Below are 113,776 nucleotides of genomic sequence, written 5' to 3' on the forward strand. Positions count from 1 at the left end.
CGATCCAGGAGTACATCAATGGCCTGCCGAAGGGGAGGGAGATCGACGCGAAGGTTGTGGATCAGGTCGTTGATCTGATGAACACGAAGAACTACGAGACAGTTGCGCAGGCGAAGGGCGATGCGCAGGCTTTGGCGGGGCTGCTCGCGAAGCCGGGGAACACGGTCATTGACACATCGAAGGGTCCGCAACTGGTGGATGACAAGCCAGGGGAACCGAAAGTGCTGGTGATTATCCCTGATCGTCGGAAAAAACCGGAAATGGGATGGTTATATCGCTATGCAGGTTTATTCTCTGGAAATCCGCTAGCAATATTGAATAACGTATCGATCATATCCCCTGTAAGCGGTGATCCTATGACGGCGGGTCGCCACACTCGTCTGCGACAAAATTTGAGTGTGACGACTGTGGACGGCGGGGCGGTTTACTGGAGGGAGGATGGCACGTTGACAACCGATATTTATGGAGGGCCTCTGCCGCTCGGGACTCTGTTATTGGACGATGAAGGGTTTCAAGTTGACGAAACAGGTCGTCGCGTAAACAAAAGACGTTGATATGCGTGCAACACATATTCGTTGAATTCTCAAGTGAAAAGAAAACATGGAAATTTTGGCGTCACGGATAGCGCGGGTAAACAGGCCCCAAGACCAGCGGTAGCGAATCTGAAAGATAGTTGGACCGTCAATTTTTTATCGTGAAGTCAATTAAATCGGAGGTTTCATGGAAATCACAGCTCCAAGTGCGCAGCCGCAAAACGTCAGTGTGACATTGCATGGTATGAGTTTTAAGGTTGTTGGTGGTAAAGCCCCTTTTGTGTGGTTTTATGAGGGGGCGTTGCCTGCGGGGGTGAGTTTTCCACCCAGCACTACGGATACGTATTCGCTAACTGGAACTCCGGGAGAAGGAGGGGAATTTAATATTGTCGTACAGGTTGCTGATAGCATTGGGGATTTCCAGTTCAAGGAATATAAACTGACAATTGTGGCGCCGGGGGTAATGACCGTTTCGCGAAAAATTCACTTGTCCAAGGTGACGGGACACGACGAGCCGAAGGAGAGTATAATCGAAGCAAATGTCTCAGGCGGGATTAGTCTCACGGCCGGATTTGTTATTGAAGATGGAACTGGTACTAGTGGAATAAATGATGAGATTATATTCAATCTGCCAGGCGGATTTGAGATTGAAGAATCGGATGCTCCGAATATAAAAATCCTGCCGGAATTGCCGAGTGCATTAACACTTAAAATCATTAAGGCCGATCCCGCTGCTCACGTAGATGGACATCTGCGCTTGACGGGTAAGGCACCGTTAGAGCTTGCGGGTAAAGGATATGGCCTGACAGTGACGGTGGTAAACAAAAAAAACAATACGGCATCGGTTATTGTTCCGTTATTAATAACACCTCCTCTTGTTGTGAGGGATATCAGTCCAGCAACAGTTTTGGAGGGGGCTACCTTCAATGCACCTTTGGTGGCAACAGGTGGTGCCGATCCATATAGGTTTATAAATCGTAAGAATGTTGTTAAAGGCCAAGAAGGTATAGGCGAACATGATACTCTAAATGATTGGCCAACAGCGGTGACGTTGCACGAAAACGCTCTTTCGGGAATCGTGGCGTCGGGAACGCATGGTGTGTATGTGTTTGAATTGTTGGCAATTGATGGGGCTGGTGTTATGGGAAGCAAGAGAGGGACGTTGACAGTTACTGCTCCGATTCCACTGACAGTGGTAGCGAATTCCACTGCGCTACCGATTGCAATTTTACATGCTGCGTATTCAGCGGACGTTAAAAAATCTCTCACTATTAACGGGGGAGTGAGAGAATATACTTTCGAAGAAGATGGTGCGACTAAACTGCCTGTCGGTTTGACTTTGACGAAAGAGGGACTCATCTCTGGTACGCCGACGGCGACAACGCTTAACCTTGCTGCCGTTGAGTTGAATATCAAGGTTACAGACAATTCTTCGACGAAGCAGTCTAAAACCACGAAACTGCCATTTGTTGTCGGTGCAAAGCCGATCGCAGAGAATCCCAAAAAGGCAAGGCTGACCGTTGGAGAGGAAAAAACAATCTTTCTAGTGGCAAATGCTAAATATGGAATAGCAGAGGGGGCCTCATTTATGAGGGGTAGCTTATTGCCGGAAGCCGATCAGATTGAAAAAGGCATCATTGGCAGGGATGTTAAGGTTATTAATAGTACCGCTATCTCTTTTACTCCAGTGGCTGATGATTTGATGAAAGTCATCAATCTTTATTATAAAGTAGAAAATAATTTTGGCGACTCGGAAAGAGCCATACTGGAGGTGGTGGTCATGCCAAAATTTACCAGTCACTTAGCAGAAGTGACTGTCAAAGTTAAATCGAAGGAACCGGTGGATCTTCTTGATATGGTAAAGAAAAATGTTACTGGCAGTCCAGAATGGATGAAGTGGAGAGGTGTAGTGATTTCGCAATTGGGGAAGATTGACGGTGCGGTATCTGTGGAAACTATCCCGCTCGCCGGCGGCACATTCAAGTTCGTTCCAAATGAGAATGCAGTGGTAGGGGACGCTGTTGAGTTGGAGTATCAGGTTGGGCGTTCGATTCTAATTGATTTGGAGAGGGAAGAGATTGCTTCCAATTGGTTTAAGCTGCATATTAAGTATGTATCGGCGTAGTAACCCATTAACAATGCTATTTATGTGGGTGGGCTAGGCTGCGGCGTTAAGATGATTAGCTGTAGTGAATGCGATGTTGCGGCAGGAATCGCTCGGTGTTGTGCCGGCGCTCCTGTCGCGTGCCGTACTTGTTGAAATCGGGGGATTATTTCGGCAGCACAGGTGTTTCTTGAAGACCTGTGGAGAATTGCGTGAATTTTCGCGTCTGGCAGGCCGTTGAAATACCTAACATGTCGTCAGCCAGCAAAAGCACATTGAAGTTGGGGTGGTAGTGATATGCGAAAATCTTTAAATGCAAGAAAAACGGCTTAACCATGCGAAAGTACGATTTCTTACGAGTGCTACATTAAAAACAGTATTGTATCAGCTAAGAGAAATGAAATATTTTTTACCGATGGTGATTTGTCGATATTTGTGGAAAATTTTCAATGATATATCGATGTTATATCGAGGCGCGAAACTGGCTATTCGGCATAGGCTACGCAGTGGACATGTCCCTCTATTGGGCCGGGGCTTTTCTGAGTGGTATAGACGGGTGTTTTATGCTGCGCTCATTGCGCACTCGCGCGTGCAGGTCGCGAGTGCTGAAGGGGGAGCGCCGCACTCAAACATCCCGATACGGCAACAGCAGGGGGCTTGAGAGTCGACCTGAATGCACGTTCGCGTGAATTAGTAAATCGATGGTGCGGCTCTGAGACTCTCTTGAGTTCGAATCCTGGTACTCTCAGTCACAATGTTGGGTTTTGTTTTACATTACTCGTAGATAATGTCCCGCTTTACTCAAATTGGCGTACATTGTATTGGGATGATAAAAAGGTCGCATGGAATGCGGAATTTTCCAAAATTGTCAATGTGCAAAACGGCTCGATGGAGTCTGGCAGCCAGGGGGCAGTTAACGGCGGACACGTCGCTGCTTATGTTGGCGAGAAACTGAAGGGGGCTCAGGAGCCGAGGGGATATGACGGAGCGAAAGAGGGGACAATGGGGCGCCAGGCGTGGATGCCTTGAAGTTGGGGATGGATGCACGGGGGCGGCGGGAGTGCGCGCGTTCTTTCTCATGTCGCAGATGGCGAGCAAGCGAACGACACAATAAATCGTCATCAGCTTGATTCGTTGCGGACGGATTTGCAGACAACTCGTGAGCAGGCCGACGCAGCGGGGAAGCTGGCGCAAGAGGCTCTTGCCAAGGCGTCCCGACCGCACGCGTCCGCCCAGCATTTTGAATTGGACATAAACGATGTAGTAGCGGCTGACGGCACGGTAACTGCGCATCAGTTTGACCTTACCTCATATGCAGAAGGCGGCGCATTTTCGGGCGCGGAGCTTTTCGCCGACAAGGACAGTGGATCGGGCCACTCTTCGATAAGCGACGAGAAAGAATCTGCTGTAATCCGAAAAGACGGCAATAAATATTTTTTGGATTACCGAGAGCCATTGGATTTCCGCGGTGCTGTTCTCTATTGGTATTCTCTGAAGAATGAGTTCGGGGTCTCAGAGCGGAAGTCGATAACCATCAGCGTTTCTCGGAGCTTAAAGGCGCCAGATTATGACCGAACAGTTGGGGTTGGAGGCGTGCTGAATAATCCACCGAATCTGCTGACTGGTGCGTCGGGTGCGCCCGACGTGGTCAAGGTAGTGACGCAGCCGAGTCCAGAACTGGCCACAATTACAGTAAGTCCAATTGGGGTGTTCGGTTTTAAACCTGTAAGCGCGAGCAAGGGTACCTTCATTGCGGAGTACGTCGTAATTCGCGGAAGGCAGGTTTCGAACGTTGCGGCTGTCACAGTGTATGTGGTGCCTATGATGCATAGGGCGCATGCAGACAAGACATTTCCAATATCCAGAGAGGTGGCCACGCAAAATCGAACAGTGGGATAAAGCAGTTGAGGCAGGGGGCTGGCTTGGCGTAGGGAGCCTAACGGGTTCTGTCGCGACAAGACGGTCTGATATGCTGAGGTCATGAAATCTGCCCCTTGCAGATCATGTGCATGATCTCAACACCAGACAGAATGATGCGGGCGCAGCGAAAATCCTTGAAGCCCAGCAATTGACCGCCTGAAGCGCGGCGAAATTGGCCCCGCTTTTTCGATGGTGACCGTTTCCGGTGCACCGTTCTGCCCGATTGCCTTCTCGAAGTATCGCTGGGCGGCAACCCTGTCCCGGCGAACCCGGAATAGAAAATCAACGGTGTTTCTGTCCTTGTCTACCGCCCGGTACAGGTATGGCCACGCACTTTGATGTACATCTCGTCCATGCGCTAGCTTTTGCCTGCCGGGCATTTGTGCTGGCCGAACGCCTTTTCGAACAACCAGTTTGATGACCCACCGGTTCTCTTCGAGATGACGCAGGCTCAGTGAATATGCCACGTACCGCCGCACGCACATCAGGATGATGTTCACCGGGAAATGGTGGAGCGTTCCTTCCTCACCGGGGCGTCGGACAGATTTTTCATGCTTGATTTTACTCCATCACGCTATTGCGACAGAACCTCAACGGAAAAGGTGGTACAACGCAAACTGCGTAGCAGATGATGTCCGGCGGAACCGGTAGTCCCTGAACAAAACAGGCTAAAAGTGGAAGGCCATTAAAGATTACTTTCTGTTTTCTGAGTCCTCTTATAAGGGCAAAGCCCCCAGTAGTCGGATTAAAAGCTATCACTGGTTACTACGCTGGATGTATTGTGATTGTGCATTTGAAATGATCAGAAGTTTTGGTTGATGTCGGTTGATGCTGTCCGAAATCTATCGGGGCCGGTTTCCAGCCTTCATCTTTCTCGAGGTTGATGGGGATCAAAATAATATGATTTCCTTGCGTCCCAAGCTTGGGAGTGCCTTTAAGTATTCTGAGCACGGAATCAAATGATAGTCCATCTGGTACTCCCGTTGCCTTTCCATAAGAAAAAGCTTGCGTAATTAGCACGGGGCATTCATAGTATTGACCAACGGTAGCATCTTCTACCGCTACCAAATAGGGATCGTCGCTCATCACATTCTCCTTCGGATCTGGAGGGAAATAGAAAAACAAGGTGCCGCGCCCTTATTGACGAACTGCCACTAACCTTGTTGCTGGCGAATTGGGCATGCACCCTAGCATTTGTGCATGCAGATGCACTTGATTGTACGGTGGCTCTACCCATCTGCGCTGTGTGCGCCCGATTAGTGCTGAACCTGTTGGCGGCAATTATCGCCAGCATCGCCATTCGATGATGCCTATTTGATTTCTTACATCTAAAATAGCATATGGCCGCGCGACGAGATATGAGAATCATCTCTAGTGCGAACTCTTGGTGCAAATGGCTTGTTAGGAAAGTCTTGAGAGCTGCAGTATTTTGTGGCAAAGATGCTGTTTGGCGAAACGGGATGCGGGGTGAGACGTTTCTTGCATCAGACCGGGGCCGCTTATGGCTTAATCTATTACCGCAGTGGCGGCATCATCCATGATTCCGGTGGTTCTGTCATTGCGGAGAAGCCTTTCTCCAAAGGTCTGAGGAGTTTTTGGGTCCGCACTTCCCCGTGCGGACTTTTTTTGCGGCTCATTAGTCGAACCTGAACAATCCGGAAGTCCTTGTGTGGTGAGGCTTTAGGGCCGAAAGAAATGGTGTTGTGGGAATTGCAGGGACCTGGCATATTGATACGTGAATCCTGCAATTTCTGACGAGGTGCGGATGAGTCCCAAGACGCCTGTGACGGAGGGAGATTTCTTCCGGCAACCGCTGCGTGAACAGATCAACCTGAAGCATCCTCTGGTGCGCCTGACGGACCTGATCAACTGGGAACGGCTGGGCGCGTCGATGAGTGAGAGCTTTGTGCCCGGCAAGGGGCGCCCGGCTACATCACCGCGCTTGATTGCGGGCCTGCTCTACCTGCAACACGCCTTCGACCTGTCCGACGAAGAGGTCGTCTGGCAATGGGTTGAGAACCCGTATTGGCAGGTGTTCACCGGCGAGACTTACCTGCAGACGGAACCACCAATCGACCCATCGAGCCTGACACGCTGGAGGAAGCGCCTGGGTGAAGCCGGCGTTGAAGAGTTGCTGGCAGAGACGATTGATACAGCGAAGCGCGCCGGCGTGATCAAGGCCTCGAGCGTAAAACGCGTAATCGTCGACACGACGGTCATGGAGAAGGCGATTGCGCATCCGACCGATTCACGCCTGCTCGAACGATGTCGCGAACACCTGGTGAAGGCCGCCGCGAGACGCGGCCTGAAGCTGCGGCAGAACTACAACCGCGAGGCGCCACGGTTGGCCAGCCAGATCAGTCGTTACGCGCATGCGAAGCAATACAAACGGATGAGAAAGACCCTGCGCACATTGCGCTCGCGTGTGGGTCGGGTGATGCGCGATGTCGGGCGGCAACTCGACGCAGTGGCCGATTGCAGCCGCGCGGCATTGCAGGAGCTGATTGGCCGCACGAAGCGGATTCTGTCGCAGAAGCCGAAGGACAGGAACAAACTGCACGCGCCGGAAGTCGAGTGTCTGGCCAAGGGCAAGGCGCGCATACCGTACGAATTCGGCGTGAAGGTGTCGATCACGACGACTCACAAGGAAGGGCTCGTGGTGGGGGGGGCCCCTATGTGTTTCGTCAAGCGTTAGGGGCTGACTTGGGTTCGTAAAAGGTGCCGTCTCGCAGCATGGCGAACAGGACGTCACAGCGTCGCCGTGCCAGTGCGATGAGTGCCTGGTTATGTCGCTTGCCCTGCTGGACTTTGCGTGCGTAATACGCCCGCGAAACAGGGTCTCGTAAAGCCGCGAAGGCGGAGAGGAACAGGGCACGCTTGAGTACCTTGTTGCCGCGCCTGGACGGATGCTCGCCACGGATAGATGAGCCTGAGCGCCGGGTAACTGGCGCGAGGCCGGCGTAGGCCGCCAGGTGACCTGCCGAAGCGAATGCTTTGTGCGCGACCTCGGTGAGGAGTCTCGCAGCGGTCCTGACGCCGACTCCCGGCATGCTGGTCAGGACCGGCCAAAGAGGGTGAGCAAGCACCAGCCGTTCCACTTCGGCGGCGATTTCGTCGCGCTGCTTGCGTAAGGCGGCGAGTTGCTGAGCCAAGCGCGGCATGACGATGGTGGCGGCTTGCGTGTCGGGCACGATCACGGCCTGTTCGCCCAGCGCTTGAACGATTTCGGCGGCTAATCCTTTGTCCATGCGCGGCGCGAGTTTGGTCAGGCGGTTGGCGAGTGTCTTCTCGCTGGTCGCGGCAAGTGCGGCAGGAGACGGATAGCGCTCGAGTAGATCAAGCACGGCAGGATGGTCGAGGCGCGGTCCGAGAGCGCGCTCAAGCGCGGGATGGATCTGGGTGAGCAGGCCGCGAATGCGGTTGCTGGTTTGTGTAATTTGAGCGGCGAGATCGTCGTCAAAGCCGCACAGCATGGTCAGCTCGGCGAGCGGTTCATCAGCTAACCGAAGCGAGCGCAGGGTATGCGGCATCGACCGGGCGGCTTCGGCGATGATTGCGGCATCGCGGGCGTCTGTCTTGGCTTCACCGGCATGCAAGTCGGCAATGCGGCGCATTGCCAGTCCGGGCAGATAGGCAACCAGAATGCCTTCATCGCGAGCGACGGCCACCGGCAATGCGCCAATAGTGGCGGGTTGGTCGACAACGAAGAGAAGGCGGCCATGGACCTTGAGTTCAGCGATGAGGGCGCGCAGTTTCGTCTCGTCGTTGGGGAGCGCCTTGTTGTACAGGCGCTTGCCATTCCTACCCAGTGCAACGGCGTGATGCTGGCCTTTACCGACATCGACACCGATGAACACGTCGACGGCGTCATGTTGTTGAAATTCTTGCATCGAAGTTTGTGCAGATTGAACGAGTTGGCCTGCAACAACGGTGGCAAGTCTCGGCATCCACGTTACGGACGGCCTTGGAATATCCCAGCCGAGCCCCTATTAGCGATCACCAGCCACCCACCAGACCCGGTGACAACACCCCCCCCCGGATCATGACTGCGACTGGGGGCGAGAATCATGCCGGGCCTGGCTGGCCAAAGCCTCGATTATCGAGGCGGGAAGATAGTAACGGGGCTCGCAATGCTGCGAGGGTGGATGGGAGCAAGGCGCGCTTGAGCACCTTGTTGCCGCGTCTGGATGGATGTTCGCCTTGGATGGGCGAGCCTAGGCGCCGGGTGGCCGACGTAGGCGGAAAGATGCGCGGTCGAAGCGAAGGCTGATCGACTTCGGTTGGGAGTTTGGTGGCGATCTTGGTGTTGACTCCCGGCATGCTGCGAGGGCTGCCGTAGCGGCACCATCATCATGAATCTGCCCCTTGAGAATCATGTGCATGATCCGAAAAGGGTGGATAAAAGGAGATGGAGCCCATCGGGGCGTTGCCGAACAAGTTTGCTCTTTCTTATATAAGGTACTCAATATAATTTATGAGCCTAGTCTGCGATCCTGATCGCGACACAACTGACAGTTGCGGATGTCGCGCATTCGGGGGGGGGCTGCAGTTGAGCTTGAGACGCGATGGGTCGGACGGCGCGGCGTCGTCGCGCGCTTGAGGCGACGACGCCGCGGTTTCACCCGGGGCCGTTGTTTGGAAGTCGTTGTCGGATTGACGGGCCCAAGGTCGTGAAATTGAAGCGATTTCATTTTCTTCATCGCCGTATTTTACCGTACTGTGATCGTCAGCCTGACAACGCCGTGTCGAAGGCAAAATATTTCTTGTTTTGCAGTGGATGTGTTCAACTTATGCATAAACTCGCTCAAGCAAGACATTTCTTATGTGTGTGTTGTGGGGGAGCGGGTACTCTGCTGGATGGGTGTGCTTGTGGGTATTTTGTCTGTGTAGCTTGCTACGTTGGGGGCGATTGCGGCGGTACATGCATGGCATTCGCCCATTTGTCACCGGGTTGCTTTCCCTCTGCGAAATTCGACAGAGGGGGCGAATATTTCGGAGCAGCAGATAGAGGATCCGTTTCTGGTTCGCCAACGTCAAGACACGAAGCGGCGAAAGGTTGTGTTGAAATATCGAAATCCCAAAACAGACTAAACTTGGAGCGGGCGAAGTAGGGATATTGAGTGGATGGTAGGTATTGAGGATTACGAAATATTTGAGCTGAAGAAATGGCTCGAGATCCATGTGCTAACGTCGGCGCTTTGGGTTGTGTTGCTGGCAGTCGGATGCAGTTTGCCTTCGTGGTGTGACGAGGGCGGTCCAGCGGTGAGGAGCAAGGGGGGGGTAACACATATGCGCATATCGGTTTCGGTGGTGTGGGGATTGTTGAGCGCAACAGCCTACCTTGCTGTCGGCACGCTGTCGCGTGCAATTGCGGGAGGTGCAACGCATACGGAGCCGGTTTGGCTTGCTGCGGGGATCATCTTCGGCCTGCTGATTGCATGTCGGGACCGTTGGGGCGCGATACTGACAGGGGCTATTGTTGCCAGCACAATCTGGGGATGGTTAGCGCATGGTTTGTCTGGTAGTGGGGCAGTGGTATTTGCCGCAATTGAGGTGATTAGCGTAGTTGCAGGCGCGTGGGTTGCCATCCAGACGCCAAACACTTCCGACGAAGTGAAGAGCGCCTTGCTTCTCGTTGCAGGAGCCGTGGTCACGGCAAGTCTCGGTGCTACGCTGGCAACTGCGTTCTGGCACTGGTACGACACGCATACCGACTGGAGTAATGAATGGCGTGCATGGGGATTTTCGACTTTAGTCGGCATTCTGCTCGTCGTTCCGGTGTTGACGGATTTTCGTAGGTTTCGCGTCAAACGTTCGGGTGGAATGTCGATGAGGCACTTCGGTGTCGGGTTAGGAGTTTACATCGCATTTATCGCTATCGTCTTCGCCATTTTCTGCGGCAACGTTGTGGCGCGATTTGGCTCGGCGGCGGCGACACTTGGTTACGTGCCCATGCCATTCCTGTTAATTGTTGCGATGTTATGGGGACCCACGGGAGGCGCGATCGCCACGTTGACGGGGGGCATGCTGGTCGTCGGGCTGACTGCGGCCGGTGGTGGGCCGTTTGCGGTAGCGGATACGTTTCCCGGCGAAGCAGTGATCGAGGTGCAGGCTTATGTGGCTGTTTGGGCCGTGCTTGTTCTATTTGTGCGGGGCCTGTCGGCATCGCGCCGTCGCTCGTTTGAACGAGCGACGGAATGGCAACTGCGCTACGAGCGTGTGCTGCATGCGGCCGGTGTCGTGAGCGTCGAATTCGATGCGTTGACCGGCAATACATTGTGGGGCGAGGTGGCAGAAGCCGTATTCGGCGAGGACATGGCATCGCTTGTGCACATTTTGGATTGGCTCGCGCGTGTAGATCCCGCAGAGCAGGCGCTTGCTGAGGCTGCGTGGCGGGCGATTGTTCATGGTGAGCAGTCGCTGATTGACGATACCTATACCATGCGTCTCGGAAGCGACATAGTGTCTGTCCACGTGCGGTTGGCCGGGATACATGGGCCCGATGGTCGGGTCGAGCGGGTTGCAGGTTTGCTGCGCGTCGCAGGACGCGGCATGGGAACTGCCACTGGAGGTCCTCATGTCTGACATCGGCGTATTGATGATTCATGGGTTGGGTGGCACGCAGTTCGACCTCGGATCGATGCGCAGACGGCTTCGGAATGCAGGATTCGACACTTACGCGCTGACGCTGCCTGGCCATGGCAGTTGTCCCGAGGATCTGCTGACGGTTCGTGTTGAGGATTGGCTTGATGCGGTGCGTTCGAAGTATCAGGAACTGAAACGCCGGCACGACGTGCTGCATATCATGGGTATGTGCATGGGAGCGCTCCTTGCCGTGGAAACGGCAAAGCTCGAGTCCCACACGAAAGGCAAACTTGTGGTACTCGCTCCACCCGTGTTTATCGACGGATGGGCGACGCCGTGGTACCGCGCGGTGCGACACCTTCTTTATCGCGTGCCAGGCGTGGCGACACGAATACGGGTGGCAGAGGAGGATCCGTACGGCATCAAGAACGAGCAGGTGCGTTCGATCGTAAAAGCGAAATTTGAACGCGGAGAAAACTTTCACTACCGCTGGGTACCGCTTGCCTGTATTCGGGAGGTCGATAGACTGCGCGCGATGGTGATGAAGGGGCTTGATCACATTGAGTGTCAGACGCTGATCGTTCACGCTCGGGAAGATGAATTGACCAGTCTACGCTCGGCACATTATCTCGTCGAGCGCATTGGACGAGGTGAACGGGCAGGCCAAGCACGCATGGCGGTGCTCGAAAACAGCTATCACATGATCTGCGTAGATAACGATCGAGAAATTGTCGCGAAAAATGTACTGGAATTTCTCGATGTGAGACTCGAAAGTTCACTGGGCATGCCAACTATTGAATCATACATGACCGGCCATGATATGCATGTTTTGCTCGACAGCGCATGTGCCGATCTGCAAGCCGGCGATTTCGCCACATTGTTTGCGCGCGGCATGCCCGGTCTCACATGGTTTCAGCCGGGAGAGAACCGTGCCAGCGGTGTTTTTCGTGGCTCTGGCGGATTCGAGCGTTTGCGTGACCGGCTTGCGGGAGTACGGTTCCATACCTTTGGCACTCCGAGCTTCAATGCGGGTATGGTGGTCCGGCCTGCAACGCTGGAGTCGGCTGAATTCGCATCGCAAGGCGTCTTCGCGTTTGCAATGCACGAAGGCAAGTTGACCGAAGTTCGCTGGTTTCCCGACGATGTCGACCTGGAGAACCGTTTCTGGGGAGGCGAGTCGGAGCATCGTCTGCTTGCCGGCAAGGAAAAGGCATTCGTCGCAGCGGCGCTTGCTTTGCGAACATTGCGCAAGAAGCAGGACCGTGACACGTTGCTCGCACTTTATGCACTCTACAAGCAGGGCAGCTCGGGTGACGCGGCAGGGGAGCTGCCCGATATGACGGATGCCACCGGACGAGCAAAGTTCGACGCATGGGCGAAGCATCGCGGAATGACGCGCGATGAAGCGATGTCAGGCTATGTGAAGCTGGTCGATCGACTTCTGACCAACGATCAATAAGCTATTATAGGTTCATTTTGGCATCGAGGTCGTGGACATGATTCTGCCATATAATATGTAATGCTAAGCATATCGTGTTTGTTTACTCCGGTTGTTTTGCTGTGGCAGAACTAAACTCAACCGTACCGCTCTTTGGAGTGATGGGCGATGCTGTAATGCGTTACTGCTGTCCGACTGGTGAAGGCGTGACTTATAAGGTGCCTCAGTAAAGGGCAATGCTATTCAGCATATTTAACGAAAAACAAGAATGATCTGATTGAGATTGAGGGTAGGTGTATGGGATATTGTGTCGAAGAATTCTCGTCGGGAGGCCCTTATGGGGTTGCTGTTGTTTATGCGCCTTGTTGTGCTCGTATTCTGTTTGATGCTTGGTCGTAGCGTGATTTACGTATTGGATTCGAGCAACGATTGCGTACGGGGAGAGGCAGAGGAGAGGACAGCTAAGCTAGAGCTCGTCGCGGCGAGATTTGTCATCGTCTCGTTTTCACTCGCTGCTGCGGCGCTTATCATTCATGGTTTGCTGCCTACGTCCATGACAGCGGCGCCATTGGTCGTGAATGCGCTACATCGCGCGTCTGAGGTGCTAACTGCATATGCTGTCGGTGATGTGCTCAACATCGCGCATCCGGTTTCTAAGTACGACTCGCATCACGAGTGGTATGAGATGCCAGTGGCAACCCGAGGCGCGATCATTGTCGTTCTGTTCGAGGTGGTCGGCTTGGTTATGTGGCTCTTCTGGTGGAGCGGCACGAAGGCGGGGCGGGCGCGTGTAATGGCCCACAGCGAAACCCGCACAAGTTAAGCGGCTAAGGCGAATGCCTCAACCGGGGTCTTCACTCGTGTTCATAAAGAGAACTGCCCCTCGCGACCATTCACAAGATTTTGACTGAGGCGCCTGTGAATCCCGGGGATCGGGTCCAAATGGACACAATGAAAATCGCGCTCCATGACCTGTACGTAGCGCCCGAGTGGGACGACTACCTCATCCGCCGCCGAGTCGCAAAACGCTCCATCAAGTTCGGCAACTTAAAATCAATGCCGCTGAAACCGCATTAACTTGAACCAACCAGCCTCCGCGATTCCCAAGGCGGTCCACCGTCAAACCTTGTCCATTGGTCAGCGAGGGTCGCCTGAAATCGCACGTCAAGACGGGATTGCTGCCGTACACGCAGAAATCATGTCGCGTCAACCAAGACCATTCTGATGGCCGCGACTGGACCGCATGCGCAGAATCCACGGAGGATGTAGTAGGTAGTTATGAATGGTAATCTGGTGTCGATGGCCAATATGGGTCCGCCATGCAGCAAGGCTCGCGGAGTTGTATGTGGTTGTGCTCGTAAACCGCACGTTGACCGAGTTGGTGCGCAATCGTCGACTGTTGTTGATGATGTGAATGGAGAATGGTGTGAACTGCAGGAGAAGTATGGCCGCGCTGTGCGCGCTGATCTTAGTGCTTGTCGCGTGCAGCAAGCCGTCAACCCGGGAAGCCGCGTCGGGCACTCCCGTTTCGGCGGGTACGTCAGCGCCCATGGTATTAAGCGAAGGTGCTGCGCGCGAGGTGGTAGGCATGCCTCCTCACAATTATGTGTTTGATGGCGGAAGGGGAAAATATGCCTACCCTCACGCGATCAGCGAAGATGATGCGCGGCAAGGTCGGTTGTCCGGCGCGCTGCTGAACGTCCGATACATGGGGCAACACAATGGTGTGCATGAGTTCCAAATTGATGAAGATGATGAGTTCAGTGAAGTAACTCGTATGGAGTGCACGACGCCCTGCAATTTCGTGAAAGAGGATAGCGTTTCTGAGGGGCACGTTGTTGCCTCGCGGACCGTGCCGGTGATCGAGGGCACTGTGGTAGCTGCCATGTTCGAGGACGCTGGCAACGGGGTTCTCAAGGCGTACCAAGCGACAGGCAATTCAGGTTCGCCAGTCAGTGCCAAGCCTGAAAATTGAAAACGAGGCGGCCGAGTCCGCACGAAATCGTTCCGACTGACAACCAGTTGATAATTTTAACTGTGGTGGACTAGAGAATGAAAGGGACTTCCCCGTCCCGAGGCTGCGGCGAAAACCGCGGGTCGACATCAATGTGCCCGAGATGAAGTTGCGAACGTTCATCGACACCAGCGAGAGGATAAGTCCCTTTCACTCTCTAAATCTGACATTTCTTATACGTAACTCACAAGAGCTTAGCCCGGATTGACCTGTTCCCCGCGTTTGGTTCGGTGACAGTGTAGAGTCCATTCCAGAACGGAGCGGCAGTGAAGAAGCGATTCGACGAAGAGCAAATCATTGACATTTTGAAGGAGGCCGAAGCTAGCCTGAAGCCAGCAAGGCTGTGCCGCAAACATGGCATCTCGGAGGTGACCTATTACAACTGGAAAGTGAAATTGGCGGGTAACACTCTCCGACGCACAGCGCTTAGATGAAATGGAGCAGGAGAACAATAGGTTCAAGCGACTGCTCGCCCAGTCGATACTCAAGTAGCAAGCCCACAAGCCAAACGCGAGGTGGTTCGAATCCTGATGGTCGAACGCAGATGGGTGTCACCCGGACTTGCGGGCTGGTTGGGATTCCGTGATCGCTGTTTCGCTACAAATCGCGTCGAACCGGCAACGGTTAGGCGCTGACTGGTCAGATAATGGCTATGGCAGCGCGACGACTGGCTGGCTCATGGGCGACGCTTTCGTTGCCTGAACATTGAAATCGACACCTTGTTGTTCGGGCTTGGAATCTGCGGTGACCCAACGGTTTTAAGCTCGGGCTCTAACTGCGGTGCGGACTAAAACCGAGGTGAATGCTGGTGAATACCCCACACAACGACGTCTCGTTGGATGCAGACAAGCCAGTTCTCGACCTCATTCAGCCATGGTGAATACTAATCTGTCGAGATGCACGGATGCGCAGTGGAATTCGAAGCCGTCCGAGCATCAGCGAACGTTGCTTCCGTCAACCGCGACCTTGCCGTCGTGTCGACGCGTAGGCGGGGCGTGACGCTTGCTATTACACACTTCTTTTTAGCGCAAGCTCGTAGCCAAGCTGGATGTCTGTTAGCCGTCGCATTCCACGCCACATGACCGTGTTCCTGGGCGGAGGATCGTTGGCGCGCAAGGTAACCGCCGAGCTGTGCGAGCCGGATAACGTTGCGCACAAGTGGCGGTGCCTGTGCGTTATGAGGCGTTTCGTGTACAACGCGTTCAAGCAGTTCGATTTCGGTTTGCGTAAATGCGAGCTCAGCCGTTGCCTGTGGCGCTGAGCGGCCAATCATCGTGAGCACAGAATGTGCGCCAGCTCAAGACGCAGAACACCGCGATCAGATTCGTGAGTCGATCCGCTGTGCGAAGCCGGGACTCTTCAGCCTTGCAGCCCGATTTCAGGATCTTGTGGAATGTTTCGATCTTCCAGCGCATCGCGTACCAGTCAAGCTTCTCGATTGCCTCGGCACGCGATCTCACCGGCAGATCGGTGATCAGCCTCCATTCAATGCGGGGGCGCCCGGGCGGCGGGTCGCGCTCCTGCGCGTGCAGGACAGTCAACTGTAACGCAGGGCTTGCCGATAGGCGGCAATCGCTGATAGCGAAGCTCAAGTGCGGCAGTTATCGGGCGGCCTTTCGCGTCGCGAAGCTCGATGCGGTGCAGTCCCTTGATCGGGACCTGCTGCATCGCTCTGGCGATCGTATGCTGTCCATCGTCCGCCAGCCTGCCGACGCAGGTGCGCACGAGGAAATGTGTGCAAAGATCGTACGCGGTATAAAACAGCTCGTAGATGTTGCTTTCCCGGTCGCCGATGTGAATGCAACGAGGGGCTCGGGGAGTAACGTTGTCGACTGGCGCATGTTTTCGAGTCAGCGCCAGCTTTCCTTTTGCTCGATCGGCACGCGCGTGGGGTTGATATGCCGCTTGAGCTCGGAACAACCTTTGAACTGCTTTCTTGTCCAGAACTTCACCGCAGCCAGACCCAGTGGCAGACCGTCGGCGGTAACCACCAGACTGGAATGCATCAGGATGCCGCACTGTGTCAGCACGCTCGTCTGGTTGAACCTGTCGCGTGTCGTGCTGGTGCCCGTATAACCCACGAGTTCTGGAGGCCCCCGCTGATAGGAGAAGGTCGTGGTGTCCTGCAGAACCAGTATCGGGCCAGGTGCGGCCGCGAAACGTGCCACAATGGCATTGAAATGTCCGCTCAGGATATCGTGTTCGCTGACACGGTCGTTGGAGAAAAAACGGTAAGCGGCCTTGGTCGAAGCCCAGTCCTGACAGGCGAAAGGGATCGTCTGTCCCATGCCGGCCCACAGCTTATCCAGCAGAATAGCGAAGCGCCGGCGTAGCCGGGTATCCTGAAAATCGCTTTCCCGGACCTCGCGGTCAAACCACGACTGATCATCCGCCTGTCGCTTGCTGGCCACCTCGCTCGAACACGGGACATCGTGTATGCCAGGATACTAGGTTTCGCGCTAAAAAGAAGTGGGTAATAGCAAGGGCGTGACGAGGTCGATGTTCTAGCGGTAGGCAGTGACTACGCATGATGCGATATATCTGCTTTGCTGCTTTGCATTGACACACGGTCGGCCCACCGTATCCCGGCTTCGCCTCAGCAGTGCCTACGCACGCCGGTAGCCATACGTCGGCAAGTCGGCAACCAGTTTTTGAGTTCAGTGACGAGCGGCATGTCGTCTAGAAGGAACATCTTGTGCCGGTCGACCCGCTCAACTGAACGCTTCGATTTGACCGCAAGATTCGAGCGCGACACACCCAGAACGTCACAGACCGTCTTTAACGGTCGTCCCCCGGCAGCAATGGTGAGCGCATAATCAATTTTTTTGCTCGACCGTATCCCACTGCTTCACGGAGAATTTCCACTTCTATCGTTTGCTTTCCGAGCAACCGCTGGAGTTCGCGAATCTGCTTCATCGCTTCGGCCAGGTCCGATGCCGGGACCACCTGTTCAGTTCGCCCGCATTGACCGCCGACAGGCTTCCATCTTGATAGAGCTTGCGCCAAGCGAAGACCTGATTGGCATTCACCTGATGGCGGTGGGCGGCCCCCGAAACCGTCGCGCTAAGCTCGAAAGTCTCGCGAACTATTGCGAGCTTCTCTTCGACAGAGCGCCGACGGCGTTACTCCGGCTGGGTCAGAGCTTCGACAAGTTCTATGTTGTGACTAGGCTTAAACATAGGCAGAAGACTACCTCACAATTTAAGCGTTACCCCATGTCCGGTTTTCGCAGGAGCCGGCCCAGACAGGAGATTTGGCGTATGGGAAACGAAAGCAAGGTGAGGACGCCCACCGGGACGTGATATTTGGATGAGGTTCGGGAGAGGGCAATCCGGCTGGTGTTTGAGCACCAGCACGAGTACGAAACGCAGGGGGCGGCGATCCGCTTGATCGCCTCGAAGATGGGGATGTCGCGCGAGACGTTTCACAACTGGATCATTCAGGCTGAGCGCGACCGTGGCCAACGATCGGGCGCGACGAGTTCCGAGCTGACTCGCCTGAAGGAACTGGAGCGCGAGAATCGTGAATTGCACTCGGCCAACGAGATCCTGCGCAAGGCCTCCGCATATTTCGCGCAGGCGGAGCTCGATCGCCGATCGAAATCATGATCGCGTTCATCGAAGAGCATCGCGACATCTACGGTGTCGAGCCGATTTGCCGCCTGCTGCCGATTGCCCCGTCGACGTATTACCGGCACGCCGGGCGGCGTGGCGATCCGCAGCAATGGCCAGTACGAGCGCGTCGCGATGCTGAACTGAAGGCCCTCATCCGGGCGGTCTGAGACGAGAACATTTGGCGTGTATGGTGTGCGCAAGGTCTGGCGCCAATTGCTGCGCGATGGGCCGCGGATTTTACCTATTGCTGAACATGGTCGGGCGTTGTCTACGTGGCTTTCGTGACCGATGTGTTTGCCGCCGTATCATCGGTTGGCGAGCGTCGGCATCAATGCGGACTGAATTCGTGCTGGACGCGTTGAACCAGGCGTTACATGATCGCCAGCCGTCGCCCGGGTTGATCCATCATTCCGATCACGGATCGCAATATCAAAGCATTCGGTACGTCGAACGTTTGGTGGATGCTGGCGTGCAACCGTCAGCCGGCAGCGTTGGCGATTCGTACAACAATGCGCTGGCCGAGACGATCAACGAATTGTACAAGGCCGAAGTCGTGCATCGGCGTTCATGGCGTACGTTCCGGGATGTCGAACTCGCCACGCTCGAATGGGTGCACTGGTACAACCACCATCGGTTGCTCGGCCCGCTCGGGTACGTGTCGCCGACGGAAGCAAAGGAAGTTTACAATCGGAATCTGGCGCTGTCCGCTCGCGCGGCGTAGCGCCTAACTCGGCGGTCCCCGACAAACCCGGTGCGGTTCAATCGAATTCGACTTCGTCGTGACGCCGTTGGTGCGGGGCAAGGACAGTCAGATCGTCGAACGTCAACGCGCCGCTGTCACGGCGTAATCTGAGGCATGGGGGCGTGTGGTTATGTTACTCGGCGCTCCCAACTGCGACTTGGAGCGTTGTCGTCTCCAGCCTATTACCTGCAGGCAACAGGCTGGAGGGGGCAGTGAGATATTCCGACATTGAAGTTGACGGCGTATGTCTAGGGCCCACGGACCAGCATATTGCGTCCGGTGACGCGCAGCAGATAGGAGCACCTAGCCCTGCCACGTTGGTATCGCGAGGCAGTCGTTACCCACCATCTGTTCCCGTAAGGGAATCGCCCCTTTTTCAGGAAGCGATGCCCCGGGCCTTGCACGCCTGATCAATCGCTTCAAGGAACGCCGCGCCCCCTCCCCTGTGGGAAAAACACATGTGATGTAGTCGCATGCTTCGTTAATCTTTAGTTTTTCGATTCCACCAATCAGGAGGCTCAACGCGCTCAGTGGAACTGTTTCGGGGTGAAACCCGAATCGGGGGTGATCCGTCGGGATATCTTCCGCGATCCTGGTAAATACGTCGTACAGGCCGGTGCCAAGCGGTGGTGAATCTGGCGTGGCGACGAGCAGTTCCGGGTGGCGGAGTACGATCTTCGGAATAAACTCCACACGTATCGCGTTGAGTCGCTGTGCAGGCATTTTCCAGCATTCGTGGAATCCCCGCACCAGCATCGAACCAGTCTCCATCCATTGGATTGAATGGGGATGTTTGAATACTTTGGCCTTGGCTGGAGGGTGGTCTTCACACCCTGACATCATCAGTGATGCGAATGAGGAGGGATACCGATCTATAAGATGTATTTGGGTGTCGACCGCGACCGCTCGCTCATATGCCTCAGGAAATGGAGGGGCCCCATGTCCTCCATTCAGATGAATGACGAGGATGTCTAGGAGATGTTGCACTTCGAGACTTGCGTGGTGCAAAAGGCGTATGGAAATCATTGTTGTCACTCGAAATAATATGGAGTATTGATAAATTTATGAATTGAATCAGGAGGTGTTTGTCTTTCTTGGGGCCGGCAAGGTGCTTCCCTTTGGTGGCGCCTTGCCGGGCGGCGTTAGTCAGGAACCGGGCGCGGCGATCATACTCAATACGCGGATGCCAGTCCGTGCGGGCGTTGCCCATCTGAACTCTGCTGCGGGAGGCCATGGAGCTGCAACTGGAGGAGGGCATTTTCGATGTCACTGCGTCGTGCGAGGAGCGAGCGCTGCGCGATCAGTTTGATTGAAAGCTCTTTCAGAATGCGCTCGTCCTCGCCACGTTCGCGAGCCTGCGCGAGCAGGACCTGGAAGTCGGTTTCACCCTTCAGGATGGCCGCAATTGCAAGCTGATGGTCGTAGACACGTGTGAAAGCAGCCGACTGTCGAAGTACGGCCGCGGGCGGGATGCTGGCGTAGCGTTCCTCCCTCAGGCAAGCGAAGAGAGGCTGGTATGCGGGGGGCGCTGGCTGCTCAGACGGTGCCTGTATGGTAAGAATGCGAGCATGGTCGGGAGCCATGCCAGCACGCGTAAGGACGTCTAGCGCTTCGATCAGCCGCTCCTGCGCGTCCTTTTCGCTTGTTGTGGTGAAGATGACTACCTTGAAGTCTTGGATTGTACCAGGGCAGTCGTTCATGAACTGAGTGAATGCATCCGAGGCGTCGGCTGCAACCTGCACGACGCAGGCACCCGGTGATGCCGCGACCGCAGCGTAGGTTTGGTCGGGCTGGTCAGGGCGCATACGCACGATGCCAGGGCCCGGAGGCGTTGACATCTTGCGCGAGTCGACAGTATAGAGCAAGCCGCCAATACCTGATTGGACGATGCCGCCAACACTGCGTTCTGCAGGGTCTTGGCTGTTGTTGAAAATGATAGTGGGATAGTGCGTGTGCATGGTGATTCTCCTGTGGTTAGGTAAAGAGGGGCTGCGCTGCGCCGTCGTTTCGAGGCCTTCTGTGATTAACGCGTGAGTCTATTAGCTAGGACCTGTTGTTCCAGGTCGCTGGCCTGGCCAGCCAGTAGCGGCTTTTTCAGGCCAAATTTGGACTTCGATCGAGAAAAATCCAGTCGCAATTTCGCCGTTGTTCAACGTATAGCCCCGTACTTGATAGACCATTTTGTTTCTTCTGCCGGTGAATCGATATAAGACTATTTTGAGTTACTAACGGGCATTTCTTGGCTTGAAAGAGCGAACAATATGGGCCATTTTAAGGTGCAGTTTTGGCAACTACATTGGTAAGCCTTGGAGTCGGACCGCATATTGGGAGGTGCAGCAGGGTAGATTCACTTCGCGACCGTTGCTTACACCCGAATACCGTTGTCGGTGAACAGGCTGGCCGTGCCTTGACGACTGCGCATCTGGGAGGTTGCCGTAGCCTGTTTCGGGCAGGTCCGGTTCGCGGCCGAAACTGTCCCGAGTGTCGGCGAACACACTGATGACGGGCGGGACCCGCGATATGTGCTGCAGTTGTTTTTGCCGGTCAATCTAACGCCGCAACGTATCAGGCCCAACCCCCGTGCCATGCAGTCCATTGCAGGAACGGGACGGTCGCGCACGAAAATTCCTTTACGAAGCAACGGCCGTTTGTCTCATCGTGCGACAAGGCATCGTCAGGCATGCATTCCGGAGAAACCGGTGGCGACAACCGGTCAGCAATCTCTCTTGACCGGCTGGACTAGCCGGGGCCACTCTCAGCTGCCCGTGATATGACAGACGGGCTGCGATGTCACGGGCCCTGTGGGTCGAGAATGCCTTCCAGAGGCGTTGCGGCCGGCAGAGTCATCATGGACAGCTAGGCCTTGCGAGTACCGGTGTACGACATCCGTGATGTCCTGCACAGCGCGGACATCGACTCGCGTCCACTCGGTGGGTTTGAACTCAGGCGGCATCGGCATGTCCGGCGTGAGTTCTGCCTTCGACTGCCGAAGCAACCGGATTGCGGATGGGTGATCCAGTAAGATGAGTTTTATACGACGGTCATTGTGAATCTCCGGTCTCGACCAGGAGACGGAGCTTCATAGTGAAAGAGTATCGGAGCCTGAGTGTTACGTCTCGCGGTAATCGGGGTTCGGCATCGCGAGATATTCGAGGTTAGACGGTGCCGGTTGTCGCTGGCTGGTCGAGTAGAAGTCCTTGTCAATTAAGCGCGAGATAGAAGGAAGGGATATAGGTGTGGCGTCGCGCGGTTGACGCAACGTACAACGAACACAGCCCCGGCTGTTGCGCACGGGGCTGCTGTGTTCTCAGAAGGGATCGTCGATGCGATGACGTGGAGGTGGCTCGCGTGGCGGTGCAGTCCACGGTTCGTTGCAGCGACGGATCTGCTTGCCGTAGCCACGCTGAACCACAGAAGCCAGTCGCACAGCAATCGCTGGATCTGCGCCGCGGCCTCATCCGTCAGTTCGGGTAACGCCGGCGGCCGGGGCATGATCGTCGACGCTGAGCGAGACGCCTTCGCGTGTTTGCGGCGCGTGTTCACCGAAATTCCTCGATCGCCTGTTGTAGCAGTTCGTCGGGTAGATGGCCCAGGTCGCGTGGTTCAGCCAGTTGCATGGCGGTGCGTAGGATGCGCCCAGCCTGTCGCGACAAACCGCGTGAGGCCTGCCGCAACAGTGCGAGCCCGAAGTCGGCCAGCAGCGTATGCGTGCAGCCGGCCCTGTCACGTTGGCAAGGCGGTGACGTAAGGTACAGGCATGAAGAAGACGAAATCGCTCTACCACGGCCACCGGTATCCGGCGGCGATCATCAGTTGTGCTGTTCGCTGGTACTTTCGCTTTAACCTGAGTCTGCGTGATATCGAGGAACTGCTGCTTGAGCGCGGCGTGTGCGTGACATACGAGACGGTTTGCCGCTGGTACAACAAGTTCGGTGCGGCCTTTGCACATCGGGCGAAGGCCGCACGGCGCAAGCCCGGTTCGACGTGGTACCAAGATGAGATGTTCGTGAACCTGCGCGGTGAGCCGTATGTACCGTGGCGCGCCGGTGATGAGAACGGTGTCGAACTCGATATCCTGCTGCAAAAGCGCCGCGACAAGGCCGCAGCCAAACGCTTCTTCAGACAGGTGCTGCGTTCGGCGCCTGTGCCGCGAAAAATCGTCACCGACCAGTTGCGCAGCTATCCGGCGGCGAAGGCGGACATTCCGGAGCTGGCTGGCGCGAAGCACGTGTTCGTGAAGGCGGCTGCCCGGGTCAACAACCGTGCGGAGAACAGTCATCAACCTACGCGTCGCCGGGAACGTGCTATGTGCGGATTTCGCGATCCGAAGCGCACGCAGATGTTCCTGTCGAGCTTCGGCCCGATCCGTCAACAGTTTGCCTTGCCGCGGCACTGTATGACGGCGAAATTCCATCGCGCGGCACTCAGGGCCTGCCTCTCGGCATGGCATCGCTGGACAGTGACAGAAGCAGTGACTGGATATTAAATCAATTGATAAGGATGACGATTTATTTTGGTCGATGCGCTTCTATGCCGTCAAGTTGACAAAGCCCATTCCGACAGAGGGCGCAGTATGCAAGCCGGGCATACCGGAAACTGGCTGCCGGATTCAAGGCAATGATCTCCATGAACCGTCATGCCAATGCGTGGGGCAACGCCCCGATGGAGAGCTTCTTCAAGACTCTGAAAGTTAAGAGAATCTATCAGGTTCACTACGAAACGCGAGCGAAGGCTCGTCTGGATATCGTCGACTGGATCGAGGGCTATTACAATCGACAACGCCTGCACACCTCGATTGGCTTTCTTACCCCTATCGACTACGAGGCTGCGTTGGTCGCTGCATGATCGGCGGTACGTAGAAACGAGGCAGGGTCATTGGCAACCTGCTGAACCTGTGGAATTCCTTCGGCAGGCCCGTTTTCGTCAAAAATACATAGCTGTGTCCGCAACCAACTGAATGCCTACTCTCCTGAACAAAGCCCGGGCAAGTGTTCAGTCATCGCGGTTGTCGATCAGGAATTGGGAGCGCTCCTGCCCGGCAATCCATGCAGGCACATGCCCTCGGCCGCTCCATGTCGCGCCCGTCGCCGGATCGCGGTAGCGTGGCCGCGTTGGCTGCACGTTGTACCGAAGATTACGGGGTCTGCGCAAATCATTCGGCTTGATATCGAACTCGAACATCAGCGCCGAAATTTGCGCCATTGCATCGCTGCGAGCCAGCATGCGAGCTGCCGCGATTTTCTTGTCCAATTCCGCCAGTTCCGCGGCAAGCTGTGCATAGCTCTTCAACGTCATCGTTTCGGAGAGGGTGCGCCGTGGTTAGGTTTTCTGTACGGACCTAATCGAGCAGGATATGAGTTGCAAGCAGCAGACCGAGAAAAGTCATGACACAGGCGCTGAACATGAAAAGCAATCCTGCCTGTTTCTCAACGGCATTGCGTAACACACTGTCCGCGCCTAGCAACCTCACGTCCAGGAAATCCGTATCTTGAGGATTGGAGGCTGAACTGACGGCAGTGCCAATGCGCGCAATATCGACTAATGCAAACGGGCTGACTGCTCTTCTTCCTTAAACTATCCAGCGAAACAGGAGAGGATAAGAAAATGACCGCCTCATTGATATCAGAAACGTCTGGCACAAGCCGCCGACTAACTTTCGCGAATGTTTCGGTAATGGTTGAGGGGGGGGCTTTGTTGGTTCTGTCGCAGTAAGGAAGGCGTGGTGTGCAGAATCGATTTATAAAGTACTGGTTATGAAGCCAGGGAGTAAAACTGCTGAGCGACTGTTGGCGCAATTTTGCCAGCGTACTGCATCTGTCCTTTCTTGATCATATGCATGACCTCGATGCCAGACAAAATGATCCGCACACCGAAAATCCTTGAATCCCAGCATCGGCCGGATTCGACCCTTGACGGTGCGATGGTCCTGCTCAACGATGTTGTTCAGATACTTGACCTGACGAGTCCTGATCGGGGTTTCGCGCTCGGCATTCACTGCATGAAGCGCGGCCAGATTGGCTTCGCTTTTATCAACGGTTACCAGTTTGACAACCCAGCGATGCACGGTTGAATGATCTGCATCCATGCCGCGTTCAGCGAGCATTTCCTCCAGGTCGCGTAGGCTGAGCGAATACGCCACGTGCCAGCGAACGCTTTGCAAAATAACGTCCAGTGGAAAGTGCAGTCGCTTTAACGCTTTGGCGACTCCAGGTGGACGGCTTTCCCGGCGTGTTGACGTCTTTTTCATCGGTGTCCCCCCTGATTCTTCGGTCTCAGATTTTACCCTTTCGCGCTAACACGACAAAACCCCGTGGGGAGTCATGCGCTTCTGCACGTGTTCAGGCCTCGTTTTCTGAATTCGCTTGCGGTCCTGACGTCTGTTTCGCGAGCCGGCGCTTGTACACGTATTTGCCATTACGGGTGTTCCGTATACGCGTGCGCCGGACTGCGGCCGTCAATGCAGCGAGCGCCCCCGTGTTATGCCCGGCGTGCACCAGGAGGCTGCCAAGCATGGCAAGCATCATGAGGAGTGCATCGATATCCTCACTTATGGACCGGGCGTGTACGACGAACCGGGCCAGATCCGCAGGGGCGATGTCCTCAAGCCGTTCCGGAAGCGTGCCGCGCTCTCCAGCGAACGTGCGGTACGCAGCCCAGGCATCGAGCAAAAGTCCGCTCGCGTATGCATTGCAGCCAATGCTGTCAACAGCAGTCCTTGCCTGTAAATCTATCTGTGATTGCTGCGACATTGAGCCGGTGTCGGTAGGCGACACTGCCTCGGAGCATGCGGGCATCCCGGGCGCTGGCCTGGGGGGAGTGGCACCCGATGCGTCGTCTCTCATGGGCGATGACGTGCTGGACAGTTCGACGGAGACTTGTTTAGCGTGCTGCTTCATGGAAATTCGTTATCCTGTATATATGAATATATGGAAAGATATGTATTTATCGGCCGGTTTGTGTCCTGCTGGTGAGATCGTAGGTCATGTGTTCCATGAACTTTTCGGAACGTTGTCCGGCGCGGTTTCCACCAGTACCACTGCGGGCAGTGCGAGCATCCGCCACAGGCACCCCGTTCGTTGGAAGATCCATGCGGCCGATGGGAAACCCGCTCAGACGCGCATGCTTCAGCTTCGCCTCGCGCCGTGCTGCTGCACGAGGCACCTTCTTTGCAGTACTGCGTCGATGCGCCTCGTCTTTGCGCAGCTTCATGCATCCCTTGAAGCGTTCCGCGACCGGCTGGCAGTAGTAGCCGCAGATCATTGCTGTCCGACTAGGGCCATGCCCGAGCGCCTCGCTTAAGCGGACCAGCGTCTCGTACGGTGCCACGCCGCTATCCAGCAACTCATGCGCTAGGTCAAGGGCGTACGTGTACCTGAGGCTATGGAAAGACAGTTCTCCTGTCATTCCCGCCTGATGCAGCAAACCCTTGAGTCGGTTAAGCGCCGACTCCAGTGTCCTGCCGCGCCCCGCGATGAGTTCATGGTTGTGCGCGACGGCGTAATCCAGCGCGGCTTCGATCGCTTTGAGCGTCTCGGTGCGATGGTTCTTCAGCACTTCCGCCTCGCGGGGGCGCAGGTTCTTGGCACCCCTCATCACGTGAAGTGTGGTTTTGCCGTTGAGCAGCGCATCGCGCCACATGCGCAAATCTTTGGCGCACATGAGGGCTTCCATCCTGCGTAGCCCCAGGAGGCGGGCGAGGGAAATCAGGTGGACAAGCCCTTGGTCGATGCGGGCTGCGCGCTCAAGCAGCGCCTTGACTTCTTCTTGCGACTGGGCGCGGCGTGCGCCCTTGCGAATGCGAAGTGGCAGGCCGAGCTGCCGGTTGCTGCAGGTTCCACTAATGTCGTTCCCAAGCGCCCGGCAGATGACGCGGATTGCGGAAAATTCATTCGCCAGATGCCCGGGTGCCGCGCCTGAAACGATGCGGTGCGCCGCATACAGGTGCACAAGCCATGGCTTGACGTCGTTGAACGATCGCGTCAATGCCTTAAGCTCTCGCGCGAATCTCAGAAACGGCGTCATCAGATGGCGCCGGTTTTCCTGATGTTTGAGGCTGCCACCCAAAAGGGTGTTCGTCTCGGCAATCTGATGCACAGCGTCAGCCAGCATGGCCATGTGAATCCTCCTTGTGTGTTCGCCTAAGCCGAGCGGGTATGCACTAAACCAGCTCCCGGGAAGCGTGGACGTGCCACGCCATATCACTGCAGCCCTTTCAGGCTGTGTATATCCACGCTGGTCATGTGGGAGCGGAACAGCCAGCTGTGATGCTAGGGAGGCGTTGCTGGTTAATGGGGGAGGCAGGCTGGAAGACACACCAAAAAGAGCTGTGTTGAGTTGGAGATCCGGTGTTCTGGATAGAGGGCGGTCTGCTTGCTTTGGGGGTGAGGCCCGAACGTGGCTCTGCCTTACATGCGACCGCTGGCGCGGATTGCATGTGTCAAGGCAGGAAGCCGGTGCGCATGAAGCGCAAACGGGCTATGGATATGCCGGAAGACGGCACAATTGATCAACTTCGGGGGTAGCTGGAGGGACGCCGGCGCCATATATGGCGCGAAGCAGACCGGCCGGTCCTCGAGTGGGGGGCACCTAGGGCAACCCATGAACAGCCACTCGAAATCGACAGGCAATGGCTTGCCTGCGTTGTGGACCGACGCCCGGAGCACAAGGCCCAAGGCGAAACAGCAGTCGCTGTTAATTGAAGATCAGGGACTGAATCATGCCAAGAATGGCGGGAGAGCGATTGCATGGTATCGCATAGATATGGCTGCGCGCAAGCAGGTGAAAATTTATTGTTCATTCCATGTGCTGCGTCGGCGGTGACCGTCGATAAACGATGCGGTCCGTTGAGAGTTGCCGTTTCCATATTCCACAGGACCGTGTGACCAAAGTGTCCTTCAATACCACTGACTATGCCACCTGACCCACCGGCCTTAAATCCCGCTTCGCGCAGGCGCGGCAGCGTGCCGCATTGTCCTTGAACTGGTTGCCGTATCGGCAGATCGGCCGAAAGAACCTCGAACGGCACCGGCAGCAAGAGTGGGGGCGAAGGTTGTCGACCAGTCGGCGCGTGATTTGCGCGCCGAACATGCGGGGATTTTTTTCGCGCAACCTGAAGTACATGCGTTCGCTGGCCGAGTCTTGGCCTGGTGGGGAATTTGTGCAACAGCCTGTTGCACAATTGCCGCGATCTACTACCACGTGAACGCGAACAATGGCGGCGGCAATGCAACCATCTATACGGTGGGCGGCACCTACAACCTGTCGAAGCGGACCTTGCTCGATTTCCAGATTGCGACCGTGCGTAACAGCAGCACGGCCAACTTCGGTCTCGATGCCAACAATGAAGGTCCCGGCGGCTTGAGCGACGGCGTGTACAACGAGAACCCGCTGCAAGGTCACACTCAGACCGGCGCATACGCGGGGATTCAGCACTCGTTCTGACGCCACGTCGCAGGGGCAGCCGGACGGCTGGTTTTTTTCACGTTGCCACGAGAGGCACGTCCTGGCGCCATGCTGCAAAGCATGGCGCCGCTTTTTGACTGCTGCCCGGCCTGGGCGGCGCTTGCCCGGGGGAAGCCACCTGGCAGGCCGGGCTTCCGAACGGCCCGCTGAAGGTCAGGGCGCGTTAAACCCCTGCGGATTCTTCTCCTGCCACCGCCAGTGATCCGCACACATGCGCTCGATCCCGAACTCCGCCTGCCAACCCAGCACCTTCGCCGCCGCTGCCGGGTCCGCATAGCACGAGGCCACATCGCCGGGCCGCCGCGCCACGATCTCGTACGGCACCGGCCGGCCCGACGTCTTTTCGAACGAGCGCACCACATCGAGCACGCTATACCCCTGGCCCGTGCCCAGATTCACCACGAAGCTCGCGTCGTGCCTGACCAGCGCGTCGAGCGCAGCGAGGTGCCCACGCGCGAGATCGACCACGTGGATGTAATCGCGCACACCGGTGCCATCAGGCGTCTCATAGTCGCCACCGAACACGCGCAGCTTCTCGAGCTTGCCCACCGCCACCTGCGCGACATACGGCATCAGGTTGTTCGGAATCCCAGCCGGATCTTCCCCAATCAGCCCGCTCTCATGCGCGCCCACCGGATTGAAGTAGCGCAGCGTCGCAATCCGCCAGCTCGGGTCCGCCACTTCGAGGTCGCGCAGCACCTGCTCGGCGATCAGCTTGGACTGGCCATAGGGATTGGTCGCAGACAAAGGAAACGACTCGTCGATCGGCGAGCTCTTCGGCACGCCATACACGGTCGCGGACGAGCTGAACACAAACTGCTTCACGTTGCGATCGCGCATCACGCCGAGCAGTGCGAGCAGGCTGCCCACATTGTTGTTGTAGTACTCGATCGGCTTCGCGACCGATTCTCCCACGGCCTTCAGCGCCGCAAAGTGGATCGCGCCCGTCACCGGATGCGCATCGAAAATGCGCTGCAGTGCGGCTATGTCGCGTGCGTCGGCTTCGTAGAACGTCACGGTCTTGCCGGTGATCCGTTCGACGCGCTTCAGCGATTCGCGATTGCTGTTCACGAGATTGTCGATCACGACGACGTCGTAGCCGCCGTTCAACAGTTCGACGCACGTGTGCGAGCCGATAAAACCCGCGCCGCCCGTTACCAGAATCGTGCCCTTCGTGGCCATGCTGTGCTCCGTTAAAGTGAAACGCCCGTCAAGTTGCGAACCAGGTCTTTATATTTATCGACGACTACCCGCTCGTCGAATTCCGCCGCGACTTTCTGCCGGCCGCGTTCGCCCATCGCGCGGCGTGCCTCGCCGCTCATCTCGAGCATCTGTGCGAGCCGCCCGGCGAGACTCTCCGCATTGCGGACTTCACACAGCAAACCATTGACGCCATCCGCCACCACTTCCCGGCAGCCGGGCACATCGGTCGCCACAATCGGGCGGCCCATCGCCGAGGCTTCCATCAGCGTGCGCGGCACCCCCTCACGATACGAGGGTAATACGACACAATCCGCCGTGGCGATAAACGGCCGCACGTCGTGCGCCTCGCCCAGATATTCGATCACGCCTTCCTGTTCCCATGCGGCGACTTCTGCGCGCGTGATCGCACTGGGATTATCCACGCCCACCGGCCCGAGCAGGCGGAAGCGCGCCTGTGGATACTGTGCGCGCAAGCGCCGCGCCGCCTCCACATACTCGCCCACGCCCTTGTCCCACAGCAGCCGCCCGATCAGCACAAAGTCGAAATGCGCCTTGTCCGGCAACGGCGTGAAGGCGAACTGCTCGAGGTCGACCCCTTCGCCGTGCAGCAGGCGGGCGCGTTCGGGATGCACGAGCAGCTTCTGGTCGATGAAGGCGGCCTGATCGTCGCGGTTCAGAAACCAGACTTCGCGCGGAAAGCGGAACGCAAAACGGTACAGCTTTTTGGCGACCTGCGCCGCGCGGCTCTGCTGGATGAAGACATAGCCGAGGCCGGTGGTCACCGCCACCGAATCGACGCCCGCGAGCCGCGCCGCGATCGAGCCGTAGATGTTCGGCTTGATCGTATAGTGAAACACGATGTGCGGCCGGATCGTCCGGTAGTGGCGGTACAGCGCCCACAGCGTGCGCAGGTCGTCGCTCGGACTGGTGCCTTTCGACGCCACCGGCAGATCGATGCAGCGGCAACCCATGGCGGCCAGCAGTTCGAAGGTGCGGTCGCGCGGCGCCAGTACCGTCACGTCGACGCCGCGGGCGACAAGCTCGCGGATCAGCCCTTGCCGGTACGTATAGATTGCCCATGCAGTGTTGCAGACGAGTGTAATACGCAAGGACACGTTGGAAACGTTGGGCTTCATGGTTCTTTACGGGGGCTTGACGGGGAACGCCTCGGTGATTCGATTCGTCGTTGGCCGGCTATGTGCCGGCGCGTGGCGCAAGCAGCCTGCGCTTCACGGCCTGCAACGTGCGATACGGCATGACCAGATGCAGCAGATTCTTCGCCAGCCCCAGCCAGTCGTACAGGTTGGCCGCGTTGAAGTAACGCAATTGCAGCCGCAGCGTGGAGCTTACCTGGCGGCGCCGCTTGGTGGCGCTGATGCCGCCTTCGTTCAGTTCGTAGTACAGGCCCAGTTCCGGCAGGTTCGCGCAGTCATAGCGTTCCATCAGACGCAGGAACAGATCGAGGTCTTCGGCGGAACGGTATTCGGCGCGGTAATTGCCGACGGCGCGCACGGCGTCGATGCGCAGCGTCATCGAAGGATGGGCGAGGCAACTGCGATAGAAGCGCAGGCGGCGGATCGCGGCCGGTGCGGCGGGCGGCGTCAGCATGAACAGCGGCTTGCCGTCGCGCGCGACCACCTGGGTCCACATGCCGAGGCCGGCCACCTGCGGGTTCGCTTCCAGATACGCGCGTTGCTTGGCGAGCCGGTGCGGCACGGTGAGATCGCCCGCGTCGATGCGCGCGGCGTAGCGAAAACCGCGTTCGGCAAGCGCGTCGATGCCGGTCTGCAGGGCTTTCTCGATGCCGCTGTTCTGCGGCATGCGCAAAACCTCGATCACGAGGTTGGGCAGCACTGGAGCGACGATCGGCGGCGTGCTGCCGTCGTCGACGATCAGCACGTGGACCGGCGCATCTTCGTCGAACGATGCAAGCGTGCGCTCGACGTCGGCCTGGCCGTTATACGCCGGCATCAGCACCGCGACGTCGCCGAGGGCGTCGCCCGACGCGCGCAGTCGTGTGTCCGCGAGGCTATGCGGCGCGTGCGCGCCCGACGCCGGCGTTTGCGGGCGGTGCGCGGAGGCGGATGAATTCGTCATGGGCGCAGCTTGAAGCGGATGTAATAGAGGTTGACCGAGGCAGCGGCGAGATAACCCACCGCGAGTCCGACCAGCGCGCCATAGGCGCCGAGGCGCGGAATCGCCAGCAGATTGACGACGAATGCCACGGCCAGCGCCAGCAGCCATTTCGCCAGCAGCACGAACTTGGCCTGATATTTCAGCACGATCAGGTTGCCGATCGCCTCGATGCCGGCCGGCACGGAGAGCCACACGGCCCAGCGGAAAATCCCGATGGCGCCTTCGTAGGCCGGGCCGAACACGCGGCGGATGATGAGCCCCGCCAGCAGGTCGAGCACCACCGCGCCGCCGACCATCAGGGCCGCGGTCATCGCCGTCAGCCGCCACATGTTGCGGCGCAGGCGGCCGGGTTCCTGGACACGGTAGACAAAAGCGGGGGCGATGGTCTGCGCGAGCATCAGCGCGAGCGTGATCCAGTTCTCGTTCAATTGCTGGGCGGCCGAATAACGGCCGAGATCGGCAAACGAAATGGCGCGTTCCAGCATCAGGCGGTCGAGTTTCAGGAACAGGTACATACAGATCAGACCGAGCCAGAACACCGTGCCGGCCGTGGCGAAGTGCCTGAAGAGCGAGCGGTCGACGTGCCAGCCGAGCTTGCCGCCGTGGCGGCGGATGTAATACATGAGCAACACGGCGCCGATGGCCGCCGATTCCAGCGCCCACAGCCAACCGAAGCGCGATGGCGCGGTGGCGGCCCGCACCAGCAGGTACACGAGTCCAGCCTTGACGATGGCGGTGCTCATGCTGGTCAGCAATTGCGGCTTGCTGTAAGTCATGCTCTGCAGCCACGAGTTGATCACGCCGACAAACGGCTCGCGGAACAGCATGGTCACCGCGAGCCCGGCCAGCATGGCGCCGACGAGCGGATCGGTGAAGCCGGCGGCGATCCCGATCCAGGTGAGCAGCAGCGCCCCGGCCGAGACCGCGATGCGCAACGCGAAAGCGCTCCCCAGCACGGTGCCCAGTTGCGCCGGCGGCCGGTTGACGATGGTCGGCACGAGGATTTCGGCGCCGCATACCCAGGTAATGGGCGAGAGCACCAGCAGCAGCGTATTGGCGTATTGCCACTTGCCGAAGATATCCGGGCCGAAGTAGCGCGCCAGCATGCCGCTGATGAGGATCGCGACGGCGATCTGCGTGAGCCGTTCCAGCCCGAGCCAGACAATATTCGCAAACGCCCGCGTGACGTCGGGATTGGCGAAGCGCTCGGAGAAGCGTTTGAGCGTCAGCATCCAGCGCCTGTCCGCATAGCCGGATTCGACGCGGCTGACGGTGCGAGTGCCCACCTGGCCGTGCGAAGCGGCAACTTTACAAGAGGAGGGCGTCTAAGCATTAGAATAGTCGTCTATAAGGCGTGTCAGAAAAGCGCAATTATAAGTTGGAACCGGAACGCTTCCGGCAAGGGCGCAGCGCGATGACCAACCACGACCGCCAGGCAACATTGAAGGTGCCGGTCAACTTTTCCAATGCACGCAAGTGAGCCAACCATGATCTCCAAATCCATTTTCAAGGCGTATGACATTCGTGGCGTGATCGGCAAGACGCTCGATGCCGACACGGCCCGTCTGATCGGCCGCGCGTTCGGCAGTGAAGTGCGTGCGCAAGGCGGCGATGCCGTCGTGGTCGCCCGTGACGGCCGCCTCTCGGGCCCCGAGCTGATTGCCGCGCTGGCGGACGGCCTGCGCTCGGCGGGCGTCGACGTGGTCAATGTCGGCATGGTGCCGACGCCGGTCGGTTACTTCGCGGCGAGCGTTCCGCTCAAGCTGGCAGGCGGCGAGCGCCGCGTCGACTCGTGCATCGTCGTGACCGGCAGCCACAATCCGCCGGACTACAACGGCTTCAAGATGGTGCTGCGCGGCGCGGCCATCTACGGCGAGCAGATCCTGGCGCTCCATCAGCGCATCGTCGACGACAACTTCGCGAGCGGCAACGGCAGCTATGCCGACTACGACATCGCCGATGCATACCTCGAGCGCATCGTCAGCGACATCAAGCTGGCTCGTCCGCTGAAGATCGTCGTGGATACCGGCAACGGCGTGGCGGGTGGCCTCGCTCCCAAGCTGTTCAAGAAGCTTGGCTGCGAACTGGTCGAACTGTTCACGGAAATCGACGGCAACTTCCCGAATCACCACCCGGACCCGGCGCACCCGGAAAACCTCCAGGACGTAATTAAGGCGCTGAAAGAAACCGACGCTGAAATCGGTTTCGCGTTCGACGGCGACGGCGATCGTCTGGGCGTGGTCACCAAGGACGGCCAGATCATCTATCCGGACCGCCAGTTGATGCTGTTCGCCGAAGAAGTGCTGTCGCGCAACAAGGGTGCGCAGATCATCTATGACGTGAAGTGCACGCGCAATCTGGCGAAGTGGGTCAAGGACAAGGGCGGCGAACCGCTGATGTGGAAGACCGGCCATTCGCTGGTGAAGGCCAAGCTGCGCGAAACCGGCGCCCCGCTGGCCGGCGAAATGAGCGGCCACGTGTTCTTCAAGGACCGCTGGTATGGCTTCGACGACGGCCTCTACACGGGCGCGCGTCTGCTTGAAATCCTCGCCCGCGTGGACGATCCGAGCGCGCTGCTGAACTCGCTGCCGAATTCGCATTCCACGCCGGAACTGCAATTGAAGCTCGAAGAAGGCGAAAACTTCGAATTGATCGCGCGGCTGCAGAAGAGCGCCCAGTTCACCGGCGCGGATGACGTCGTGAAGATCGACGGCCTGCGCGTCGAGTACCCGGACGGCTTCGGTCTGGCGCGTTCGTCGAACACCACGCCGGTGGTCGTGATGCGTTTCGAGGCGGATAACGACGCGGCGCTTTCGCGCATTCAGGAAGACTTCCGCCGGGTGATTCTGGCCGAGAAGCCGGACGCCAAACTGCCGTTCTAAGCGCTGACCAGGGGCGGCGGCACGCATGGCCGGCCTGCGGGCCGGCAGGCGCGCCGGGCTGGAGCGCCGCCACACGCGGCGCGGTACTTTTGTGCCGCGCCGCGTTTTTTCATGCTTTTTGCACGCGGCAAGCTAAAATTGCCGTCCTTTCAACGCATCTTATGGCCGGATTACCGGCGTGCCACTCTTGAGCCTGCAAAAGATACTGATCGTGCGAGTGTCGTCGCTGGGCGACGTCGTCCACAACATGCCGGTGATCGCGGATATTCGCCGCCGCCATCCCGAAGCGCAGATCGACTGGCTCGTCGAAGAGAGCTTCATGGGGCTCGTGGAGCTGGTGGGCGGCGTGCGCCGGGCCATCCCCGTCTCGCTGCGGCGCTGGCGCAAGCGTCTGCTGTCGGTCGAGAACTGGCGCGAAATCGGCGCCTTCCGTCGGGCGCTTGCCGCCGAAAAATACGACCTGGTGATCGACTGCCAGGGGCTCATCAAGACCGCATGGGTGGCCAGCATGGCGCGCGGGCCGGTGGTCGGACTCGGCAATCGCACCGACGGCGCGGGCTACGAATGGCCGGTGCGCTTCTTCTACGACAAGCGCGTGCCGATCGAGCCGCGCACCCACGTGGTGGAGCGCACGCGCCAACTGGTCGCCGCCGCGCTCGACGACCCGAAACCCGAACCCACCGATGAGATCGATTTCGGCCTCGATACCGGCCGCGCCGCGCTGGCCCTGTCCGAGGCGAATCTGAACCTGCCGGTGCCGTACGTGGTGTTCGTGCATGCCACCTCGCGCGCCGACAAGCAATGGCCGGATGCCGCGTGGGTCGAGTTGGGCCAGTCGCTGGTGCGGCGCGGCGCCTCGATCGTGCTGCCGTGGGGCAGCGATGCGGAACGCGTCACCAGCGAGCGGCTCGCGAGGGAATTCGGGGCAGCCGCGATCGTGCCGCCGCGTCTGTCGCTGCCCGCGGTGGTCGGCCTGATCGACGGTGCTGCCGCGACGGTCGGGGTTGATACAGGTCTAGTGCATATCGCGGCCGCGCTGAAGCGGCCCACGGTCGAGTTGTACAATTTCGCGACCGCCTGGCGCACCGGCGGCTACTGGTCGCCGAATGTGGTCAATCTCGGCACCGCCGGCCAGCCGCCCACGCTGCAGCAGGTGAAGTCCGCGCTGGCCGGTTTCGGGCTGCTATAGCGGCTTGCTTGGCTCCTTGGTTGACCAGCGACCGACAGACCGGCGACTGGCAAACGGCGCGGCCGGGCGACCACGGCCACACGCGGTCAAGACAAGCTGCTGCGGGACGGCAACCGCCCGCGGCCACCTGAATTACGCTCCATCCGCTTTTCAAGGGCGACCATGAACGAAACCCAGATCATCGAAGTTGCAAGCGCTGACTGGCACGGACACAACCTGTCTGTGCCGCGCGAGACGCTGCTGGCCGGCGTCGAACGCGGCAAGGTGCTGTATTTCCCGAATTTGCGTTTTGCGATCGAAGGCGGCGAACAGGCGCTGCTCGACCCGGCGCTGGCCGATCCGAACCGCAAGAACATCAGCCTCGAACCGAACGGCGGCGCGCTGCATGGCGTCGTAGGCGACGCGGTGACGCAATCGGCGGTGCGCGCGCTGATCGCGCGTTATCAGGCCAATGCGCGCTCGCTGGTGGATGGCCTCTTCCCCGAATACGACGGCAAGCTGCGTGTGGCGCCGACCAGCCTGCGGCTGCATCAGGTCGAAACCCGTCAGACCTCGTGGCGCAAGGACGATAGCCGCCTGCACGTCGATGCCTTTCCGTCGCGCCCGAACTACGGCGAGCGCATCCTGCGCGTGTTCACCAACATCAACCCGCACGGCGCACCGCGCGTGTGGCGCGTGGGCGAGCCGTTCGAGGACATGGCCAAACGCTTCCTGCCGCAGATCAAGCCGCAGATGCCCGGTTCCGCGTGGCTGATGAACCTGCTGCACGTGACCAAGTCGCTGCGCAGCGAATACGACCATCTGATGCTGAATCTGCACGACAGCATGAAGGCCGATCTCGAGTATCAGAAAGCGAGCCCGCAGGAGACCATGCCGTTTCCGCCGGGCTGCGTGTGGGTGTGTTTCTCCGATCAGACCTCGCACGCCGTGATGTCCGGCCAGTTCATGATGGAGCAGACCTTCTTCCTGCCGGTCAAGGCGATGGCGCAGCCCGAGTGCGCGCCGCTCGGCATTCTCGAACGCCTCAAGGGCAGGGCGCTGGTTTGAGCGCCGCCAGCCTGGCGGGAGGCCGCGCCGATTTCCCTTTCATTCTGGATTTCATTTTCGACATGAGCGCGGGGCGCGGATGCTAAGGGCAATCTATAACGCGCTCTGGTGGCTCGTGGCGCCGGTCGCTGTGCTGCGTCTGTTGATCCGTTCGCGCAAGGAGCGCGGCTATCGTGAGCATATCGGCGAGCGCTTCGGTTACGCGCGTGGCCGGCTGCCGGAGGACGATGCGCCGCTGATCTGGGTGCATGCGGTATCGGTGGGCGAGACCCGCGCGGCGCAGCCGTTGGTCGAGGCCCTGATGAAAGCGCGGCCCGATGCGCGCATTCTGCTTACCCATATGACACCGAGCGGGCGCGCCACCGGCGAGCAGATTTTCGGCGACCGAGTGTTGCGCAGCTACGTGCCGTACGACATGCCACATGTGGTGCGGCGCTTTCTGCGCGCGTGGCGGCCGTCGCTTGGGCTCGTGATGGAAACCGAAGTGTGGCCGGCGCTGATCGACGAATGCCGGCGCGCCGACGTGCCGTTGGTGCTGACCAATGCGCGGATGTCGGCGCGCTCGTTCAGGCGTGCCGCGAGGTTCGGCAAGGGCACGCGCGAGGTGTTCGGCGGTTTTGCGCGCGTGCTGGCGCAGAGCCCGTCCGATGCGGAGCGCTTGACCGCGCTGGGTGCGCGCAACGTCGCGGTGCTCGGCAATCTGAAGTTCGATATGAGCACGCCGCCGGAACTGGCGGCGCGTGGGCATGCATGGCGCGCGGCGATCGGTGCGCGGCCGGTCTGGGTGGCGGCGAGCACGCGCGAAGGCGAAGAGGAACTGGTGTTGCAGGCGTTTGCGGCGCTGGGCGTCGAGGACGCGTTGCTGATTCTGGTGCCGCGTCATCCGCAGCGCTTTAACGAGGTGGCGGCGCTGGTCGAGAGAACGGGGCTGCGGTATGAGCGTCGGTCGAGCTGGGCGCCTGGGGCGGCGGGCGCGTCGGCGCAGGGCGCCACGCGTGCGTTGCCGGCCAATGTGACCGTGTTGCTCGGCGATTCGATGGGCGAGCTGGGCGCTTACTATGCGGCGTCGGATCTCGCGTTTATCGGCGGGAGTTTGCTGCCGCTCGGTGGGCAGAATCTGATTGAAGCGTGCGCAGTGGGTGTGCCGGTGCTGATCGGGCCGCATGTGTTCAATTTCACCCAGGCCACGGCCGATGCGGTGGCGGCGGGCGCGGCGGTGCAGGTGCAGGACCCGGCGGATCTGGCCCGGGTGCTGCGCGAACTGTTCAGCGACAAGGCGCGGCGCACGGCGATGAGCGGCGCCGCTTCGGCGTTTGCGGCGCGCCATCGCGGAGCGACGGCGCGGACGGTGGATGTGTTGATGGCGTTGTTGCCGGAGTGATTGGCGGCGGCGTTCAGTTTGCCTGGCCGTTTTGTGCGGCGAGTTCTGTGCAGCGAGATCGTATGTTCTGCGAATAACCGGGTATTCGGCACATCAAACCGTCAGCAAGCCCTTCTTCTCGATAAACGCCACCACCTCGGCCAAACCGTCGAGCGCCTTCAGATTGCACATCACGAACGGACGCTCGCCGCGCATCTTCTTCGCGTCCGATGCCATCACGTCGAGATTCGCGCCGACCATCGGCGCGAGGTCCGTCTTGTTGATCACCAGCAGATCCGACTTCGTGATCCCCGGTCCGCCTTTGCGCGGAATCTTCTCGCCACCGGCGACGTCGATCACGTAGATCGTCAGGTCGGACAGCTCCGGGCTGAAGGTTGCCGCCAGGTTGTCGCCGCCCGATTCGATGAACACGATGTCCGCGTCGGGAAAGCGCGTCAGCATGCGGTCGACCGCTTCCAGGTTGATTGAGGCATCCTCACGAATCGCGGTGTGCGGGCAGCCGCCCGTTTCCACGCCCATGATGCGCTCCGCCGGCAACGCGCCCGCCACCGTCAGCAGACGCTGATCCTCTTTTGTGTAGATATCGTTGGTGATTGCGACGAGGTCGTAGCGCTCGCGCATCGCCTTGCAGAGCATTTCGAGCAGCGTGGTCTTGCCGGAGCCGACCGGGCCGCCGACGCCCACGCGCAGCGGCGGCAGTTTCTTGGTGCGGTGAGCGGTGTGATGCTGGGTTGCGTTCATGATCGATCTGTTCTATGAGCGGAAGAGCCGCGAGTATTGCGACTCATGGCGCGCCGACAAAATGCCCAGTTGCGGCGCGAAGGTGTTGATGTCATCGGGCGTGGTGGCGAGCGCGCGTTGCACGGCGGCGTCGATGGGCGCGCGCAGGGCCACGATGATGCGTTGTCCTGCGAGTTGTCCAAGCGGGACGGCTTTCAAAGCGGCCGCGGCCTGGTTTTCGACCCAACTGAACGCATACGCGGCGAGCGCTGCGTCGGCAGAGACTTCGTGGGCGAAGGTGGCGTATGCGAAGGCCGTGGGTTGTGCTAACGGCGTCATGGCGGCGAGTGTGGCGCGGCGTTCAGGGTCGCCCCACTCGAGCGACACGCACAGTTGCCGCAACGACCAGCCCATTTGCTCGGTTTCGCGGCGCAGTTCCGCGGATTCGCGGCTCGCGAGGAATTCGCTGTTGGCGAGGCCGAGTCCTGCCGCATCATGTGCGTGCCAGCGTTCGATCTGATGTGCGAGGAACGGCAGTTCACCGAGTGCCAGTACGTTGGTGAGGCCGCTGGCGATCCAGTCGCGGGCGCTGTCGGCATCAGTGACCAGGTGCGCTTCGATGGCTGCTTCCAGACCCTGCGAATAGCTGAACGCGCCGATCGGCAACGCCGGCGACGCAAGATGCAGCAATGCAGTGAGTTCAGCGATGCGCATGCCGGGAGTGGTCGTGGTCGCAGGAGGCATCGCAGTCGCCGTGGTCGTGATCGGCGCCATGCTCGTGGCGATGGCTGTGCTCATGATCATGTTCATGGCCGTGGGTTTCGTCATGTGCATGACCGGCGCCGTGCTCATGAGCGTGAGCCTCGCCATGTGCATGACCTGTGCCGTGATCGTGAGCGTGCCCATGACTATGACCGTGCTCGTGCCCATGGTCATTCGCATGCCCATGATGCTCACCATAAACCTGCTGCGCGAGCGCATAGTCCTCGGCAAACGTCTCGTCATGCCCGTGCTTATGCCCACCCCCATAAGCCCCGGACTCCGGCTGAAACGGCAACGTCACCTGCTCGACCAGCGCGCCGATCCGCTTGAGCATATCCGCGAGCACCGGATCGTATTCGAGCTTCAGATATTCCGCGCCCACCTCGACCGGCGTGTGCCGGTTGCCAAGGTGGTAAGCCGCCCGCGTAAGCGTCAGCCGGTCCCGCGCGGTAACCATCAGCACGGCTTCGGCCGCCGCGATCACGCGCACCAGCTCGCCGTCCTGCGCCACCAGCACGTCGCCGTCGCGCAGCACCGTGCCGCGCGGCAACACCAGCGCCACCTCTTCGCCGTTATCCAGCGTCGCCGCCAGACGGCTCTTGCGGCGCGCGTCGAAGTCGAGCGTGAGCGTCGGCGCTCGCTTGACCAGCACCGCGGCGAGCTTGACGTTGGGTCCGATCAGTTTATCGATGGTGCGCATGGCTTAGAACAGGAAGTAACGTTGCGCCATCGGCAGCACGGTGGCCGGTTCGCAGGTCAGCAACTGGCCGTCCGCGATCACCTGATAGGTTTCCGGATCGACGCTGATCGCCGGCCGCCACGCGTTGTGGATCATGTCGGCCTTGCTGATGTTGCGGCAGTTCTTCACCGGCACGATGCGCTTGGTCAAGCCGTAGCGCTCGGCGATGCCCGCATCGGCGCCCATCTGCGATACGAAGGTCAGCGAGGTCCGTGCCAACGCACCGCCGCGCGTAGCGAACATATCGCGGTAGTGCACCGGCTGCGGCGTCGGAATGGAGGCGTTCGGATCGCCCATCTGCGCCATCGCGATCATGCCGCCCTTGAGAATCAGCGACGGCTTGATGCCGAAGAACGCCGGCTCCCAGAACACCAGATCGGCCCACTTGCCCGGCTCGATCGAGCCGACTTCATGTGCAATGCCGTGCGTGATGGCCGGATTGATCGTGTACTTGGCGACGTAGCGCTTGGCGCGGAAGTTATCGGCCCGCGCGTTGTCTTCCGGCAGCGCGCCGCGTTGCACCTTCATCTTGTGCGCGGTCTGCCATGTGCGGATGATGACTTCGCCGACGCGGCCCATGGCCTGCGAATCGGAAGAGAGCATCGACAGCGCGCCGAGGTCATGCAGGATATCTTCTGCAGCGATCGTCTCGCGGCGAATCCGCGACTCGGCAAAGGCGATGTCCTCGGCAATCGACGGGTCCAGGTGGTGGCAGACCATCAGCATGTCGAGGTGCTCTTCGAGCGTGTTGACGGTGTATGGCCGGGTCGGATTGGTCGACGACGGCAGCACGTTCGCTTCGCCACAGACCTTGATGATGTCCGGTGCGTGGCCGCCGCCCGCGCCTTCGGTGTGATACGTGTGGATCGTGCGACCCTTGAAAGCGGCTACCGTCGCTTCGACGAAGCCGGCTTCGTTCAGCGTATCGGTATGGATCGCGACCTGGGTGTCGGTGTCGTCGGCGACAGACAGGCAGTTGTCGATCGCTGCGGGCGTGGTGCCCCAGTCCTCATGCAGCTTGAGACCGATGGCGCCCGCGGCGATCTGCTCGGTGGCGGGCTCCGGCAAGCTCACATTGCCCTTGCCGAGAAAGCCGAGATTCATCGGATAGCCGTCGGCGGCCTGCAGCATTCGTTCGAGATGCCACGGTCCAGGCGTACAGGTGGTGGCATTGGTGCCGGTGGCAGGACCGGTGCCGCCGCCGATCATCGTCGTCACGCCGCTTGCGAGCGCTTCGTCGATCTGCTGCGGGCTGATGAAGTGAATGTGCGTATCGATGCCGCCCGCCGTCACGATCAGCCCCTCACCGGCGATCACTTCGGTGGCCGCGCCGATCGGAATCGTCACGCCCGGCTGGATATCCGGATTGCCAGCCTTGCCGATCGCCGCAATGCGGCCGTTCTTGATGCCGATATCGGCCTTGACGATGCCCCAGTGATCGAGGATCACCGCATTCGTGACGACGGTGTCCACCACCTCGGCCGCGACGCGCTGCGACTGGCCCATGCCGTCGCGGATCACCTTGCCGCCGCCGAATTTCACTTCTTCGCCGTAGGTGGTGTAGTCGCGTTCGATTTCGATCAGCAATTCGGTGTCGGCGAGTCGCACGCGATCGCCGGTCGTGGGGCCGAACATTTCCGCGTATGCGCGGCGGCCAATACGTAATGTCATGGTGTGAAGTCCGGAAAGTGGCAGGGCAGGCGCGTGCAGCGCTCGATGCGGGGCGGATGCCGCCGCTCAGAGCGGACCCATGACCTTGCCGTTGAAGCCGTAAACGATGCGCTGGCCCGCCAGTTCGACCAGCTCGACGGTGCGTTCCTGGCCTGGCTCGAAGCGCACGGCGGTGCCTGCCGCGATGTTCAGCCGGAAGCCGCGCGCCGCTTCGCGCTCGAACGACAGCGCCGGATTCACTTCGTAGAAATGGTAGTGCGAGCCGATTTGCACCGGGCGGTCGCCGGTGTTCGACACCGTGACCGTGACCGTCGCGCGGCCCGCGTTGAGTTCGTGCTCGCCGTCATCGGTGAGAAGTTCGCCGGGAATCATCAGGAGCTCCGGGGCGGGGTCAGGGAATCGGATGGTGGACGGTCACGAGTTTCGTGCCGTCGGGGAAGGTGGCTTCTACCTGAATGTCCGGAATCATTTCGGGTACGCCTTCCATCACGTCGTCGCGTGTCAGCAGCGTGGTGCCGTAGTGCATCACTTCGGCAACCGTCTTGCCGTCGCGCGCCGCTTCCATTAGCGCCGCCGAAATGAAGGCGATCGCTTCCGGGTAATTCAGTTTCAGACCGCGTGCGCGACGGCGCTCGGCCAGCAGCGCGGCGGTGAAGATCAGCAGCTTGTCCTTCTCGCGGGGTGTCAGCTTCATCGGATGTCTGGTTGGATTGCGCCTGTCCGTGAGGAACAGGCGCGCAATGCTATCGGAGGGCGGGCGTCGTCGCGCCCGTAAAAGGGGCGCGCGATAAACCGCGACAAGCTTAACGCCAGATCAGTTTACAAAGATATCCGAAACAATTGACGAATCGTTTACAGATGAGCGGGCAAGGGCGCGCCGAACCACTTCTTCGACATCGTGTTGAACGTGCCGTCGGACTTCGCTTGTGCGATGGTGGCGTTGACCTTCTCCATCAAGCGGCTTTCGTTCTTGTTCATGCCGATAAAGCACGGCGAGTCCTTGATGATGAACTTCGGCTCCGGACGGCGCGCCGGATTCTTGGCGTTGATCGCGGCGGCGACGATATTGCCGGCCGCGATCAGTTGCACCTGGCCGGAGAGGAACGCGGCGATGGTGGCGTTGTTGTCTTCGAAGCGCTTGATGGTCGCGTTCGGCGCCATCTGCGTGAGGGCGATTTCTTCGAGCGCGCCGCGCGTGGCGCCGACCGTCATGCCGGTGAGATCGGCGGGGCTGCTCACCTTGACGTCAGGCGGTCCGAATACGCCTTGATAGTAGGGGGCGTAGGCGTTCGAGAAGTCGATCACCTTTTCGCGGTCCGGCGTTTTGCCGAGCGACGAGATCACCAGATCGACCTTGTTGGTCTGCAGATAGGGGATGCGGTTCGCGCTGTTGACCGGCACGAGTTGCAGCTTGACGTTCATCGACTTGGCGAGCAGCGCGGCGGTGTCGATGTCATAGCCTTGCGGTTGCATGTCCGGGCCAACCGAGCCGAACGGCGGATAGTCCTCCGGCACGGCGACTTTCAACACGCCGGCTTTGGTGATGTTGTCGAGCGCATCGGCGTGGGCCGCGGGCGCGGTCAGTGCGAGGACGGGCGAGAGCAGCAGGGCGGCAAGCCAGGCGCGGCGCGCGTGGCGAAAAGGCAATCGGGTCATGTTCGTGAGCGGGTGGTGGGCAAAACAGTCGGCCGTCGTCGGGTGCGGCGGCATCGTGGTGTCTTGCCGAGCAAGCTATGTGCCATGCCGGTGCAGCGGGGATCTACGGGGAGCTTGAGAGCGCTGTGCACTGTGGTGGGGCGCAATCGTGCGCTGGTTTGGTGCTGAGGTCGAGGCGGGTGGTCCAATGGCTGATGGGTGACGGCTAACGGTGCAAGGCGTGAGGCAGAGGCAGAGGCAGAGGTAGAGGCAGAGGCAGAGGCAGAGGCAGAGGCAGAGGCAGAGGCAGAGGCAGAGGCAGAGGCAGAGGCAGAGGCAGAGGCAGAGGCAGAGGCAGAGGCGCTTAGGGTCTGTTACTCCAACGAGCTTGCCGCGTGCTTCGATCGCTTGTCAGGTCGTCCAGATCCGCAGAGGGACCGCATCGACGCCATGCACGACCGGGCGCAACTGCAGCCAGCATTGGGTGAGCGCGCGTTGCAGCGACTCCATCGACCGCGCAACGGCGCGCACCAGCACCACGCCTGGCGTGACGCACGACGCGGCGGCGCGCAAGGTGTCGTCGAAGGGGAGTTGGGTGCTGAGCGTTTCGGCGAGCGCGTCGTCGCAAGCGGGTCCGACGGCCCACAAGGTGCCGTAGGCGGGAAAGCCGGCGAGCCCTTGAGGCGCGTCGCGTAGCGGACCGGCGGCGCTGAGATTGGCGCGTTCGAGCCACAGCAATTGGCCATCCGGCCCGACGATGCGCGAGATGGCGCGCAGCGAGCCGACGGACCAGCGCTCGCCGGCTGCCTGACGGCCGAGCTGGGTGGCATCCCAACCGAGCGCGGTGGCGCCTTCGGCCATCGAGAGCGTGTACTCGAGCGTGGCGTTGGCATGATCGAAGACGATGTTGTTCTGCGGCAGCCAGTCGAGTTTCGCATGAGCGCCGACACGAACATTGACTTGCTGCAGCGCGGCGCGCCCGTTCGACTTGTACCACTTGGTCGCGCCGGGCGTGGTGAGCACGGCGTGCGTCGCGGCATCGAGCGCGACGTCGATATGAAGCTGGTCGCCGCCGGCGATGCCGCCTGGCGGGTGCACGATTACCGCATGACAGATGGCCTGACCTTCGGGATAGAGCGGACGTTGTACACGCAGGGGGCCGTCGTGCAGACGATGGACGAGCGTTGTGCGTGCTCCGTGCTTCGCGAAGCCGAGTTCGAGCCTGGCGCGCCACTGTGCGTGCGCAGCGGACTGCGCAGTAGCGAGCGTGGCATGGTGTTCATGAAGCGACATGCGGTTGTACGTAGTGGGGCTTAGTGGGGCGGTGCCTGACGGCGACTAAACGGGCGCTCTTTGGGTTCGGGTCTGGCGAACCGGGTGTTAGCGACGATCAGCATGGTGCTGAGATGCGGCGAGGATAGCATGCGGCACTCGCATGACGAGGTGGATGTTCCACTCGCGCAGCGCGGGCAGACGAGGTTGGCAGTGTCACGGATTCGCGACCGCAGTGCCTCGAATTTTTGGCGGATGGCACCTTTGTGCGCTACCTGCCGCTGGTCATGTACCGCTCGTCTGCTTCCCCGCCCGCATGGCGATGTTTCATGCCCGGATCACACGGCGATGAGGGCACGGACTCCGTCGGCATCCATGTTGGCGCCTTCGCCTCCGGCGACGATTTCACCGCGGCTCATGACCCAGTAGCGGTCGGCGATGGCTTTGGCGAAGTCGTAATACTGCTCGACGAGCAGCACGGTGAGGCCCATTTCTTCGACGAGTTGGCGCAGTGTCCGGCCGATGTCCTGGATGATGGAGGGTTGAATACCTTCGGTGGGTTCATCGAGGATCAGGAGTTGCGGCTCGCTCATGAGGGCGCGGCCGATGGCGAGCTGTTGCTGCTGCCCACCGGACAGGTCGCCGCCGCGACGGCTGCGCATGTCTTTGAGGACGGGGAAGAGCTCGTAGATACGATCGGGGATTTTGGCGGGGGCTTTTTTGCTGGCGGCGCCGACGAGGAGGTTTTCTTCGACCGTGAGGCGAGGGAAGATATCGCGGCCCTGGGGGACGTAGGCGAGGCCGTTGGCCACGCGGGCATAGGTCGGGAGTTTGGTTAGTGGTGTTCCGCGCCAGGAGATGGCGCCGCTCTTGGTGGGGACTACGCCCATCAGGCAGCGGAGCAAGGTTGTTTTGCCTACGCCGTTGCGGCCCAGTAGCACTGTTAGTTTGCCGTCCGGCACGGTTAACTTCACATCTCGGAGGATGTGGCTGCCGCCGTAGTACTGGTTTAGGTGGTCTACTTCTAGCATTTTGCTCTGTCCTGTTTTTTGTACTTGCCGTATGGGGTTGCCTGCGGCGGCTTGGTTTTGGTTGTTGTTCTTATGGTGTTGGCCTTTCCTTGCTTTCTTATCGGTTTATTAGCGTTGCCCCTGTGCGGGGCGGCACTTACTTTCTTTGCCGCCGCAAAGAAAAGTAGGCAAAAGAAAGCGGGCTCACAACCGCTAGCTCGTAGGTGTCCACCACGTAGACCAGCACGGAATGGTCCGCACGAAGAGCGGCTCTCGCACCACCCCACTTAGTGACAAGGCCGTCATCCGTTCCAGCGTTGCGCTGCGCGCCCCGCCGAAGGGATAACCCCTTCTACATACGCCCCACCTTAACCAACACTATTCACGCCAACCGCCAAATCTCACACGTCGAACGTAAGTGACAATTTGGTGGACCCGACTGCGGCGCACGGAGTGCGAACGCGGGATGGATGAGTCCTTTGTCACTCAGTGGCGTGGTGCGAAGGCAGGTCTTCGTGCGGACCACTCCGCGTTGGCCTAAGTGGCGGACACCTACGAGCTAGCGGTTGTCAGCCCGCTTTCTTTGCTTACTTTCTTTGCGGCGGCAAAGAAAGTAAGTGCCGCCCCGCACAGGGGCAACGCCAATAGACCGATAAGAAAGCAAGGAAAGGCCAAAACCATAAGAACACCAAACAAAAAAGAGCGCCGCAGGCAAAAAAAAACTACCGCCCAAGATAAGACTCAACCACAGCCTCATCCCTCTTGACTTCATCCAGAGTGCCATGGGCAAGAACCCGCCCCTCAGCCATAACGGTAACCTTCCCGACCTCACCAGAAAGAGCAGCCACAAACTCCATATCATGCTCAACAACCATCATGGAACAAGTCCCCCGAAGATGATTAAGAAGTTCAGCGAGCTGCATGGTCTCATCATCGGTCATCCCCGCCGCAGGCTCATCAAGCAAGAGCAAGGCAGGCTGCTGCATCAGCAACATCCCAATCTCGAGCCGCTGCTTCTGCCCATGAGAAAGCTCACCAGCGAGTCGTCGAGCCTCACTCTCCAACCGGATCAAAGCAAGCGTCTCCTCAATCCGCGCCTGAGCCTCGCGATCCAGCCGCGCACGCAAAGAAGGCCACCATCCCTTGTCGGCCTTCATCGCCAGCTCGAGATTCTCCCAAACCGGATGCTGCTCAAACACCGTCGGCTTCTGGAATTTGCGTCCAATCCCCGCGCGCGCAATCGAAGGCTCGTTCATCCGCGTCAGGTCGATCGTCTGCCCCAGAAACACCTTGCCGGAATCGGGCTCCGTCTTTCCGGTAATCACATCCATCATCGTCGTCTTGCCGGCGCCGTTCGGCCCGATGATGCAGCGTAATTCCCCCGCATCGATCGACAGCGTCAGTGCATTCAAGGCCCGGAATCCGTCGAAGCTGACCGTCACGTCCTCGAGATACAGAATCGTCCCGTGCGACACGTCGATCTCGCCGGGAGTCACCACGCGCCCGAACTCGGGTACGCCACTCAACGAGCGTTCAGCAGGCTCTTCAGGCAAAGCCAGATCAGGCACCATCGGGTTTTCGTTCATGTGCGGTCCTTCTTGCGCATCGCGAGGTCGAGCAACCCCATGATCCCGTTCGGCAGCAGCAACGGCACCAGCACAAAGATCAAGCCAAGAAAGAACAGCCAGTATTCAGGGAAATTCGCCGTGAAAAAGCTCTTCGCGCCATTCACCGCAAACGCGCCGATAATCGGCCCGATCAAGGTGCCGCGGCCGCCTACCGCCACCCAGATCGCCATCTCGATCGAGTTGCCCGGCGACATCTCGCCCGGATTGATAATCCCCACCTGCGGCACGTACAGTGCCCCGGCAATCCCGCACAGCACCGCCGATACCGTCCAGATAAACAGTTTGTAGCCGAGCGGGCTGTAGCCGAGGAACATCAGCCGCGTTTCGCCGTCGCGCACGGCCGTCACGACGCGGCCGAGCTTCGAGGTCACAATCGCCCGCGCACCGAGGAACGCCAGCACCAGCACCGCAAACGTAATCAGAAAGAGCGCCGTGCGGGTGCCCGGGTGAGTGATCGGGAAGCCGCCGATCCGCTTGAAATCGGTAAAGCCGTTATTGCCGCCAAAGCCGGTTTCGTTGCGGTAAAACAGCAGCATGGCGGCGAACGTCAGCGCCTGCGTGATGATCGACAGGTACACGCCCTTCACCCGCGAGCGGAACGTGAAGAAGCCGAACACCCATGCCACCAGGGCCGGCACCAGCACCACCAGCAGCAACGCATACCAGAGGTGCTGCGTGCCGGTCCAGTACCACGGCAGCGCGTGCCAGTTGAGGAACACCATGAAGTCGGGCAGATCGCTCTGATAGACGCCGTCGTGGCCGATCGCACGCATCAGGTACATGCCGATCGCGTAGCCGCCCAGCGCAAAGAACAGCGCGTGTCCCAGGCTCAGGATGCCGCAGTAGCCCCACACGAGGTCCAGTGCGAGCGCGCCGATCGCGTAGCACATGAACTTGCCCGTGAGCGTCATCATGTAGGCGGACAGGTGGAACGAACTCGTCTGCGGCAACACCAGCGCCGAGAACGGCACGCCCAGGCCAATTGCGATGATCAGCGCAATCAGCGCAAGCCATGCGGGCCGTGACAGCAATGCCGGCCGCGGCGGCAAGCCGAGCGCGAAGCCGCTCTGCGCCGCGCGTTCGGCGCTTGCCGGCGCACCGGGCGAAGTAACGGGAGCAGGGGAGGTGGCCGATGTCATCTCATGCCTCCGCGCTGCGGCCCTTCAGGGCGAACATGCCTTGCGGCCGCTTCTGGATGAACAGCACGATCAGCACCAGCACCGCGATCTTCGCCAGCACCGCGCCCCAGAAAGGTTCGATCGCCTTGCTGATGAGCCCGAGCCCGAAGCCGCCGATCACGGTGCCCGCCAGTTGGCCGACGCCGCCCAGCACCACTGCCATGAACGAATCGATGATGTAGCTCTGGCCGAGATCCGGCCCGACGTTGCCGATCTGCGAGAGCGCGCAACCGCCCAGTCCGGCGATGCCGGCGCCGAATGCGAAGGCGTACGAATCGACTCGGGCCGTCTTTACGCCCACGCAGGCCGCCATGCGGCGATTCTGCGTGACGGCTCGCACGAAGAGGCCGAGACGCGTTTTCGTGAGCACGGCCCATGCGATGCCGACTACGATCAGCGAAAACGCCAGAATCGCCAGCCGGTTATACGGCAGGATCAGGCTCGGCATCACGGTGACGCCGCCGCTCATCCACGAGGGGTTCTCCACCTGCACGTTTTGCGCACCGAAGATCATGCGCGTGGCCTGGATCAGGATCAGGCTGATGCCAAAGGTCGTCAGCAGCGTTTCCAGCGGCCGGCCGTACAGATGTTTGAGGACGAGCCGCTCCAGCACCATCCCTACCAGCGCCGCCGCGATGAACGAGGCCGGCACGGCGAGCAGCGGGTACCAGTTGAACGCGCCCGGCGCATAGTGCTGGAACAGGTTCTGCACGACATAGGTCGCATATGCGCCGATCATCAGGAATTCACCGTGCGCCATGTTGATGACGCCAATCAGGCCGTACGTGATGGCGAGCCCCAGTGCGGCAAGCAGCAGCACGCTGCCGAGCGACAGCCCGGCGAACAGCGTGCCGGCAATCTGGCTGCGGCGCTGGATCGCATCGAGTTCGTCGATACCGGCCTGGGCGGCAGCACGTACGCGTGCGTCGCTCTCCATGAAGGTGCCGTCCGGTTTCTTCGCGACGAGCGGGCGCAGCAGTTCGTTCATGTCGAGATCGTGGCGCGCGGCGACCAGTTGCACCGCTTCGAGGCGCGTGGCCGGGTCGCTGTTGTGCAGCGCGGTCATCGCCCACAGCGTGTCCAGTTTCTTCTTCAGACCCGGATCGGTTTCCTTCGCGCGCTGTGCGTCGATCAGCGGCTTCATCGAGGGATCGGGATTCTGCAGCAATGCGTTAATCGCAGCACGGCGCGTTTCCAGATCCGGCGAGTCGAGTTGCGAGCCGGACAGGGCGCCCGAGACTTTCGAGCGCAACAGGTTGTTCAGCGTTACCGGCTGTGCATCGGGGGCGCTGACCGTCTTGCCGGTGATGGCGTCCTTGGTGGTGTCGCCGTCCTGGATCAGCACCTCGCCAGAGTCGGTGGTGAGCGCATTGTCTGCGGAGAGCGCCTTGAGTAGCGCCTGGGACGGCGCGTCGTGATTGGCAATCAGCTTGTCGACGGCCGCGGACTTCGCGTCGAAGTCGTCACCGGCGAGCGGGGCGATATCGGCTGGTGTCAGCGCGAAGGCTGCGAGCGGTGCGAGCGCCAACAGCGCCAGTAGTGCGATGGCGAGCGTACCGATGCTGCGCCTTGCTAGCCTCAGAATGGAAAACGCCATGGTGCCCTTTGAAAATTAACTGGCGCGGCGGTGCGGCATCGAACCGTCAAGGATGCCGCACCGTCGAGCCGCTACAGAGGCGGGTGATTCGTCCCGCCGGCCTGGTCGTTGCGGCACAGCGGGACGAATGGGCGCGCGCGGCGCGCCCTGGGTTACATCACATCAGGCGACCCGCGAACGGCGCAGGAAGGCCGGAATCGAGCTGACCACATCCGGCTTGCCCGCGTTGCCGGCGATATACGGGCTCCACGGCTGCGCACGGATGGCCGTCTTGGTCCGCCACACCACGTTGAACTGGCCGTCGGCACGCACTTCGCCGATCATCACCGGCTTGTGCAGGTGGTGATTGCCGTCCATCGTCAACACGAAGCCGGACGGCGCGTTGAAGGTCTGGCCGATCATCGCGACGCGCACCTTGTCGACATCGGTGCTCTTGGCTTTTTCGACCGCCTGCTTCCACATATGGATGCCGACGAAGGTCGCTTCCATCGGGTCGTTGGTGACGCGCTTGTCGCCGCCGGGCAGGTTGTTATCCTTGACCCATTTGGCGAACATCGCCTTGAACTTGGTGTTTTCCGGATTGCGCACCGACATGAAGTAGTTCCATGCGGCGAGGTTGCCCACCAGCGGCTTGGTGTCGATGCCGCGCAGTTCTTCTTCGCCCACCGAGAACGCCACCACCGGCACGTCCGTCGCTTTCAGGCCCTGGTTGCCGAGTTCCTTGTAGAACGGCACGTTCGAGTCGCCGTTGACGGTCGAGATCACGGCGGTCTTGCCGCCTTGCGAGAAAGTCTTGATGTTGGCGACGATGGTCTGATAATCGCTGTGGCCGAACGGCGTGTAGACCTCCTGAATATCGGCATCCTGGACGCCTTTCGACTGCAGGAACGCGCGCAGGATCTTGTTGGTCGTGCGCGGATAGACGTAGTCAGTGCCGAGCAGGAAGAAGCGCTTGGCGCCGCCGCCTTCGGCGCTCATCAGGTACTCGGTGGCCGGAATCGCCTGCTGGTTCGGCGCGGCGCCCGTGTAGAAGACGTTGCGCGACATTTCTTCGCCTTCGTACTGGACCGGATAGAACAGCAGTCCGTTCAGTTCCTCGAACACCGGCAGCACCGACTTGCGCGAGACCGAGGTCCAGCAGCCGAACACTACCGCGCACTTGTCCTGGGTGATGAGCTGGCGAGCCTTTTCGGCGAACAGCGGCCAGTTCGAGGCCGGGTCCACCACCACCGGCTCGATCTGCCGGCCCATGACACCGCCGCTCTTGTTGATTTCCGCAATGGTCATCAACGCGGTGTCTTTTAGTGAGGTCTCCGAAATCGCCATCGTGCCCGACAGCGAATGCAGGATGCCGACCTTGATCGGCCCGCTGCTCGATTGTGCGTTTGCAAACGGACTCTGGCCGGCGAGCGCCAAAGCGCCCGACATTGACCCGAGCTGCAACAGACTGCGACGTTTCATTTGCCTACCCCTTGCCATTGGATGAAGAGTGTTTTATGTGCGTCGATTCCAGCCAGCGAAGGCTGTCCTGCATGGCTTGCGTGACTGCTACTGCAAGGCACATGCCAAGTGGTAAATCCGACTGGGAAGGCGGCATAGCGCGTGCTGTGATGCGGTAGGGATGTTTTGAGCGAATGAGCGGGGAACTGATGTTTGTGCGCGAATCTGGTGCAATGTGTGGCGTTTCGCTTCGTTGCGGTGCGTGCCGCGCTGCGACGAAGCGTGCCTGTCCGCCAGCGGGCGGCCACGGTGCATGACTGCCGCGGCTTTGTGCATGAGCGCTCGGAGGTGTGCGTTGGGGACTTTACCTGGCAGCGGCGTGTGCTGATGCCTCGCAATGGCAGGAGGCCGGTGCCTTGTTGCCGCCCGCCTCCTGTTTGCCCTAGTGTTGCCGCGATACTGCCGCGACTCAGAACGCGACGAACGGTCCGGTTTGAGAACCGGCCTTGGCGTTGTCGAGCACGGTGTAGACGTTGCGGCCGTAGAAGAACGGCAGGCCCCATAAAAACCAGCCGGACAGGGGAACGCCGAGACTATCGGTTGCTGCGTTCGGGCTGTTCCACAGGTTGAGCCCGTTATTGATTCGGAACGACACCGTGGCGGGTGTTGTCGCGCCGCCGGTCGCTTTCAGTGTTGCCGACAAGCTGAGCGCGGCCGATGGTGTGTACCACCCGCCCGTGATCGGAATCGAGGCATCCGGGAAGTAGTACACGTTGGTGCCGCTATCGATGGCGCTGTAACTGATCGTGCTGCCCTTATATATAGTCGTGAACAGGCCGTTCTGATCGAGCGGCAGAATGCTCGCGGTAGATGGCAGCGCGTTGTTCTGCTGGGTGCCAACGCCGAAGATGAGCTGCCCAGTCGCGGTAGCTTGACCGCCAGCCGGTAGCGCGGGCAGGCTGATGATCGTGCCATTGTTGTTCAGCTTTAAGTCCGCGACCGGGTTCATCACTTGCGTCCCGAGAGGCACGCGCGTTGTGGTGCATGAACCCGATGGTCTGCAATAGTAGTAATAAGGCAAAACGGTTTGTGCGGCGGCGGGGAAGTCGCGTATACCTGAGCCGATGCCCACGATGCCGTTCGCACCAAGTGCGGCTACCGTGCCGAGATTGCTGAAGCCGCGCGATGCGCAATCCGAAGGCGTGGCAAACGCACCGTCGCCGATGAGCTGGATTGGCAGATTTCCAGCGGATTCGCCGCCGATCGTCACATCGGCTCGTTTGACCGAGCCCCACATGTAGCCGGACCCGAACATCGCGCATTGAACGACAGGGGCGTTGCCGCTCGGGTCGTCGGTGGCGCCGGTTTGTGCGGGCAACCGTGATGCGAGCGCCGAACCAAGTTTGCTGGCTAGCACGCGTACCCCGACCGAGCCGGTGTCGAGCAACATGTGATCGACAGTCGCGCATTGGCCGCTGCCTTGCATGCCTGGATAGCAAAATGTCGCGGTCACGAACAGATTATTCATGCCGCCCATTGTTCGATCGACGACGATAGGCGCGGTGTTGTTGGTGGCGGGGGTGGGCGTTGGTGTCGGAGCCGGAGTTGGAGTCGGAGCAGGAGCAGGAGCAGGAGCAGGAGCAGGAGCAGGAGTGGGCGTGGGCGTGGGAGTGGGAGTGGGAGTGGGAGTGGGAGTGGGACTCGAACCCGAACCCGGCGAAGCCGTTGCAGGCATGACGCCCTTGTCGTTCGACGTGCCCATATCGCCGTCGCTACCACCACCCCCACCACAGGCCGAAATCATCACACTAGTACCAAGCACTGCGAAGTAAATCGTCTTGTTTAACTTCTTCATGGTCTGGTATTCCAGGAACGTACAGCTTGTTTTATTGCAGATCGTCCACGCTGACGCTTGCCGGAACGAGGTGCGATACATAGGCCTTACCGAAGAAATGTCCAGGCCGGCCGGCAGACTGGATTCCGAGGTCACCGCTGCGCTCGATCATCGGACCCGTGCCATGCGGGCGCCCTTGGCCCGCAGAGACAAAGCGTTGGAAGTAGCTGCCGAGCAGCGCGACCATATCCGGACGCACCGGGCCTTGCCAGGTGACAGCGAACACGACGTTGCTCGGCAACGTGTATTCACGCACGGTGACACGGTCGGCATCGACCGAGGTGTGCACGAAGTAGACCGCTGCGTTCTGCAGCGTCGAGCGCACCGCTTGCGGAGCCGATGAGTACGCGCCTGGCGCTCCGCCCAATGCCGCGTATGAAGCGAGTGGCAACAATGCTGCGATCGCCAGCCCGATCTTTACGAATCTCATCAGATTGCTCCGGAAAAGGTCGGAGCATGGTGCCAGAGGCGTTGCCTAGAATAGCTTGGGAAGTTTCCGTAGCAGTCGAGTGAAACGCCGCTGTGATGGACGTTAACCGCGGAAAGTGCCGAAGGGAAATGGGACGGGCGAAGCAGGATAGATGAACCGAACGACTCAGGCCGCCGGGAAACCCCGCGCGGCCCGTGCACTACAACGACATATCGTCAAACAGGATCAATACGTCGGTACGGCCGGATCGACCTGGCGCGACCACGCATCGATCCCGCCTTGCAGATTGAACACGTTCTGATGTCCGCGCGATTCGAGGAACATCGCGACTTGTGCGCTGCGTGCGCCGTGGTGGCATACACAGACGATCTGCGCGTCGTCGTCGAGTTCTTCGCTGCGTGCCGGAATCTCGCGCATCGGAATCGACACGGCGCCGGCAATCGACGCCGTCTGGATTTCCCACGGCTCGCGCACGTCGAGCAGCACGGGCGCGGGACGCGATTTATCGGCCAGCCATTCGGCCAGAGCGGGAGCGGTGAGGTTTTGCATCAGCGGGACGTCCGGTTCAGGTGACAACAACGAACAGCAGCGAGCGGCAACAATCAACAACAAGCAGTCACGAGCCGCAATCGCCCGGCGTCGAAACGCCGGGGCGAAACCGCAGCGCTCAGAATTTGAAGCGCGGCGGCTGAACCGCGTTGATCAGCGGCTCGACATAGGTTTCAAACACGTCGGCGATGCGATATTGCTTCTCGTCGATACGCGTGATGATTTGCGCCTTCATCACCGGCGCGGTGCCGACAAACGCAGCCAGCCGGCCACCAATCTTCAGATGATCGAGTATCTCTTGCGGCAGAACGGGCAGGCCGCCCGACACGCAGATCACATCGTACGGCGCCGCTGCCGCCCAGCCGCGCGATGCGTCGCCGGTAGCGACTTCCGCATTCAGCACACCATTGGCGGCCAGATTGGCCTTGGCCAGCTCGGCCAATTCGACTTCGATATCCACTGTCAGCACGTGCTGCGCGCGATGCGCGAGCAGCGCCGCCATATAACCCGACCCCGCGCCGATTTCCAGCACGCTTTCGTGCTTCTTCACCGCCAGTTCCTGCAGCACGCGCGCTTCGACGCGCGGCGCCAGCATGTGCTGGCCAGCCGGCAACGGCACTTCGAAGTCGACGAAAGCCAGCTCGCGGTAGACCGCAGGAACGAAATTTTCACGCTTGACGATGGAGAGCAGGTTCAGCACGTCCTGGTCGAGCACTTCCCAGGGGCGGATCTGCTGTTCGATCATGTTGAAACGCGCTTGCTCGATATTCATGGTGGATTCGGCGGTTCGGTTTAGGTGCGGCCCGGTGGGGCTCGGAACAACTGCGGAATTGTACCAAATCGGGGGCACAGCCATGCGCGGCGAACCCGCCGCAGACCGGCAGGCGGGCGACGAGCGCAGGGCGAACGCAAGGGGTAGGCGAGGGCATTCCACGCCGGCCGCCGCGCAACCAGGCTCCGTATTAGTCCCTACGAGACGGTCCTTGCGATTCGGCGTCTCATCGCCCAAAAATGTAATCGATTACATTTTCGGGACCCAAAAACGTGCCCAGACTGCGCCAATCCGGAACCGCAGCGCCTCGAGCCGAACCCGGCCCGGCCGATGGTATTTCCATTGCGGGCGTGGCCGAGCGGGCAGGGGTGTCGGTGGCGACCGTGTCGCGGGTGCTGAACGGCCATGCCAACGTGCGTCCGGCCACGCGCGACAAGGTGCTGGCCGCCGTGGACGCCAGCGGCTACCGCGTCAATGAACTGGCGCGCAATCTGCGCACCGCCGAAAGCCGGCTGCTGCTCACCATGGTGCCGGACGTCGGCAACCCGTTTTACGCGGAGATCGTGCGCGGCATCGATCGTGTCGCCCGTCAGCATGGCTATTTCATGTTGCTATGCGACACCGGCGCCGATCCGGGCCGCGAGCGCAGCTATTTCGACCTGCTGCGGCGCCGCCGCGCGGATGGCGCGATCTGCCTCGACCCGGCCACGGTGCAGCAGGCGCTCGCCGAGGAGTCCGGGGCGCTGCCGTGGGTCGCGTGCTGCGAGTTCGATCCGGCGGTCGGCGTGCCCTATGTCGGCATCGATAACTACCGGGCCGCCGGCGATGCGGTGCGGCATCTGCTGGCGCGCGGACACCGCCGCATCGGCCTGATCAATTCCGACGTCGCCTACCTGTACGCGAAACAGCGCCAGCAAGGCTATCTCGACGCGCTGCGCGATGCCGGCATTGCGCCCAAGGAGCACTGGCGCATGAATCTGAACAGCCTCGACTATGAGGCGGGCGCGTCCGCAGCCGCGTTGCTGATGGCGCAAGGCGACGCGCCAAGCGCAATCTTCGCCGTGTCCGATACGCTGGCGATCGGTGTGATCAATGGCCTGCGCAGCGTCGGCAAGCGGGTCCCGGACGACGTCGCGGTAGTGGGCTTCGACGATATTTCGCTCGCCGCGCAGATCGATCCGCCCCTCACCACCATCGCCCAGCCGATGCGCGAACTTGGCGAAACCGCTGCGCGCCTGTTGCTGCAGCGGCTGGCCAATCCCTTGGCAAACGTCCCCGGCGTGCTGTTGCCATACCGGCTCGTGATTCGCAGGAGTGCGTAAGCGATGAGCCTCGCCGTGCGTTTCGACGACATCCGCAAAGACTTCGGCCCGGTGCGCGTGCTGCACGGCGTGAGCTTCGAACTGACGCCCGGCCGCATCTACGGCCTGCTCGGCGAGAACGGCGCGGGCAAATCCACGCTGATGAAAATTCTCGCCGGCTACGAGGCTGCCACCAGCGGCACGCTGCTGATCGAGGGTACGGCGCGGCAGTTTGCCAGTTCGCGCGAGGCGGAAACGGCCGGCGTCGTGCTGATTCACCAGGAGTTCAACCTCGCGGAGCATCTATCAATTGTGCAGAACATGTATCTGGGCCACGAAAAACGCCGTGGCTGGCTGCTCGACGACGCGGCGATGCGAACCGAAGCAGCGCGCTACCTCGCGCAGGTGGGCTTGACGAAGCCGCCCGACACCAGGGTGCGCGATCTGATCGTCGCCGAAAAGCAGATGGTGGAGATTGCCAAGGCGCTCTCGCGCAACGCGCGGCTCCTGATCATGGACGAGCCGAGCGCCACGCTCACGCCGTCCGAAACCGAGCGCCTGTTTGCGCTGATGACGAGACTGAAGGGCGATGGCGTCACGATCGTCTACATCTCGCACAAGCTCGATGAAGTGGAGCGCATCACCGACGAGGTGATCGTGATGCGCGACGGCCGCTTCGTCGCGCGCGGCGCAACCGCGGGGCTGGCGCGGCAGCAGATGGCCAACCTGATGGTTGGGCGCGACGTGTCCGACATGTTCCCGGACAAGGCGCCGGTGGCTGCCGACGCCACGCTCGCCTTGAAGGTCGAAGGCCTCGTCGTGCCGGATTGGGTCGAGCATTTGAGCTTCGAGGTGCGCGCGGGTGAAGTGCTCGGTTTCGCGGGCCTCGTCGGAGCGGGTCGTACGGAAGCGTTCGAGGCGATCCTCGGCTTGCGTCGCCGCAGTGCCGGGCGCATCGAGATCGGCGGCCGCGCGGTCCAGGTGAAAAGGCCGCGCGATGCCATGCGCCACGGTCTCACGTACCTCAGCGAGGACCGCAAGGGCAAGGCGCTGCACGTCAACCTGAACCTGCAGGACAACCTCACCCTGATGACGCTCGAACGCTACACGCATCCGCTGCTCGATCTGAAGGCGGGGCGGGCGGCCCTGCAGCAGGCGGTCAGCGATTTCGGCATTCGTACCGGCGATCTGTCGAGCCGCGCCCGCATGCTCTCGGGCGGCAACCAGCAGAAGCTCGCGCTCGCCAAGTTCCTGCAGCCCGACCCGAACGTGGTGGTGCTCGACGAACCGACCCGCGGCGTCGATGTCGGCTCGAAGCGCGACATCTATTTCCTGATTCACCGGCTCGCCGCCCAAGGACGCGCGGTGATCGTCATCTCATCCGAACTGATCGAGCTGATCGGCCTGTGCCATCGCGTCGTGGTGATGCGCGCCGGCCGCCTGCAGGCGACGCTCGGTCTCGACCACCTGACCGAAGAGGAGTTGATCGCTCATGCGACCGGCACCCACTGAAGCCGCGCAATCCGGACGCGCGTTGCGTCTCGCGCACCATCTGTACGGGCTGGGGCCGCTCGCGGGCCTCATTGTGCTGTGCATCGCCGGCACGCTGCTCAATCGCGATTTCGCTACCGTCGACAACCTGATGAACGTGCTCACCCGCACTTCGTTTATCGGCATCATCGCGGTCGGCGAGACCTTCGTGATCATCTCCGGGGGCATCGACCTGTCGGTCGGCTCGATGGCCGCGTTGATCGCCGGCAGCATGATCTGGCTGATGAACGGCTTGTCGGCGGGCGTGGCCGGCCACCCGCTCGCGCCGCTGGCGATCATCGCCATCGGCATCGTGCTTGCGCTTGTGCTCGGTGGGCTGTTCGGCTGGGCGCACGGCCTCCTGATCACCAAGGGACGGATCGAACCGTTCATCGTCACGCTGGGCACGCTCGGCATTTTTCGCGCGGTGCTCACGTGGCTCGCAGACGGCGGCGCGCTCACGCTGAACAACTCGCTGACCGATCTCTACGGGCCTGTGTACTACGCGAATCTGCTCGGCGTGCCGGTGCCGATCTGGGTGTTCCTCGTGGTGGCGGCGGGCGGCACGCTGATCCTGAACCGCACGGCATTCGGCCGGCATGTGCAGGCGATCGGTTCGAACGAACAGGTCGCGCGTTATGCGGCGATCCGCGTCGATACGGTGAAGATCGTTACTTACGTACTGCTTGGCATTTGCGTCGGCGTTGCGACCGTGCTGTACGTGCCGCGGCTCGGTTCGGCCACGCCGACGACCGGGATCCTGTGGGAACTGGAGGCGATCGCGGCGGTAGTGGTCGGCGGCACGGCGCTCAAGGGCGGCGAGGGGCGCGTGATCGGCACCGTGATCGGCGCGGTCCTGCTGTCGGTGATCGCAAACATTCTCAATCTGACCAGCATCATCAGCGTGTATCTGAACGCGGCGGTGCAGGGCGCGGTGATCGTCGTCGTGGCGTTTTTGCAGCGCGGGCGACGCTAGGAAGCGGTGGTGGGCAAGTGCAGGGCATGGTGGAACGCGGCGGCAGTAGTCCAAGAATCCGGGGCACCCGAAAGCGCCTCATAAACTGGAGACACAACCATGAAGCAGGTCATTCGAGCGGTCGGCGCCGGCGTGCTGGCGTTGGGGATACTGGGGACGGCGGGCGCGGCGCGCGCCGACGACAAGGTCGTGCTGGGCGTGGCGATACCGACGGCCGATCACGGCTTTACCGGCGGCATCGACTGGTGGGCCAGCAAGGCCAAGGAGGACATGGAGAAGGCGCATCCCGATCTGAAAGTGATCCTCAAGACTTCGGCGAGTGCGCCGGAACAGGCCAACCAGTTGCAGGACATGGTCACGGTCAACAAGATCAATGCGCTCGTGATTTTCCCGCACGAATCGGCCTCGCTGACCCAGCCGGTAGCGCAGGTGAAGAAGAAGGGCATCTATGTGACCGTGGTGGATCGCGGCCTGACCGACACCAGCGCGCAGGATGCCTACGTGGCGGGCGACAACACGGCGTTCGGCAGGCTGGCCGGCGAATACTTCTGCAAAACGCTGAACGGCCAGGGCGATATCGTCGCGCTGCGCGGCATCCCGACCACACTCGATAACGAACGCTATGGCGCGTTCACCAACGCATTGAAGGCGTGCCCTGGCGTGAAGGTGCTCGACGCGAAATACGCCAACTGGAATCGCGACGACGCGTTCAAGGTGATGCAGGATTACCTGACGCGCTTCAAGCATATCGACGCGGTCTGGTCCGCCGACGACGACATGTCGGTGGGTGTGCTCAAGGCCATCGATCAGGCGAAGCGCACGGACATCAAGGAAGTGCTGGGCGGCGCCGGCTCGAAAGAGATGGTGAAGCGCGTGATGGACGGCGACCGGCTCATCAACGCAGACGTCACGTATTCGCCCAAGTTCATCTACGACGCGATCAAGCTGACCGCCGAAGCCCGTCTGAAGGGCCAGGGGTTGCCGCCGACGACGATCGTGCCGTCGGTGCTCGTCACGAAGGACAACGCGAAAGACTACTACTTCCCCGATTCGCCGTTTTGATGCGTGTGCGGCGGGCCGCGCGCCCGGCGGCGCGCGGCACAGGTTTTGAGCAAGGAGCGACACGATGAAAACCATCAAGGGGCCGGCGATCTATCTTGCCCAGTTCCTGGGCGGCAAAGCGCCCTTCGACACGCTGGAGAACCTCGCCGGCTGGGCCGCCAGTCTCGGCTACGAGGGAATTCAGGTTCCGGTCGATGCACGCCTGATCGACCTCGAACAGGCGGCGGCGAGCCAGACGTATTGCGACGAGCTGCTGGGCGTCGTGGCCGACGCCGGTGTTGAGATCACCGAGCTGGCGACGCATCTGCAAGGGCAACTGGTGGCGGTGCATCCAGCCTATGACCTGCTGTTCGACGGCTTCGCGGCGCCGCACGTGCGCGGCAATCCACAGGCGCGCACCGAGTGGGCCGTCGGGCAACTGAAGCTGGCGGCGCAGGCCTCGCGGCGCCTCGGGCTCGACACGCACGTGTCGTTTTCCGGCGCGCTGGCCTGGCCGTATATCTACCCGTGGCCGCAGCGGCCCGCAGGTCTCGTGGAAGCCGCCTTCGATGAACTCGCGCGCCGCTGGACGCCGATTCTCGAGGCGTTCGACGAGGTGGGCGTGGACGTTGCGTACGAGCTGCATCCCGGCGAGGACCTGCACGACGGCGTGACGTTCGAGCGCTTTCTGGAGCGCCTGAGCGGAAGCCGCGGCGAGCGCCGCGCGAACATCCTGTTCGATCCGAGCCACTACGTGCTGCAGCAACTCGATTACCTGGCATTCGTCGATATCTATCACGAACGCATCAAGGCCTTCCACGTCAAGGATGCGGAGTTTCGTCCAACCGGCAGGGCCGGTGTGTACGGCAGCTACAGCGACTGGACCGAGCGTCCGGGCCGCTTCCGCTCGCTCGGCGACGGGCAGATCGACTTCGGCGCGATCTTCTCGAAGATGGCGCAATACGATTATCCAGGCTGGGCAGTGCTCGAGTGGGAATGTGCGTTGAAACATCCGGAAGATGGCGCGCGCGAGGGCGCGGCGTTCATTCGCCGTCACATCATTCGCGTCGCCGAACATGCATTCGACGACTTCGCCGGCAGTGGCGTCGATACGGCGCAACTGAAGCGCGTGCTGGGCCTCTGAGCACGTGGCGCAAAGGAGCTTCTTACATGACACGAAAGTTACGCCTGGGCATGGTCGGCGGCGGACAGGGCGCCTTTATCGGCGCGGTGCATCGGATCGCCGCGCGCCTCGACGATCGCTTCGAACTGGTGGCGGGCGCGTTGTCGTCCGATCCGCAGCGGGCCGCGGCCAGCGCCGCGGAAGCGAGCATTGCCCGCAGCTACGCGGATTGGCGCGAGATGGCGCAAGCGGAAGCCGCGCGTCAGGACGATGGGATAGACGCGGTGGCGATCGTCACGCCCAATCATCTGCACGCGCCGGTCGCCACGGCGTTTCTCGAAGCCGGGATCCACGTGATCTGCGACAAGCCGCTCGCCGTCTCGCTCGCCGAAGGGCAGGCCCTGGCGAAGCTCGCGCGGCAGAAGAATCGGTTGTTCGCGCTCACGCATACCTATTCCGGTTATCCGCTGGTGCGCCATGCGCGCGAACTGGTCGAGGCCGGCGAGCTCGGCGAGGTGCGCGTGGTGCAGGTCGAATATGCGCAGGACTGGCTCGCGGAGCCGATCGAGACGAGCGGCGCCAACAAGCAGGCCGGCTGGCGCACCGATCCGTCGCAGGCCGGCCCGGCAGGCTGTCTCGGCGATATCGGCACGCATGCGTATCACCTGGCCGCGTTTGTGACCGGGATGCAGCCTAAATGGCTGGTGGCCGAACTGCACACCTTCGTGCCGGGCCGCCGCGTCGACGACCACGTGCAGGCGATGCTGCGCTACGAAAACGGCGCACGCGGCATGCTCTGGGCAAGCCAGGTGGCGAGCGGCGCCGAGAACGCATTGCGGCTGCGCGTGTACGGCACGAAAGCGGGTCTCGCCTTCGATCAGGAGAACCCCAACGAGTTGTGGTTCACGCCGCTTGGCGGTCTCGCGCAGCGGCTCACCCGTGGCCGGGTACGAAGCGCGGTCGCCGCCCATGCGACGCGCGTGCCGCCCGGGCACCCCGAAGGCTACCTGGAGGCGTTCGCGCAACTCTATACCGACGCGGCGCTGCAGATCGAGGCGTTGAATGCCGGGCGGCCGCTGCCGCCGCAAAGCCGCCTTCTGACGACCGTCGACGACGGCGTGGCGGGTTTGCACTTCATCGAAGCGGTACTCGCGAGCAGCGCGGCCGCTGGACAACTGCAGGAAGTGCGGGTCGGGTAAGCGTCGGGCCGACGCGGTAAGATGCGGCGGTGCCCCTTTTGACGGACTCACGCATGTCGACTCCTCTCGCGTCCCGCCAGTCCAGCGTCATTCGTAAACAGCGCGTCCTGCTGCTCGGCGGCACGGGCCTCGTCGGCAGCGCATGCCTGCGTTTGCTCGCCCGCGACGACCGCGTCAGCGAGGTTCACCAGTTGGTGCGCCGCGCCTCAGGGGCGGCTGTGACGGGGCTGAACGCGACCAATCGGGTCGTCGAGCATCTGATCGACTACGACTGGCCCGATGCGGATTCGGAGGTGTTCGATGTCGATGCGGTCATCTGCGCGCTCGGCACCACCATCCGCACCGCGGGCTCGCAAGCCGCGTTCCGCAAGGTGGATTACGAGTACCCGCTGCGGATTGCGGGCATCGCGCGCCGCCACGGTGCGTCGCACTTTGCGATTGTCAGCGCAATCGGCGCCGATCCGCATGCCCGGACTTTTTACAGTCGCGTCAAAGGGAATGTGGAGGAAGGGCTGAAGAAACTCGATTATCCGACCCTGACGATCGTGAGGCCGTCGTTCCTGATGGGCGAGCGTATCGAGAGCCGGCCGCTGGAGAGCATCGCGCGGCACCTTGGGGTGTATCTGCCGCTCAAGTGGCGTTCTGTCTCGGTGGAGCGGGTGGCGCGGGCGCTGGTGACCGAGGTGCTCAGCGCCGATACGCGCGGCGTCAATATCATCGAGAACGAGGCGTTGCATCGGGCGCCGCCGTTGTGCCGGTAGGCGCTTGGCCAGCACCCGTTCAAGCTTCGTCGCGACCCTTGCTCTTCCTGATCTGCTCTTCGAACGCGAGATCGAGCTTGCTTGCCTTACGCGGCTTCGGCGGGCCGAAGGCGTCGACGAACTTGACGAAATCGTCGAGCGGCAACGGGTCGGAGACTTTCTTGTCGGCGCCGCCCGATTTGTCGACCAGGTAAAACAGGCCGCCGGACAGGCTGATCGCCGCGAACTGCGGATTGCCGCTGCGGGTTTTCAGCCGCTCGACGGCGTGGATGGCTCGAGTGGTGCGCATGATGAGGACTGCCGGAGGGAAAGACCACTACTGTAACAACAACGTATAGTCCGCGCGTGGTTCGCTGACGAGGCGGGCCGCGAGCTTCGAATGCCGGCTGCGGTCCGCCGCCTTTAGTGACTCAACTTAGTGACTCAACTTACTGGCTCAAATACGTAAACTTCCCATCCTTGATGATCCCCATCACGCTCGCGCGCTGATCGAGCCCGACGTGATCCCTGGCGCTGGTGTTGACCACGCCGTTCGGCACGACGAGTTCATGCGCGTGCTCCAGTTCATCGCGCAGCGCGCTGCGAAACGCCGGCGTGCCCGGTTGCGCGGTCTTCAGCGCTCGCGCCACCGCATCCTGCAGCCGCGGGTAGACGCCGGCCGCATCGCCGGCGAACTGTGTCACCGTACCCGGTCCGTACTTCGCCTCATACGCGTTCACGAACGCGAGCGCTGCCTTCTTCGCCGGATGATCGGCCGGCAAGCTGCGCGCCACCACGACAGGTTGCGTCGGAAACAGCGTGCCTTCGACATCCTTGCCGCCGAGCTTGATGAACTCCGGCGTTGCGATGCCGTGCGTCTGGTAAATCGGGCCTTTGAAGCCACGTTCGATCAACGTGCGTTGCGGCAACACGGTTGGCGTCCCCGCGCCCGCGATCAGGATCGCGTCGGGCTTGGCCGCCATCACCTTCAGCACTTGCCCCGTGACGCTCGCGTCGGTGCGGTTAAAGCGCTCGGTCGCGACCAACTGGATGTGTCGCAGCGCGGCGAACTTCGAAAACTCATTGAGCCAGCTTTCGCCGTAGCCGTCCGCGAAGCCGATGAACCCCACCGTCTTGACGTTGTGGTTCGACATGTAGCGCGTCATCACATCGGCCATGGCGCTATCGGTCTGCGCCATCTTGAAGGCCCAGACGCGCTTGCCTTCCTGTGGCTCGACGACACTCGCCGAGCCGACCAGCGTGATCATCGGCGTCTGGCTTTCCGCAACCGGGTCCAAAGCAGCCATCGCAGCCGGCGTGATATTCGGTCCGACGATCACGTCGACGTGGTCTTCGTTGATCAGCTTATGGATGTTGCGCACGGCCGCGCCCGGGTCCGAACCGTCGTCCAGGACGATGTAGTCCGCCTTCTGGCCGGCGATCGTGTCCGGCCACATCAGCATGGCGTTCTTGCTCGTAATGCCGATCACGGCCGCCGGGCCGGTGCTCGACAGGTCGATGCCGACTTTCAGATCGGCGTGCGCAGCCGTGGCCGCAAGCAGTGCCCCGAGCACGGCCATGCCGCGCAGGGTCTTTTTATACGACGTCATCGGAGGTCTCCGTAGCGGAAAGCGGAAATTGAAGCGGCTCAAAAAACGCGCTGTAAGGGCCTGATCGAACAACCATGACGGCGGAATGAGCTGGCCCCGAGGAATGCGTTTCAAAGCTCGTAGCTTTCGTGTTCGCCCTTGAGGGCCTGTTCGATCAGCTTGCGGTTCATGCTCGGCGAGAGCAGTTCGACGAGCGTATATACATAGCTGCGCAGATACGCCCCCTGCTTGAGCGCGACCCGCGTCACATTACTGCCGAACAGGTGGCCGACCGGCATGGCCCGCAGATGGCGGTCGCGCTCGGCATTGAAGGCGATGTCGGCCATGATGCCCACGCCCAGGCCCAGCTCGACGTAGGTCTTGATCACATCGGCGTCGATCGCTTCGAGCACGATGTCCGGCGACAGCCCGCGCAAGCGGAACGCCTCGTTGATCTTGGTGCGGCCCGCAAATGCGTTGTCATACGTAATCAGCGGATATTGGGTCAGATCGTCGAGCGACAGCAGCTTGCGGTCGAGCAGCGGATGATCTGGCTGCATCACGGCGACGTGGTGCCATTGGAAGCAGGGTAGCGAGACCAGTTCCTTATAGTTAGCGATCGCTTCGGTGGCGATAGCCAGATCCGCCTGGTCGTGGATCACCATTTCGGCCACCTGAGTCGGGCTACCTTGCAAAATCGAAAGGTGAACCTTGGGAAAGCGCTTCTTGAATTCGGCGATGGCGGCCGGAAGCGAGTAGCGGGCCTGGGTGTGGGTGGCCGCGATCACGAGGTTGCCCTGATCCTGCGCAGCATAATCCTTGCCGACGCGTTTCAGGCTCTCGACCTCCTGCAGGATCCTTTCGACCGAGGCGAGGATAATGCGCCCCGGCTCGGTCAGCGAGCGCACGCGTTTGCCGTGCCGCGTGAAGATTTCGACGCCAAGCTCGTCCTCGAGCTCGATGATGGCCTTCGAGACGCCAGGCTGGCTTGTATACAGCGCCTTGGCGGCTTCGGTGAGGTTGAAGTTCTGCCGCACGGCTTCGCGCACGAAGCGGAATTGGTGCAGGTTCATATATAACCTCTGCGCATATCAAAAGAATTTTTTAGTCGTTTGAAATATAAGGCGAGTTTATTACGATTTCCCCATCTTTTTCAATATGGATATCTGTTTTTGTCATTAGCAAATGAGCGGAGGGTCTGAAAGGTTCCGCTCGACCGCAGTGGCAAACACTGGAATCCTTGCGCGGCGCAACCGGAGCGCGGCGTGTAACGCAAACCCTGGGGTCCCCGAATGTACCAATACGATCAGTACGACCAGACCATCGTTGACGAACGCGTTGCGCAGTACCGCGACCAGGTTCGGCGCCGGCTGTCTGGCGAATTGAGCGAAGAGGAGTTCCGTCCGCTGCGCCTGCAGAACGGCCTGTACATGCAGCGTCACGCATACATGCACCGCATTGCGATTCCTTACGGCAACCTGCGCAGCGACCAGATGCGCATGCTGGCCCGGATCGCCCGCGAGCATGACCGCGGCTACGGCCACTTTTCGACGCGCTCGAACATCCAGTACAACTGGATCAAGCTCGAAGAAACGCCGGAAATCCTTGCCAAACTCGCTTCGGTGCAGATGCACGGCATTCAGACCTCGGGCAACTGCATTCGCAACATTACCGCCGATCAGTTCGCCGGCGTGGCGCCGGACGAAGTCGTCGATCCGCGTCCGTGGGCCGAAATCCTGCGTCAATGGTCGACGTTCCACCCCGAATTCGCCTGGCTGCCGCGTAAGTTCAAGATTGCCGTGTCCGGTTCGAAGGAAGACCGCGCTGCCGTGCAGATCCACGATCTGGGTGTGTACCTGAAGAAGAACGAGCAGGGCGAACTGGTGGTCGACATTCTGGCCGGCGGCGGCATGGGCCGCACGCCGCTCATCGGCGCGATCATCCGCCGCGACCTGCCGTGGCAGCATCTGCTGACCTACTGCGAAGCCGTGCTGCGCGTGTATAACCGCTACGGCCGCCGCGACAACATCTATAAGGCGCGCATCAAGATTCTGGTGAAGGCGCTCTCTCCGGAGAAGTTTTCGGCGCAGGTCGAAGAGGAATGGCAGCACCTGAAGGACGGCCCGTCGACGCTGACGCAAGCCGAACTCGAACGTGTTTCGCAATACTTCCAGCCGCCGCAGTATGAAAAGCTGCCGGATACGGATGCCTCGTTCGAAAAGCATCTGCTGGAAAACCGCGGCTTCGCCCGCTGGGTCGAACGCAATGTGCGTCCCCACAAAGTGGCGGGTTATGCTTCGGTGACGCTGTCGTTGAAGCCGACCACGATCGCCCCCGGCGATGCTACGGACGCCCAGATGGAAGCCGTGGCCGACTGGGCCGACAAGTACTCGCTCGGCGAGATTCGCGTCTCGCACGAACAGAACCTGATTCTCGCGAACGTGAAGAAGCGCGATCTGTTCGAACTGTGGGGCGAGGCCAAGGCGCAGGGTTTTGCGACGCCGAATATCGGCCTGCTGACCGATATCATCGCCTGCCCGGGCGGCGATTTCTGCTCGCTGGCAAACGCGAAGTCGATTCCGATTGCGCTGGCGATTCAGGAACGCTTCAACGATCTGGATTACGTGTATGACCTCGGCGACGTGTCGCTGAACATTTCGGGCTGTATCAACGCCTGCGGCCACCACCATGTCGGCAATATCGGCATTCTGGGCGTCGACAAGGACGGCTCGGAGTGGTATCAGGTGACGCTCGGCGGCGAGCAGGGAACCGGCGCAACTGGCGCGCATGTCGGCCGAGTGATCGGCCCGTCGTTCGCGGCGGAAGAGATGCCGGACGTGATGTCGAAGGTGATCGATACGTTTGTCGAGAACCGCATCGAAGGCGAGCGTTTCATCGAAACGTACAACCGGATCGGCATTACCCCGTTCAAGGAACGCGTGTATGCATCGCGTCAACCGGCTCACGCGTAACCGCGACAAAGGATATTGAACAGATGACTTCTATCATCAAGAACCGCGCGATCGTCAACGACGACTGGACAGTCGTGCGTGCAGCGGAAGACGGCGCCTTGCCCGCGGTGGATGCGCTGCCGGCCGGCAAGATCATTGTGCCGCTGGCGCTGTGGCAGGCCGAGCGCGACGCGCTGACGGCTTCGCGCAGCGCCGCTGACATCGCGGTGTGGCTCGCACCGGACAGCGAACCGGCAGATATCGTGGGCGACTTCGACGCGATTGCGCTGATCGCAGTGGACTTCCCGGTGTTCCGCGACGGCCGCGGCTTCAGCATCGCGCGCCTGCTGCGCGAGCGCTACGGCTACAAGGGCGAGATTCGCGCCATCGGCGACGTGCTGCGCGATCAACTGACGTTCATGTTCCGCTGCGGTTTCGACGCCTATGCCGTGCGCGCCGACAAGGACATCCACGACGCGCTGAAGGCGTTCGACGAATTCACCGTGCAGTATCAGGGCGCAGTGGATAACCCGTCGCCGCTGTTCCGCCGCCGTGAAGCGGCTGCGGCTCGCGAGCAGGCCGCGGTATGAACAGCGCTGCCACTCTCCAGCCCGAACTGGTTGCGAAGATCGAGCGCCTGGATGCGCTGCTCGATTCGATCGCGGCCCGTCACGACAAGGTGAAGCTCGCGAGCAGTCTCGCGGCGGAAGACATGCTGCTCACGCACGCGATCCTGTCGCGCGACGTGAAGATCGGCATTTTCTCGTTGAACACTGGCCGCCTGCACGCGGAAACGCTGGGCATGCTCGACCGTGTGCGCGAGCGCTACGGTTACGAGATCGAGCAGTTTCATCCGCAAGCTGCAACGGTCGACGAATACGTCGCCTTGCATGGCCTGAACGCGTTTTACGAAAGCGTCGACCTGCGCAAGCGTTGCTGCGAAATCCGCAAGGTGGAGCCGCTCAACCGCGCGCTGTCCGATGTCAGCGCCTGGGTGACCGGGCAGCGCCGCGAGCAATCGGTGACGCGTGCCGAACTGCACGAGGAAGAGCACGACGCGGCGCGTAATATCGCCAAGTTCAATCCGCTCACGGACTGGACCGAAGCCGATGTGTGGGCCTACCTGACCGCGTTCGACGTGCCGGTCAATCCGCTGCATGCGCGCGGCTATCCGAGTATCGGCTGCGAGCCGTGTACGCGGGCCATCCGGCCCGGCGAGGATAGCCGGGCGGGACGCTGGTGGTGGGAGTCGCGCGATACGAAGGAATGCGGCTTGCACATCACTACGATTCCGATCGCGGTCAGCACCGAAGGCGCCTCGGCCTGAACGCCGAAGCCGATTTCGATTCTCGATAGAATATTTGCGTGACGCGGCAGCCGCCGGCGAAACGAACTCACGAAGGACCCGAACATGAGCACCACGCTCGATTCCACTGTCAACGCACCGCTCACCAACACGGCGAACCGGATGGATCACCTCGACTGGCTCGAAGCTGAATCGATTCACATCCTGCGCGAGCTGGTCGCCGAATGCAGCAAGCCCGCGCTGCTGTTCTCGGGCGGCAAGGACTCGGTCGTCGTGCTGCATCTGGCCTTGAAGGCATTTGGCCTGGGCGCGAACCGCAAGACCGTGCTGCCGTTCCCGTTGGTCCATATCGACACCGGCCATAACTATCAGGAAGTGATCGATTTCCGCGATCGCCGTGCGGAAGAAATCGGCGCGGAACTGGTGATCGGCCACGTTGAAGATTCGATCAAGCGCGGCACCGTGCGCCTGCGCCGCGAGACGGATTCGCGCAATGCGGCGCAAGCGGTCACGCTGCTCGAAACGATCGCCGAGCACGAATTTACCGCGCTGATCGGCGGCGCCCGCCGCGACGAAGAAAAGGCTCGCGCAAAAGAGCGGATCTTCTCGTTTCGCGACGAGTTCGGCCAATGGGATCCGAAGGCGCAGCGCCCGGAACTGTGGAGCCTGTACAACGCGCGTCTGCACAACGGCGAACACCTGCGCGTGTTCCCGATTTCGAACTGGACCGAACTGGACGTCTGGCAGTACATCGCCCGCGAACAGCTCGAACTGCCGTCGATCTACTACGCGCATCAACGCGAGATCGTGCGCCGCAATGGTCTGCTGGTGCCGGTCACGCCGCTGACGCCGATTCGTGAAGGCGAGACCAGCGAGGTGGCGCAGGTGCGTTTCCGCACGGTGGGCGACATCAGTTGCACCTGCCCGGTGGAAAGCGACGCCGACGATCTCGAGAAGATCATCGCCGAAACGGCCGTGACCGAAATCACGGAACGCGGCGCGACGCGGATGGATGATCAGGTCTCCGAAGCCGCGATGGAACAGCGTAAGAAGCAAGGTTATTTCTAAGCACACGAGGGTAGGAACATCATGAGCATTCATCAACCGGAAGACCTCGGCGTGCTGCGTTTCATTACTGCAGGTAGCGTGGATGACGGCAAGAGCACGCTGATCGGGCGTCTGCTGTACGACAGCAAGGCAGTGCTTTCAGACCAGTTGTCGGCACTGTCGCGCGCCAAGAACAAGCGCACCGTGGGCGACGAAATCGACCTCTCGCTGCTGACCGACGGCCTCGAGGCCGAGCGCGAGCAGGGCATCACGATCGACGTGGCCTACCGTTACTTCGCGACCGCGAAGCGCAAGTTCATCATCGCGGATACGCCGGGACACGAACAGTACACGCGCAACATGGTGACGGGCGCATCGACGGCGCACGCAGCGATCATCCTGGTCGATGCGACGCGTGTCACGTTCGAAGACGGCGTGGCGCAACTGCTACCGCAGACCAAGCGCCATAGCGCGATCGTCAAACTGCTTGGCCTGCAGCACGTGATTGTGGCGATCAACAAGATGGACCTGGTCGACTACAGCGAAACGCGTTTCAACGAAATCCGCGATGCGTACGTCGAACTCGCGCGTCAGTTGGGCTTGACCGATGTGCGCTTCGTGCCGGTGTCGGCACTGAAGGGCGACAACATCGTGACGCTGAGCGAACGCATGCCATGGTACGGCGGCGAGCCGCTGCTGGACCTGCTTGAAGCGCTGCCGGTGGAGATTCCGACGGGCCAGGCGCTGCGCTTCCCGGTGCAGTGGGTCGCGCGTCAGGACGGCAGCCAGGCGGACGATTTCCGCGGCTACATGGGCCGTATCGAAGCGGGCGAAGTGAAAGTGGGCGACACGATCGTGGTGCTGCCGGCGAACCGCGAAGCGACGGTGGCGGAAATCATCGCGCCGGTCCCGGGCGGCACGGCCCAGGTGGATCGCGCGTACGCGGGCCAGACGGTGACGATTCGCCTGGCGGAAGACGTGGATGTTTCGCGCGGCGATACGTTCGTGCTGCGCGAGGCCGCGCCGGAACCGGCCAGGAAGCTGGAAGCGGACCTGTGCTGGTTCGACGACACGCCTTTGTCGACGCAACGCAAGTATCTGCTGAAGCAGACCACGAACACGGTGTTTGCCCGTATTGGCGCGATCAAGCAGGTGCTGGATGTACATACGCTGTCGCACGCGACGGACCGCCACGATCTGACGATGAACGACATTGGCCGGGTGGCATTGACGCTGCAAAAGCCGGTGGTGTGCGACGTGTATGATTCGCACCAGGGCACGGGGGCATTCGTGCTGATCGACGAAGCGACGCACCATACGGTGGCGGCGGGGATGATCCGGGCGTTTTCGGCTTGAGGGTTTAGCTTTAGGGCTGAAGGCAGGACCGGCTCAGAGATTGACGCGCGCACTTGGGCCATTGGTTGTGACACGAACCGGACGAATGGGGTTGAGGCAAATGGGTAAGGTGTATCTGATCGGTGCAGGGCCGGGGGCCGCGGATCTCATCACGGTTCGGGGCGCGCGGCTGCTTGGCCTGGCGGATGTGGTGCTGCACGACGCACTGGTCGAGCCGGCGATGCTCGAGTATGCGCCGCATGCGCACAAGATTGCGGTGGGTAAGCGATGCGGTCAGCTATCGACGGCGCAGCAGTTCATCAACAAGCAGATTGTGGATGCGGCGCAGGATCATGCTGTTGTGGTTCGCCTCAAGGGCGGGGATCCGATGTTGTTCGGGCGCGCCGATGAGGAGATGAGGGCGCTTGAGGCTGCTGGGATCGAGTATGAGGTTGTGCCTGGGATTACCGCTGCGCTGGCCAGCGCGGCCTCTTTGCGGCGGTCTTTGACGCTGCGTGGGGTGTCGCGCAGTGTTGCGCTGGCGACTCATAGCCGCGCGGTCGATACAGAGGCGATTCGCGAGCAGGTGAATGCCGATTCGCTGGTGTTTTACATGGGTCGGGATAGTGGGCCTGAGATTGCGCAGCAGCTTATTGATGCTGGGCGTGGTGGCGATACGCCTGTCGCTATTGTTGAGGCTTGCAGCACGGTTCGGGAGAGGATGCTCACGCTTACGCTTTCTGATCTTGCTGGCGGTGAGGCGCAGCAGTGGCTTGATGCTTCGCAGCCTAGTCTTTTGATGATTGGGGATGCTTTTGCTGCGCGGGAAGGGGAGAAGGGTGTTGCTGCTTCTCTGGATGTGGTGCTTAGTGCGGCATAAAGAGGGTGTTGCCTGTCCAGGCGTGGGGTCTTGCTGACGGCTTGTTTGGTTGTTTGCCTGCGGTGTTGGCCTTTCCTTGCTGTGTTATTGGTTTATTAGTGTTGCCCCTGTGCGGGGCGGCACTTACTTTCTTTGCCGCCGCAAAGAAAGTAAGCAAAGAAAGCGGGCTGACAACCGCTAGCCCGTAGATGTCCACCGCTCAAATCAGCACGGAATGGTCCGCACGAAGACCGGCCCTCGCGCCATCCTACCTGGTGACAAAGCACTCATCCGTTCCAGCGTTGCGCTGCGCGCCCCGCCGTCGGGCATAACGCCTTCTGCAAATTCTGTAGATATTCTAACTATTTTGGCTTGCCGGTTTTCTATAATCTGATGCCGCCTGCCGCCTGCCGCCTGCCGCCTGCCGCCTGCCGCCTGCCGCCTGCCGCCTGCCGCCTGCCGCCTGCCGCCTGCCGCCTGTGTTGTGAGCGCTTCTGGTACAACAGCCCCGCTGGCTCCTTTACTGCGAGCCTAGGCAAACCCGCTTTCCCAAGCATACCCATCCGCGACGCACGTAGTGCAGAGTGGGGTGGATGAGCGCTTTGTCACTAGCGGGGGAGATGCGAGGGCAGGTCCTCGTGCGGACCATTCCGTGGTGGCTTGAGTGGCGGACACCTACGGGCTAGCGGTTGTCAGCCCGCTTTCTTTTGCCTACTTTTCTTTGCGGCGGCAAAGAAAAGTAGGTGCCGCCCCGCACAGGGGCAACGCCAATAGACCGATAAGAAAACAAGGAAGGGCCAACGCCGTAGGCAAACCACCAAACAACAAGGTGCCGCAGGCAAAACCCTAAACCTTCACTTGCCGAAGGCAATAAAGAGCAACAGCATCGAGCACAGAATCGTCTTCCCCCACAGCAGTGGAACAAAGAACCTGAACCCCAGGATGCGCATCACGACAAACCTCGAGCACCGCAGGTAAATCCCGCCTAACATGCCCACCTTGCCCAAAAAACACGGGCACGACAGTAACAGCCGAACACCCCAGAGCAACCTGCTCACCCACAGCCGTAGGCAAATCCGGCTCCATCAACTCCAGAAACGCCAACGCAACAGGCCCGGCGGCGCCATGAGCCGCCCGCACCTTGTCAGCCAGCCGTTCAAACGGCTCAGCCCAACGAGGATCCCGCGCCCCATGCCCAAAAAGCACAATCCCATGCAAGGCCATGGCGAAACTCCTAATGCCGGTCGACCCACTTCAACCCAACCAACCCGAGCACCAGATACACCAACCCAGGCGTAGCCGCAGTCAAAGGCGCAGGCCAGGTATTCAACATACCCATGTGCGAGAACAAGGTGTTGAACAACTGGAAACTCATCCCCAGCATGATCCCGCCAAACACCTTCACACCCACCACGCCCGCTCGCGTATGCAGATACGCAAACGGCAACGAAAGTACCAGCATCACCAACACCGCAAACGGATACAGCAGCTTGCGCCACAGCGCAATCTCATACCGTTGCGTGTCCTGATGATTCTGCTGCAAATGCTCGATATAGCGGAACAGGTTGAACATCGACATATTGTCCGGCGACACCAGCAGCACCGAGAGAATCTGCGGCGTCAGTTCCGAGCGCAACGAATACTCCGGCAGTGTCGTCTGGTTCGCGCGGTACACCGGATTCAGCGCGTCCTTCGGCGTGTTCGCCGCCGGCGCCACGTCGAGCAATTGCGTATCGGTCACGTCCTTCAGCAACCAGTGCCCCGGCGGCTGGTACTTGCCGCTCTGCGCAATCCGTACGTTCGACAGGCGGAACTTCGAATCGAATTCGTAGATCCGCACGTCCGTAATCGTCGCATCCGGCAGCAGCTTGCCGACGTTCACGAAGCGCGTCACCTGCTCGCCGTCCGCACGTGCCGTCAGCGTGTCCTTCACCCATACGCCCGACTCGAAGTTGGTCGACACCGCCGAACCCAACGCCTCCAGCCGCACGCGCTCCGACAACTGATCCGTGTACGGTCCGACCACCTCGCCGATGATGTAAGTCAGGATCACCAGCGGAACGCCGATCTTCAGCAGCGAGCGCAGTGCCTGGTTCGTCGCGAGACCCGATACCCGGAAAATCGTGTACTCCGAGTTCGCCGCCATTTGCGCAAATACGTAGATCGCGCTGATCAACGCGGCAACCGGAATGATTTCGTAGAAGCGCGACGGCGTTTGCAGCGCCACCCGCAGCACCGCATATTGGAACTTGTAGTTGCCGTGGCCGACCGAGTTCAGTTCGTTGATCAGGTCGAAGAAGAAGAACAGACCCGAAAACGCAAACAGGACAAAGAGAAACGTAAGGTAGACCTGGCTTGCGAAGTACTTTTCATAGATCCGCATCGGTCAGGCTCCCTGCGACGAACGGCGGAACATCGCCCGCGAAAACAGCGGCCGATTGCGCACGCGCAGCCAGAAAATGAATGCCACGACTCCCGCCACGATCACGTGCAGCCCGATCAGGCCGACCGGGAACGACATCTTGCCCTGCTCGATCCACGACTGTACAACGTTCAACAGGTTCGAATACGTCAGATAAATCAGCACCGCCATCACCAGGTTGATGGTGCGGCTGCGCCGCGGATTCTGGTGAGCGAGCGGTATGGCCAGCAGCATCAGGTTGATCGCAATCAGCGGCAAGCCCGCGCGCCATGCAAACTCGGCGAGGTTGTCGCGGGTCGGGTTGCGGAACAGTTCGAGCGTCGGCGTGCCGGTGGTGCTGGGCGTACTGACGACCGGCTGGCTCTGGATCTTCACGCCGTAGCGTTCGAACTCCATGATGCGGAAATCGGGTTTGCCCGGCTCGCCGTCGTAACGGCGGCCGTTTTCGAGCACCACGAAGCGGTCGCCGTTCTTGCGCGTCTCGGTGTGGCCGGTCTTCGACACGACCACGTTGACCTTGCCGTTTTCGGTGCTGGTCACGAAGACGTTTTCCACGCGCGACTGGTCGGGCGACATCTTTTCGATGAAGAACACCCGGTGGCTCACGGCCGATTCGCGGAACTGGCCCGGCGCCAGCAGCGAAACCTCGTCGCGCTGCTGGAAGCGCGCGCGGATCAGCTTGTTCTGCTGGTTCGACCACGGCCAGCCGACGAACACGAAGAACATGATGAGGATGATGATGGGCGTCGCAAACACGCCGATCGGCTTGATGAAGCGCGTGAGACTCACGCCCGAGGCCAGCCAGACGACCATTTCGGAGTCTCTGTACCAGCGCGTCAGGACGAACAGGATCGACACGAACAGGGTCGCGACCAGCATGATGGCCAGATAGCCGATCACGGTCAGGCCGATCAGGACCAGCACGTCGCGTGGGTCGATCTCCCCGGAGGCGGCGAAGCCGACGATCCGGATCATCATCGTCGTCAGCACGAGCGTCAGGAGAACCATGAACACGGCACCAGCCGTGTACGCGAGTTCGCGCTGGAGAGAGCGTTCAAAGATCATTGTTGATGAAGAGAGTGCGTGCCTTCGGGTGCGTGCGGGTCGATCCCATCAGCCCCCGTGCAGCCGCCGCGGGAAAAATAGCGGATAATTGCGGCTTTCATCCTAAGCCCAGATTTTATCCGAGGACAAGCGCGATGGACTTTAGCATAAAAGCCTGTGATTGGAGCAAAGGCTCGTCAAACGGGTTCCTGACTGGGAAGTCCGACTGCATCGTGATCGGCATTTTCGAGTCGCAAACGCTGTCGGGTGCCGCACTGGAGATCGATGCGGCCACCAAGGGTCTCCTGACCCGTATCATCAAAGCCGGTGACATGGACGGCAAGAGCGGCACCACCCTGTTCCTGCACGAAGTGTCCGGTATCGGTGCTTCGCGCGTCCTGCTGGTTGGCCTCGGCAAGCAGGATGCCTTCAATCAGAAAGCCTACGGCGACGCCGTGCGGGCCGCCTGGCGCGCCATTCTGGCCACCAAGATCGTCCAGGTCACTTTCACGCTGGCCCAACTGCCCATCCTCGAACGCTCGTCCGACTGGGGCGTGCGCACGGCCATCCTCGCGCTGCGCGAGCTGTCGTACAAGTTCACGCAGATGAAGAGCAAGCCGGATACCACCCCGAAGGCGCTCAAGCGCATCGTCTTCAGCGTCAACACGGGCGACGAGAAACTGGCCAAGGTCGCCGCCAAGCAAGGCGGCGCGCTTGCGAACGGCATGGATCTGACGCGCGACCTGGGCAACCTGCCGGGCAACGTCTGCACTCCGGCATACCTTGCCGACACCGCCAGGAAGCTCGCCAAAGACTGGAAGCTGAAGGTCGAAGTGCTGGGCCAGAAGCAGCTCGAAGCGCTGCGCATGGGTTCGTTCCTGTCCGTCACGCGCGGCTCGGTCGAACCGCCCCAGTTCATCGTCCTGCAGTACCAGGGCGGCGCCGCCAAGGCTGCCCCGATCGTGCTGGTCGGCAAGGGCATCACGTTCGACACCGGCGGCATTTCGCTCAAGCCGGGTGAAGGCATGGACGAGATGAAGTACGACATGCTGGGTGCAGGCTCGGTGCTCGGCACGATGCGCGCCGTCGCGGAAATGGGCCTGAAGATCAACCTGGTGGTGATCGTGCCGACCTGCGAGAACATGCCGGCCGGCAACGCCACCAAGCCGGGCGACATCGTCACCAGCATGAAGGGCCTGACGATCGAAGTGCTGAACACCGACGCCGAAGGGCGCCTGATCCTGTGCGACGCGCTGACCTACGCGGAACGCTTCAAGCCGGCAGCGGTGATCGACGTGGCTACCCTGACCGGTGCTTGCGTAATCGCATTGGGCCATCACAACAGCGGCCTGTTCTCGAAAGACGACGCGTTGGCGGGCGAGCTGCTCGACGCTTCGCGCGAAGCGTCCGATCCGGCGTGGCGCATGCCTCTCGACGAGGAATATCACGAGCAGTTGAAGTCGAACTTCGCGGACCTGGCCAACATCGGCGGCCGTCCGGGGGGCAGCATCACGGCGGCGTGCTTCCTGTCGCGCTTTACCGAAGCGTATCCGTGGGCTCACCTCGACATCGCCGGCACGGCATGGAAGAGCGGTACGGCGAAGGGTGCAACGGGGCGTCCGGTGCCGCTCCTGTCGCAGTTCCTGATCGATAGGGCCGCTGACGGTCGCGCTGCACAATGACCCATCGCAGTACCGATGCGCTGATTGATGCGATGAGGTGGAGCCGCCGATGACGAGAATCGATTTTCACTCGAACGTCGGCGATTCGCTGTTGTACGCGTGCCGCCTGGTACGCAAAGCGTACCAGGCCGGCCAGCCCACTATCGTGCTGGCCGAGCCGCCGCGGCTGCGCGCGTTCGACGAGCGCTTGTGGAGCTTTTCGCCACTCGACTTCGTGCCGCACTGCTACGCCGACAGTCCGCTCGCCGCGCAAACGCCGATCGTGCTGGCCGCCAGTCTCGACAACGTGCCGCACTACCAGGTGCTGCTGAATCTGGGCGCCGAGGTGCCGGCGCAGTTCGCGCGCTTCGAACGATTGCTGGAAGTGGTCGGTAACGCACAAGACGAGCTGGCTGCGGGCCGCGAACGCTATCGCTTCTACCGCGATCGCGGCTATGCTCTAAACAACTACAAGCAGGGCGGCTAGCGTCGCCGTGTCCCGGGTTTGACGGCTGCCGGCCGCCGCTGTCCGGGCTGGCCTGTTACATGGGAGGCTGGCGCGTCATCGCCCGATTCATCGACGGAGTCTATTCGTGCCCGATTCGTCCGATACTACTTTCGATACCTCGATTCCGGTCCTGCAAGAGATTCTCGTGCCGGGCAAGCCCGAGCAAGCGCGTGCGCCGCAGGGTCCGGACCAGACTCAAGCCCAGGCTGCGGAGCCGGCGGAAGGGGTAACCGTCCATCCCGTTACGCCTGCCCAGGTGCAGGCGTCCGAACTGCCGGAGCCGCCTGCGGCGGACGAACAGGTCAAGGCGCCGGAGTCAGCGCCGTTCGAACCCGGGTCGGCGTTCCACTTTTCCCGTGCGCAGGCCGTGTCCGCAGCGCCGGGCGCCAATCTCGACGCCGACGTGTTGGCCGAGCGTCTGCGTGGGCGTTTTGCCAGCTACCTGACGGGGGAAGGGCGCGCCGTGATCGAGGCGCGTTGCCGTGATGCGCTGCAGGACCACACCACGTGGCTGGTCAACCAGATTACGCGGGAAGTCGCGCTGGCGCTGGAGACGGAGATGACCGGCTGGGTGCGGGAAGCGGTCGAAGAAGAGCTGGCGCGGCGCTCCAAAGAGCATTGAGCGAGCCCTGAGCGCGCCCTTATTTCAGCGTCAGGATCCAGCCGGCCAAGGTGGCGGCCTGATCGGGCGTGAGTTGGGTGTTTGCGGGCATCGGCACTTGACCCCATACGCCCGTGCTGCCGTCGATGATCTTATGGGCGAGGTAGGCTTCCGCGTCGGCGCGTGAAGCGTATTTGGCGGCGACGTCATGCAACGCTGGCCCCATGAATGGACGGTTCACCGAGTGGCAGCTCATGCAGTTCTGCCGCTGCGCGAGGACGAGGCCCGGCGCCGATTCAGCCCGCGCCGGAACATGGATCGCGAGAGCTGCCGCAAGCGCCAGTGCTGCATACGACATTGTTTTCATACTGGTCTCCGTCGGTGCAGGTGCCCGACTCGTGGTGCAAGCATTATAAAAGGAAAGGGGCGCACGGTTTTCCGTGCGCCCCTTTGTGCTTGCTAAATAGTTTTAGCCCGTCACCGCCCCCCTGTTGGCCGGCAGCGCCAGCGCCGAGTACTTGGCCAGCACGCCACGCGTATAACGCGGCTTCGGTTGCTGCCATGCGGCGCGGCGGCGTTCCAGTTCGGCATCGTCGATGTTCAGTTGCAGCAGCAGCTTATGTGCATCGATGGTGATCGAGTCGCCTTCCTGTACGAGCGCAATCGTGCCGCCCACGAACGCTTCCGGCGCGACGTGACCGACCACCATGCCCCATGTGCCGCCGGAGAAGCGGCCGTCGGTGATCAGGCCGACGGTTTCGCCGAGCCCCTTGCCGATGATCGCCGAAGTCGGCGCGAGCATTTCCGGCATGCCGGGGCCGCCCTTCGGGCCGAGGTAGCGCAGCACCACCACGTCGCCCGCCTTGATCTTGTCGGCCAGAATGGCTTCCAGTGCGCTTTGCTCGTCGTCGAACACGCGGGCCGGCCCGGTAATGACCGGATTCTTCAGGCCGGTGATCTTGGCGACAGCGCCGTCCGTGGCCAGGTTTCCCTTCAGGATCGCGAGGTGGCCCTCCTTGTAGAGCGCCTGTTCGATCGGAAAGATCACCTGCTGGTCGGCGCGCGGCTTGCCTGGCACGTCCTTCAGTTCTTCGGCGATGGTCTTGCCGGTGATGGTGATGCAGTCTCCATGCAGGAGGCCCGCGTCGAGCAGGATCTTCATGACTTGCGGAATGCCGCCGGCCTTGTGCAGATCGGTCGCCACGTACTGGCCCGACGGCTTCAGGTTGCAGATCACCGGCACCTTCTTGCGCATGCGCTCGAAGTCTTCGATGCTCCATTCCACCTCGGCCGCATGCGCGATGGCGAGGAAGTGCAGCACGGCGTTGGTCGAGCCGCCCGTGGCCATGATCACGGCCACCGCGTTTTCGATCGACTTTTTGGTGATGATGTCGCGTGGCTTCAGATCCTTCCTGACCGCTTCGACCAGCACGCGCGCCGATTCGGCCGCCGAAGCCACTTTTTCCTGATCGGGATTGGCCATCGTCGACGAGTACAGCAGCGACATGCCCAGCGCCTCGAACGACGAGCTCATCGTGTTGGCGGTGTACATCCCGCCGCACGAACCCGTCGACGGACACGCGTTCCTTTCGATCCCTTCAAAATCTTCCTGCGACATCCGGCCGGCCGTGAATTCGCCCACTGCTTCGAACGACGAGACGATGGTCAGGTCGGTGCCCTTCCAGTTGCCCGGACGGATCGTGCCGCCATACACGTAGATCCCCGGCACGTTCATGCGCGCGAGGCCGATCATGCCGCCCGGCATGTTCTTGTCGCAGCCGCCGATCACGACTACCCCGTCCATCCACTGGCCCTGCACGCAGGTCTCGATACAGTCGGCGATCACTTCGCGCGACACCAGCGAGTACTTCATGCCCTCGGTGCCCATCGACATGCCGTCGGAGATCGTCGGCGTGCCGAAAATCTGCGGGTTCGCGTCGGCGCCCTTGACGGCGGCGACCGCTGCATCGGCGAGGCGCTGCAGGCCGGCGTTGCACGGCGTGATCGTCGAATGGCCGTTGGCGACGCCGATCATCGGCTTGTCGAAGTCTTCCTTCTGATAGCCGAGGGCGTAATACATCGAACGGTTCGGTGAGCGTGCGACGCCTTGCGTGATGTTCTTCGAACGTCGGTTGTACGGCATGGGGCCTCCGTTGTGTTTTGATCGCGGTGCCGGCGCGGGCCGCTCTGGGCCGGCTCGCCTGTGCTAGCTCCGGCTCAGGTGGATTCCGGCGCCTTCAGTCAGTTCCGGCGCTGTCCTGACCAGTTTAGGCGGTAGCACGTCGCACAAGGATGTCGTTTCTCGGCCTGTGCGTCCAATGTATTATTTTTGACTTATTAGGTCGTAAAATATATCAATCATGCTACCTATCACGCCCGATCTGCGCCAGTTGCGCTATTTCATCGCCGTGGCCGAAGAAAAGCACTTCGGCCATGCCGCCGCCCGTCTGTCGATGACGCAACCGCCGTTGTCACAGGCCATCCGCGCACTCGAGGAGACGCTCGGCGTCGCGCTGTTCGCGCGCACCAAGCGCTCGGTCGAACTGACCCCGGTCGGCGCCGACCTGTTGCCTGAAGTGCGGCGCCTGCTCGCCGGCGCGGAAGCGCTGCGGCCGCTGGCGCAAAGTCTCGCGCGCGGCGAGGCGGGGGTGTTGTCGCTGGCCTTCGTGTCCACCGCGGACTATGGCCTGCTGCCCTTGCTGTTGCGAGACTTCGGCGCCCGTCATCCGCGCGTGCGGCTGCAACTGACCGAGGCCACCAGCGACGTGCAGATCGACGAACTGGTGGCTGGCCGTATCGACGCGGGTCTGGTCATTGCGCCGCTGCCGCCGCGTCATGCGGCGCAATTGTCGTGGTTGCCGATTTCCCGCGAGCCGCTGGTGATTGCGATGTCGTCGGAGCTGGCGGCGCGTGTCGAAGGGCAGGGACACGACGACGGCACGGCGGCCGGCGCCGAGTGGCGCGACGCGCCGGTCAGCTTGCGCGATCTCGCCGACGCACCGCTTGTGATCTTCCCGAGGCGTCTGGCGCCAGGCTTTTATGACATCATTATGGATTGCTACGGCGTGGCCGGCCTCACGCCGCGCATTGTCCAGGAAGCGATCCAGATGCAGACGATCGTGAGTCTTGTCTCGGCGGGCATGGGTGTCGCACTCGTGCCGCAATCGCTGCGTAACCTGCGCCGCACCGGTGTGGTGTACCGGCCGCTGCGCGAATCGGTGCCCGCCATCGAAACGGGGCTCGTCTGGCGCACGGCGCAGGTGAGTCCGGTGCTGGCCGGGTTTATCGACATCGTCCGTGCGCATGCGGCCACCGTCGAGGCGCGCGCAGCAACACCGGTGCGCGGCGGGTGAAAGCTGAGCGGTTTACACTGCGCCTTTTTGCGCGCCTCTGCGAACGCATCGCGCGGCGCGCCGTCCAACGCCAACCCGCTGAGCTTTATCGAAGCCGCTTTTTGAACCTGAACTGCCCATAACAACACGATGCACATTCATCCCAATTTCGACCCGATCGCGATCCACCTGGGGCCGCTCGCCGTACGCTGGTACGGTCTGATGTACCTGGTGGCATTCATCATGGCGATCGTCGTCGGCCGGCTGCGCTTGCGTTTGCCGTACGTTGCGGCGCAAGGCTGGAGCGCCAAGGATATCGACGACATGCTGTTTTACGGCGTGCTCGGCACCATTTTCGGCGGTCGCCTCGGCTACGTGCTGTTCTACAAGGCGGACTACTACTTCGCGCATCCGCTCGACATCTTCAAGGTGTGGGAAGGCGGCATGTCGTTTCACGGCGGTTTCCTCGGCGTCACGCTCGCGATGGTGCTGTTCGCCTGGCAACGCAAGCGCTCGTGGCTGCAGGTCACCGATTTCGTCGCACCGATGGTGCCCACCGGGCTTGCGGCCGGCCGCCTCGGCAACTTCATCAACGGCGAGCTGTGGGGGCGCGTGACGGACCCGAACGCGCCGTGGGCGATGATGTTCCCAGGCGCCTCGAACGACGACGCCATCTGGCTCTCGCGCCATCCGGAACTGGCGGCGAAATGGCATTTGAACGAGATCTTCGCCCAATATCACATGCTGCCGCGTCATCCGTCGGAGCTGTATGAGATTGCGCTGGAAGGCATCACGTTGTTCTTCGTGCTGTGGTTCTTCTCGCGCAAGCCACGTCCGCTCGGCGCCATTTCCGCGGTGTTCCTGATCGGCTACGGCCTCGCGCGCTTTACGGTGGAATTCGCCCGCGAGCCTGACGATTTCCTCGGTCTGCTGGCCATGGGGCTCTCGATGGGGCAGTGGCTGTCGCTGCCGATGATCATCGTCGGCGTGGGCATGCTGGTGTGGGCGTACCGGCGCCGTGGCCGCGAAGCGGTCAAGGCAGTCGGCGCGAACTGATCCGGGCCGCGTCGAGAAAGAAAAGCCACGGCATGCCGTGGCTTTTTTGCGTGGTGCGGGTCACATGGGGAGCTCGAAGCAGGTTGCACACGAGCACCGCTGGCCCCGCAAAGCAGGACTTCCTCGTTACTTCATCTGTACCGAACCCGACACATTCACCGTGACCGTCGAGGTGCCGGCTTCGAGCGGCAGCGGTGCGGCAGCCTTGGCATCGGCTCCCATCGCGCGAGCGCTCATCATCATGGGACGCGGCATTACGCCGTTCTGTCCAACGTTCACTTCACGGATCGAATAGCCGCCATAGCCGAATGCCTGGGCGGCAGCGCCGGCCTGCTTGCGGAACGAGGCGATCGCTTCGCCGGTGAGCTTCTGTTCGGCGGCGCGCTGCGCTTCCGGCGACAGCGAGAACTGCACGCTGCCGACCTGCATGTTCGACGCCATCTCGCCGGCCAGCTTCGAGGCCGCCGCGAAATCATGCGATTCGAGTACCATTTCTGTGCGGCCGCGCCATGCGGAGATCCGGCCATCGCGATCGGTTGACGGATAGATCGCAAACGCACCGGTGCGGGCGGTGACGCCACTTACGCCTTTGGCCTGACGCAGCGCTGCGTCGGCGCGCTGGTTGAGCGTGCTGGTGAGGGCCGACGGATCACTCGCTTCCTGTTCGTAGAACAGCGTGATGTTCACTACGTCTTGCGGAACCTCGGCACTGGCTTGTGCGTTCAGTGACAGCACACCGGCCGGTTCGGCTTGCGTGACACCCTGCGCGTGGGCAGCGGCCGAGGCGAAGGCCAATGGAGTGGCGAGAGCCATGGCGAGTGCGATGGCACATGCGGTTTTTTGCTTCATTATTAGACTCCTTGCTTGAGCAGGTTATGCGCGATGACTGTGTGCGGGCTTCATGCGACGCGATGCTCGACATCGGGATGGGTCGTTCTACCCGATGGCACGCCGCTTGCCAGTCACGATTGTGGCCCGCGCTTGTGACCTATTTAGGCGTACCCACTCCCGCCTTGGTTCCCCAACTTGACAATTGGCTTGCCACGACGCGAGGCTACCCGCCCGGCCGCGAGCGTGGCGTTAGAGCCTGGTCCAGGTGCGCCCGTGCGCGCCGCGCGCAGTCAAACGAGGTGCTTGGTGATGAAGCGCCACTCGGCTTCGGTGACCGGTGTGATCGACAACCGGTTGCCCTTCGCGAGCACGCGCATGTCCGCGAGCTCGGCATGCTCGCGCAGCGCGGCAAGCGGAATCAGCGGGACTTTCTTCTTGAACACGACATCGACGAGCACCCAGCGCGGTGTCTCGGGGGACGATTTCGGATCGTAGTACGGGCTTTTTGCGTCGAACTGCGTGGGGTCGGGGTAGGGCGTCGACGCCACTTCGGCCAGACCGGCGATGCCCGGTTCAGGACAGCTCGAATGATAGAAGAGGACCTTGTCGCCGACCTGCATCATGTCGCGCATGAAATTGCGCGCCTGATAGTTGCGCACGCCCGTCCACGGCAAGATGCGTTGTGGTGCGTTGGCGAGGTGGTCGATGCTTGCTTCGTCCGGTTCGGACTTCATTAGCCAGTAGCGCATGAATCGAATTGAACGTTGAAAAGAAAGAGAAAACGCCGTAAATCAAGGCCTAAAAGTGTAGTCGCAAAAACGCAGACTCCAAAGCATAGACCAAAAGAAAAACGGCACCGGACTCCAGTCCGATGCCGTTTGATAAGGTCCCCGCCTTAGCCGCTAGGCCGGCATCCTGAACCTGAGGTTCAGAATTGGTCGCAGTTAGCAGCACTTCGGGTACATCAGACAGAGTGACGCGCACACCCGTGCTACAAATTTCCGCAACCGTGCACATGGCATTGGTTCAAGGAATATATGACCTTGGCGAACCAGGCAGGGAAGCTAAACTGATTGAATTCAAACGCTTGAAGGTCCCTTGTTGCTGCTTCTGAAACGGGACCGCGTGCTATGCGTGAATTCGAAATTGGCCGTGCAGCTACTTTAAACCTTTTTACTGCATGCTGTACTGTTGAATCACAGTACCTAGCTGTTCGTTCATTTGATGCATTGTACGCCGGATTTCCTCGGCGGGAAATGCTTCTCCGTGCCGCACGCTTGCTTGCAGCTTAAGCAGTTCCGATGCCAGCGACAACGCAGCCATCACCGCGATGCGATCGACGCCGCGCACATTGCTGTGCGCGCGGATCTTCGACATCTCGGCGTCGACGCGTGCCACCGCTTCGAGCAGCGCAGCTTCGGTTTCCGGCGAGCAGGCGAGACGATAGGGCTGGCCGAGAATCGATACTTCGATCTGCTTGGTGGTCATGCGTTTTCTCCGTGGCGGGTAACGGCGTTATCGGCCGCTTCTTCCTGCGGTGCTGCCTCGAGCAGATCGAGCTGGTTGTCCGGCTCGTTGTGCGCGCGTGCGCGCGGCAATTTTTCGAGGATCGCATTCAGGCGCACCTGAGCGTCGTCGATCTTGGCCGACAGGGCGTCGCGCTCGGCTTGCAGCGCATCGCGCTCTTCGCGCATCTGTGCGAGTTCGGCACGGGTAGCCTCGGCCTCGGCGCGCACTTGTGCGAGCTGGGTTTCGAGTGCTTGACGCGCTTCGTTGTGACGCTGGCTGATCGCAATCAGCCTGCCGATATTCTGTGAAAGTGTTTCGAGTTCGGTGAGCATGTGCTGCGTCCTCTAAAGACATGGCATTTTAGCGCGGAATGTCGCAGGTTCCGACAATTGTCTCGTTTCGAGACGTAACAGCATCGCTTTGTGCAGACTTCCGCTGCCGAAACGGCTGCAACGTAGCGCTCAATTGCCCTTCGATCCGTCTGCGAGCGTACGGAAACTGGCGTGCTTGACCTTTCTTGACGTGTTTTTTCGCCGCTCCTAAACTTGCGGCACTTTGGCGCCGGCACGTGTTTTTCCCATCTCGTGTGCGGTTAAGCGGGAAACAGGCGCGAGATCCGCCAGGGCCAGGCTGGGTTGTGCTGCCGCGCAGCGTCAAGCGAGCACGTCGTCATGCGGGCCGGCCTGGACATGCGGCTCAAATGCGAACCCGCGAGTGTGCCACTGCGCGAGACGCGTGGGAAGACGGGGCGTGCGTCGCTGCAACGCAAACCGTATGCCGGTTTCGCCAGAACGAACAGTTACTATCTGGGCAACGGCCTGAATCTCCCCGAACGTTGGAAAGTCACCACCCGCTATGCGGACTCGTTGCGCGCGCTCCCACGTCACGAACTCGTCGTAGGTCCCCGCGAAAATCCAGAATCTGCTGAACACTATGAGTTGTCCTACACCTACAACCTGCCGCCTCGCGGCGCCGGCCTCACGCTGGCCGGGCAGCGGCAATGACGCCAGGCCTGCTGCGCTGAGGCTGCCCGGATGAACCGCCTGTCCGTGCGTCGTCTGCCGCTCATGCACGCGAGGCGCGCCGCGGCGATCTGGTGTGTGCTCGCCGTGCTGGCGCTCGTGGTGCTGATGGCGTCGCTGGCGCTCGGCAGCGTGCCGCTTGCGCCGGCCCGCGTGCTGGCCGCGCTGCTGCCGCTGCCCGCGCACGGCAGCGCAGCCGACCTTGCCGGCGAGATCGTGCGTTCGCTGCGCTTGCCGCGCGCGTTGGCCGGTTTTGCTTGCGGTGCGTTGCTGGCGGTGGCCGGCGCGCTGCTGCAGGTGCTGCTGCGCAATCCGCTGGCCGAGCCCTATGTGCTGGGCGTCTCCGGTGGCGCAGCGAGCTTCGCGCTGTTCGCGATGATGGCCGGTTGCGCATGGTGGCTCGTCGATGCGAGCGCGTTCGCCGGTGCGTTCGTGTCGATCCTGCTGGTCCTCGGTCTGGCGCGCCGCGAGTTGTGGCGCGGCGAGCCGCAGGACACCTCGCCGCGTTTGCTGCTCACGGGTGCGGTGATTGCGGCAGGCTGGGGCGCGCTGATCACCTTGCTGTTGACCCTCGCACCGGATAATCGCTTGCGCGGCATGTTGTTCTGGCTCACCGGCGATCTGAACGGCGGCGGCTTGCCGTGGCTTGCGCTCGCCGCGCTGGTGGCCGTGCTGGCGGCGATTTTGCCCGCCGCGCCACAGCTCAACGTGCTGCTGCGCGGCGATGCCGCAGCGCAGGCGCTGGGCGTCTCCGTGACGCATCTGCGTTTGCGTGTCTATCTGGCCGCCTCGCTGGCGGCCGCGGCGGCCGTGACGACCGGCGGGACGATCGGCTTTGTGGGCCTGGTGGTGCCGCATACCTTGCGGCTCGCGTTTGGCAACGATCAGCGTATGTTGTTGCCGGCCGCTGCGCTCGGCGGCGGCGTGGCGGTGATGGGCGCGGACCTCGTCGCCCGCACGGTGGTTGCGCCCGCGCAATTGCCGGTTGGCGTGATCACGGCTTTGACCGGCGTGCCGCTGTTCCTGTGGATGCTGTTGCGCAGGTCTCGATGACGACACGCCCGCTACCCGGGTCCAACCAGACCCCACCCGCCACACTCAGCGCGCAACACCTGACGCTGCGTGCCGGCGCACGCACGCTGCTCGATCGCTTCACGCACACGTTCTATCCGGGAGAAGTCTGGTGTATCGCGGGGCCGAACGGTGCGGGCAAGACCACCTTGATTTCCGCGCTGGCCGGTTTGTTGCCGCCCGCAGCGGGCCACGTCGAACTGGATGGCGTGCGCGTGGCCGACTGGCCTGCCGCATCGCTTGCGCAACGCCGCGCGCTGATGCCGCAAAGCGCACACGACGCCTTCAGCGCGAGCGTGCTCGATATCGTGCTGCTGAACCGTTTTCCGCATCTCACAGGATGGGGCTGGGAGCGCCCGGCCGATCGTGCCGCTGCACATGCCGCGCTCGACCTGCTCGGCCTGAGCGCGTTTGCCACGCGTGATGTGCTGTCGCTCTCGGGCGGCGAGCGGCAGCGCGTCGCGCTTGCCGCCGCGCTGTGCCAGGAAGCGCCGCTGCTGCTGCTCGATGAACCGCTCGCGCATCTCGACCTGCATCATCAGGTCGACTGCCTCGAGGCGTTGATTGGTTGGGCAGCCGAGCCGAAGCGTACAGTACTGTTTTCGTGCCACGACCTGAACCTCGCACGACGCTTTGCAACGCATGCGCTGCTGCTCGACGGCTCCGGTTCGGCGTTCGCGGGCCCGGTGCGCGAGGTGTTGACGCCGGCGCTGGCGAGCCGCGCCTTCGGCTATCCGCTGATCCTGCTGCAGGATGGCGGCCACGAGGCGCTGATCCCTGCGCCACGGCCTTACGCTGTGCAGGGCGGGGCGGCAGGACCGTCTTCATGAAGCACGTTGCAGATTTTCTCTCTTACTCGAATGCCTATGACTTCGTCACTCGCTTTGCCCGTCGTCGAACCACTCGATCAGACGCTGCGCAACACCCTGCAACATCTGATCGATACGAAAACCAAGCCGCCCGGCAGCCTCGGGAGGCTCGAAACGCTGGCGCGGCAGATGGGCCTGATCCAGCGAACCACGCATCCCACGGTACAGCGTCCGGCCATGATTGTGTTCGCGGGCGACCACGGCATTGCTGAAGAAGGCGTGAGTCCGTATCCGCAGGCCGTGACCGCGCAGATGGTGGAGAATTTTCTGGCAGGCGGGGCGGCTATCAATGCACTGAGCCGCGTCGCCGACATGACGCTCGAAGTGGTCAACGCGGGCATTGCGACGCCGTTGCCGGCTACCGGGGGGCTCGTCGATATTCCGGTTGCGGCGGGCACGCGCAATTTCGCCCATGAACCTGCGATGACGCGCGACCAGGCGCTCGCTGCGATGCGCGCCGGGGCGGAGCGCGTGCGTCGCCACGCGGCGCTCGGCACCAACGTGATCGGCTTTGGCGAAATGGGCATTGCCAATACGTCTGCGGCTGCTTGCCTTATGAGCCGCTTGTGCGGCGTGCCGATCGACGAATGCGTCGGACGCGGCACGGGCCTCGACAACGCCGGGCTCGCGAAGAAACGCAATGTGCTGGCCTCGGCGCTGGCGCATCACGCGCCGAGCGCCGATCCGCTGGTTGCGCTTGCAACCTTCGGCGGCTTCGAAATCGCCATGATGGCAGGCGCCTATCTCGCCGCGGCCGAAGCGCGCATGACGATCCTCGTCGATGGCTTTATCGCTACCTCCGCGCTGCTGGTGGCCGATGCGTTGGCGCCCAACGTGCGCGAATACTGTGTGTTCGCGCACGCCTCGAACGAAGCCGGGCATCGCCGCATGCTCGATCATTTCGGCGCCATGCCGCTGCTCGCGCTCGACATGCGTCTTGGCGAAGGCACCGGGGCTGCGCTGGCGGTGCCCTTGCTGCGCGCTGCGGTGGCGTTCCTCAACGAGATGGCCAGCTTCGAATCGGCCGGAGTTGCGGATCGCGATGCTTAAGCGGCTCACGGGCGTCGCACGCCGATGAATCCGCTCATGGAGTTGCGCTACTTCTTCACGGCGCTCGGCTATTTCACGCGCGTGCCGGTGCCGCGCTGGGTCGGCTATGAGCCGCACTATCTGAACGCGGCCGCGCGCTACTTTCCGCTGGTCGGCGTGCTGGTGGGGGGGCTCGCTGCGCTTGTGTATCTGGCGGCCTTGCATGTGTTCGTGCCGGGCGTGGCGGTGCTGTTGTCGATGGCCGCGACCCTGCTCGTCACCGGTGCGTTTCATGAGGACGGTCTGGCGGATTGCTGCGATGCGTTCGGTGGCGCCTATACGCGCGAGGACGTGCTGCGCATCATGCAGGATTCGCGCATCGGCGCGTTCGGCGCGATTGCGCTGGTTATCGCCTTGGCCCTGAAGTGGCAGACGCTTGCGGTCCTGCCGCCGTTGCGCGCGGCAGGTCTGATGATTGCGGCGCATGCTGCGAGCCGCACCGGTGCGATCAGCTATCTGGCGACGCTCGATTACGTGCGCGCCGAAGGCAAGGCGAAACCGGTCGCGCAACGCCTGAGCGGCGCGGCGTTCGCGCCGGCGGCGCTGTTCGGACTGCCGGCGCTGTTCTGGCCGGACTGGCGTTTCGGCTGTGCGGCGCTCATGCTGCTAGTGGTGCTGCGCTTCGCCATCGGCCGCTATTTCGTCAGACGCATCGGCGGCTATACCGGCGATTGCCTGGGCTTCGCGCAACAGATCTTCGAACTGGCTATCTATCTGTTGGGGCTTGCATGGATCTCGTTCTGATTCGCCATCCGGCGGTCGCGGTCGAAGCGGGCGTCTGTTACGGGCACAGCGATGTCGCGCTCGCCGCGGACCCCGCGGAGTCGGCGGCGGCGCTGGCGATGCGCCTCGCTACCTTGCAGGTGCCGCCGCCGCGCGTGCTGCTGGCGAGTCCGCTGCTGCGCTGTGCCTCGGTCGCCGCGGCGCTGGCGGGAAGCTTCGGTTGCGCTCACAGTCTTGACGACCGTCTGAAGGAAATGGACTTCGGCGCGTGGGAGCAGCAGCGCTGGGATGAGATCGATCGCGCATTGCTCGATGAGTGGGCTGCGAATTTCGACTCCGCCCGCGCGCATGGCGGCGAGAGTGTCGCGCAGTTTGTCGCGCGGGTGCAGGCGTGGCTCGATGCGTTTGCTCAAACGCGTGAATGTTCGCCGGCGTATGTCGTGACGCATGCCGGTGTGATACGGGCGATCGCCGCGCTGGTGCTCGGCGTGCCGGTGGCGCGCTCGACCCAATGGTCGCTCGAGATGGCCGGTGTGGTGTGGCTGCGGCGTGACGATGAGCAGCAACTCTGGTCGCTGGTGCGGTGGAATGCCTGAGCGGCTCGCGCTACCGGTTGAGCTTCACTGCGCTTGAGACGAGCGCGCCGCTCGATGTTTACTGAGCGCCCCCAAAACCTGCCGCTTACGCGTCAGGCCCCCCGAGGGGGTCAATCCCCCAGGGGGACTTCCTGCGGGGCGGGAAACTTGGGGCGGCCCGGCGTTTCCTTGAGAGTACCGGTTGGTCTGCGCGAGCGCGCCACCTCCAGATCCTCGCACAACTGCGCGGCGCCTTGCGCAATTCGCGGTGCGGGACGGTCGATCAGATCGCCGTCGATGGCGAACAGGTTGTTGCGCGCCACGGCCGTAAGGCTTGGCCAGGCACGCCATGCGTCGAGTTTCGCCAGCGGCGCATCGGGTCGGGTGGCGCCCGCCGATGCCGTTACGATCGCTTCCGGGTTGGCCGCAAGTACCGCCTCCGTCGAGACCGTCGGCACCAGCGGTTCGAGTGTCGCAAACACGTTGCGGCCGCCGCATAGCGAGATCACGTCGCTGACCATATGCGTGCCGTTGAGCGTCATCAGCGGTTGATCCCATACCTGATAGAACACGCTGACAGGTGGCCGGCTCGCGTAGCGTGCGCGCAGCCGTGCGATGTCTTCGCGGTATGCGCTCGCTGCGGCATCCGCGGTGTCCGACGTGCCGAGCAGGGTGCCCAGGCGCGTCAGGGTGAGCGCGACGTCATCCAGTTGGTGCGGCTCGCTGAAGAAGAGCGGGATGTGCAACTCGCGCAGGCGTTCGAGTTGCGACTGCGCATTGCCGTGCCGCCAGACCACGATCAGATCGGGTTTGAGCGCGACGATGCGTTCGAGGTCGAGCGCCTTGTTGTCGCCGACGCGCGGCACCTGCTTCGCTGCCGGCGGGTAGTCGCTGTACGACACCGCACCCACCAGCTTTGCACCGCCGCCCGCTGCGTAGATCAGCTCGGTCACGTGCGGCGCAAGGCTGATCACGCGTTGGGCCGGCGCGGCGAGCGAGACGGTGGCGCCGGTGTCGTCGGTTGCGCTGACCGTGGCCTGTGCTGTCGACGCGAAAGCGCAGGCCACGAGCGTGACGCAGACAAGCGAGGCCAAAGACGAGGCGAAGCGTGAGGGGCGAGTCATGTGGCTGGATGGCGCTGGGCGGCGAGTGAGCGATGGATGGCGAATGATGCTTGGGGCGATGGCTTCAGCCTGAGCGTGCAGCATCGACAGCACTCACGCTTTCGCGCAGGGCTTGCTCGAATCGCTGCCATTCCTGCTCGGAGCCCGGCAGTCCGAAACGCACGCTTGCGGAGGCGGCAAACAAACGCGTCCAGATGCCGTGCAATGCCAGTTGATGATGCAACGCGGCGGCGCGCGGATCGTCGGTCCATGCGAAGAGCGGTGTGCTGCGTGTCGAAAAACGTTGCGTTCGCAACAGCCCGGTCAGGCGCGTGCTTTCTGCTCCAAGTTGCGCGCGCATCTGATTTTGCCACGCCAGATCCTTGAAGGCTGCGCTCACTGCGTGCCGGGCGGGACCGCTGACGGTCCACGCGCCGAGTCTTTCGCGCAAGCGGCTGAGCAGCGCGGGCTCGCCCAGCACGAAGCCTGCGCGCACACCGGCGAGGCCGAAGAACTTGCCCGGCGAACGCAGCACGACGAGGCCAGGCCGGTCGGCGTAGCCGGCCAGCGATGCCACAGGCAGCGCATCGGCAAACGCTTCGTCGACCACCAGCGTGCCGCCGCGTGCCAGCAGTTGCGCGTGCCATTGCAGGAGTTTCTCTGCGCTCAGGTGATCGGCCGTCGGGTTGTTCGGATTGACCACGACGGCGTGCGTGAGCTCGTCGGGCAGTACCTCGCAAGTGACGTCGAGCGGCGCGATCCGATGACCGGCCTGCTCGAACGCAGGCGCATATTCGCTATAGGTGAGCGGGGCGATGGCGACCGTCGCGCGCGGCAATAGCGAAGGCAGCAGGCGGATGGCTGCCTGGCTGCCCGCGACCGGCAGTACATGCTGCGTAGCGGGTGCGCCGTAGTAGTCTGCGGCGCAGGCGGCAAAACCGTCGCCCTCATCGGGCAGGCGGCGCCAGGCGTCGGCCGGCACCGGCGGCACCGGATAACCGTGCGGATTGATGCCGGTCGAGAGGTCGAGCCACTGCGGGTACGCAATGCCGTAGCGCTGCGCCGCTTCATGCAGGTTGCCGCCGTGGACGATGGGATTAACCATGGAACGGGACGCTTAACAAGGCCAGCACGATCAGCGCCGCGAGCCACAGGAACACCGTGCGCTCGACCAGTTGCAGCGCCGCGACGATATGCGCGGTGTTGGCGGGCTGTCCGGCGCCGAGCGTGGGACGCGCTTCGAGCGCGCCGTGATACACCGCCGCTCCGCCGAGCAGCACATTCAGGCTGCCGGCGCCGGATGCCATGACCGGTCCTGCATTGGGGCTGTCCCAGCGCGACGCCTGCTCGCGCCAGCAGCGCAACGCGGTGCGCGTATCGCCGAGCAACGCGTAGCTCGCCGCCGTCAGGCGCGCGGGAATCCAGTTGAGCACATCGTCGATGCGCGCGGCGGCCCAGCCGAAGCGCAGATAACGCGGCGTGCGATAACCCCACATGGCATCGAGCGTATTGGCGAGGCGAAACGCCAGCGCTCCCGGACCGCCGGCTACGGCGAACCAGAACAGCGCGCCGAAGATCGCATCGTTGCCGTTTTCCAGCGCCGACTCGACGGCGGCGCGCGAGAGCGCGGCCTCGTCGGCATGGGCCGTTTCGCGCGAGACGATGCGCGCGGTCAAGAGACGCGCCTCGGCGAGATTGCGTTGCGCGAGCGCGCGAGCGATCGGCGCAATGTGATCGTCGAGGCTGCGCGCGCCGAGCGCGAACCACAGCAGCAGGACATGCACCGCGCAGGCCGCGAGGAACGGCAGCACGGCGACGAGCCACGCAGCGATCAACACCGGCGGCAGCACGGCGAGCGCCCAGGCGGCGATACCGAACAGCCGTCCGCGTTGCCCGGTGTTCAGGCGTGCTTCGATCCGCACGGCGAGCTTGCCGAAGCCGACCAGCGGATGGGCCGCGCGCGGTTCGCCGAGCCAGCGGTCGAGAGCGACGCCGGCGGTCGCGAGAGTTGCGATCAGGGGCAAGGACAGCGTCACTAGCGGCTCGCAGGCTTGAGCGCGAGCGGCAGACCCGCGACCATCATCGTCACCTGGGTGCTCAATGCGGCGATGCGCTGATTGAGACGCCCGAGTTCGTCGACGTACAGGCGCGTCGCCGCGCCGAGCGGCACGACGCCCAGGCCGATCTCGTTGCTGACGACGATGATCTTGCCTTGCGCCGAGCCGAGCGCGCCCTCGAACGCGGCGAAGCGTGCGGGATAGTCGTCGCTGGGTGCGGCGCCGTCCGTCGGACATAGCAGGTTGGCGAGCCACAGCGTCAGGCAGTCGATCAGGATGCAGTGGCCGGGCGCGTCGGCTTGCGCGACGGCGCTGGCGAGGTCCACCGAGGCTTCGAGCAACTGCCAGTGCGCGGGCCGTCGCGCGCGATGGTGGGCGATACGGGCGGCGAATTCCTCGTCGCCCGCGCGCTGCGCGGTGGCGATATAGGTGACGGGCCGCGCGCTGCCGCTCGCGAGCTGTTCGGCATGCACGCTCTTGCCTGAGCGCGCGCCGCCGAGAACGAAGGTGAGGTCACGGGGAATCATCGCGTGATTGTACCGGGGCGATGGGATAATGCCGGCTTCCATCAACTGGTTGGGCCTTCTGTTTCGAGACGATGGTAAAGACTTCAAACCTGCCCGACGGCGTGCGCGTGCCCGAGACGATGCGCGTACCGCGCGGCACGCTGATGATCCAGGGGACGACCTCCGATGCCGGCAAGAGCACGCTCGTGGCCGGGCTGTGCCGCCTCGCGCGGCGCGCCGGCGTGCGGGTCGCGCCGTTCAAGCCGCAGAACATGGCGCTCAACAGCGCGGTGACCGTCGACGGCGGCGAGATCGGCCGCGCCCAGGCCTTGCAGGCGGTGGCGGCGGGCATCGCCGCGCACACCGATCTGAACCCGGTGCTGCTCAAGCCGACCAGCGACCGCGGCGCCCAGGTGATCATCCACGGCAAGGCGCGCATGAATCTCGACGCGCGCGCCTATCACGACTACAAGCCGGTGGCCTTCGAAGCCGTGCTGGCGTCGTACGCGCGGCTGCGGGCCGGCTACGACACGATCTTCGTGGAAGGGGCGGGCAGTCCCGCGGAGATCAACCTGCGCGAGCGCGATATTGCCAACATGGGCTTTGCGGAGGCGGTCGACTGCCCGGTCGTGCTGGTCGCGGATATCGATCGCGGCGGCGTATTCGCGCATCTGACCGGGACGCTGGCGTGCCTGTCGGCGAGCGAGCAGGCACGCGTGCGCGGTTTCATCATCAACCGGTTTCGCGGCGATATCGGCCTGCTCAAGCCGGGACTCGACTGGCTCGAAGCGAGGACCGGCAAGCCGGTGCTCGGCGTGGTGCCGTACCTGCACGGCCTCACGCTCGATGCCGAAGACATGTTGCCGCGTGAGCTGCGGGCCGCGCAGGCAGCCGGGGCCGAAGCGCGCACGGCCTTGCGCGTGGTGGTGCCGGTGCTGCCGCATATCAGCAACCACACCGATTTCGACGCGCTGCGTGCCCATCCGCAGGTCGATTTTCATTACGTGCGCAGCGGTACGACGCCGCCCGCCGCCGACCTGATCGTCCTGCCGGGCTCGAAGAACGTGCAGGGCGATCTGGCGTTTCTGCGCGCGCAAGGCTGGGATAAGGTGCTGCAACGTCATCTGCGCTACGGCGGCAAGGTGATCGGCATTTGCGGCGGCATGCAGATGCTCGGGCGAGAAGTGGCCGATCCGCATGGCGTCGAAGGGGCGCCGGGCAGCGTCGCGGGGCTTGGCTGGCTCGATTACTCGACCATCTTGACGCGCGAGAAGACCCTCAAGAACGTGACGGGTTGTCTCGCGCTACCGGGGGCGGCGAACGTGGCCGGCTATGAGATTCACATGGGCGAGACTGAAGGTCCGGCTCTGGCTGCGCCGGCGTTGCGACTGGCCACGCCGGAGGGCGGCGAGCGGCCCGACGGCGCGCTTTCACCCGATGGGCAAATTTTTGCCACCTACGTGCACAGCCTGTTCGACACCCCGGCGGCTTGTGCTGCGCTGCTGGAGTGGGCGGGTTTGAGCGATGCGCAGACGATCGACTATCCGGCGCTGCGTGAAGCTTCACTGGAGCGGCTGGCCGATACCTTGGCTGAGCATCTCGATCTGGAGAAGCTGTTTGCGGCGATCGGTTGATCCGTGAGGAAGCTGGCCGGGGCGGCGATCGATTAATTCCTAACAGGAAATAATCTAAGCCTGAATAGCGGTTTTTCCGACCCTATGGTTCGAATACAGTCCGGTCTATTGACGACGCGCGGGCGTCGTCTCATTCAACTGACAAGGACTCTTGATGAACTCGAACCGTTCGGCCGATCTCGCCGCCACGCTCCTGCGCGTTGCGCTAGGCGTCTTGTATCTCGCGCACAGTCTGCAGAAGATTTTCGTTTTCACGCTGCCGGGCACGGCGCATTTCTTCGAATCGCTGGGTTTGCCAGGTTGGCTCGGTTATCTCACGGCTTTTGTCGAACTGGCCGGTGGGATCGCGCTGCTGCTCGGCGTGCAGGTCCGCTGGGTCGCGCTGGTGCTGCTGCCGTTCATGCTGGGGGCGATGTCGGCTCACCTGCATAACGGCTGGGGCTTCGCTTCGCCGAACGGCGGCTGGGAATATCCGGCTTTCTGGGCGGTGACGCTGGTGGTGCAGTCGCTGCTCGGCGGCGGTGTGGGTGCGTTGAGCGGGGCGAAGGCGCCGCGGGCGGTGGCGGCTTGAGAGAAGCGGGTAACTAACGCTTGATGGAAAGAATCCCCGGCGGACTCATAATCCGTCGGTCGAGTATTAGAATCACTCGCGCCCCACCAATAAATTCAATCACTTAGCCCGGTCATTGCGACCGGGCTTTTTGCTTGTGCGCCCAGCATGGACATACTCTTGTGGGTGCAAGTCTGTAGCGTCGCGCACGATTTGGCATCGTTTAGCCCCGGGTTTGCCACCTCTCACCGGCACGCCTCTCGCGCCTTAATTGTCCCGGCTCACTATCGACTCGATCCCTACGGTGTCCCATCCTCCGCGTCGCATCGCTTCAGCCAGCATCCCTAATGTCAGCGGGACCAGAGCCGACCGGCTAAACCGCTTTGAGAACAGTCCCAAGAACGACGAAAGTAGATCTTGGCCTTCCGGCCCGAAGTAACGCCTGTACGGAAAATCCTGCGCTTGCACGTGGAACGTTTCCGCCCACTTGTCGATGAATTCGACTGCGTCGAGTCCCGTCAGGCCCAGATCCTCCTCTAGACGAGACGCGGGCTGCAGATTCAGTCGTCCGCCCAGTAGCGGGCGACCGAGTTCAGCACGCGCAAACGCTTCGAGACGCTCCCAAGTGTCGTCTTTCATTGGAGTACCTGATCAGCCGGTTTCACCATGCGGTTATACGCCACTACCGTATTGCGCATGATCTGGATCGCATCTATCGCCAAAAAGACCTCACCAACAACCGGAATGGCTCGGCCCACGAATGCACCCAGGTTGCGCGTGAAAGCGATGCGGACTCCCTTGAGTCCGACCTTCGTAATAGTCGGCAGACGCACGGCCACCTTGAAAGGTAGCAGCTTGCGAGCGGTGAGTGACGCGACGGACGTGCCTTCGGTTGCCCTTGCGACCTTGCCTGCGACGGGGATATCGGCTTGACCAAGCAACACGGCGGCGGCAGCTCCCAAGTCATCTAGCCCTAGCTGCTTCCGGGTTTCGTCCAGCGCTACATAAGCGAATAGGTCGGCAGGTTTGAGGTTTCGATGTATGCCGTAGCTGTATCGGTTACCGCTCATTGTTATCTCCAATAATAGGCCAGACGTCGCGTCATGAAAGTCAATCAGTACTGCGACTTGCGCAGCAACCGCCAGATCAGATAGCCGGTAACATGTAGCGCGAACACATTGGAAAAACCGACGATCAGGTAGTAGTAGTCGGTTAGCAGTTCGACATCGTCATCGTGCGTCATCCCGGCGACCTTGGTAACGGCTAATCCCACCCACTCCGGATAGTCGGGGAAATAGTCGAGGCGGCGGCTCCAGATCATGATGTACAGAAATGTGGCCACGATCAGCCACAGAACCCACAGGCACACCTTCGCGACTGACCTCATTAATAGGCACCGACCGGAATGGGGCCGGAGTCTGCCACACAGGCGTATGCACGCTTATTGACGTGATGACGTAACCCAGAAAATGCCGGAAAGGCCCGGAATCCCATCTTGAATTCGCTCATCGGCTTGTCATTCAAATGGAATGAGCATTCCAGCATGTCTTCTCCTTGTTTAACGTGTTGGAGGGCTCATGCTGACGAGGCGCCATGTTCGTGTCCATGGGATTTCGCCCATTTTGCCAGCTCGTGGCTGGTCAGGCCGTCGCATATGTCGAAGACCTGTCATTCGAAAGGGGGATACCAACACGAGACCCGAGGGAGGATTGCACAGGATTGCAAAATTTTGACGCGCGTCAATGATGTTCGGCGTTTTGGAGGCGGCCCTGCCAATGCACAGCGCTTTCATACGGGCGACGGCTGAAAGGCTTCGGGACACGGCCAACCGATAGAACAGGTTGCCCGCTGCTGTGTTACTTCAACAACTGCGCTTGTTCTCGTTGTACCCATGCGCTGGTTGCTTCGAGATACTTGCGTGCCGTGTCGATGGCGTCTGTCACGTCGCGCTCGCTGGCTGAGAAGAATCCTTGGTATTTCCGATTGCGCCACTCTCGCAGCGCATCCGCCTCGTCGACCAGCGTACTGGGCAGCTTCATCACAGCCGCAGCGGCCTCTAGTGCGACCGCGTGATGTCCGGGGCGCGAGGTAACACGTACGGCCTGACTCGTCAGGACAGCAAGGGCGCAGAAAAATACAGCGTCGTACGCAGCGTCCATACGGGTGCTCTCGCTGTTGGGTTGACGGTTCGCGTCCTCGTACTTGCGGACGGCCTCCTTGAGCCATCCTTGGAACTGTGCCTTGTTGACCGTTTTCTGCCTTTCGAGAGGCGTGTTCGGCGTATCCAGCCAATGATCAAGTTCCGGCATCCAGATCTCCTATCAACGAGATGCGCGGTTGAGCCATCACCTCAGCAGCGAACCCGTCGCCCTGCGCAAGCAATTGCCTGAACTGCTCGGGCGGGAACACGGACGCATTGAAGTCCTTGCCGTACTTGCGGGCCAGCGGCTTGAGCCGCGCGTTGGTTTTGAGTTCCGACACATCACCGAGGACAAGAACGTCGATGTCGCTGCCGGCTTTTTCCCCATGGCGGGCGAACGAACCAAAGATAACGGCCGAACGCACACCGTCTATCTCGGCAAGGACATCGCGCAGATCCGCCACGAGATCGCTGCTTTGCCGGAACAGCGTGACCAGCGGAGCCAGCGCGGGATCGGGGGATGCCTGAAAATTCGTAGCGGTGACAACGCCTCGCCTGACGAGACCCGCTTCTTCCCAGCGTTTCAGCCAGCGGTGCGTGTTGCCGCGGTCGGTGTGAGCGGCTGCTGCGAGCTCGCGCGAACTGAACTCCTGGTCCGCGTGCTCGAACAGTTGTCGGAGTGCCTTGAGCCGCTCCGTTCCGCCGAACAACTCGGCAAACATTTTTTCGTTCATCTGGGCAAACCTCCAGATCGGTGTCTAACTAACCGGATCCTGTAGAGAAACGATAGCTGCTGTTTATTGTACAGCGAGTGCTGTGTAATAAACAGCAGGATCTCTGGCAGAACCGGGTTGCTGTGCTTTACACAGCAATCGCTGTGCAATCGACAGCGCTTCCCTCCCCAACCCTCACACCAGCACCATCTGCGTACACCGGAACAGCGCGATCGTCTTGCCGTTCGGGTCGAACACCGTGGCGTCCCATACCTGCGTCGTCCGCCCCAGATGCACGCCTTTCGCGACCGCGCGGATCGTGCCTTCGACGCAGGTGCCGAGGAAGTTGCTCTTCAGTTCGATCGTGGTGAAACTGCGCGCCGTTTCCGGCAGATGCGCCAGACACGCGTAGCCGCACGCCGTATCGGCCAGCCCAATCACGCTCGCCGCATGCAGAAAGCCGTTAGGCGCGAGCAACTCGCCCCGCACGGTCATTTCCGCCGTCAGCGAGCCCTGTTCCAGCGCGCTCACCCGCACTCCCAGCCAGTCGGGCAGGGTGCCCCGCTGACGCTCCTGAAGGCTCTCGATCGTGCAATTCGCGCGCAGCTTGCTCATGGTATTTCGTTCCTTTTTGTAAGAATGCCGTCCTAAATCGCCCTTCGGGGCTTCGACCCGGCTGGATTTGTCGATATTATCAACGGCTGGATCGACGCAGTCGACGCAACCTCAGACTAGACGCGGCAAACCGGCTGGCGGCGCCAGCCATCTTCCCGGGAGTATTCATGACGGTAATCGTGGTGGCCAATCCGAAGGGCGGCGTGGGTAAGAGCACGCTATCGACCAATCTGGCCGGCTATTTCGCGGCGGCAGGCGAGTGGGTCGCACTGGCGGATCTGGACAAGCAGCATTCGGCCCACGCGTGGCTCGAACTGCGGCCCGCCACGCTGCCGCCGATTGAAGTCTGGGAAATCGATCAGGAAGCGCCCGCGAAGCCGCCCAAGGGGCTGGAGCACGCTGTAATCGATACGCCGGCGGGTTTGCACGGCAACCGGCTCGGTATTGCACTGGATCTGGCGGACAAGGTGATCGTGCCGCTTCAGCCGTCGCTGTTCGATATTCTCGCTACCCAGGAGTTTCTCGAGCGGCTTGCCAAAGAAAAGGCAGTGCGCAAGGGGACGATCGAAATCGGCGTGGTGGGCATGCGGGTCGATGCCCGCACGCGCTCGGCCGAGCAACTGCACCGCTTTGTCGAGGGCTTGCAGCTGCCCGTGCTGGGCTTTCTGCGCGATACGCAGAACTACGTGCAGCTAGCGGCGCATGGCCTGACGCTGTGGGATGTGGCGAAGAGCCGGGTCGAAAAGGATCTGGAACAGTGGCAGCCCATCGTCGATTGGCTCGAGCGTAAGCCGAAGGCTTGAGCGGGCCGGCGGCAGCGGCGGGCGCTGCCCCTGACCCTCACGTGCAGCGGCGCTTGGCCCCGCTGCAGGCGCACCGCAGGTCTGGCCGGCGCGCCGTGCTTCAGGTCCAGCTCTGGGTGGGCACGTGGTCGCGGCTGCCCTTGATCTTGTTGTTGTCGTCGACGAACACCAGGTCCGGCTTCCAGCCGGCTTTCAGTTCCGTCTCTTCCACCATCGCAAACGTCGCGATGATCACCAGGTCGCCCAGTTGCGCGCGCCGCGCCGCCGAGCCGTTCAGCGAGATCATGCCGCTGCCGCGCTCACCCTTGATCGCGTAGGTCGAGAAACGCTCGCCGTTGTTGATGTTCCAGATGTCGATGCGTTCGTTCTCGACGATATTCGCGGCTTCCAGCAGATCCTCGTCGATTGCGCACGAGCCTTCGTAGTGCAGCTCGCAGTGCGTGACGGCGACGCGATGAATCTTCGATTTCAGCATGTGGCGTTGCATGACCGTTCCCTATGAGCCCTTTGCGGGTGTTTGGGCGCGCGCCTGATCGATCAGGCGCGTCAGATTTCGAGGTTGTCGATCAGGCGCGTGGCGCCCAGCTTGGCCGCGGCGAGCACCACCAGCGGCGCTTCGGTGTCCTGCGCGGTGGGCGGCAGGAGGTTCGAGCGCTTGCGCACGGCGATGTAGTCGGGCTGCCAGCCGCGGGCGGCGAGCGCGGCCATCGCCTCGCGCTCGATGGCCGCGAAATCGCGGTTGCCGGCCAGCACCGCGTCGCGCACCCGGTTCAACTCGGCTGCGAGCTTCGGCGCTTCGGCGCGCTCGGCCGCCTGCAGATAGCGATTGCGCGAGCTGAGCGCAAGGCCGTCGGTGTCGCGCACGGTTTCAGCGGCGATGATTTCTGTCGGCAGCGCGAACTGCTGGCACATCTGGCGCACGATCATCAACTGCTGGTAATCCTTCTTGCCGAACACCGCGACGCGCGGCTGCACGCACGACATCAGCTTCATCACCACGGTACACACGCCCTGGAAAAATCCCGGGCGGAACTCGCCCTCGAGAATGTCGCCCAGATCGTGCGGCGGATGCACGCGGTATTCCTGCGGCTCCGGGTACAGGTCGCGCTCGGTCGGCGCGAACAGCACGTAGACGTTCTCTTTTTGCAGCTTCTCGATATCGGCTTCGAGCGTGCGCGGATATTTGTCGAAATCCTCATTCGGCCCGAATTGCAGCCGGTTGACGAAAATGCTCGCCACCACCGGGTCGCCGTGCTGGCGCGCGAGGCGCATCAATGACAGATGGCCCTCGTGCAGATTGCCCATCGTCGGGACGAACGCAGTGCGGTTTTGGCCGCGCAACTGGTCGCGCAATTCGTGGATCGAGCTGATGACTTTCATGATCGGACGGTGTTTTCCTCGCGCGGCGCAGGGCCTCGCAGGCACGGAAATGGTGCATCTCGCTCCATTTGGCCTGTCAGGCTCCCGTTCCGGTGATGACTGGTTCGGAGCGCGGGATTGTAGTGGATTTGTGACGCGGGCGCACCGAAACGAGGCGTGCCTCTAGAGTGCGCTCAAGCCGGCCGCTCAGGCTGGCAAATAGGCGAGCCGCACGTAGATCGGTGCGAACGGTTCGGCCTGGGTGATCTCGATCAGCGATTCGCGCGACAGCTCCAGCATCGCAATGAAGTTCACCACCACGACCGGCACGCCGCGCGAGACGTCGAACAGCTCACTGAACTCCATGAAGCGCGCGTTCTGCAAGCGGCGCAGGATCACACTCATATGCTCGCGCACCGACAGCTCTTCACGCGAAATCCGGTGGTGCTGCACGAGCTTGGCGCGCTTGATCACGTCCGCCCAGGCGGCGCGCAGGTCTTCGCTGTTCACGTCCGGGAAACGCGGCGTGATGCTTTGCTCGATATAGACGTCGGCGCGCAGGAAGTCGCGGCCCAGTTGCGGCAAGTGGTCGATGCGCTGCGCGGCGAGCTTCATCTGCTCGTATTCGAGCAGGCGCCGCACGAGTTCGGCACGCGGGTCTTCAGCCTCTTCGCCGGTGTCCGCCTTCTTGACCGGCAGCAGCATGCGCGACTTGATCTCGATCAGCATGGCCGCCATCAGCAGATATTCGGAGGCGAGTTCGAGATTGGTGTGCCGCAACTGCTCGACATAGCCGAGGTACTGGGCGGTGACATCCGCCATGGGGATGTCGAGCACGTTGAAGTTCTGCTTGCGGATCAGGTACAGCAGCAGATCCAGCGGGCCTTCGAACGTTTCGAGGAAGACTTCGAGCGCGTCCGGCGGGATGTACAGGTCGGTCGGCAGCTTGAAGAGCGGCTCGCCGTACAGGCGCGCGAAAGCGATACCGTCGACGGTATCCGGCGTCGAATCGGTCGCGGGCGCGGCGAGCGCAGCGTCGGGCTGCGCCTTGGCGGCGCGGGCCTCGTCGGCGGTGCTCACGCTTAGAAGTTCTGGTAGTACTGGTAGGCGGTCTGTTGCACGCGCGAGGCTTGCTGCTCGGCGCGCTCTTCGAGATCGATCGGCTGCTTGTCCCACAGCAGCGAACGGCCACGGCGCTGCTCCGCCTCGAGGTTGGGCTTCTGTTGCTTCAGCTGATTCAGGAACTGCGTGATGTCCGATTGATACATGGCTCAACGTCCGTGATAGAGAAGTGGCGGCGGCCGCGGAGGCTGTCGCGCGTGTCGAGCGCAATTTTACCGCAAGCGTTGCCCGCGGGCGAAAAACGCGCGGAACATCGGCGCGCCGCTCGACTCCAAGGCGTGCTCGCCGCCAAGTGATGGCTGAAGGGCAGGTTCCGGACTAAGTGGCCAGTCACCGGCAAGTCCGCGCCGGCGCAGGCGCGCAGGGCGTCAGTGGAGCCCCGGGCGTCAATTTCGAGATCGTCGCGGGGCGGCTTCGATGTGGTCAAATAGCGAGCTTGCCGGCCCCTGCAGCGGCTGGCAAGCCGAATCATTCATCAACAACGGCCGCGGAGGTCCTGTTTGGCGGGTTGTGCGATCGAACCGTCGCGTGTGCGGCATGGCAAACCGGGGGTGCGGCAGGGGCGGCTTGCGCGCAGCGCGCCTGGTGCGGCGCGGCTGCTACGTGCATGGCTCGCGTTCGGCCTCGTCTGGCTGGCGTTTGCCGGGGGGCAAGCGCGCGCGGCCTACAAGGTCGATATCGAGGCCGCGCCGCGCGCCGTGCGCAAGCTCCTCGAGGAGCACCTCGACATCGCGCGCTTCGCCAAGCGCGACGATATCAGCGACGACCAGTTCGGCTTTCTCGTCACCGCCACCCCGCAGCAGGTGCGCGACCTGACCGCCACGGCGGGCTATTTCTCGCCGGTCGTGCGCACCGACGTACGCACCGTCGACGGCAAGAAACGCGTCACCGTGAGCGTCGATCCCGGCCCGCAAACCACTATTTCGACCATTGACCTGTCGTTCAAGGGGCCGGTGCTGACCGAAGATCCGGGGCAGCAAAACGCCACCCGCTTCGCCTTTTCGCTGCATCAAGGCGACCCGTTCTCGCAAGGAGGTTGGGACGACGCCAAGAACGCCGCGCTCAAGGCGCTGCAGGCGCGCCGCTACGTGGCCGCGAAGATCGCTCGTGCCGAGGCGCGCATCGATCCGCGCACCCACGAGGCGAAGCTCTCGGTCACGTTCGATAGCGGGCCGACCTTCACGATGGGCAAGCTCGAAGTGTCCGGCACCCGGCGCTATCCCGAGCAGATCGTCGACAACGTGAACCCGATTTCGGTCGGCGCGATCTACGACGTGCAGCGCGTCGCCGAATTGCAGCGCCAGTTGCAGAACACGCCGTACTACGCGAGCGTCGCCATCGACGTCGCCAACGACCCGGCCAAGCCTGTCGAGACGCCCGTGCGGGTGAAGGTCAGCGAGTATCCGTACAACAGCATCCGCGGCGGGGTGGGTTATGCGACCGACACCGGTCCGCAGTTGCAGGGCAAGTACACGTATCTGGACACCTTCGGCGCGGCCTGGCCGTTCTCGGTGGGCGGGCGGATCGACCAGATCGAGCAGTTCGGCCAGATCCAGCTCTCGATGCCGCCGTGGCGGCGCGCCTGGACCAACAGCGTGCTGGCGTCCTATACGACCACCGACGTGTCGGACACGCGCATCTACAGTATCCGCTCGGGGGTGCAGACCACCCGCACCTCGCAGTATCTCGACTACGGGTATTCGCTCCTCTACTACCAGGACCGGCTCGACCAGAATGCCGTCGGGCCGAGCACCAGCCGCGCGCTGGTGCCCGCCTGGTCGTGGACCCGCCGCAATACCGACGACCCGCTGTTCCCGCGCTCCGGCAACCTGGTGCACGTCGAGGCGGGCTTCGCGGTCAAGGGCGTGGCCACGGATCAGACCTTCGGCCGCGCCTACGCGCGCGGCCAGCAGTACCTTCCAATCGGCAAGGAAGATCTGCTGCTGTTCCGCGCCGAACTGGGCGGCGTATTCACGGCGGGCAGTTCGAGCGGCATCCCGGCCTCGCTGCTGTTCCGCGCGGGCGGTTCGAACTCGGTGCGCGGTTACAGCTACCAGAGCATCGGTAACAGCGTCGACGGTTCGGTGTTGCCGACCAAGTACCTGATGACCGGCACGACCGAATACCAGCACTGGTTCAACCACGACTGGGGCGGCGCGGTGTTCTTCGATATCGGCACCGCCACCGACACGTGGCACGAGAAAGTGTTTTACCCGGGCGTGGGCTTCGGCGCGCGCTGGCGCAGCCCGGTCGGCCCGGTGAACGTCGACCTCGCGTACGGGATTCGCAACAGGAGCGTGCGGCCTTACCTGACGCTGGGCATCGCCTTCTGATCTTTTGACTTGACTGGTTTGATTCGCATGGTTCGCGTATGACGACGGATGCTTCCGCCAACCCGCCTTCGCAGACGCCCGCTGACGCTACGCCGGGTGGCCCTGACACGCCTCCTCCCGCGCGCCGCGGGCGGCGGCTGTGGAAGGCGCTGGCGTGGGCCATGGGCGTTCCGGTGCTGCTCGTCGCCCTCGCGGCCGGGCTGCTGTACGGCGCGGTGGCGACCGAGCGCGGCACGGCCTACGCGTGGCAGGGCGCCGTCAAGCTGCTGGGCGGCCGGCTCTCCGGCAAGCTGGAAGGCGGCGCGCTGGCGACCGGCGTGCGCCTGCGCCAGCTCGAATGGCGCAGTTTCGACGGCAGCGGCACCGACATCAAGATCGATACGATTGACGGACGCTGGGCGCTGACGAACCGGCCGTGGCGTTTTGCGATCGACTACCTGCATATCGGCGTGATCGACGCGCGCATCGGCACGTCAGGGGCGGCAAGCAGCGCTCCGGTGAGCCTGCCGCAGGATCTGCGCCTGCCGATGCAACTGGAGGTGCGCGATCTGCAGGTCGGCACGCTGCTGCTGCATGAAGGCGCATCGACCACGGAGTTTTCGCACTTCCTGTTCCACGGCCGCAGCGATGGGGTGCATCACGAGGCCGCGATCGAGCGTCTCGACACGCCGTTCGGCGCGCTGACGGCTGCGGCCCGGCTCGACGGCGTGCAGCCGTTTGCGCTGACCGGTGACGTGGGCTATGCCGGCAAGGTCAACGAGGAGCCGGTGCAAGTGGGCGGCCATTTGAGCGGCACGCTCGAAACGCTGGTCGCCGAGCTCGATGCGAGCGGCATGAAGCTTGCCGGTCACGCGCGCATCGAGGCGACGCCGTTTGCGGATGTGCCGCTGCAACGCGCCACGTTGTCGTTCGATCATGTGAATCCGCAGGCGTTTGCGCCGGGGGCGCCGCTCGCCGATCTGGCGGTGCGGGCGGAGTTGCAGCCGGTGGTGGGTGGGGCTGCGCCGGAGGTTGGGGCGCCGGGCGCTGCGAGTGCAGGTGGTGTAGCCGGAGCCTCTGGCGCTGGCGCAGCTAATCGTGCGAGTGGCTCCGCTGCTGCGGCTAGTGGCGCGATCTCGATGACGGCTAGCGCCACGGCACCTGGCACCACAGCAGCTAGCAGCACGGCGGCAGCCGCTCGCGGCGCGTTGCCGGCCACCCATGACGCCGCCTCCGCTGCCGCAAAACCCACTAGTGGCTTCGCCGTCGCAGGTCAGGTGTCGATCGTCAACGCCAGGCCCGGCGCGATCGACGAGAACCTGCTGCCGCTCATCGACGCACACGCCGACGTCCGGCTCGATGCCCACGCGCAGAGCATCTCGAACCTGAACCTGCGGCTCGTCAAGAACGCCACGGTGACGGGCGCGGGCTCGCTGTCCGGCAAGCACGGCCAGCTCGATCTGCAGGTGGCCGGGCTCGACCTGAACGCGCTGCAAGCGAGCGTGCGGCCCACGCAGCTCGCCGGGCCCATCGGAATTCGCCTGAACGACGACGTGCAGAGCATCACGCTTGATCTGGCCGATCCGAAAGCGGCCCTGCGCGCGCAGGGCAAGGTGATCTTCGACCCGGCGCGCATGAGCTTCAACGACGTGAAGATCACCTCGGGCCGCGGCCGCATCGACCTGTCCGGCGCGATCAAGCACGACGCGAATTCCACCTACAACCTCAAGGCGCAACTAACTGATTTCGATCCGCTCGGACTCACCTCGCAGATGCCCTCGCGGGTTGCCGCCGGCGCGCCGGGAAGCGCAGCTAAAAACGCTGCGGCGAATGCCAAGGCCCATGTCGCGGCCAAGGCGGCCGCGCAACGGGCAGCCCCCGCCACCACCGCCGCGCCCAAGATCGAAGCGCGTGTGAACGGCACGCTGAACGCGACCGGCGTACTTGGCCCGACCTTCACGACCAAGGCCGATTTCAAGCTCGGCGAAAGCGTCTACGACGGCTTGCCGTTGACGGGCGGCGGCACGATCCAACTGGCCGGCTCGCGGATTCTGCCGAGCCGGGCGAATCTCTCGGTGGCGGGCAACCAGGTCGATCTGCAGGGCAGCTTCGGCGCTCCGGGCGACCGGCTGCGCTTTCGCGTCGACGCGCCGGAACTCGAGCGGCTCGGCTTCGGGCTGGCGGGCGCGATGGCGGCCGATGGCGACGTGACCGGATCGTTCGCGCACCCGAACGTCGTGCTGAACTACAAGGCCGATAGCGTCGTATTCGGCGCGAACCGCCTCGGCCATGCGGAAGGGCACGCCGAGCTGCGCGACGGCGCCAACGGCGCGATGGTCTTCACGACCGACGCCCGCGACCTGAGCGCCGCAGGCGTCGAACTGGCGACGCTGAGCGCGCGCCTGAACGGCACGCGCGCCAAGCATACGTTCGAAGCGCAGGCTACCGGCAAGGTTTATCAGCGTCCGCTCGACGTCACGCTCGCGGCCAACGGACACCTCGCCGACACCCGCGAAGGCACACGCTGGGACGGCACGCTCACGCAATTGCAGAATCGCGGCACGCCCGCGCTCAATCTCGAAACGCCGCTCACCGTGAGCGCCGCGCCGAACCACCTCACGCTTGGCGCCACGCGGCTTACCCTCGAAGGCGCCGTGCTCGACCTGAAGTCGTTCGCACTGGATCACGGGCGCATCCAGTCGACCGGATCGCTGACCGATATTTCGCTCTCGCGCCTGTTCGCGCTGCGTCAGGAGATCACCGGCGAGCCGCCTCCGGTCAAGACCGATCTGGTGTTCGACGGCGACTGGGATTTCGCGCTCGGCAACACGGCGAGCGGCCACATCCAGCTCAAGCGCCGCGGCGGCGACGTGACGGTTGAGATCGGCAACGGCGGTGCGTCGCTCGGCATTACGGACCTGGCGGCGCGCGCCGACTTCAGCGCCGGCAACCGTCTGAACGCCACGGTGCGTGCGCAGGCGAGCCGGATCGGTGTGCTCGAGGCCGATGCCCACACCGCGCTGGCGATGACCGACGGCGTGCTCGGCGTCAGCGACGAGGCGCCGCTCACCGGCAATGTGAACGCCAACGTGCCGTCGCTGAAAACGACGGGCGGCCTGTTCGGCCCCAGCTATGTGCTTGACGGACACCTCGCGCTGAAACTTGAGTTGGGCGGCACGGTCGCGAGGCCGAACCTGTCGGGCTCGCTACTGGGCGACGGCCTGTCCGCCACCATGGTCGACCAGGGCGTGCAGTTGAAGGACGGCGTGATCCATATCGCGCTGTCGCAGAATCTGGTCGACTTCCAGCAGGTCGAATTCCACGGCGGCAACGGCACGCTGCGCGCCACCGGCCGGGTGCGCCTCGACAGCGCGGAGCCCGATCTGACGGCGAGCATCGTGGCCGACAAGCTCGAACTGTTCGCTTCGCCGGACCGCAAGCTGTCGCTGTCCGGCAGCGCCACCGTGGCCAACGGCGGACACCTCGGCGGGATGGATATCAACGGCAAGTTCACGGTCGATCACGCGCTCTTCGACATGCCGGAACAGGCCGCGCCGAAGCTCGGCGACGACGTGGTGATCGTGCGCCCCGACGGCACCGTCCCAGGCGAGACGGTGCCGGGCGTGCCGGCCAGCGACAAGCCGGTGGGCCGCTTCGCGCCGCACGCCAGCATCGACATCAATCTCGGCAAGGATTTCCGTTTCCGCGGCCAGGGCGCGGACCTTGGGCTGACCGGCACGGTGACCGCCTTGAGCGCGCCGGAAATGCCGCTGCGCGCGGTCGGCAATGTGCGCGTGACCGAAGGTTCGACCTATACGGCATTCGGTCGCAAGCTCGGCATCGAAAACGGTTTCTTCACCTTCAACGGACCGGTGGCGAATCCGGGCATCAACATTCTCGCGATGCGCCGCAACCAGCAGGTCGAGGCCGGCGTGCAGGTGACCGGCACGGTGGATGCACCGGTCGCCAAGCTCGTCTCGGAGCCGAATGTGGCGGACAACGAGAAACTCTCCTGGCTGCTGTTCGGTCATGGCACCGATCAGGGCAATAACCTTGGACAGCAAAGCACCATGACGACCGCCCTCGCGTTGCTCGGCAATGCGGGCGGCAAGCGGATTGCCCAGACCTTCGGTCTCGATGAATTCTCGATCGGCACCAGCGATGTCGGGCTGACCGATCCGCAAGTGGTGATGGTGTCGAAGGCGCTGAGCCAGTGGCTGGTGCTCGGTTACGAGCAGGGGCTGCAGTCGGCGAGCAATGCCTTCAAGGCCACGGTCAACCTGACGCGCTACTGGTCGGTGGTCGCTTACGGCGGCACCTTCCAGGGGGGGGCGCTGCTGTACACACGGCGCTTCGACCGGTGGCCGTGGAGTCGGACGCGGGAGTAGCGGAAGAACTAGCCCCATTGCACCAATAAGCAAAAAGCACGTCGACGACGTGCTTTTTGCATTTCCGGTGACGCGGCGAACGCGGCGGCTTTACTTGACTCGCATGCCCGGCTTCGCGCCGCTGTGCGGTTCGAGGACGTAGAGGCCCGGTTCGGCCTTCTCGTCGCTTGCCGATGCCGCCAGTACCATCCCTTCGGACAGGCCGAACTTCATCTTGCGCGGCGCGAGGTTGGCCACCATCACCGTCAGCTTGCCGATCAGTTGCTCCGGCTGATAGGCCGACTTGATGCCGGAGAAGACGTTACGGGTCTTTTCCTCGCCGACGTCGAGCGTCAGTTGCAACAGCTTGTCCGAGCCGTCTACCGCGCGACAGTCGACGATCCTGGCGATGCGCAGGTCGATCTTGGCGAAGTCGTTGATCGAGATGATGCCGGACGCGTCGTCATCGTCTCCAGCGCCGGCTTTCGCTGCCGGAGCCGCCGCCTTTGCCTTGGCGCTGGTTTTCGCCGCGGCGGGCGCAGCCGCTTCAGTCGCTTGCAGCGAAGCTTGCAGCGAATCGCGGTTGGCCGCCAGCAGCGCTTCGATCTGCTTCGGATCGACGCGCGTCATCAGATGCTTGTACGCGTTGATCGGACGCTCCGGACTCAGCGGTGCAGTGGCGTCGGCCCACTTGAGCGGCTCGATGCCGAGGAACGCTTCGACGGCTTCGGCGAGCTTCGGCAGCACCGGCTTGAGCGCGAGCGACAGCAGGCGGAACGCTTCGATGCTGACGCTGCAGGTTTCATGCAGCGCGACTGTATTGGCCGGGTCTTTCGCCTGATCCCACGGCTTGGCAGTGTCGACATAGGCGTTGACCGCGTCGGCCAGTTCCATGGTCTGGCGCAGCGCGCGGTTGTACTCGCGCGCCTCGTAGTTGGCGGCGATCTGCGGGATCGCCGCGCGCAGCGTGCCGAGCAGCGAATGGTGCATCGCGGTGTCCTGGATGCGGCCGTCGAAACGCTTGATCAGGAAGCCCGCCGCGCGGCTCGCGATATTCACGTACTTGCCGACCAGATCGCTGTTCACGCGCGCCTGGAAGTCATCGAGGCTCAGGTCGAGGTCCTCCATCGTGCTGTTCAGCTTGGCGGCGAAGTAATAGCGCAGCCATTCCGGATTGAGACCCGTGTCGATCACGCTTTGCGCGGTGATGAAGGTGCCGCGCGATTTCGACATCTTCGCGCCGTCCACCGTCAGGAAGCCGTGCGCGAACACGTTGGTCGGCGTGCGATGGCCCGAGAACTCGAGCATCGCCGGCCAGAACAGCGTGTGGAAGTACAGGATGTCTTTGCCGATGAAGTGGTACTGCTCAGCCGTCGAGCCTTTGCTGACCCACGCGTTGAAATCGATACCGCGCTTTTCGGCGAGGTTCTTGAAGCTCGCGTAGTAGCCGACCGGCGCATCGAGCCACACGTAGAAGTACTTGCCGGGCGCGCCGGGAATCTCGAAGCCGAAGTACGGTGCGTCGCGCGAAATGTCCCAGTCGGCGAGTCTCGACTCGCCGGCGTCGCCGAGCCATTCGCGCATCTTGTTGGTCGCTTCCGGCTGCGCCAGGCCACCCACCCAGCCGCGCAGGAAATTCTCGCAGCGCGGGTCGGACAGGCGGAAGAAATAGTGCGTCGAGGTCTTGCGGATCGGCGTGGCGCCGGACACGACCGAATACGGATTGAGCAATTCCGTCGGTTGGTAAGTCGCGCCGCACACTTCGCAGTTGTCGCCGTACTGGTCTTTCGCGCCGCACTTCGGACACTCGCCCTTGATGAAGCGGTCCGGCAGGAACATTTCCTTGACCGGGTCGTACGCCTGTTCGATATCGCGCGCCTCGATCAGGCCCGCTTCCTTGAGCGCCGTGTAGACGGATTCGCTCAGCACGCGGTTCTCTTCCGAGTCGGTTGAATAATAATTGTCGAAGGAAATGCCGAAGCTGTCGAAATCGCGCTTGTGTTCTTGCCAGACGCGGTCGATCAACTGCTTCGGCGTGATGCCTTCCTTTTCCGCCCGCAGCATGATCGGCGTGCCGTGCGTGTCGTCGGCGCCGACGTAGTAGACCTCGTGCCCGTGCATTCGCAGTGTCCGGACCCAGATGTCCGTCTGGATATATTCGACCAGATGGCCAATATGGATTTGCCCGTTCGCATACGGAAGGGCCGACGTGACGAGAATCTGGCGACGGCCGGACGGCGCGCCTGCGGGGAGACCGGTTGCGGGTGCTGACATAGGGAGTGTGAGGACTTGCGGAAAGACGAAACTACGATTCTAGCAGGGCGGCGGGGGAGCGGCCGTGGCGGCGCTGGCTTTGGTGCGCGGAGCCGGCACCAAAAAAAACCGGGGCTATGGGCCCCGGAGCAACAACGACAAGAGGAGAATGGTGCCGCGGCGGCAAAGCCAACCACGTACCGTAAAGAGAGACAGCGGATTTTCCCGAGAGTTCGAAATTTTTTTCGAGCCGGCTACGGGGTGCTTCCGCCGCCCTTCAGACGGGGGAAGTCGCGGCGCCGTGACTTCCTGCTCGCCGCGCTCCCATCACCTGATTGCCCAGCGTGCCAGCTGTTACCCCGCGTGTTGCGCGGTGGCGCGCAGGAAGATTTCCACGCGGCGGTTCGCAGCGCGGCCGGCTTCCGTGTTGTTGTCCGCAACCGGATTGTTCTGACCCATGCCTTGTGCAGACAGGCGCTGCGGATTGATGCCGCGCTGGCCCAGGTAGCCGGTCACGCTTTGCGCGCGGTTCACCGACAGCGTCTGGTTGTAATCCGCCGTACCGGTGCTGTCCGTGTAACCGACCACTTGCGCGATCACCTCAGGATTCTGCTGGAGCGTCTGCGCCAGTTGATCCAGCACCGGTGCGAACGACGACTTGATGGCGTAGCTGTTCGTGTCGAACGTCACCGAGCTCGGGATGTTCAGCTTGAGCGAGCCGTCCGGCTGTTCGGTGATCTGCGTGCCGGTGCCCTTGGTGGCGCCGGTCAGCTTGTTGTGAATCGCCTGCCAGTTGTAGCCGGTGATGCCGCCGACCAGCGCGCCCGCACCCGCACCGATTGCCGCGCCCTTGCCGCCGCCGAAGATTGCGCCGATTGCCGCGCCCGTGCCCGCACCGACGCCCGTACCGACAGCCGTATTGGTGCCCTGCTGGGTGGCGCAGCCTGCCAGCAACGAACCGGCTACGGCGAACACTGCTAGGCGAGTCATGACTTTTGCGTTCATTTTGATTCCTCTTGATTATCGAAGCGGGCCGCTCCAGGCGGAGCGACCCAATCGGGTCGACCGGAAACGGAAACCGCGCAGAAACGACGCGAAAACGTTACCGGACTGCGCTGCCTTCCGTGCAATCATCTTGCATGGGATCGGAGTAAGTGCTGAAGCACTCGCTCCGGATCTACACAGTGAAGAAGGGTCTTCCGGCAAGGCCTGACGCCAGCCACTACAATAATGACTGAAGTACGCAGCGATGCGACCCTCTGGCGTGCTGCTGCCGAAGGTTGCCCGGCAAGGCCAAATTTCGCAATGCCGCATAACAATTTTTTTCAATTTCCGGCTGGCGGCCGAAGATTTCGATTCCGCCGCGCCGCAAGTGTTCCCCAACG

Annotated in this window: 102 protein-coding genes, 1 tRNA gene, 1 other RNA gene, 10 pseudogenes and 1 other annotated feature; of the genes and pseudogenes, 51 read left to right on the plus strand and 63 right to left on the minus strand. The window is 61.9% G+C overall.

The features are described from left to right. From AC1ECK_RS16835 to AC1ECK_RS16850, 4 genes are all read left to right on the plus strand, one after another. Positions 1-554, plus strand: a 554-nt coding sequence (locus AC1ECK_RS16835; protein WP_480321088.1) for a hypothetical protein, incomplete at its 5' end; no start/stop codon positions are given. Positions 555-720: 166 nt separating this feature from the next. Next, on the plus strand, positions 721-2,658 hold the full coding sequence (locus AC1ECK_RS16840; RefSeq protein WP_480321090.1) for a putative Ig domain-containing protein: 1,938 nt from the start codon (positions 721-723) through the stop codon (positions 2,656-2,658). 702 nt (positions 2,659-3,360) lie between these two features. Then, positions 3,361-3,666, plus strand: a complete 306-nt coding sequence (locus AC1ECK_RS16845) for a hypothetical protein (protein WP_480321092.1) — start codon at positions 3,361-3,363, stop codon at positions 3,664-3,666. A gap of 117 nt (positions 3,667-3,783) precedes the next feature. Continuing rightward, positions 3,784-4,536 (plus strand): hypothetical protein, encoded by a 753-nt coding sequence (locus tag AC1ECK_RS16850; RefSeq protein WP_480321094.1) that lies wholly within the window; start codon positions 3,784-3,786, stop codon positions 4,534-4,536. Between the two features lie 79 nt (positions 4,537-4,615). Here the strand turns inward: AC1ECK_RS16850 and AC1ECK_RS16855 are convergent. Together AC1ECK_RS16855 and AC1ECK_RS16860 are read right to left on the minus strand one after the other, a co-directional pair. Beyond that, positions 4,616-5,042: pseudogene (locus AC1ECK_RS16855) on the minus strand (DDE-type integrase/transposase/recombinase). A gap of 280 nt (positions 5,043-5,322) precedes the next feature. Next, positions 5,323-5,643, minus strand: a complete 321-nt coding sequence (locus AC1ECK_RS16860; RefSeq protein ID WP_480321096.1) for a hypothetical protein — start codon at positions 5,641-5,643, stop codon at positions 5,323-5,325. Between the two features lie 679 nt (positions 5,644-6,322). Between AC1ECK_RS16860 and AC1ECK_RS16865 the strand changes: the two are divergent. Further along, positions 6,323-7,234 (plus strand): annotated as a pseudogene (locus AC1ECK_RS16865) (IS5 family transposase); the annotation flags it as partial. A gap of 7 nt (positions 7,235-7,241) precedes the next feature. On the opposite strand, the gene AC1ECK_RS16870 reads toward AC1ECK_RS16865, so the two are convergent. Both AC1ECK_RS16870 and AC1ECK_RS16875 read right to left on the minus strand, forming a co-directional pair. Next, positions 7,242-8,447 (minus strand): IS110 family RNA-guided transposase, encoded by a 1,206-nt coding sequence (locus tag AC1ECK_RS16870; RefSeq protein WP_480321098.1) that lies wholly within the window; start codon positions 8,445-8,447, stop codon positions 7,242-7,244. A gap of 226 nt (positions 8,448-8,673) precedes the next feature. Next, positions 8,674-8,880: pseudogene (locus AC1ECK_RS16875) on the minus strand (IS110 family transposase); the annotation flags it as partial. An 801-nt stretch (positions 8,881-9,681) separates the two neighbouring features. Here AC1ECK_RS16875 and AC1ECK_RS16880 point away from each other — a divergent pair. The 5 genes and pseudogenes from AC1ECK_RS16880 to AC1ECK_RS16900 form a co-directional block, all read left to right on the plus strand. Then, positions 9,682-11,142, plus strand: coding sequence for an MASE1 domain-containing protein (locus tag AC1ECK_RS16880; RefSeq protein ID WP_480321100.1), 1,461 nt, complete (start codon positions 9,682-9,684; stop codon positions 11,140-11,142). Then, the gene (locus AC1ECK_RS16885) at positions 11,135-12,601 is read left to right on the plus strand and encodes an acyl-CoA-binding protein (protein WP_480321102.1); all 1,467 of its coding nucleotides are present in this window, start codon (positions 11,135-11,137) and stop codon (positions 12,599-12,601) included. The genes AC1ECK_RS16880 and AC1ECK_RS16885 overlap by 8 nt, the downstream gene beginning before the upstream one ends. Positions 12,602-12,917: 316 nt before the next feature. Further along, entirely contained in the window at positions 12,918-13,403 is a 486-nt protein-coding gene (locus AC1ECK_RS16890) for a hypothetical protein (protein WP_480321104.1), read from the plus strand. 621 nt (positions 13,404-14,024) lie between these two features. Further along, a complete protein-coding gene (locus tag AC1ECK_RS16895; RefSeq protein WP_480321106.1) occupies positions 14,025-14,555 on the plus strand; it encodes a hypothetical protein in 531 nt (176 codons plus the stop codon). Positions 14,556-14,860: 305 nt separating this feature from the next. Further along, positions 14,861-14,998 (plus strand): annotated as a pseudogene (locus AC1ECK_RS16900) (transposase); the annotation flags it as partial. 834 nt (positions 14,999-15,832) lie between these two features. Here AC1ECK_RS16900 and AC1ECK_RS16905 read toward each other — a convergent pair. From AC1ECK_RS16905 to AC1ECK_RS16915, 3 genes and pseudogenes are all read right to left on the minus strand, one after another. Next, complete coding sequence (locus AC1ECK_RS16905) at positions 15,833-16,135, minus strand: transposase (RefSeq protein ID WP_480321108.1); 303 nt, start codon at positions 16,133-16,135, stop codon at positions 15,833-15,835. Positions 16,136-16,444: 309 nt separating this feature from the next. Next, on the minus strand, positions 16,445-17,005 hold the full coding sequence (locus tag AC1ECK_RS16910; protein ID WP_480321110.1) for an IS4/Tn5 family transposase DNA-binding protein: 561 nt from the start codon (positions 17,003-17,005) through the stop codon (positions 16,445-16,447). 82 nt (positions 17,006-17,087) lie between these two features. Beyond that, positions 17,088-17,779, minus strand: a pseudogene (locus tag AC1ECK_RS16915) (transposase); the annotation flags it as partial. A 120-nt stretch (positions 17,780-17,899) separates the two neighbouring features. On the opposite strand from AC1ECK_RS16915, the pseudogene AC1ECK_RS16920 reads away from it, so the two are divergent. After that, positions 17,900-18,929 (plus strand): annotated as a pseudogene (locus AC1ECK_RS16920) (IS3 family transposase). Then, positions 18,157-18,273, plus strand: a sequence feature (AL1L pseudoknot). (Overlaps the previous pseudogene by 117 nt.) 324 nt (positions 18,930-19,253) lie before the next feature. Here the strand turns inward: AC1ECK_RS16920 and AC1ECK_RS16925 are convergent. Together AC1ECK_RS16925 and AC1ECK_RS16930 are read right to left on the minus strand one after the other, a co-directional pair. Continuing rightward, positions 19,254-19,721, minus strand: a complete 468-nt coding sequence (locus AC1ECK_RS16925) for a hypothetical protein (protein WP_480321112.1) — start codon at positions 19,719-19,721, stop codon at positions 19,254-19,256. 401 nt (positions 19,722-20,122) lie between these two features. Next, complete coding sequence (locus AC1ECK_RS16930; RefSeq protein ID WP_480321114.1) at positions 20,123-20,908, minus strand: hypothetical protein; 786 nt, start codon at positions 20,906-20,908, stop codon at positions 20,123-20,125. Positions 20,909-22,707: 1,799 nt separating this feature from the next. Here AC1ECK_RS16930 and AC1ECK_RS16935 point away from each other — a divergent pair. Continuing rightward, a complete protein-coding gene (locus AC1ECK_RS16935) occupies positions 22,708-23,436 on the plus strand; it encodes an IS6 family transposase (protein WP_480321116.1) in 729 nt (242 codons plus the stop codon). An 80-nt stretch (positions 23,437-23,516) separates the two neighbouring features. After that, positions 23,517-23,795: pseudogene (locus tag AC1ECK_RS16940) on the plus strand (IS3 family transposase); the annotation flags it as partial. Positions 23,796-23,942: 147 nt separating this feature from the next. Here the strand turns inward: AC1ECK_RS16940 and AC1ECK_RS16945 are convergent. The 4 genes and pseudogenes from AC1ECK_RS16945 to AC1ECK_RS16960 all read right to left on the minus strand — a co-directional run bounded on the left by AC1ECK_RS16945 (position 23,943) and on the right by AC1ECK_RS16960 (position 27,065). Next, positions 23,943-24,200, minus strand: coding sequence for an H-NS histone family protein (locus AC1ECK_RS16945; RefSeq protein ID WP_480321118.1), 258 nt, complete (start codon positions 24,198-24,200; stop codon positions 23,943-23,945). A 501-nt stretch (positions 24,201-24,701) separates the two neighbouring features. Then, positions 24,702-25,197: pseudogene (locus AC1ECK_RS16950) on the minus strand (IS6 family transposase). Positions 25,198-25,288: 91 nt separating this feature from the next. Further along, positions 25,289-25,699: a hypothetical protein gene (locus AC1ECK_RS16955; protein WP_480321120.1), complete on the minus strand. Its 411-nt coding sequence runs from the start codon at positions 25,697-25,699 to the stop codon at positions 25,289-25,291. A gap of 193 nt (positions 25,700-25,892) precedes the next feature. After that, positions 25,893-27,065, minus strand: a complete 1,173-nt coding sequence (locus AC1ECK_RS16960) for an integrase domain-containing protein (RefSeq protein ID WP_480321122.1) — start codon at positions 27,063-27,065, stop codon at positions 25,893-25,895. A gap of 483 nt (positions 27,066-27,548) precedes the next feature. Between AC1ECK_RS16960 and AC1ECK_RS16965 the strand changes: the two genes are divergently transcribed. From AC1ECK_RS16965 to AC1ECK_RS16975, 3 genes and pseudogenes are all read left to right on the plus strand, one after another. After that, positions 27,549-27,770, plus strand: a complete 222-nt coding sequence (locus tag AC1ECK_RS16965) for a hypothetical protein (protein WP_480321124.1) — start codon at positions 27,549-27,551, stop codon at positions 27,768-27,770. A gap of 163 nt (positions 27,771-27,933) precedes the next feature. Beyond that, a complete protein-coding gene (locus AC1ECK_RS16970) occupies positions 27,934-28,152 on the plus strand; it encodes a hypothetical protein (RefSeq protein WP_480321309.1) in 219 nt (72 codons plus the stop codon). Further along, a pseudogene (locus AC1ECK_RS16975) lies at positions 28,095-28,391 on the plus strand (porin); the annotation flags it as partial. The gene AC1ECK_RS16970 and the pseudogene AC1ECK_RS16975, both read left to right, overlap by 58 nt. Before the next feature lie 174 nt (positions 28,392-28,565). Here AC1ECK_RS16975 and galE read toward each other — a convergent pair. The 4 genes from galE to AC1ECK_RS16995 all read right to left on the minus strand — a co-directional run bounded on the left by galE (position 28,566) and on the right by AC1ECK_RS16995 (position 32,983). After that, complete coding sequence (galE, locus tag AC1ECK_RS16980; RefSeq protein ID WP_480321126.1) at positions 28,566-29,594, minus strand: UDP-glucose 4-epimerase GalE; 1,029 nt, start codon at positions 29,592-29,594, stop codon at positions 28,566-28,568. 11 nt (positions 29,595-29,605) lie between these two features. Then, entirely contained in the window at positions 29,606-30,751 is a 1,146-nt protein-coding gene (locus AC1ECK_RS16985; RefSeq protein ID WP_480321128.1) for a glycosyltransferase family 4 protein, read from the minus strand. Positions 30,752-30,809: 58 nt separating this feature from the next. Next, positions 30,810-31,586 (minus strand): glycosyltransferase, encoded by a 777-nt coding sequence (locus AC1ECK_RS16990; RefSeq protein ID WP_480321310.1) that lies wholly within the window; start codon positions 31,584-31,586, stop codon positions 30,810-30,812. A gap of 122 nt (positions 31,587-31,708) precedes the next feature. Then, positions 31,709-32,983, minus strand: a complete 1,275-nt coding sequence (locus AC1ECK_RS16995) for an oligosaccharide flippase family protein (RefSeq protein ID WP_480321311.1) — start codon at positions 32,981-32,983, stop codon at positions 31,709-31,711. A gap of 255 nt (positions 32,984-33,238) precedes the next feature. On the opposite strand from AC1ECK_RS16995, the gene AC1ECK_RS17000 reads away from it, so the two are divergent. The 4 genes from AC1ECK_RS17000 to waaA all read left to right on the plus strand — a co-directional run bounded on the left by AC1ECK_RS17000 (position 33,239) and on the right by waaA (position 38,250). Next, positions 33,239-34,633: a phosphomannomutase/phosphoglucomutase gene (locus AC1ECK_RS17000; RefSeq protein WP_480321130.1), complete on the plus strand. Its 1,395-nt coding sequence runs from the start codon at positions 33,239-33,241 to the stop codon at positions 34,631-34,633. A 187-nt stretch (positions 34,634-34,820) separates the two neighbouring features. Then, positions 34,821-35,822: a lipopolysaccharide heptosyltransferase I gene (gene waaC, locus AC1ECK_RS17005; protein WP_480321312.1), complete on the plus strand. Its 1,002-nt coding sequence runs from the start codon at positions 34,821-34,823 to the stop codon at positions 35,820-35,822. Between the two features lie 162 nt (positions 35,823-35,984). After that, positions 35,985-36,869 carry a Kdo hydroxylase KdoO gene (kdoO, locus tag AC1ECK_RS17010; protein ID WP_480321132.1) on the plus strand — a complete coding sequence of 295 codons (885 nt, stop codon included), beginning with the start codon at positions 35,985-35,987 and terminating at the stop codon, positions 36,867-36,869. A gap of 79 nt (positions 36,870-36,948) precedes the next feature. Next, the gene (gene waaA / locus AC1ECK_RS17015) at positions 36,949-38,250 is read left to right on the plus strand and encodes a lipid IV(A) 3-deoxy-D-manno-octulosonic acid transferase (RefSeq protein WP_480321133.1); all 1,302 of its coding nucleotides are present in this window, start codon (positions 36,949-36,951) and stop codon (positions 38,248-38,250) included. A gap of 93 nt (positions 38,251-38,343) precedes the next feature. Here waaA and ureG read toward each other — a convergent pair whose 3' ends face one another. The 14 genes and pseudogenes from ureG to AC1ECK_RS17085 form a co-directional block, all read right to left on the minus strand. Next, positions 38,344-38,991 carry an urease accessory protein UreG gene (ureG, locus tag AC1ECK_RS17020; RefSeq protein ID WP_480321135.1) on the minus strand — a complete coding sequence of 216 codons (648 nt, stop codon included), beginning with the start codon at positions 38,989-38,991 and terminating at the stop codon, positions 38,344-38,346. A 12-nt stretch (positions 38,992-39,003) separates the two neighbouring features. Then, positions 39,004-39,684 (minus strand): urease accessory protein UreF, encoded by a 681-nt coding sequence (locus AC1ECK_RS17025; protein WP_480321313.1) that lies wholly within the window; start codon positions 39,682-39,684, stop codon positions 39,004-39,006. Continuing rightward, a complete protein-coding gene (gene ureE, locus AC1ECK_RS17030) occupies positions 39,671-40,432 on the minus strand; it encodes an urease accessory protein UreE (protein WP_480321136.1) in 762 nt (253 codons plus the stop codon). Before ureE ends, AC1ECK_RS17025 begins: the two co-directional genes overlap by 14 nt. Positions 40,433-40,435: 3 nt before the next feature. Then, positions 40,436-42,142, minus strand: a complete 1,707-nt coding sequence (gene ureC / locus AC1ECK_RS17035; protein ID WP_480321137.1) for an urease subunit alpha — start codon at positions 42,140-42,142, stop codon at positions 40,436-40,438. A 66-nt stretch (positions 42,143-42,208) separates the two neighbouring features. Further along, entirely contained in the window at positions 42,209-42,514 is a 306-nt protein-coding gene (locus AC1ECK_RS17040) for an urease subunit beta (RefSeq protein WP_480321138.1), read from the minus strand. 19 nt (positions 42,515-42,533) lie between these two features. After that, positions 42,534-42,836 carry an urease subunit gamma gene (ureA, locus tag AC1ECK_RS17045; RefSeq protein ID WP_074266173.1) on the minus strand — a complete coding sequence of 101 codons (303 nt, stop codon included), beginning with the start codon at positions 42,834-42,836 and terminating at the stop codon, positions 42,534-42,536. A gap of 158 nt (positions 42,837-42,994) precedes the next feature. Then, the gene (locus AC1ECK_RS17050) at positions 42,995-43,798 is read right to left on the minus strand and encodes a transporter substrate-binding domain-containing protein (RefSeq protein ID WP_480321139.1); all 804 of its coding nucleotides are present in this window, start codon (positions 43,796-43,798) and stop codon (positions 42,995-42,997) included. A 390-nt stretch (positions 43,799-44,188) separates the two neighbouring features. After that, entirely contained in the window at positions 44,189-45,070 is an 882-nt protein-coding gene (locus tag AC1ECK_RS17055) for an urease accessory protein UreD (RefSeq protein ID WP_480321140.1), read from the minus strand. 317 nt (positions 45,071-45,387) lie between these two features. Then, entirely contained in the window at positions 45,388-46,080 is a 693-nt protein-coding gene (gene urtE / locus AC1ECK_RS17060; RefSeq protein WP_480321141.1) for an urea ABC transporter ATP-binding subunit UrtE, read from the minus strand. 701 nt (positions 46,081-46,781) lie between these two features. Then, a complete protein-coding gene (urtD, locus tag AC1ECK_RS17065) occupies positions 46,782-47,645 on the minus strand; it encodes an urea ABC transporter ATP-binding protein UrtD (protein ID WP_480321142.1) in 864 nt (287 codons plus the stop codon). Next, positions 47,642-48,826 carry an urea ABC transporter permease subunit UrtC gene (urtC, locus tag AC1ECK_RS17070; protein WP_480321143.1) on the minus strand — a complete coding sequence of 395 codons (1,185 nt, stop codon included), beginning with the start codon at positions 48,824-48,826 and terminating at the stop codon, positions 47,642-47,644. Before urtC ends, urtD begins: the two co-directional genes overlap by 4 nt. Before the next feature lies 1 nt (position 48,827). After that, positions 48,828-50,462 carry an urea ABC transporter permease subunit UrtB gene (urtB, locus tag AC1ECK_RS17075; RefSeq protein ID WP_480321144.1) on the minus strand — a complete coding sequence of 545 codons (1,635 nt, stop codon included), beginning with the start codon at positions 50,460-50,462 and terminating at the stop codon, positions 48,828-48,830. Positions 50,463-50,624: 162 nt separating this feature from the next. Next, positions 50,625-51,923, minus strand: a complete 1,299-nt coding sequence (gene urtA / locus AC1ECK_RS17080; RefSeq protein ID WP_480321145.1) for an urea ABC transporter substrate-binding protein — start codon at positions 51,921-51,923, stop codon at positions 50,625-50,627. Between the two features lie 448 nt (positions 51,924-52,371). Next, positions 52,372-53,466: pseudogene (locus AC1ECK_RS17085) on the minus strand (DUF3443 domain-containing protein); the annotation flags it as partial. A 41-nt stretch (positions 53,467-53,507) separates the two neighbouring features. On the opposite strand from AC1ECK_RS17085, the gene AC1ECK_RS17090 reads away from it, so the two are divergent. Then, on the plus strand, positions 53,508-53,639 hold the full coding sequence (locus AC1ECK_RS17090; RefSeq protein WP_480321319.1) for a hypothetical protein: 132 nt from the start codon (positions 53,508-53,510) through the stop codon (positions 53,637-53,639). Between the two features lie 149 nt (positions 53,640-53,788). Here the strand turns inward: AC1ECK_RS17090 and AC1ECK_RS17095 are convergent, their stop codons facing one another. The 3 genes from AC1ECK_RS17095 to AC1ECK_RS17105 all read right to left on the minus strand — a co-directional run bounded on the left by AC1ECK_RS17095 (position 53,789) and on the right by AC1ECK_RS17105 (position 55,547). After that, positions 53,789-54,226 carry a DUF2844 domain-containing protein gene (locus AC1ECK_RS17095; RefSeq protein ID WP_480321146.1) on the minus strand — a complete coding sequence of 146 codons (438 nt, stop codon included), beginning with the start codon at positions 54,224-54,226 and terminating at the stop codon, positions 53,789-53,791. Between the two features lie 225 nt (positions 54,227-54,451). Further along, entirely contained in the window at positions 54,452-54,775 is a 324-nt protein-coding gene (locus AC1ECK_RS17100) for a rhodanese-like domain-containing protein (RefSeq protein ID WP_480321147.1), read from the minus strand. Between the two features lie 118 nt (positions 54,776-54,893). Continuing rightward, positions 54,894-55,547 (minus strand): protein-L-isoaspartate O-methyltransferase family protein, encoded by a 654-nt coding sequence (locus AC1ECK_RS17105; RefSeq protein ID WP_480321148.1) that lies wholly within the window; start codon positions 55,545-55,547, stop codon positions 54,894-54,896. A gap of 272 nt (positions 55,548-55,819) precedes the next feature. On the opposite strand from AC1ECK_RS17105, the gene AC1ECK_RS17110 reads away from it, so the two are divergent. From AC1ECK_RS17110 to AC1ECK_RS17140, 7 genes are all read left to right on the plus strand, one after another. Then, entirely contained in the window at positions 55,820-56,869 is a 1,050-nt protein-coding gene (locus AC1ECK_RS17110) for a LacI family DNA-binding transcriptional regulator (protein WP_480321149.1), read from the plus strand. A 3-nt stretch (positions 56,870-56,872) separates the two neighbouring features. After that, positions 56,873-58,360: a sugar ABC transporter ATP-binding protein gene (locus tag AC1ECK_RS17115; RefSeq protein WP_480321150.1), complete on the plus strand. Its 1,488-nt coding sequence runs from the start codon at positions 56,873-56,875 to the stop codon at positions 58,358-58,360. Continuing rightward, a complete protein-coding gene (locus AC1ECK_RS17120) occupies positions 58,341-59,354 on the plus strand; it encodes an ABC transporter permease (protein WP_480321151.1) in 1,014 nt (337 codons plus the stop codon). The genes AC1ECK_RS17115 and AC1ECK_RS17120 overlap by 20 nt, the downstream gene beginning before the upstream one ends. Positions 59,355-59,453: 99 nt before the next feature. After that, the gene (locus AC1ECK_RS17125) at positions 59,454-60,416 is read left to right on the plus strand and encodes a substrate-binding domain-containing protein (protein WP_480321152.1); all 963 of its coding nucleotides are present in this window, start codon (positions 59,454-59,456) and stop codon (positions 60,414-60,416) included. Between the two features lie 64 nt (positions 60,417-60,480). Further along, positions 60,481-61,539 (plus strand): sugar phosphate isomerase/epimerase family protein, encoded by a 1,059-nt coding sequence (locus tag AC1ECK_RS17130; protein ID WP_480321153.1) that lies wholly within the window; start codon positions 60,481-60,483, stop codon positions 61,537-61,539. Positions 61,540-61,565: 26 nt separating this feature from the next. Next, complete coding sequence (locus tag AC1ECK_RS17135) at positions 61,566-62,717, plus strand: Gfo/Idh/MocA family protein (protein WP_480321154.1); 1,152 nt, start codon at positions 61,566-61,568, stop codon at positions 62,715-62,717. A 53-nt stretch (positions 62,718-62,770) separates the two neighbouring features. Next, a complete protein-coding gene (locus AC1ECK_RS17140) occupies positions 62,771-63,478 on the plus strand; it encodes an NAD(P)H-binding protein (protein ID WP_480321155.1) in 708 nt (235 codons plus the stop codon). Between the two features lie 19 nt (positions 63,479-63,497). Here AC1ECK_RS17140 and AC1ECK_RS17145 read toward each other — a convergent pair whose 3' ends face one another. The 3 genes from AC1ECK_RS17145 to AC1ECK_RS17155 form a co-directional block, all read right to left on the minus strand. Further along, a complete protein-coding gene (locus AC1ECK_RS17145) occupies positions 63,498-63,767 on the minus strand; it encodes a hypothetical protein (protein ID WP_480321156.1) in 270 nt (89 codons plus the stop codon). Between the two features lie 139 nt (positions 63,768-63,906). Continuing rightward, positions 63,907-65,067, minus strand: a complete 1,161-nt coding sequence (locus AC1ECK_RS17150) for an ABC transporter substrate-binding protein (RefSeq protein ID WP_480321157.1) — start codon at positions 65,065-65,067, stop codon at positions 63,907-63,909. A 110-nt stretch (positions 65,068-65,177) separates the two neighbouring features. Continuing rightward, complete coding sequence (locus AC1ECK_RS17155; RefSeq protein WP_480321158.1) at positions 65,178-66,119, minus strand: CysB family HTH-type transcriptional regulator; 942 nt, start codon at positions 66,117-66,119, stop codon at positions 65,178-65,180. 219 nt (positions 66,120-66,338) lie between these two features. Between AC1ECK_RS17155 and AC1ECK_RS17160 the strand changes: the two genes are divergently transcribed. The 6 genes from AC1ECK_RS17160 to cobA all read left to right on the plus strand — a co-directional run bounded on the left by AC1ECK_RS17160 (position 66,339) and on the right by cobA (position 72,565). Next, positions 66,339-68,018 carry a nitrite/sulfite reductase gene (locus AC1ECK_RS17160; RefSeq protein ID WP_480321159.1) on the plus strand — a complete coding sequence of 560 codons (1,680 nt, stop codon included), beginning with the start codon at positions 66,339-66,341 and terminating at the stop codon, positions 68,016-68,018. 23 nt (positions 68,019-68,041) lie between these two features. Continuing rightward, positions 68,042-68,587, plus strand: coding sequence for a DUF934 domain-containing protein (locus AC1ECK_RS17165; protein ID WP_480321160.1), 546 nt, complete (start codon positions 68,042-68,044; stop codon positions 68,585-68,587). Further along, on the plus strand, positions 68,584-69,324 hold the full coding sequence (locus AC1ECK_RS17170) for a phosphoadenylyl-sulfate reductase (protein WP_480321161.1): 741 nt from the start codon (positions 68,584-68,586) through the stop codon (positions 69,322-69,324). Before AC1ECK_RS17165 ends, AC1ECK_RS17170 begins: the two co-directional genes overlap by 4 nt. Positions 69,325-69,408: 84 nt before the next feature. Further along, positions 69,409-70,371 carry a sulfate adenylyltransferase subunit CysD gene (gene cysD, locus AC1ECK_RS17175; RefSeq protein ID WP_480321162.1) on the plus strand — a complete coding sequence of 321 codons (963 nt, stop codon included), beginning with the start codon at positions 69,409-69,411 and terminating at the stop codon, positions 70,369-70,371. Between the two features lie 21 nt (positions 70,372-70,392). Beyond that, positions 70,393-71,706 (plus strand): sulfate adenylyltransferase subunit 1, encoded by a 1,314-nt coding sequence (locus tag AC1ECK_RS17180; protein WP_480321163.1) that lies wholly within the window; start codon positions 70,393-70,395, stop codon positions 71,704-71,706. Positions 71,707-71,806: 100 nt separating this feature from the next. Continuing rightward, positions 71,807-72,565, plus strand: coding sequence for a uroporphyrinogen-III C-methyltransferase (gene cobA, locus AC1ECK_RS17185; protein WP_480321164.1), 759 nt, complete (start codon positions 71,807-71,809; stop codon positions 72,563-72,565). Between the two features lie 825 nt (positions 72,566-73,390). On the opposite strand, the gene AC1ECK_RS17190 is transcribed toward cobA, so the two are convergent. From AC1ECK_RS17190 to lptF, 3 genes are read right to left on the minus strand one after another with little or no spacing between them, the layout of a single operon-like run. Next, entirely contained in the window at positions 73,391-73,768 is a 378-nt protein-coding gene (locus tag AC1ECK_RS17190) for a sirohydrochlorin chelatase (RefSeq protein ID WP_480321165.1), read from the minus strand. A 10-nt stretch (positions 73,769-73,778) separates the two neighbouring features. Next, complete coding sequence (gene lptG / locus AC1ECK_RS17195) at positions 73,779-74,927, minus strand: LPS export ABC transporter permease LptG (RefSeq protein WP_480321166.1); 1,149 nt, start codon at positions 74,925-74,927, stop codon at positions 73,779-73,781. Between the two features lie 3 nt (positions 74,928-74,930). Next, complete coding sequence (lptF, locus tag AC1ECK_RS17200; RefSeq protein WP_480321167.1) at positions 74,931-76,031, minus strand: LPS export ABC transporter permease LptF; 1,101 nt, start codon at positions 76,029-76,031, stop codon at positions 74,931-74,933. 134 nt (positions 76,032-76,165) lie between these two features. On the opposite strand from lptF, the gene AC1ECK_RS17205 reads away from it, so the two are divergent. The 3 genes from AC1ECK_RS17205 to AC1ECK_RS17215 all read left to right on the plus strand — a co-directional run bounded on the left by AC1ECK_RS17205 (position 76,166) and on the right by AC1ECK_RS17215 (position 78,801). Further along, positions 76,166-77,692 carry a leucyl aminopeptidase gene (locus tag AC1ECK_RS17205; protein ID WP_480321168.1) on the plus strand — a complete coding sequence of 509 codons (1,527 nt, stop codon included), beginning with the start codon at positions 76,166-76,168 and terminating at the stop codon, positions 77,690-77,692. Between the two features lie 49 nt (positions 77,693-77,741). Continuing rightward, the gene (locus AC1ECK_RS17210; RefSeq protein ID WP_480321169.1) at positions 77,742-78,158 is read left to right on the plus strand and encodes a DNA polymerase III subunit chi; all 417 of its coding nucleotides are present in this window, start codon (positions 77,742-77,744) and stop codon (positions 78,156-78,158) included. A 106-nt stretch (positions 78,159-78,264) separates the two neighbouring features. Continuing rightward, positions 78,265-78,801 (plus strand): DUF2486 family protein, encoded by a 537-nt coding sequence (locus AC1ECK_RS17215; protein ID WP_480321170.1) that lies wholly within the window; start codon positions 78,265-78,267, stop codon positions 78,799-78,801. Positions 78,802-78,820: 19 nt separating this feature from the next. Here the strand turns inward: AC1ECK_RS17215 and AC1ECK_RS17220 are convergent, their stop codons facing one another. Together AC1ECK_RS17220 and ilvD are read right to left on the minus strand one after the other, a co-directional pair. Beyond that, complete coding sequence (locus tag AC1ECK_RS17220) at positions 78,821-79,147, minus strand: c-type cytochrome (protein WP_480321171.1); 327 nt, start codon at positions 79,145-79,147, stop codon at positions 78,821-78,823. A gap of 102 nt (positions 79,148-79,249) precedes the next feature. Then, positions 79,250-80,923: a dihydroxy-acid dehydratase gene (gene ilvD / locus AC1ECK_RS17225; RefSeq protein ID WP_480321172.1), complete on the minus strand. Its 1,674-nt coding sequence runs from the start codon at positions 80,921-80,923 to the stop codon at positions 79,250-79,252. 217 nt (positions 80,924-81,140) lie between these two features. On the opposite strand from ilvD, the gene AC1ECK_RS17230 reads away from it, so the two are divergent. Then, entirely contained in the window at positions 81,141-82,133 is a 993-nt protein-coding gene (locus AC1ECK_RS17230; RefSeq protein WP_480321173.1) for a LysR family transcriptional regulator, read from the plus strand. 129 nt (positions 82,134-82,262) lie between these two features. Next, complete coding sequence (gene lgt / locus AC1ECK_RS17235) at positions 82,263-83,168, plus strand: prolipoprotein diacylglyceryl transferase (RefSeq protein ID WP_480321174.1); 906 nt, start codon at positions 82,263-82,265, stop codon at positions 83,166-83,168. Positions 83,169-83,294: 126 nt separating this feature from the next. On the opposite strand, the gene AC1ECK_RS17240 is transcribed toward lgt, so the two are convergent. From AC1ECK_RS17240 to AC1ECK_RS17260, 5 genes are all read right to left on the minus strand, one after another. Beyond that, positions 83,295-84,017 carry an SIMPL domain-containing protein gene (locus AC1ECK_RS17240; RefSeq protein WP_480321175.1) on the minus strand — a complete coding sequence of 241 codons (723 nt, stop codon included), beginning with the start codon at positions 84,015-84,017 and terminating at the stop codon, positions 83,295-83,297. A gap of 272 nt (positions 84,018-84,289) precedes the next feature. Beyond that, on the minus strand, positions 84,290-84,748 hold the full coding sequence (locus AC1ECK_RS17245) for an EVE domain-containing protein (protein WP_480321176.1): 459 nt from the start codon (positions 84,746-84,748) through the stop codon (positions 84,290-84,292). Positions 84,749-84,882: 134 nt separating this feature from the next. Continuing rightward, positions 84,883-85,064: non-coding RNA, 6S RNA (ssrS, locus tag AC1ECK_RS17250), on the minus strand. 108 nt (positions 85,065-85,172) lie between these two features. Continuing rightward, positions 85,173-85,487: a cell division protein ZapA gene (locus tag AC1ECK_RS17255; RefSeq protein ID WP_074302088.1), complete on the minus strand. Its 315-nt coding sequence runs from the start codon at positions 85,485-85,487 to the stop codon at positions 85,173-85,175. Beyond that, entirely contained in the window at positions 85,484-85,840 is a 357-nt protein-coding gene (locus tag AC1ECK_RS17260; RefSeq protein WP_480321177.1) for an ATPase, read from the minus strand. The genes AC1ECK_RS17255 and AC1ECK_RS17260 overlap by 4 nt, the downstream gene beginning before the upstream one ends. Positions 85,841-86,179: 339 nt before the next feature. On the opposite strand from AC1ECK_RS17260, the gene AC1ECK_RS17265 reads away from it, so the two are divergent. From AC1ECK_RS17265 to cobC, 6 genes are read left to right on the plus strand one after another with little or no spacing between them, the layout of a single operon-like run. After that, the gene (locus AC1ECK_RS17265) at positions 86,180-86,512 is read left to right on the plus strand and encodes a hypothetical protein (RefSeq protein WP_480321178.1); all 333 of its coding nucleotides are present in this window, start codon (positions 86,180-86,182) and stop codon (positions 86,510-86,512) included. A 30-nt stretch (positions 86,513-86,542) separates the two neighbouring features. Continuing rightward, on the plus strand, positions 86,543-87,583 hold the full coding sequence (locus tag AC1ECK_RS17270) for a FecCD family ABC transporter permease (RefSeq protein ID WP_480321179.1): 1,041 nt from the start codon (positions 86,543-86,545) through the stop codon (positions 87,581-87,583). Then, positions 87,580-88,431 carry an ABC transporter ATP-binding protein gene (locus AC1ECK_RS17275; RefSeq protein ID WP_480321180.1) on the plus strand — a complete coding sequence of 284 codons (852 nt, stop codon included), beginning with the start codon at positions 87,580-87,582 and terminating at the stop codon, positions 88,429-88,431. The genes AC1ECK_RS17270 and AC1ECK_RS17275 overlap by 4 nt, the downstream gene beginning before the upstream one ends. Before the next feature lie 36 nt (positions 88,432-88,467). Next, positions 88,468-89,520, plus strand: coding sequence for a nicotinate-nucleotide--dimethylbenzimidazole phosphoribosyltransferase (gene cobT / locus AC1ECK_RS17280; protein ID WP_480321181.1), 1,053 nt, complete (start codon positions 88,468-88,470; stop codon positions 89,518-89,520). A gap of 24 nt (positions 89,521-89,544) precedes the next feature. After that, complete coding sequence (locus tag AC1ECK_RS17285; protein WP_480321182.1) at positions 89,545-90,303, plus strand: adenosylcobinamide-GDP ribazoletransferase; 759 nt, start codon at positions 89,545-89,547, stop codon at positions 90,301-90,303. Beyond that, positions 90,288-90,878 carry an alpha-ribazole phosphatase gene (cobC, locus tag AC1ECK_RS17290; protein ID WP_480321183.1) on the plus strand — a complete coding sequence of 197 codons (591 nt, stop codon included), beginning with the start codon at positions 90,288-90,290 and terminating at the stop codon, positions 90,876-90,878. The genes AC1ECK_RS17285 and cobC overlap by 16 nt, the downstream gene beginning before the upstream one ends. 110 nt (positions 90,879-90,988) lie before the next feature. Here cobC and AC1ECK_RS17295 read toward each other — a convergent pair whose 3' ends face one another. From AC1ECK_RS17295 to cobU, 4 genes are all read right to left on the minus strand, one after another. Next, a complete protein-coding gene (locus AC1ECK_RS17295; RefSeq protein ID WP_480321184.1) occupies positions 90,989-91,981 on the minus strand; it encodes a cobalamin-binding protein in 993 nt (330 codons plus the stop codon). 64 nt (positions 91,982-92,045) lie between these two features. After that, on the minus strand, positions 92,046-93,065 hold the full coding sequence (gene cobD, locus AC1ECK_RS17300; protein WP_480321185.1) for a threonine-phosphate decarboxylase CobD: 1,020 nt from the start codon (positions 93,063-93,065) through the stop codon (positions 92,046-92,048). Next, a complete protein-coding gene (gene cbiB / locus AC1ECK_RS17305; protein WP_480321186.1) occupies positions 93,058-93,996 on the minus strand; it encodes an adenosylcobinamide-phosphate synthase CbiB in 939 nt (312 codons plus the stop codon). The genes cobD and cbiB overlap by 8 nt, the downstream gene beginning before the upstream one ends. Continuing rightward, on the minus strand, positions 93,996-94,544 hold the full coding sequence (gene cobU, locus AC1ECK_RS17310) for a bifunctional adenosylcobinamide kinase/adenosylcobinamide-phosphate guanylyltransferase (protein WP_480321187.1): 549 nt from the start codon (positions 94,542-94,544) through the stop codon (positions 93,996-93,998). Before cobU ends, cbiB begins: the two co-directional genes overlap by 1 nt. A gap of 71 nt (positions 94,545-94,615) precedes the next feature. On the opposite strand from cobU, the gene AC1ECK_RS17315 reads away from it, so the two are divergent. From AC1ECK_RS17315 to AC1ECK_RS17325, 3 genes are all read left to right on the plus strand, one after another. After that, on the plus strand, positions 94,616-96,157 hold the full coding sequence (locus AC1ECK_RS17315; protein WP_480321188.1) for a cobyric acid synthase: 1,542 nt from the start codon (positions 94,616-94,618) through the stop codon (positions 96,155-96,157). Positions 96,158-96,311: 154 nt separating this feature from the next. After that, a complete protein-coding gene (locus AC1ECK_RS17320) occupies positions 96,312-96,728 on the plus strand; it encodes a DoxX family protein (RefSeq protein ID WP_480321189.1) in 417 nt (138 codons plus the stop codon). Further along, positions 96,717-96,817 (plus strand) — tRNA-Ile (locus AC1ECK_RS17325). Before AC1ECK_RS17320 ends, AC1ECK_RS17325 begins: the two co-directional genes overlap by 12 nt. A 157-nt stretch (positions 96,818-96,974) precedes the next feature. On the opposite strand, the gene AC1ECK_RS17330 is transcribed toward AC1ECK_RS17325, so the two are convergent. The 6 genes from AC1ECK_RS17330 to AC1ECK_RS17355 all read right to left on the minus strand — a co-directional run bounded on the left by AC1ECK_RS17330 (position 96,975) and on the right by AC1ECK_RS17355 (position 100,175). Then, positions 96,975-97,346: a DUF1493 family protein gene (locus AC1ECK_RS17330; protein ID WP_480321190.1), complete on the minus strand. Its 372-nt coding sequence runs from the start codon at positions 97,344-97,346 to the stop codon at positions 96,975-96,977. Beyond that, positions 97,343-97,777, minus strand: coding sequence for an STM2901 family protein (locus AC1ECK_RS17335; protein ID WP_480321191.1), 435 nt, complete (start codon positions 97,775-97,777; stop codon positions 97,343-97,345). Before AC1ECK_RS17335 ends, AC1ECK_RS17330 begins: the two co-directional genes overlap by 4 nt. 44 nt (positions 97,778-97,821) lie before the next feature. Beyond that, positions 97,822-98,094, minus strand: a complete 273-nt coding sequence (locus AC1ECK_RS17340; protein WP_480321192.1) for a hypothetical protein — start codon at positions 98,092-98,094, stop codon at positions 97,822-97,824. Between the two features lie 469 nt (positions 98,095-98,563). Further along, positions 98,564-99,016: a hypothetical protein gene (locus AC1ECK_RS17345; RefSeq protein ID WP_480321193.1), complete on the minus strand. Its 453-nt coding sequence runs from the start codon at positions 99,014-99,016 to the stop codon at positions 98,564-98,566. After that, the gene (locus AC1ECK_RS17350; RefSeq protein ID WP_480321194.1) at positions 99,003-99,581 is read right to left on the minus strand and encodes a nucleotidyltransferase domain-containing protein; all 579 of its coding nucleotides are present in this window, start codon (positions 99,579-99,581) and stop codon (positions 99,003-99,005) included. The genes AC1ECK_RS17345 and AC1ECK_RS17350 overlap by 14 nt, the downstream gene beginning before the upstream one ends. 174 nt (positions 99,582-99,755) lie before the next feature. Further along, positions 99,756-100,175, minus strand: a complete 420-nt coding sequence (locus AC1ECK_RS17355) for a PaaI family thioesterase (protein WP_480321195.1) — start codon at positions 100,173-100,175, stop codon at positions 99,756-99,758. A gap of 167 nt (positions 100,176-100,342) precedes the next feature. Between AC1ECK_RS17355 and AC1ECK_RS17360 the strand changes: the two genes are divergently transcribed. Further along, positions 100,343-100,978 carry a nucleotide-binding protein gene (locus AC1ECK_RS17360; RefSeq protein WP_480321196.1) on the plus strand — a complete coding sequence of 212 codons (636 nt, stop codon included), beginning with the start codon at positions 100,343-100,345 and terminating at the stop codon, positions 100,976-100,978. A gap of 100 nt (positions 100,979-101,078) precedes the next feature. Here AC1ECK_RS17360 and panD read toward each other — a convergent pair whose 3' ends face one another. From panD to AC1ECK_RS17380, 4 genes are all read right to left on the minus strand, one after another. Further along, on the minus strand, positions 101,079-101,465 hold the full coding sequence (panD, locus tag AC1ECK_RS17365; protein ID WP_480321197.1) for an aspartate 1-decarboxylase: 387 nt from the start codon (positions 101,463-101,465) through the stop codon (positions 101,079-101,081). A 59-nt stretch (positions 101,466-101,524) separates the two neighbouring features. Beyond that, complete coding sequence (panC, locus tag AC1ECK_RS17370; protein WP_480321198.1) at positions 101,525-102,358, minus strand: pantoate--beta-alanine ligase; 834 nt, start codon at positions 102,356-102,358, stop codon at positions 101,525-101,527. Positions 102,359-102,544: 186 nt separating this feature from the next. Continuing rightward, positions 102,545-103,417, minus strand: coding sequence for a segregation and condensation protein A (locus AC1ECK_RS17375; RefSeq protein ID WP_480321199.1), 873 nt, complete (start codon positions 103,415-103,417; stop codon positions 102,545-102,547). Positions 103,418-103,419: 2 nt separating this feature from the next. Beyond that, entirely contained in the window at positions 103,420-103,605 is a 186-nt protein-coding gene (locus AC1ECK_RS17380; RefSeq protein ID WP_090686922.1) for a DUF3460 family protein, read from the minus strand. Positions 103,606-104,010: 405 nt separating this feature from the next. Between AC1ECK_RS17380 and AC1ECK_RS17385 the strand changes: the two genes are divergently transcribed. Together AC1ECK_RS17385 and AC1ECK_RS17390 are read left to right on the plus strand one after the other, a co-directional pair. Then, positions 104,011-105,792 (plus strand): autotransporter assembly complex protein TamA, encoded by a 1,782-nt coding sequence (locus AC1ECK_RS17385; protein WP_480321314.1) that lies wholly within the window; start codon positions 104,011-104,013, stop codon positions 105,790-105,792. 38 nt (positions 105,793-105,830) lie between these two features. Then, on the plus strand, positions 105,831-110,159 hold the full coding sequence (locus tag AC1ECK_RS17390) for a translocation/assembly module TamB domain-containing protein (RefSeq protein ID WP_480321200.1): 4,329 nt from the start codon (positions 105,831-105,833) through the stop codon (positions 110,157-110,159). A 90-nt stretch (positions 110,160-110,249) separates the two neighbouring features. Here AC1ECK_RS17390 and metG read toward each other — a convergent pair whose 3' ends face one another. Then, positions 110,250-112,412, minus strand: a complete 2,163-nt coding sequence (gene metG / locus AC1ECK_RS17395) for a methionine--tRNA ligase (protein ID WP_480321201.1) — start codon at positions 112,410-112,412, stop codon at positions 110,250-110,252. 333 nt (positions 112,413-112,745) lie between these two features. Further along, positions 112,746-113,396: a YiaD family glycine zipper/OmpA-like lipoprotein gene (locus tag AC1ECK_RS17400; RefSeq protein ID WP_480321202.1), complete on the minus strand. Its 651-nt coding sequence runs from the start codon at positions 113,394-113,396 to the stop codon at positions 112,746-112,748. Positions 113,397-113,776: the final 380 nt, after the last annotated feature.

The sequence above is a fragment of the Paraburkholderia sp. SSBN10T genome (assembly GCF_056619545.1).

Coding starts and splice junctions, on each gene's coding strand:
- AC1ECK_RS16840 (WP_480321090.1), top strand. CDS start 721: ATGGAAATCACAGCTCCAAGTGCGCAGCCGCAAAACGTCAGTGTGACA.
- AC1ECK_RS16860 (WP_480321096.1), bottom strand. CDS start 5,643: ATGAGCGACGATCCCTATTTGGTAGCGGTAGAAGATGCTACCGTTGGT.
- AC1ECK_RS16870 (WP_480321098.1), bottom strand. CDS start 8,447: ATGCAAGAATTTCAACAACATGACGCCGTCGACGTGTTCATCGGTGTC.
- AC1ECK_RS16880 (WP_480321100.1), top strand. CDS start 9,682: ATGGTAGGTATTGAGGATTACGAAATATTTGAGCTGAAGAAATGGCTC.
- AC1ECK_RS16885 (WP_480321102.1), top strand. CDS start 11,135: ATGTCTGACATCGGCGTATTGATGATTCATGGGTTGGGTGGCACGCAG.
- AC1ECK_RS16890 (WP_480321104.1), top strand. CDS start 12,918: ATGGGGTTGCTGTTGTTTATGCGCCTTGTTGTGCTCGTATTCTGTTTG.
- AC1ECK_RS16895 (WP_480321106.1), top strand. CDS start 14,025: ATGGCCGCGCTGTGCGCGCTGATCTTAGTGCTTGTCGCGTGCAGCAAG.
- AC1ECK_RS16925 (WP_480321112.1), bottom strand. CDS start 19,721: ATGGAGACTGGTTCGATGCTGGTGCGGGGATTCCACGAATGCTGGAAA.
- AC1ECK_RS16930 (WP_480321114.1), bottom strand. CDS start 20,908: ATGCACACGCACTATCCCACTATCATTTTCAACAACAGCCAAGACCCT.
- AC1ECK_RS16935 (WP_480321116.1), top strand. CDS start 22,708: ATGAAGAAGACGAAATCGCTCTACCACGGCCACCGGTATCCGGCGGCG.
- AC1ECK_RS16955 (WP_480321120.1), bottom strand. CDS start 25,699: ATGTCGCAGCAATCACAGATAGATTTACAGGCAAGGACTGCTGTTGAC.
- AC1ECK_RS16960 (WP_480321122.1), bottom strand. CDS start 27,065: ATGGCCATGCTGGCTGACGCTGTGCATCAGATTGCCGAGACGAACACC.
- AC1ECK_RS16965 (WP_480321124.1), top strand. CDS start 27,549: ATGAACAGCCACTCGAAATCGACAGGCAATGGCTTGCCTGCGTTGTGG.
- galE (WP_480321126.1), bottom strand. CDS start 29,594: ATGGCCACGAAGGGCACGATTCTGGTAACGGGCGGCGCGGGTTTTATC.
- AC1ECK_RS16985 (WP_480321128.1), bottom strand. CDS start 30,751: ATGAAGCCCAACGTTTCCAACGTGTCCTTGCGTATTACACTCGTCTGC.
- AC1ECK_RS16990 (WP_480321310.1), bottom strand. CDS start 31,586: ATGCCGGCGTATAACGGCCAGGCCGACGTCGAGCGCACGCTTGCATCG.
- AC1ECK_RS16995 (WP_480321311.1), bottom strand. CDS start 32,983: ATGCTGACGCTCAAACGCTTCTCCGAGCGCTTCGCCAATCCCGACGTC.
- AC1ECK_RS17000 (WP_480321130.1), top strand. CDS start 33,239: ATGATCTCCAAATCCATTTTCAAGGCGTATGACATTCGTGGCGTGATC.
- kdoO (WP_480321132.1), top strand. CDS start 35,985: ATGAACGAAACCCAGATCATCGAAGTTGCAAGCGCTGACTGGCACGGA.
- waaA (WP_480321133.1), top strand. CDS start 36,949: ATGCTAAGGGCAATCTATAACGCGCTCTGGTGGCTCGTGGCGCCGGTC.
- ureG (WP_480321135.1), bottom strand. CDS start 38,991: ATGAACGCAACCCAGCATCACACCGCTCACCGCACCAAGAAACTGCCG.
- AC1ECK_RS17025 (WP_480321313.1), bottom strand. CDS start 39,684: ATGCGCATCGCTGAACTCACTGCATTGCTGCATCTTGCGTCGCCGGCG.
- ureE (WP_480321136.1), bottom strand. CDS start 40,432: ATGCGCACCATCGATAAACTGATCGGACCCAACGTCAAGCTCGCCGCG.
- ureC (WP_480321137.1), bottom strand. CDS start 42,142: ATGACATTACGTATTGGCCGCCGCGCATACGCGGAAATGTTCGGCCCC.
- AC1ECK_RS17040 (WP_480321138.1), bottom strand. CDS start 42,514: ATGATTCCCGGCGAACTTCTCACCGATGACGGCGAGCACGAACTCAAC.
- ureA (WP_074266173.1), bottom strand. CDS start 42,836: ATGAAGCTGACACCCCGCGAGAAGGACAAGCTGCTGATCTTCACCGCC.
- AC1ECK_RS17050 (WP_480321139.1), bottom strand. CDS start 43,798: ATGACCCGATTGCCTTTTCGCCACGCGCGCCGCGCCTGGCTTGCCGCC.
- AC1ECK_RS17055 (WP_480321140.1), bottom strand. CDS start 45,070: ATGTCGCTTCATGAACACCATGCCACGCTCGCTACTGCGCAGTCCGCT.
- urtE (WP_480321141.1), bottom strand. CDS start 46,080: ATGCTAGAAGTAGACCACCTAAACCAGTACTACGGCGGCAGCCACATC.
- urtD (WP_480321142.1), bottom strand. CDS start 47,645: ATGAACGAAAACCCGATGGTGCCTGATCTGGCTTTGCCTGAAGAGCCT.
- urtC (WP_480321143.1), bottom strand. CDS start 48,826: ATGACATCGGCCACCTCCCCTGCTCCCGTTACTTCGCCCGGTGCGCCG.
- urtB (WP_480321144.1), bottom strand. CDS start 50,462: ATGGCGTTTTCCATTCTGAGGCTAGCAAGGCGCAGCATCGGTACGCTC.
- urtA (WP_480321145.1), bottom strand. CDS start 51,923: ATGAAACGTCGCAGTCTGTTGCAGCTCGGGTCAATGTCGGGCGCTTTG.
- AC1ECK_RS17095 (WP_480321146.1), bottom strand. CDS start 54,226: ATGAGATTCGTAAAGATCGGGCTGGCGATCGCAGCATTGTTGCCACTC.
- AC1ECK_RS17100 (WP_480321147.1), bottom strand. CDS start 54,775: ATGCAAAACCTCACCGCTCCCGCTCTGGCCGAATGGCTGGCCGATAAA.
- AC1ECK_RS17105 (WP_480321148.1), bottom strand. CDS start 55,547: ATGAATATCGAGCAAGCGCGTTTCAACATGATCGAACAGCAGATCCGC.
- AC1ECK_RS17115 (WP_480321150.1), top strand. CDS start 56,873: ATGAGCCTCGCCGTGCGTTTCGACGACATCCGCAAAGACTTCGGCCCG.
- AC1ECK_RS17120 (WP_480321151.1), top strand. CDS start 58,341: ATGCGACCGGCACCCACTGAAGCCGCGCAATCCGGACGCGCGTTGCGT.
- AC1ECK_RS17125 (WP_480321152.1), top strand. CDS start 59,454: ATGAAGCAGGTCATTCGAGCGGTCGGCGCCGGCGTGCTGGCGTTGGGG.
- AC1ECK_RS17130 (WP_480321153.1), top strand. CDS start 60,481: ATGAAAACCATCAAGGGGCCGGCGATCTATCTTGCCCAGTTCCTGGGC.
- AC1ECK_RS17135 (WP_480321154.1), top strand. CDS start 61,566: ATGACACGAAAGTTACGCCTGGGCATGGTCGGCGGCGGACAGGGCGCC.
- AC1ECK_RS17140 (WP_480321155.1), top strand. CDS start 62,771: ATGTCGACTCCTCTCGCGTCCCGCCAGTCCAGCGTCATTCGTAAACAG.
- AC1ECK_RS17145 (WP_480321156.1), bottom strand. CDS start 63,767: ATGCGCACCACTCGAGCCATCCACGCCGTCGAGCGGCTGAAAACCCGC.
- AC1ECK_RS17150 (WP_480321157.1), bottom strand. CDS start 65,067: ATGACGTCGTATAAAAAGACCCTGCGCGGCATGGCCGTGCTCGGGGCA.
- AC1ECK_RS17155 (WP_480321158.1), bottom strand. CDS start 66,119: ATGAACCTGCACCAATTCCGCTTCGTGCGCGAAGCCGTGCGGCAGAAC.
- AC1ECK_RS17160 (WP_480321159.1), top strand. CDS start 66,339: ATGTACCAATACGATCAGTACGACCAGACCATCGTTGACGAACGCGTT.
- AC1ECK_RS17165 (WP_480321160.1), top strand. CDS start 68,042: ATGACTTCTATCATCAAGAACCGCGCGATCGTCAACGACGACTGGACA.
- AC1ECK_RS17170 (WP_480321161.1), top strand. CDS start 68,584: ATGAACAGCGCTGCCACTCTCCAGCCCGAACTGGTTGCGAAGATCGAG.
- cysD (WP_480321162.1), top strand. CDS start 69,409: ATGAGCACCACGCTCGATTCCACTGTCAACGCACCGCTCACCAACACG.
- AC1ECK_RS17180 (WP_480321163.1), top strand. CDS start 70,393: ATGAGCATTCATCAACCGGAAGACCTCGGCGTGCTGCGTTTCATTACT.
- cobA (WP_480321164.1), top strand. CDS start 71,807: ATGGGTAAGGTGTATCTGATCGGTGCAGGGCCGGGGGCCGCGGATCTC.
- AC1ECK_RS17190 (WP_480321165.1), bottom strand. CDS start 73,768: ATGGCCTTGCATGGGATTGTGCTTTTTGGGCATGGGGCGCGGGATCCT.
- lptG (WP_480321166.1), bottom strand. CDS start 74,927: ATGCGGATCTATGAAAAGTACTTCGCAAGCCAGGTCTACCTTACGTTT.
- lptF (WP_480321167.1), bottom strand. CDS start 76,031: ATGATCTTTGAACGCTCTCTCCAGCGCGAACTCGCGTACACGGCTGGT.
- AC1ECK_RS17205 (WP_480321168.1), top strand. CDS start 76,166: ATGGACTTTAGCATAAAAGCCTGTGATTGGAGCAAAGGCTCGTCAAAC.
- AC1ECK_RS17210 (WP_480321169.1), top strand. CDS start 77,742: ATGACGAGAATCGATTTTCACTCGAACGTCGGCGATTCGCTGTTGTAC.
- AC1ECK_RS17220 (WP_480321171.1), bottom strand. CDS start 79,147: ATGAAAACAATGTCGTATGCAGCACTGGCGCTTGCGGCAGCTCTCGCG.
- ilvD (WP_480321172.1), bottom strand. CDS start 80,923: ATGCCGTACAACCGACGTTCGAAGAACATCACGCAAGGCGTCGCACGC.
- AC1ECK_RS17230 (WP_480321173.1), top strand. CDS start 81,141: ATGCTACCTATCACGCCCGATCTGCGCCAGTTGCGCTATTTCATCGCC.
- lgt (WP_480321174.1), top strand. CDS start 82,263: ATGCACATTCATCCCAATTTCGACCCGATCGCGATCCACCTGGGGCCG.
- AC1ECK_RS17240 (WP_480321175.1), bottom strand. CDS start 84,017: ATGAAGCAAAAAACCGCATGTGCCATCGCACTCGCCATGGCTCTCGCC.
- AC1ECK_RS17245 (WP_480321176.1), bottom strand. CDS start 84,748: ATGCGCTACTGGCTAATGAAGTCCGAACCGGACGAAGCAAGCATCGAC.
- AC1ECK_RS17255 (WP_074302088.1), bottom strand. CDS start 85,487: ATGACCACCAAGCAGATCGAAGTATCGATTCTCGGCCAGCCCTATCGT.
- AC1ECK_RS17260 (WP_480321177.1), bottom strand. CDS start 85,840: ATGCTCACCGAACTCGAAACACTTTCACAGAATATCGGCAGGCTGATT.
- AC1ECK_RS17265 (WP_480321178.1), top strand. CDS start 86,180: ATGCGGGCCGGCCTGGACATGCGGCTCAAATGCGAACCCGCGAGTGTG.
- AC1ECK_RS17270 (WP_480321179.1), top strand. CDS start 86,543: ATGAACCGCCTGTCCGTGCGTCGTCTGCCGCTCATGCACGCGAGGCGC.
- AC1ECK_RS17275 (WP_480321180.1), top strand. CDS start 87,580: ATGACGACACGCCCGCTACCCGGGTCCAACCAGACCCCACCCGCCACA.
- cobT (WP_480321181.1), top strand. CDS start 88,468: ATGACTTCGTCACTCGCTTTGCCCGTCGTCGAACCACTCGATCAGACG.
- AC1ECK_RS17285 (WP_480321182.1), top strand. CDS start 89,545: ATGAATCCGCTCATGGAGTTGCGCTACTTCTTCACGGCGCTCGGCTAT.
- cobC (WP_480321183.1), top strand. CDS start 90,288: ATGGATCTCGTTCTGATTCGCCATCCGGCGGTCGCGGTCGAAGCGGGC.
- AC1ECK_RS17295 (WP_480321184.1), bottom strand. CDS start 91,981: ATGACTCGCCCCTCACGCTTCGCCTCGTCTTTGGCCTCGCTTGTCTGC.
- cobD (WP_480321185.1), bottom strand. CDS start 93,065: ATGGTTAATCCCATCGTCCACGGCGGCAACCTGCATGAAGCGGCGCAG.
- cobU (WP_480321187.1), bottom strand. CDS start 94,544: ATGATTCCCCGTGACCTCACCTTCGTTCTCGGCGGCGCGCGCTCAGGC.
- AC1ECK_RS17315 (WP_480321188.1), top strand. CDS start 94,616: ATGGTAAAGACTTCAAACCTGCCCGACGGCGTGCGCGTGCCCGAGACG.
- AC1ECK_RS17320 (WP_480321189.1), top strand. CDS start 96,312: ATGAACTCGAACCGTTCGGCCGATCTCGCCGCCACGCTCCTGCGCGTT.
- AC1ECK_RS17330 (WP_480321190.1), bottom strand. CDS start 97,346: ATGAAAGACGACACTTGGGAGCGTCTCGAAGCGTTTGCGCGTGCTGAA.
- AC1ECK_RS17335 (WP_480321191.1), bottom strand. CDS start 97,777: ATGAGCGGTAACCGATACAGCTACGGCATACATCGAAACCTCAAACCT.
- AC1ECK_RS17340 (WP_480321192.1), bottom strand. CDS start 98,094: ATGAGGTCAGTCGCGAAGGTGTGCCTGTGGGTTCTGTGGCTGATCGTG.
- AC1ECK_RS17345 (WP_480321193.1), bottom strand. CDS start 99,016: ATGCCGGAACTTGATCATTGGCTGGATACGCCGAACACGCCTCTCGAA.
- AC1ECK_RS17350 (WP_480321194.1), bottom strand. CDS start 99,581: ATGAACGAAAAAATGTTTGCCGAGTTGTTCGGCGGAACGGAGCGGCTC.
- AC1ECK_RS17355 (WP_480321195.1), bottom strand. CDS start 100,175: ATGAGCAAGCTGCGCGCGAATTGCACGATCGAGAGCCTTCAGGAGCGT.
- AC1ECK_RS17360 (WP_480321196.1), top strand. CDS start 100,343: ATGACGGTAATCGTGGTGGCCAATCCGAAGGGCGGCGTGGGTAAGAGC.
- panD (WP_480321197.1), bottom strand. CDS start 101,465: ATGCAACGCCACATGCTGAAATCGAAGATTCATCGCGTCGCCGTCACG.
- panC (WP_480321198.1), bottom strand. CDS start 102,358: ATGAAAGTCATCAGCTCGATCCACGAATTGCGCGACCAGTTGCGCGGC.
- AC1ECK_RS17380 (WP_090686922.1), bottom strand. CDS start 103,605: ATGTATCAATCGGACATCACGCAGTTCCTGAATCAGCTGAAGCAACAG.
- AC1ECK_RS17390 (WP_480321200.1), top strand. CDS start 105,831: ATGACGACGGATGCTTCCGCCAACCCGCCTTCGCAGACGCCCGCTGAC.
- metG (WP_480321201.1), bottom strand. CDS start 112,412: ATGTCAGCACCCGCAACCGGTCTCCCCGCAGGCGCGCCGTCCGGCCGT.
- AC1ECK_RS17400 (WP_480321202.1), bottom strand. CDS start 113,396: ATGAACGCAAAAGTCATGACTCGCCTAGCAGTGTTCGCCGTAGCCGGT.